The sequence below is a fragment of the Flavobacteriales bacterium genome, from assembly GCA_020635855.1.
Taxonomy (GTDB): domain Bacteria; phylum Bacteroidota; class Bacteroidia; order JACJYZ01; family JACJYZ01; genus JACJYZ01.
In genome coordinates this window covers 1,441,789-1,557,131 of the sequence record JACJYZ010000002.1, presented here as the reverse complement: position 1 = coordinate 1,557,131, position 115,343 = coordinate 1,441,789, and the positions used below count along the sequence as shown (strand labels likewise).

Here is a 115,343-nt window from a genome sequence, read left to right as displayed (position 1 = left end):
TCCGGGTTTGAGGTGGTGTTTCACGAAGCATCCAATGGCGAGGAAGCGATCCGCCTCATCAGCAACCTTAAGATCAACCTGGTATTTATGGATATCCATATGAAAGGTATGGGTGGTATCGAAACATGCAGACGCATCAGGGAGCAACAGGGCGGTGTCATTCCAATCATCGCATTGACCATGTCTGATGATACACCCAACATCATGCAAATGGTGGAAGCCGGAGCCAGCGCTTACATCCTTAAAAATGCCGACCAGCAGGAAATTCACAATGCAGTACACTGTGTCTTGCAGGGCAAGAAGTATTTTTCAGGTGACATAGCCCTCAAGTTCATCAACAGGAAAAAGAATCCAACCCGGCCCAACGACCAGAAGCACATCCGAACACCATCCGGAGAAGTCATCACCAAACGGGAACTCATGGTGCTTCAAGAAATCTCGGAAGAATATACCAATGAGCAAATTGCCAAACATCTTGGCATCAGCAAGCGGACGGTGGAAATGCATCGTCAGCGGCTACTGGAGAAGTTCAATGTACGTAATACCGCAGGCCTGATCCGGGCTGCCTTCCAGGGCAACTTCCTTACATAAAAAAAAGAGCCCCCATTAAAATGAGGGCTCCTGAGCCTTATGGCGATAACAACTGTCTAGTAACAATTGTTGCCGGTTGGGTCCTTTTTGCCCTTTTAAGGATTTCAGCCCGGGGGTGCGCCCCGGTCCTTTCAGAAACCAACAGGCCAGGTGCATATTCCAACATCCTGCTTCCGTCAAGAACAAAACGTTGGTGTGAACGCCTGATGGTTCAAATCTAGCACACCGGGAAGCATTCGTCAAGGAACAAATGCACACAGGTTGCCAACACGGGTTATAAACATTTGTTCATAACCTTTATCCCCTTCCGCCAACCTTACTTCACAGCCGATCCGGTAGGCGATCGTCCTACTTTTCCACAAGCAGCGGATTCAACTTATGAACAATCACCCCTATTCCGGGCATAATTTTTCAAAATGCAGTCGTTGATTTCTTTTCAAATGCATCGACTCAACACGTGATTTTGCAGTTATTTTTGAGAAAACCTAGTCCGACCAATCTATGAGTGCCCGCAAGAAAAACAAGAAGATCTACATCCTCGACACTTCCGTCATCCTCCACGATCACGATGCCATCTTCCACTTTGAAGAAAACGATATCGCCATTCCCATTACGGTGCTGGAAGAACTTGACAACTTCAAAAAAGGCAACAGTCCGAAAAATTATGAGGCAAGGGAGTTCATTCGCATCATCGACCGCATTTCGGTGAACTATTCATTGCAGGAATGGATCCCCATCGATGGCAAAAACAAGGGAAAGGTCAAGATCATCATGAATGAAAGCGGTCCGGGGATCGACGCCAACATGGTATTCGACCAGAAGAAACCTGATCACAAAATCCTCAACGCAGCCCTGCAAACCGCTGCGGAAAACAAAAACACACCGGTCATCCTCGTCACCAAAGACATTAACCTCCGCCTCAAAGCCAAGGCACTCAACCTGACGGCGGAAGATTATGAAACGGGTAAAATCAAAGACATCAAGAACCTGTATTCCGGAAGAGCTGTCATCGAAGACATCGAAACAGATGTAATCATGAAGCTATATAAAGACGGGGAATTACAGGACACCGACATCCTCGGCGACAAGAAAGTCAATAACCACTTCTTTATCCTCAAAAACGGGAAGGCATCTTCCCTGGCTTTCTACAGTGCCTACGACAATACCATCAAGAAAGTAGAAAAACAATACACCTACGGGATCAAACCGCGCAATGCAGAACAAACATTCGCCATGCACGCCATCATGAACCCGGAGATCAAACTGGTAACCATCCAAGGTGTGGCCGGTACCGGAAAAACCCTCCTTGCCCTTGCCGGATGCCTCGAACAAAAAAGCCGCTACAACCAAATCATCCTGGCCCGCCCCATTGTTCCTTTGAGCAACAAAGACATCGGCTACCTGCCCGGCGATGTACACGACAAGATCAACCCCTACATGGAGCCGCTTTGGGACAACCTCAAGTTCATCAAGAACCAGTTCGGTGAAAATGAAAAGCGCAGCAAGATGATCGACCAGATGCAGAAGGAAGAGAAGATCGTGATCGCACCCCTGGCCTACATCCGCGGAAGAAGTCTCAGCGATTCCATCTTCATCGTAGACGAGTCACAGAACCTCACTCCGCACGAAGTAAAAACCATCATCACTCGCGCCGGAGACAACACCAAAATCATCTTCACCGGGGATGTGTTCCAGATTGACACACCTTACCTGGATGAACAAAGCAACGGACTCTCGTACCTGATCGACCGGCTCAAGGGCAACAAGCTTTTTGCGCACATCACCCTCGAAAAAGGCGAACGTTCCGAACTGGCGAACCTCGCCAACGAATTGCTGTAACCTGCTCCTTGCCGGTGCAAGGCAACAGGTCATTTAACCCCATTTCATACCTTTGAGGTTTTGAGGCAATGACCCATTCCCCACTGGCAGCTACCAGTCCCAAACCCATCGGACTCGACATCCGGGAAGCCAACGGTGTGTATCTCACCGATGCAAGCGGCAGGTCCTACATCGACCTGATCAGCGGCATCGCCGTTAGCAACCTGGGGCACCGCCACCCCGCCATCACCGAAGCCATACGTTCTCAGGCCGGTGATTATCTCCACGCCATGGTATATGGCGAATATGTGCTTAAAAACCAAACAGCTTTCGCACAGCAACTGGCATCCCATCTGCCACCTACTTTGCAATGCATCTACCCCACCAACTCGGGTAGCGAGGCCGTTGAAGGCGCATTGAAACTCGCAAAGAAGTACACCGGCCGCACTTCCATCCTGGCCTTCCAGAACGCCTACCACGGGAGTACCCATGGTGCACTGAGCGTAACCGGCAACGACCAACTCAAGCAAGGCTACGGTCCACTCCTGCCGGAGGTACACCACCTGGTGTTCAACGAACCGCTATCCATTCAGCTGATCAACCGCCAAACGGCTGCGGTCATCATTGAAGTCATCCAGGGTGAAGCCGGTGTAGTCACCGCTGAGCCCGACTTCCTTCAAGCCCTGCGAAACCGCTGCACTGAAACCGGAACACTGCTCATTTTTGACGAGTCGCAAACCGCCATGGGCCGTACCGGCACCCTGTTCGCCTTCGAACCCTACAACATCATACCCGACATCCTGGTTCTTTCCAAAGCATTGGGTGGCGGCATGCCACTGGGTGCCTTCATCGCTTCACATGAAATCATGAATGTACTGAGCCACAACCCGGCCCTCGGCCACATCTCAACCTTCGGTGGACATCCGCTGAGTTGTGCGGCCGGACTGGCGCATCTGAATGCATTGATGACCGAAAACCTGATGCAGGCTGTTGAACAGAAAGAACAATTGTTCCGGGCATATCTGCAACATTCCAAGATCAGGGAAATCCGCGGGAAAGGATTGATGCTTGCCGTTGAACTGGGTGATGCCTCGTTCCGGGAAAGGGTATGTGATGCCGCCATCGCCGGTGGTGTCATCACCGACTGGTTCCTGTTTTGTGATACGGCCATCCGCATCGCCCCGCCACTGGTGATCACCGAAAATGAAATCCGCAAGGCATGTGACGTGCTCTTGCAAGCCATAGAAACATCATGAGATATTTATATACGGCTTTAATCCCCTTCTTCATCTTTATATGCCTGACGTTATCCAATCCCTGCTTGGCTCAGGACAGCCTGCAAACAAAAGCGGGCAGACTATGGATCGGTACACGAACCACGGTCAGCCTGTTCGGTGATGACGGGCAAAACATCGGACGCGGTGCGGGCGGACAGCTGCGGTTGCGGCTTGCAGAAAGAGTAAATACCGAGTGGTTCGCCGACCTGATCTCCACCAACCTGGATGACATTGCGTACCGCACCGATTACCACATCGGATGGTCGGTGTTGTTTTATCCCACCCCTCCGCTGCAAAAATTCCAACCCTATGTACTGGCCGGACACTGTTTCGACTACACCCGTGTGGCAAAATCCGGCAAGGATGGCATCCGCATGAGCCGTTGGAGCGCTGCCGTGCAAGGTGGTGCCGGCGTACATTACCTGCCCGTTTCCAGGCTGGATGTTTCGCTTTCCGCACAATACATGCTGCACCTGGGCGACGAGATCACCGCCCATGAATCCAACCAGGTATTCATTCTCACCCGTGAAAAGGAACCCGGCTTCGAAGGGCACCTGTTGGTGACACTGAGCGCAAGCTATGACCTGATTGGGCTATGGTAAGGTTTTTCCGAAACATCGGTCTTCTCCTCTTAATGCCCGCTGTCGCATGGTCACAAACGAATGACGGACCCTATATTCGCGCTACGGCAACTTTCAGTCCGTGCTGGTCACTTGTGCGTAACGAAACGTATTCCTATCTCACGGGTGAGCTGGAATATTTTCCGCAACCTCACCTTTCCCTGCGCGGTGAAGGCAGTTATCTGGCGGGCATGAAAGATGACCTCGCGTTCAGTTACCACCTCAAACATCGGGAAGACATTTTCTTCGGCATGGCCTGGCACCCTTTGGGGGATGACCATCACCTGGATCCCTACCTGGTGCTGCAAACCGGGTTCAGCCGCATGCAACCCGTCGTCAATGGGTTCGCCCATCGAAACGCGGTATCACCGTTGCAAACCGCAGGTATCGGCGCATCCTACTATTTCAGCAAGTACTTTCACTTTTTCGCAAACGTACGATGGGTGGGTGGTGAATACCTCGGGGACGCACCGCAGAAAATAGGTTTGTACGAAATCAGGGGGGCAGCCGGACTCGGTTTTCATCTTACCCGGCAGGCGTTCAAACATTCAGACTAACACGCGCCGGAGAATATCCAACGTACGAAGCACATCCTCTTCCGTATTCATCCTGCTGAATGAAAACCGGATGGAAGGCCGGTCGGCAGCTACATCCAGTGCTTCCAGCACATGAGACCCCTTGAGGCTTCCGGAGGTACAGGCACTGCCACCGGAAACGGCGAGCCCTTCGATATCCAATCCAAACAACAACATCTCCATTTTATCACTGGGGGGAAATGAAACGTTCAGTATGGTATACAGCGCCTTTTCACTGTCGTCGCCGTTGATAGTTGCTTCAGGAAATGCTTCCAGGATGCCCTTACGCAAAGCAGCCTTTAATCCTTCGATGTGTTTGCGGTCTGCCTGCATGTTCGCACAGGCGATCTCGAGTGCGCACGCCATGCCCACGATGCCCGCCACGTTTTCCGTTCCTGCACGGAAATTACGCTCCTGGGCGCCGCCGGTAACCATGGCATGCATGGGCAGGTCCGGGTGAACATACAGGAAACCCACACCTTTCGGTCCATGGAATTTGTGTGCAGATGCAGAGGCCATGCCCACCTCCAGTTCGGTTAGGTTCAGGTCGAGATGTGCAATGGTTTGCACCATGTCGGAATGGAAGATCACACCTTTCTCTTTCAGTACAGGTGCCAGTTTCTTCAGGGGAAGCATGGTGCCCAGTTCGTTGTTGGCGTGCATCAGGCTTACCAGTGTCTTTTCCGGATATTCCCTTTCAGTCAGATCTTCCCACATGGGCCTTCCGTGTGCATCTATGGGTAGTTTTTCCAATATCACTTTTCCTTCGGTCGCAAGATCCAAGGCGGTATGCAGCACGGCATGATGCTCCACGGACGAGGTAATGAGCTTCTTCACCCCCATTCCTGCCACAGCCATGCGCAGCGCCATGTTATCGCTTTCCGTTCCTCCTGAAGTAAAGTAAATTTCGGATGGAGACACATGCAGCAATGCAGCCATGCTTTTCCTGGCACGCTCGATGGCGGCCCGTGCTTCCCTGCCGGCGAAATGTATGGAAGACGGATTGCCGTAGTAGGTGGTCAGGAACGGCATCATCACCTCCAGCACCGCGAGGTCCAGCGGTGTGGTGGCGGCATTGTCTAGATAAATCCTGGACTGGGCCATGCCCCGATCAGGATGTGATCTTATTCATAACTTCTTTGGCAAGCGCGTCTGCCCTTTCTGCTGTAGCACCTTCGGCATACACGCGTACGATGGGTTCAGTGTTGGAACGGCGCAGGTGCACCCATTCTTTCTCAAACTCAATCTTCACCCCATCGATCAGGTTCAGCTGTTGCTCTTTGTAGATTTCCGTAACACGGCTCAACCACTTGTCCACGTCCACCGAAGGATCCAGTTCGATCTTGTTTTTGGAGATGAAGTATTCGGGATAGCTTTGGCGCAGTTCTTTGCACGACTTACCTGATTTGGCAAGATGAGAAAGAAACAGTGCAATGCCGGCAAGGGCATCACGGCCGTAATGCAGCTCGGGATAAATCACGCCACCGTTTCCTTCTCCTCCGATGAGGGCGTTTTTCTCTTTCATCATCTTCACCACGTTCACCTCACCCACGGCAGAACTGAAATACTTTCCACCATGCGTTTCCGTCACATCCCTCAGGGCCCTGGTGGAACTCATGTTGGAAACGGTATTTCCCTGTTGGTTTTGCAACACATAATCGGATACGGCCACCAGGGTGTATTCTTCACCGAACATGGATCCGTCTTCACAAACCAGCGCCAGGCGGTCTACATCCGGATCCACCACGATACCCAGGTCGCAGCCTTTGTCTTTCACAGTTGCGGAAATATCCACGAGGTGTTCCGGCAAAGGTTCCGGGTTATGGGGAAAACGACCCGTGGGGTCGCAGTATAGTTTTTCAATTTTCTTCACGCCGAGGGCTTCAAGCAAGGCAGGCACTGCAAGTCCACCTGTGCTGTTCACCGCATCCACAGCTACCGTAAAATTGCGGGAAGCAATGGCTTTCTTATCCACCAATGGCAGGGCCAGAATGGCTTCAATGTGTTTGGCGATGGCATCCGTTCTTTCAACGTATGAACCCAGTTGCTCCACTTCCGCAAAACTGAATGCCCCGTCCCTTGCCTTTTCCAATACCAGGCTGCCTTCTTCGGCGGAGATGAACTCACCTTTATCATTGAGCAACTTGAGGGCATTCCATTGAATGGGATTGTGGCTTGCAGTGAGAATGATACCGGCATCCGCACCTTCCCAGGGCACGGCCATTTCCACGGTTGGCGTGGTACTCAAGCCGAGGTCCACCACGTCGATACCCATGCCGCACAGGGTCGCGCATACCAGTTGATTAACCATCCCACCGGAAAGTCTGGCATCGCGGCCGATCACCACTTTGCATCGTGCACCGCCTTTTCGTTCCTGAACAATGGATGCGAATGCGGCGCAAAACTTAACAACATCCGGAGGTGTCAACCCCTCACCGGGGCGGCCTCCTATGGTGCCGCGAATCCCGGAAATCGAAGTAATCAGTGTCATGCTGCAAAGGTATACAATTCAAGCATTCTCAAGCGATGCCGCATAACGGCAACATCAGGAAATGGCGGCCAGGTTGCGTTTGATGAATTTGGTCAACGCCTCCCCTTTCAACATGTTCTGCCGGAGCAAAGCCAGGTCTGTGGCCTGACGTGCGAGTTCAGCCTGTTTGTCTTCATCCGTTTCCACAAGGATTTTCGAAATGAGCGGGTGATTGGTGTTCACCACCAGTTGATAGCTATCGGGCATGGAGCCCATGAAGCCACCGCCTCCGACCGCATTCATTTCCTTCATCCTTCGCATGAACTCAGGTTGTACAACAGAGATGGGATCTTCATTTTCCTGTTGGTTTTCGAACACAACCGAAAATGTGGACGGCACCAGTTTTTCCAGGATGGGTTTAAGGGCTCCCTGCTGTTCTTCCGAAAGCTTGCTCGGCAGTGAGTCATCCTTATGAATGAGTTTATCGAGGGTATTGGAATCCACACGAACAAAGGATGAATTTTCAATCAACCCTTCCAGCTTACCTACAAAGTGGCCTGTGAGCGGGCTGTCGAGGATGAGCACATGATAGCCTCGTTCTTTGGCGGCTTCAATGTAAGCGTGCTGGGCATCGGCGGATGCAGCATACAGGTAAATCACCTTGTTGTCCTTATCGGTCTGCAGACCTTTGATCAGGTCGTTATATTCATCCAGGGTATAGTATTTCCCATCGGTTGTTTTGAGCAGCGCAAACTTGCGGGCACGCTCCATGAACTTGTCATCAGCGATCATGCCGTACTCAATGAAGATCTTGATATCATCCCACTTCTTTTCAAAGTCGGCACGGTCGGCTTTGAACATCTCCTCCAGTTTATCGGTGACCTTTTTGGAAATGTGACCGGATATCTTCTTCACGTTGGCATCGCTCTGCAGGTATGAACGCGAGACGTTGAGCGGGATGTCGGGTGAATCGATCACGCCATGCAGCAGGGCCAGGAATTCGGGTACAACACCTTCCACATTATCCGTCACAAAAACCTGGTTGCAGTAAAGTTGAATCTTGTTGCGCTGTAGCTCCAGGTTGTTTTTCAGTTTAGGGAAATACAGGATACCAGTCAGATTGAAGGGATAATCCACATTGAGATGAATGTGGAACAAAGGTTCTTCGAATGTATGCGGATACAATTCACGGTAGAAGTCGAGGTAGTCCTTGTCTTCCAGCTTAGACGGATTCTTTGTCCACGCCGGTTCAGGGTTGTTGATGGCTTCCGCATCTTCCTTCTCCCCTGCTACCTTAAACGTAATGGGCACCGGCATGAACTTGCAGTACTTGTTCAATAGTTCACGGATGCGTGCCGGCTCCAGAAATTCTTTCGCATCTTCCTGGGTGATGTGCAGTACGATATCGGTACCACGTTCGGTGCGGTTGGTATCTTCCAGGGTGTATTGCGGACTTCCGTCACATTCCCAGCGAACCGCCTTGGCTCGTTTGAACGACTTGGTGAAGATCTCCACCTTTTCAGCCACCATGAAGGATGAATAAAACCCGAGGCCAAAATGACCGATCATTGTGGCACCATCTGCCTTGTTCTTGTATTTTTTCAGAAAGTCTTCCGCTCCCGAGAATGCAATCTGGTTGATGTATTTGTCCACCTCTTTGTCGGTCATACCCACACCACGATCCCGGAATGTGAGGGTCTTCGCCTTCGGATCCAGAATCACCTCAATGGTCTGGTCTCCTGTTTCGCCCTTGAATTCCCCCAGCGAAGCAAGGGTTTTCAGCTTTTGGGTTGCGTCAACTGCATTCGAAACCAACTCCCTTAAAAAGATCTCATGATCCGAGTAAAGGAATTTTTTGATGATGGGGAAAATGTTTTCCGACTGTACGTGAATACTTCCTGTTTGCATGATCAGTTATTTTTTTGAGACTGGTTTTCAAAGCCTGTGCCAGCAAGCTTCCTACTGACAAATTGACGGAAATCAGCGTCACACATTCATTTCGGGGGATCGGCACAACCCGGGGATTGAAAAATCCGTATATTCAGCACATCTTTTATCACCTGAGGTTATGAGCACAGTTACCACTTTTCCTGTAGAGCAAGTCGGCCAATCAAGAGTTGCCGCAACAGATTTCGAGAACCTGGTTTTCGGTACCGTATTTTCCGATCACATGTTTGTTTCCAATTATAACGGAAGCGAATGGGCAGACGGAAGGATCATGCCGTTCGGAAAAATCCAGGTCAGTCCGGCCCTTGTATCCCTTCATTACGGCCAGGCCATTTTTGAAGGATTGAAAGCATACCGCAACGCGTCAGGAGACATCCTCATGTTTCGCCCACAAGCCAATGCGCGCCGGATGAACCGCTCGGCTGAACGCATGTGCATGCCTTCCATTCCGGAAGATTATTTTGTTGATGCATTGAAAGAACTGGTCAGACTGGATGCCGGATGGATTCCTTCCAAGCCCGGTTATTCGCTGTACATCCGTCCGGTGATGTTTGCCACCGATGACATGCTGGGAGTAAAACCATCCAAGACTTACGGATTCTATATCATCACCTGTCCGGTAGGCGCCTTCTTCAACCAGCCGTTGAAGCTGAAGATCGAGACCAAGTTCTCACGTGCAGCGGATGGCGGCGTGGGATACGCCAAGGCAGCGGGCAATTACGGCGGCTCCATGTATCCGCAAAAGGTAGCGCAAGACGAAGGGTTCCACCAGGTGATCTGGACGGATTCCAAAGAGCACAAATATGTGGAAGAAGCCGGTGCAATGAACGTAGCGTTCGTGATCGGCGACAAGCTGGTGACCCCGAACACCACAACAGGCACCATTCTGGAAGGCATCACCCGCGACAGCGTGCTTACCCTCGCCAGGGACATGGGTGTAACGGTTGAAGAACGCCGCGTGGAAGTAAAGGAAGTACTGGATGCCATTGCGAACAAACAACTCCGAGAAGCTTTCGGAATCGGCACAGCGGCCACCATCGCCCCCATCCATACCATCGGGCATGAAGGCAAGTTGTATGACCTGACCGCCAATATGCAGGATGATCTTTCGAAACAGATCGCCCAGCAACTGGATCAGATCAGGAAAGGCGAGATTGAAGACAAATACAATTGGGTGGTTCGGATATAGGACCTATACCGAGAATAGAATGAAGGCGTGCATCAATGATGTACGCCTTTTTTGCTGGACACATCGGCATGAACCTCTTCCAGTACATCATCGTATTCCGCCACCATGCGGGTCCAGTCATATCGGCCGACATGGGTTTGTAATGGCACCATGAATTCCGGCGAGGGTAAACTCCGCAATACCCCGCCGAGTTTTTCCTTCAATTCACGGTCATCTTCATACAAACACCTATCCCGGTAGTCAGCAGGCAGGTGTCCCGGGAAAGCCAAACGGTTTGGCACCAACGGAAGGCACCCACAGTACATGGCTTCCACGGCACTGATACCAAAAAAGTCCTGAACTGAAGTAACCGGTGCAACATGGCTTTTCCACAGGGCCGTTGCATAGGTTGAGAAATGTTCTGCATATCCCCAATGATCAATGCGGTCTTCCAGGCGCAAACGGGCTTCTTCAAAAATGGCCGGACTATCAGGGAACGTTTCTCCCATCACCATCAAACGGAAATCCATGCCTTCATCAGCGAGGGCGAACAATACCCGAAAGAACGATTCCGGGTTCTTGTCGTATTCCCACCTGTGATTCCACAACACCGTAGGGATGTCTGCTTTCCCGCAGCGATGGTCATCAAACCGTTTCAGATCCAGTCCGAGTTCAAGCACACGGCACTTGCCCACTACATCCGGGATCGCAATCAATTCCTGGTGATCCGGGAAGCTTTTCAAAAACGCGGGCAATTCATCCAGGAAGGATTGTTTATGATAGGGAGAATTGAACAAAACGCGGTCGGCGGCTAGTACGGAAGAAAAATTGATAAAGGCATAGTGCATGTCACGCTTTGCTTTCACGTCCGGATCACCGGGAGACCAGGGATAGGTTAACTGGTTTTCATGCATGTAAAGCACCAGAGGAATATGCGCAGTTTGCTCCCTGGTGAGTGCTGCAAACAATGAAAGGTCTAACATGTCTGTGGACAGAATCAGGTCCGGATTGAATCCGGTTTCCTGCATCCTTCTGGCGAGGGTGACGGCGCCACCGTGCATCCGCCATTTCCAATGGTGGGCACCCAGTACCAGGGGAAAGATTTCATGGCGGCTATGGGTACGTAAGCCATCCACCCATGCCCTGTGAGAGCCGCCATAGAAGGGTTCCAGCAATAAGATATGCAGCTTTTCGGACAATGGAAATGAATCTGATTTTCCTTGTTAAGATACGTTGGAAAGAGGCAATAAAAAAACCGGAAGGAGGGATGGTTTAATGGCTTACGCCATCATACGGAGGTGAAAAGTTGGACATCCCGTCTCTTCCGGCTATATCTTATACCAAAGCTATTAAAAAATGTTTCACGGCAGGAAACCAATCCCCGAACGTACCATTACGCTCGACTAATGTCTTGCACGCGCCGATGTTATTTCGTGATTCATCGAAGAGTTTGACTCATCCATCCTAACCAGCGCATCTCCCTTGAGAACAGGAATGATGTCGGTGATATCGCGTTGCAAACAATAGCGGATATCCTTCTCCAGCTTCAGTTGTCGCAAGCGAATGCGGTGCGATGAATAGTCGAGAAACCTGTATAAATCGTAATTGGCAATTCCGAATATATGCGACGCTGCGATGGCAGAGTCACATGTTGTGGAGAACCGGTCGCTTTTCAGCAGTTCACCCACGATGGCGCCTGCATAGATCGAGTCCTCCATGTTGTATTTGTTCTTCCAGCCGGCACAGAGCAGGATCACATTGCGGTCCTGACTGACCAGGTAATTACAAAGTGCGCTGATGTTCAGAAACGAACCGATCACCACCTGGTAAGCATTCTGTGCGGCGGCGATGGCCTGGGTGCCGTTGGTTGTGGTCAGCACCACTTCCTTTCCCTGTACGGTTGCGGCATCAAAATCAAAGGGCGAGTTGCCCATATCAAACCCATCCAGCTTCTCCCCGTTTCTTTCGGCGGCGGCCAGGTATCCTTTGTTGCGGTATGCCTCCGCTTCTTCTACGGTTTTCACCGGGATGATCTTTTCAACCCCGTTCATGAATGCCGTACAAATGGCAGATGTGGCCCGCAGGATATCGATCACCACCACGATGGCGTCCTGATGATCATAATGCGGAAAGTTGGCTGGTGTGTAACTGACCAGTACGTCGTTTACGGCTCCTTGCTTCAATGCTTCAGTATTTCCGATCCTCTGCTCTCCGGAGGTGTTAGATACTAGTTATCTTCTTTATAGAAAGGGAACTTGGCCACCCGGGCTTTGATCAGTGAATTTCGGATATCAAGATACACTTCTGTTCCTTCGGTTGCAAATTCGGTGGCCACATACCCCATGCCGATCGCTTTGTTCAGCGAAGGCGACTGGGTGCCTGAAGTGACTACGCCGATCGGGGTGCCATTGGCATCCTTGATTTCGTAGTCCTTACGGGGAATGCCTCTGTCTACCATTTCCAATCCCACCAACCGGCGTTTCAACCCGCTTTCCTTTTGTGCTTTCAGCGCATTGCTGTTGGTAAAGTCCTTGGTGAACTTCGTGATCCAACCCAAACCGGCTTCCAGTGGCGAGGTGTTGTCGTTGATGTCATTTCCGTAGAGGCAATATCCCATTTCCATGCGCAGGGTATCGCGGGCTCCAAGTCCGGCAGGTTTGATGCCGTAGTTCAGACCTGCCTGCATCACCGCATCCCAGATCTTCTCTGCATTCGCGTTATCGAAATAAATCTCAAAACCACCCGAACCGGTGTAGCCGGTAGCACTGATCAACACATTATCCACCCCGGCGAATTTACCTTTGGTGAACGTGTAAAATCCGAGTTCGCTCAACGGCACATCCGTCAATGGCTGCATGGCCTCAGCAGCTTTCGGTCCCTGGATGGCCAGCAGGGTGGTCTGATCCGAAATATCTTTCAATTCCACATCCGACCAGCTGTTCTGGGACTGAATCCATTCCCAATCCTTCTCAATGTTGGATGCATTCACAACCAGCATGTATTCCTGGTCCGCCAGGTGGTACACGATCAGGTCATCCACGATGCCACCGGATGCATTCGGAAAACATGAATATTGCGCTTTTCCCGGAGTCAGTTTGGAAGCATCATTCGATGTCACCTTCTGAATCAGGTCGAGCGCATGCGGACCTTTCACGATAAACTCACCCATGTGTGACACGTCAAACACACCCACGGATTTCCGTACGGCATGATGTTCATCCAGCAAGCCTGAGTACTGCAAAGGCATGTTGTACCCGGCAAACGGCACCATCTTGGCACCAAGTTCTATGTGCTTATGGGTTAAAGCGGTTTCCTTCATTTTTCGCGATTTTTCCAGAAAACAAATAATAAGAAAGGTCTCGATTTTGAGAGTATTTTACCCTCACGGACGGCAAAGGTAGATAAAAACCTGACATTCCAGCGGCCCATACGGGAATTTCAAAGATTTGTGTGCACCTGTTCGGAAAGCGCATATTGGCGTATCTTTGGCCATCTCAAAGTTTTGATGTTACCCCGACATACCGTTTCACGCTGGTTGATTTTCGCCATTGACCTGGGATTGTGCCTGACTGCCGTGGTGACGGCTTATATGTTGCGGTTCGACTTCAACATTCCGGATGTTGAAATGAACGCCATGAAATATGTTCTGCCGTTCATGTTGGGCATAAGGGCACTGACCATGGTTTTCGGACGCACCTACCGGATGATGGTGAGGTACACATCCACCAAAGACCTGCAACGCATCTTTACAGTGGTCACCGCAGGCAGCTTGCTGTTCGTTCTTTCCAACGTATTCAGTTACTTCATTGTCAACGAAACCATTTTCATTCCCAGGTCCATCCTGCTGATCGAATACCTGGGCGCGATGTTCTCCCTGGTGGCGGTACGACTGGCGATCAAAGTCCTTTACCTGCAAACCAACCAGCGTCAGCAGCAGCAAACCGACACGCTGATCTTCGGCGCGGGTGAATCGGGCCTGATCACCAAACGCACCCTGGAACGTGACGCCACCACCGGGTTCAGACCAAAAGCTTTTGTGGATGACGACCCGAAAAAAGCCCGGATGAAAATGGAAGGGCTGCCGGTGATCCCGGGCGCCAAACTGGAAAGCGCACTGGCTTCCGGCCAATACAACCGCCTGATCATTTCCGTTCAGAACCTGCCCGCCGCCCGCAAACAGGAGATCGTTGACCTGTGCCTTCAGCATGATGTAAAAGTCCTCAACGTGCCCCCGGTTCAACACTGGATCAACGGTCAACTCAGCATGAACCAGATCCGCCAGGTACGCATTGAAGAGCTGCTCGAACGCGAAGTCATCACCATCGACCACAGCCGCATCCGCGATCTGTTAAAAGATGCTGTTGTGCTTATCACCGGCGCAGCCGGTTCCATCGGAAGCGAACTGGCCAGACAAGCTGTGGCCTTCTCTCCCAAACGACTGATTTTGCTTGACCAGGCAGAAACCGGACTGTACGACCTGGAACTGGAACTGCGCGAAAAGTTCGGGGCCAGCCAGGTGGAAGCAGTTATCGGTGACATCCGGAATGCCAGAAGGATGAACCGCCTGTTCCGTGCACTCGGTCCTGAAATTGTCTTCCATGCCGCCGCATACAAACATGTACCCGTCATGGAAAACAACCCGTCGGAGGCTGTACTTACCAACGTAATGGGAACAAAGGTGATTGCCGACCTGGCGGTGGAACACAAAGTGAAGAAATTCGTGATGGTCTCCACCGACAAAGCCGTGAACCCCACCAACGTGATGGGGGCATCCAAGCGCATCGCCGAAATGTACATCCAGGCATACAATGATTCGGCATCCACGGAATTCATCACCACCCGGTTCGGGAACGTACTGGGTTCAAGCGGATCGGTTATTCCAAGGTTCCGGAAACAGATTGAGGAAGGCGGACCACTTACCATCACCCACCCTGAAATCACGCGGTTTTTCATGACCATTCCCGAGGCATGCCAGCTGGTTTTCGAAGCAGCAGCCATGGGGAAAGGCGGAGAGATATTCCTTTTCGACATGGGTAAATCGGTAAAGATCGATGACCTGGCGAAAAAGATGATCAAACTGTCAGGACTGGAATTGGGCAAAGACATTGAAATCGTATACACCCAGCTCAGGCCGGGAGAGAAACTATATGAAGAACTGCTGGCCACGGAGGAGAACTCCATCCCTACCCATCACCCCCGCATCATGGCAGCATTGGTAAAGCCACAAGACTTGAAAAGACTTGCGGGTGAGATTCAGGAACTGGTAGGATTGTTCGACACCCAGGATAACCACGCGATTGTACAGAAAATGAAAGACCTGGTTCCCGAATTCAAGAGCCGGCAATCCGAATTTGAAAAACTCGACAAACCGTGAACAGATATAAGTACCATACCGCCGTGGAGATCCGCTTTTCAGATATAGACAGCCTGGGGCATGTCAACAACGCGGTATACCTGACCTACATGGAAAATGCGCGGTTCAGGTTTTTTGAAGAAACGTTCGGAAGAGCAATCAACTGGGAAACCGAGGGCCTGATCGTTGCCAGGGCGGAAGTCAATTATGTAAAACCTGTTTATCTAAAAGACACCCTGGTGGTGTACACGGGCATCACCCGCATCGGCCGTTCGAGCTTTGACATTGGTTACACACTGGTGGTGAAAAGAGAAGGCAAGGAAGTGGAAGTTGCCAACGGAACCACTGTGCTGGTTTGCTACTCTTATGCCGATCAACGATCCATCCCGATCCCGGATCACTGGCTTCCCAAATTGAATATGTTCGAAGGGGTTCTGGCGGAATAACCACCGGCCTGGATTAAATTTCACCGGCCTCGATGGCCTGCACGATCTGCTCGATCATCTTATCATCCCCTTCCGCATCGTATGTATCCTTCAGGTTGGATCCGAAGAGACGTGCCAGTGACTGCCAGCAGAAGGCGGAAAATCCCCCACGCAGATCTTTGATGATATCATAGGAAGTATCTCCTGTTTCCCGATCAATCAGCTTAATGAGTATCCTGCCTTGTGAAATGGTAAGCTTCCGGATGTCGCCTTCGAACTGATCTTTCAGTTCCTGTTCGGCCTGCTTCATCAATTTCCGTTTCTGGCTGTCTTTCTTCACATCCTCCAGCAAAGCGGCATATTCGCGCATCTTCTCCCCGGCCAATTTGGCATAGGGGTATGCCCTGCGTACATCTCTCAGCAGCTTCTTATATCGCAAGTACTCACGGTCGTTGGCAAACCTGCGGAATTCCGAGATGGTGACCTGCGGTAACGACGCATACAGCAGGGTATCACCGTTCTCCACGCGGGCGGCAACGGTGTACCCTCCTTCTGTCTGCGCCTGTGAAAACAGGGCCGACAGGAGCAGGTATGATATGCAAAACAACCGCTTCATATCAGAAGCTATACCATTATTTATGCCAGAAAATGTACGCTGTAATTCGTCAAATAAGCAAACCGAAACCCTCCGGCAATAGAAACGGACTACCGCAAGGCCTTATTTTCACTGTATTTACGAGACGCGGCTCCTTTTTGTTTTCCAGGCAGACGCAGCATTCATGGTCACCGGACGTTGGGTTGCCGAGCGGTGTTTCTCCACCAGTCCGGCCGCAAGAATGGCCGCCAGTTCTTCCGCATCATCACCGGCTTCTTGCTGCAACACTTCGGGGGTGAAGTACTGCTGAACGAAATGTGTATCAAACCTACCGGAAACAAATGCTTCATGGCGGAGCACATAGGCACAGAAACCGAGGGTGGTACTGACCCCCGCGATGCGATAATCTGCAATGGCCCGCAACATCCGGAAAATGGCTTCTTCCCTATCTTGTCCGTGCACGATGAGTTTGGATAGCATCGGGTCATAAAAGATGGGAATGTCCATGCCTTCTTCAAATCCATCATCAACGCGAACGCCATTACCAGAAGGCCTGCGGTAGGTATGCAGGCGGCCGATATCAGGCAGGAACTGGTTGGCCGGATCTTCAGCATACACGCGAATCTCCAGCGCATGACCATTGATCTTCAGATCGTCCTGCCGGAAAGAAAGTTTCTCTCCGCGTGCGATCAGGATCTGTTCACGCACCAGGTCAACCCCGGTGATGAATTCGGTAACGGGGTGTTCCACCTGCAGGCGGGTATTCATTTCAAGGAAATAGAACGCGCCGCTTTCGTCAAGGATGAACTCAACCGTTCCGGCACCACTGTACTGACAAGACCTGGCCACATTCACCGCTGCCTCTCCCATCGCCTTCCTGGTTTCTTCATTGATGGCTACGGACGGAGCCTCTTCGATCACCTTCTGGTGCCTACGCTGAATGGAGCATTCCCGTTCAAACAGGTGAACGGTGTTTCCATGCTTATCAGCAAGCACCTGGATCTCCACATGGCGAGGGGAAGTCACATACTTTTCTATGAAAACAGATCCATCGCCGAAAGCCGATGTGGCTTCACTTACCGCCAGCCCCATCTGTTCTTCTAGCTCTTCCATCTTTTGTACCACGCGCATCCCTTTGCCGCCGCCACCTGCCGACGCCTTGATCAGGATCGGGAAACCGGTTTCTTTGGCTATGGCTTTCGCTTCCTCAACCGTCTTCACCGCCCCTTCCGAACCGGGAATCATGGGGATATCATACTTGCGAACGGCATCCTTCGCGGCAAGTTTGCTTCCCATCACGCGGATGGATTCGGAAGACGGACCGATAAAAGTAATGCCCGCTTTTTCCACCTGCTCGGCGAAGTGATCATTTTCCGACAAAAAACCGTAGCCCGGGTGGATGCCTTCCACACCCAGTTCAAGTGCCACTTCAATGATCCTGTCACCCTTCAGATAAGAAGCCGATGCAGCCGGCGGACCGATGCACACGGCTTCATCCGCATACTTCACGTGAGGCGCATTGCGATCGGCTTCGGAAAAAACGGCAACGGTGGCAATGCCCATTTCCTTGCAGGTGCGCATCACGCGCAGGGCAATTTCACCGCGATTGGCAACGAGGATCTTTTTCATCGGATTACAAAAACAAAAAAGCCGCCGGAGAATGGTACCGGCGGCTGTGATGATTCATAGTTATTATTTTCCGCCTTTGATGGCTGCAGCTACCTTCTCGGCAGCCTCCTGCAGCAGGATGGCCGACTGCACCTTGAGACCCGACTCATCAATCAGCTTCTTGGCCTCAACGGCATTGGTGCCTTGCAGACGAACGATCACCGGTACATGAATTTCACCGATGTTCTTATAAGCATCCACAATACCCTGCGCCACACGGTCGCAACGCACGATACCTCCGAAAATATTCACGAGCAGCGCCTTCACATTGGGATCTTTCAGGATGATCTTGAAAGCTTTCTCCACACGCTCGGCATTGGCGGTACCACCCACATCAAGGAAGTTCGCAGGCTCACCACCAGAGAGTTTGATGATGTCCATGGTGGCCATGGCCAGGCCGGCGCCGTTCACCATACAGCCTACATCTCCATCCAGTTTGATGAAGTTGAGGCCATGCTCGCCCGCTTCCACTTCCGCCGGATCTTCTTCCAGCTTGTCGCGCATGGCGGCATAGTCTTCATGGCGGTACAGTGCATTGTCATCCAGGTTCACTTTGGCATCCACCGCCAGTATTTTGTTATCGGAGGTCTTCAACGCAGGGTTGATCTCGAACAAGGAAGAATCCGTGGCGTCATATGCCTTGTAAAGGTTGGCGATGAACTTGGTCATCTGCTTAAACGCCTCGCCGGAAAGTCCGAGGTTGAAAGCCACCTTGCGACACTGGAAAGGTTGCAGACCCGTGGCCGGATCCACTTCTTCCTTATAAATAAGATGTGGGGTTTTGGCAGCAACTTCCTCGATATCCATACCACCTTCCGTGGAATAAACGATCATGTTTCTTCCGGTAGAACGGTTGAGAAGCACGCTGATATAAAACTCTTTGGTTTCCGATTCGCCCGGGTAATACACATCCTGTGCGATGAGCACCTTGTGTACTTTCTTTCCTTCGGCACCGGTTTGCGGTGTAATGAGATTCATGCCGATGATGTCATTGGCACGCTCCTTCACTTCATCAAGAGACTTGGCCAGTTTTACACCGCCGCCTTTACCGCGACCACCTGCATGGATCTGGGCTTTCACCACCCACCATTGCGTACCGGTTTGTTCGCTCAGTTTCTTAGCCGCGCTTACGGCTTCATCAGGTGTGTTGGCCACGATGCCTTCCTGCACCGTTACGCCGAAGCTTTTCAGAATTTCTTTTCCCTGGTATTCGTGTACGTTCATATCGCTTGGGATTGTTAGCGTTTTTAAAGTGGTCAAATGTAAGTTTTTTGACCGGTATGGCAAAGCTATATTTTGCAGGTTGATGCAGGTGATCGTTCACCGCATTCGGCCACAAATCCTATCTTTGGCTGCAGAACGCAACGCAATGATCAAAGCGGAAGGAATCATCAAACATTACGACGACCTCGCGGTATTGAAAGGCATTAACCTGGAGATAGCGGCCGGAGAAGTGGTTTCCATCGTTGGCGCATCCGGTGCGGGCAAAACCACCCTGTTACAGATCCTGGGTACGCTTGATAAAGCAGACGGAGGTCGGCTGGAGATTGCCGGAACCCTGATATCCGAAATGAACGATAAACAATTATCGGTATTCAGAAACAATTCAATCGGTTTTGTATTCCAGTTTCATCACTTACTGCCGGAATTCACGGCCGAAGAAAATGTTTGCATTCCCGGGTTCATTCAAGGACGCAATGAATCGGAAGTAAGGGCTGAAGCGCTGGCACTGCTGGAAACGCTTGGTCTCAGTGAACGCACCACACATAAGCCATCGGAATTATCGGGTGGAGAGCAGCAGAGGGTGGCTGTGGCTCGGGCATTGATCAACAAACCTGCGGTGGTGTTGGCAGATGAACCATCCGGCAACCTGGATTCTCACGCGGCAAGAGAACTGCACCAGTTGTTCTTTGCTCTGCGGAAGCAGCTGAATCAAACCTTCATCATTGTCACACACAATGATGAGCTGGCGGATCTGGCCGACCGCAAGCTTACCATTACAGACGGTAAAATCTAATTTTGGCGGGTACCCTGCTTGGACATTTTGGGTCTGAGTAGCCAAAGAACCGATAGCATGATCAAAGGCAGGCTGCTGATCAGGATGGCGTACCGTGTCAGGTAACTGGTACCTTTCAAAAGGATATCGTGTACAGCGAACCAGTCAAGTACCAGCAACAGCAATAACACAACTAGAATACGAAGGGCTTTCATAGGCGGGCAATCAGAAGGAGGTTTTAATTTGAAAAAGCACGGTGCGCGGCGCCTGTATGTCGCCGGGGCGCTCCATGTACTCAATATTAAACAGATTGCGAATACTGATTATTGCTGTCCAACTTCTGTAAAACTCCCATCCACAGCGGGCCTCCCACACCCAAACGCCACGGTTATGTTCGTCGCGATACTCTTTGAGGCCGGGAAGCAATTTAGTAGATGGTATATTGCCGAGCAAAGGTTCTTCGAAAGACTTATCCACATTTTCGATGGCACTGTGGAAAACTGTTTGAATGCCGGCCGTCCAATGCTTCCATCCGATCGTGCACTCTCCTTTAAGCAGGTGCCTGAACCGGTACTTGAGCAGGTTGCTTTCAGGATCGGATACACCCTTTATATAGGAAGAGTCAGCGGCCAGGCTTTTGGCATTTGTATAGGTATATCCTAACCAGCATGAAGTTTTCAATGGCCCCGTTGGCGGTTGCACGAACAAAGAAATCTCGGCGCCCGAGATGCGCGCATTTCCGATGTTCTCCGACCGGAACCCTGAATACGCCAGGTATTGCAGCAAGTCAGGATTTTTGATTGAATCAGGGTAATACTGACCAAATGTGAATTCCATCATGTTCTGGTATTCCGTCCAGAACAGCGCCACATCCGCTCCACCCTTCCATTGTCCTTTGCTCCACATCTGGCGATACCCCAGTTCCGTGCTCCATCCGGTTTCGGGCTGAAGCGCAGGATTCGGAAAGATCTTCAATCCACCCACTTCTGTACTCACGAATTTTTCAGCCACCGAAGGGAACCGGTAGCCACCGCCAAGCGACGCACGCATAAAACCGCCAGGTATCACACGGTAATTCACACCCAATCGGATCACGGGCCTCACCGGTGAATTTTTAAGCAGCCTAACGGAGTCACTAACAAGCGACCGGTCCCTCACCAGCCGGAAACCTCCGGGCAGGTATACCGGGGCTTCCGATGTAGCCGTATCCATGCGGAAGTATTCCAAACGCAATCCGGCTGAAACATTCCACCTTCCCTTGCTGCGATCGGCCTGGAAAAAACCCGCCAGGTTACGCGCATCATGATCTCCGTAAAACTCCGCTTTCACTGTATTAAAACTCACTACGGCGCCACCGGTCAGCGTCCAGTGTTCGAACCCTTTCCACTGGTATTGATACTCGTGGTACGACAATGTACTGATGGCACCCTGACCTGTTTCCGAATGGTTCACAACCCTGAACAAGCGGTTGCGGAATGCATGCTTCCCTCCTTTACCCCCCGTATACTGCACCGTGGGGTCGATGGTCAACCGGCTGCCCTGATAGAAGTTCAGCGTGGTGGTGGCCGGGTCCACGCCACCTGCAGGTTTCCATGCCCCCGAATCGGCATCCTGCCAGAGCAGAAAGAGCGACCCATCAATCCACATCGACTGCAAGGCAAGTCCAACCCTCCATTGATCACGGCTCCCCAGGTTGTACCTAACAGAAGCTCCCAGGCGTACGCGCTTTTCATGTTCACCCTCCCGATATCCTTGATCCTGGTGTGCCTGTCCGGATACCACCCAATCTCCTCCCTTCCATTTCCTGGCATGCATGGCCTGAACGCCTCCGAACACCGGGTTGGCACCTTCCCACCACTTCAATGCATGGCTCCTGTTACCAAGAGAATCATGTCGAACGGGGTTGCCGTAAATTCCCGCCAGTACACATAGTTTGGTCGCCGGTGTATCCGCCGGTTGAATCGTACGAAGATGGATCACGCCGTTCAGGGCGGACGAACCGTACAATGCAGATGAAGCTCCTTTCACCACTTCCACTTTTTCCAGGTTGCCCATCGGCAGGAAACTCCATTTCACATCACCGGCATCACCGGCGATGGCGGGCATGTCATCCACCAACACAAGCACCCTGCTACCTGCACCGTAACTGAAGCCACTTCCTCCCCTGATGCTCACCTGCCCGTCGGTTATGTGTACCCCCGGCACCCGTGACACCACATCCTCCGCGGATACCTGAGGTTGATTTTCGATTCGCTGGCTACCCAACACCTCAACAGATACGGTGGCGGTCTCAATGGGAATCGCGTTGCGGGTGGCAGTGATTACCGTTTCGCCCAGCAGGCTGGTTTCGGATGAAAGGCGGATCTCTATGGTATCGGTGGCCTTTTTATCTTTCAGGCTGTATATCTGCTCATGATAGCCAATCATACGGGCATGCAAAACGGTGTCACCCTCCTGAGCTTGAAGCATGAACCTCCCTTCTGTGTCAGTGGCCGTGCCTTCTGCCACACGTACATACACGGCAACACCCGCAAGTGGCTTATGGGTTTCAGCGTCAAACACCACACCGTGTAAGATCTGCCCAATTGCTCCCAGCGGCGCACAAAGGCAAAGAACCGATACAATCAGGGACGGGATCCTGCGGAAATCAAAACGGATCATTCCCAGTGACTACGGATGAGCGACCACAATCCTGCCGGCCGCATGGTACGGCCCAAGCGCCACGTGGTACATATACAAACCATTGGCACATGTATTCAAAGGCAGTTCCACCAGGTTGTCTCCATGCACAAACCTGCGGGTTGTTTGCCACACCTGACGGCCGGTGACATCCACCAAGCGAATCTCAGCCTCACCAGGGATAAGGGAACCAATACTTAGCTGGGTACTATGATCTGCAGGGTTGGGAAATGCTGATGTTCGCACATACACGCCCCCTTCTTCGCCCACACCCTGGGGCGGCATCACCACCAACCGCAGATATGTAACGGTATCCCGGAACGGCACCGTAATGCTGGCCGCATAACTCTCCACATAACCTTTCAGCGGGTAAGTACCTTCCATACCGGCGGTTGCCGTTCCGGATATGAGTACACAGCCGCTCTCTCCTCCCTTCCATGAACATTTGGATGGATTACAGGCATAGGTAAACCCGGCCGGAAGTCCATCGAATCCGGTAAGAACCACTGAATCCACTTTGACAGGAATTGTACCCAGGAAAGTATCTGCCGGCACCACCAGGGTGATGGTTTCCGCATAAGGCGTTCCAACATACGCCGGCGGAAGGTTTGTGGCTGAGTCGGGATAGATACCGCTGTTGGTATATTGGGGATCAGGGGTGCATTGGGCATCTACCTTCACCGACACAGAAATGATGCATAAAAAAGCAAATGCGGCGGCAATGCTTGGGAACCTAAAAATGACTGCTTGTTTCATGTCACAATGTATAAAGAATCGTACGGAATATCGCGTCTGGCTAAGGATTTTGACTCCCTATTCGGCTAACAAAATACGTCCCGCCATACGCAATTGGGGTTTGCCCGGTTGCAAAAGAATTCTATTTTTGTAAATCACGCAACTTCACAGCACTGGCAATACATGAAAAAACTCGTTTTCTCCCTCCTGGCCCTATTTGCGTTCATCTCCTCCGGATTGGCGCAGGGCGGAAAGCACAAGACAGCCTGGATCGATCTCGGCCTGAAAGGCGGCGCAGGTACTACCTGGTTAATGAATGCCAACGTATTCAATGAAGGCACACTTGAACATGCTTTCAGTTTCGGCAGCACCGTCGGACTGAAGTTCGGGTTCAATGCCAACAACGTGGTTGAATTCACCGGCGAAGGACTGATGACCTTTTTCAACCAGAAATACAATGGCAAAGACACGGCCATGGGACAATCCTGGTCGAAGACCGTTAAGCTCACCCAGATCAATGTTCCCCTGTTGCTTCGCTTGAATCTCTCAGGCGCATATGTTGAACTTGGACCCCAGTTGTCGTTCCTGAACGGCGCCACCGAATTTTACCCCGGAGACCTGTCTGCATTTCCATCAGCCGATGTAACCGATCGATTCACCGCTACCCACATGTCGGGCGTTTTCGGTTTCGGCCGCTGGATCGGTACGGGTGTTGACAACTTCAACCTGGCGCTCGGACTTCGCTTCACCTATGGCTTCCAGGATATCCTGAGTAATACAGGCGGCAAGGGCAGCACGGTACACTACCCGGACAATTCGGCGGTGTACAGCGACTATGCACCAACAAAGCCTTTCTCGGGTATGCTGATCCTTGAACTGAACTGGGACCTGGCCTATCTGCTGAATCGCACCGTTTGCCACCGGACCACCGGAAGGTAACCCTCTTAATAACATACCCTAATGAAAAAAACCGCATTGATATGCACGGCTTCCCTGTCACTATTGGCACAGGTGGCCTTCTCACAACCCCGATCATCCGGATCTTTTACCGTCGGTGCAGTTGGCACCGGCCGCTCTACGTGGTTATTGAACAAAAACATTTCCGAGACCGATGAGCAAACACAAGCCTACGAGCCTTCTTTCGGGATCGGATACGGCATCAGCCTGGGTTCCTACTTCAGCGACAACTTCGGTGTTGAGTTGGATGTACTCATGTCCGGACACCAGCAGAAATACAAAGGCGGCACCAACTACTTTACCCAATACCACAGCCGTACCAACATGCGGCAAATAGACCTGCCTCTGACGGTACTGATCAAAGCGAACTCAGGTTCCTACTTTGAGATCGGTGCGATGTATACGCTCATCAACAAGGCCACCTATTCAAAAACACTCGACTCACTTGATGTAACAGCAAGCAAAGACGTAAGTACCCTCTACCAGAAAAACAGTTTTGCCGGGCTTATAGGCTTCGGCATGGAAGCCAACCTTTCCGACCAGGTGTTGTTGCAGATCGGTTTCCGCGTTGCTTATGGACTTACCGATTTAAAAGGCGTGGATGGCCAAAATGCCTACAGCTTTGACAACGCATTAATTTACAGTGATCCCTATCAAACCCACCAGGTATCAGGAGGAATTCACTTCGGCATCAAGTATATGCTTGAATATTGATATGGTTTGTAGTTTCTGGTTTGTGGTTGGAAGCACGGCCTTAACTACAAACTAGAAACCACAAACTCATAATTAAAAAAGGCTTCCGATTTCGGAAGCCTTTTTTAATTATGCTGATATACACCCGTCGTTTACGCGAGCGTCATCTCAAGTACTTTCTTCATTTGTGCACCGATCGTAGCAGGTGATTCAACCACGTGAATGCCGCATTCCGTCATGATACGCATTTTGGCAGCAGCGGTGTCGTCGGCTCCTCCGACAATGGCACCGGCGTGGCCCATGCGGCGTCCGGGAGGTGCTGTTTGTCCGGCGATGAAACCTACAACAGGCTTGGTGCCGTTTTCCTTCAACCAACGAGCGGCGTCAGCTTCCATGCTTCCGCCGATCTCACCGATCATAACCACACCGTCTGTATCCGGATCGTTCATGAACAGTTCAACAGCTTCCTTCGTGGATGTTCCGATGATGGGATCACCACCGATACCGATGGCTGTGCTGATACCCAGACCGGCCTTCACAATCTGATCAGCGGCCTCGTAGGTAAGTGTTCCTGATTTGGACACCACACCGATGCGACCCTTCTTGAACACAAAGCCCGGCATGATACCCACCTTGGCTTCTTCCGCAGTGATGATACCCGGACAGTTCGGACCGATCAACCGTGCATCGCGATCCATCAGGTAACGCTTCACCGCAATCATATCTTTGGTGGGAATACCCTCAGTGATACACACGATCACTTTGATACCGGCCTCAGCCGATTCAAGAATCGCATCCGCTGCAAACGGCGGAGGAACAAAGATGATGGATACATCTGCGCCGGTTTCATTCACAGCCTGTTCAACCGTATTGAAAACGGGCCTGTCCAGATGACGCTGACCGCCTTTACCAGGGGTCACGCCTCCTACAACCTGTGTTCCGTATTCAATCATTTGTCCTGCATGGAAAGTACCTTCACTGCCGGTGAATCCCTGCACGACTATTTTTGATTGTTTATTTACCAATACACTCATCGGTTCTGATTTTCAAGGATTGATTAAGGTCGGTAAAAATAGCCATTTTTCACTGGAAACCAAACGACTCAAAGCCGGCGACTCCGGCAGTCTTTGAATTTATATCGCTACCTGTATCTTTGCCATTCATCTTACCAGAGTCTCAATCATCATGTCGGAAATCAACCAGAAAAAGTTCGCTTCTGTTCACTACGCGCAGTACCTGCAGCTGGAGAACATCCTCCATGCGCAACACATGCGAAGCAGCGATGTGGGTCAGCCGGCCCACGACGAAATGCTGTTCATCATCATCCACCAGGTATATGAACTTTGGTTCAAACAGATCATCCACGAGACCGAATCGGTTTGCCTGTTGTTTCGTGAAAATCATGTAGATGAAAGAAACATCGGCATCGCTGTATCCCGCCTGGAACGGGTGATTGAGATCCAGAAGATCATGATTGACCAGATCCGCGTGCTGGAAACCATGACGCCGCTGGATTTTCTCGACTTCCGCAACTACCTCATTCCCGCATCCGGTTTCCAGAGCTTCCAGTTCAGGAAAGTGGAAGTGATGCTGGGATTGAAAAAAGAAGATCGCCTGACCTATAACCAAAAGGTATATAGCAGCGTGTTCTCCGAAAGTCAGCAAAAAGAACTGAAGGAACTGGAAGCATCTCCTTCCCTCGCCAACCTGGTGGAACAATGGCTGAACCGTACACCTTTCCTGGACATGGATGATTTCCCCTTCCTGGCCCGATACCGGGATGCCGTGAATCAAATGATCGAGAAAGAAGAAGCCGCCATCCGCGAAACCACATTCATCAGCGAAGAAGACAAAAACATTCGTCTACAAATGCTGGCCGGCACAGCACAGTACTTCAAGGATGCACTGGACGAGGAAAAAGGCAACCAGAAAAACGAAGGTCTATCCTACAAGGCTACACTTGCAGCCCTCCTGATTCACCTGTACCGCGACGAGCCGCTGCTTCGCATGCCACACACCATGCTGGTGCGCCTGCTCGACATCGATGAGCTGTTCACCACCTGGCGCTACCGCCATGCGCAAATGGTGCTGCGTATGCTGGGACGCAAAATGGGCACCGGCGGTTCCTCCGGGCACGACTACCTGAAAGCCACCACCGAACAACACCATGTATTCAAGGAATTGCACCAAATCTCCACCCTGTTGATTCCAAGATCGGAGTTGCCGGAACTACCGGAAGGACTGAAACGTTCGCTGGGCTTCTGTTATACCTACAACCATTGACGCCTATGTTGCTGGAAACCGAAGTCGACGGCATACGCTACAGGGTACATCACAACACGTATTTCCACCTGGCCATCCCGATGCAGTTCAACGGGCCGCAGCCGAACTCGTACGATGTTCCCGCCGCTACCGCGTCAACCTTTGAAACCGGTGACTTTGTGGGCGACACCCGCCGCGGAGGCAGCTGCAACTTCGAGAGCTATCAACTTATTCCGCATTGCAACGGCACCCACACGGAATGTGCAGGTCACCTGTCAGACGAACGCCTGTCGGTCCATGAACTGCTGAACGACATGTTAATTCCTGCCACACTGATCAGTGTTCATCCCGAAGAAGCCGGCACATGCAATGACACGTATGCTCCCGACAAGCAACCGGGCGACATGCTCATCACCAAGGCCAGCCTGGAGACCGCATTGGAACAAATACCGTCGGCATGGACCCAGGCCCTCATCATCCGGACCCTTCCCAATGATACCGGCAAGCAACGGAGACGGTACATGCAATCCCCACCCCCATTCTTCAGTTTGGAAGCAATGCAGTACATCCGGTCATCTGAAGTGAAGCACTTGCTGGTTGATTTTCCGTCACTGGACCGCACATTCGACGAGGGCCGTCTTTCCACCCACCGCATCTTTTGGGACATGAAAAACGAAGGGCATGACCGCCCACCCGAACACGCATTGACCCGAACCGTAACGGAAATGATTTACGCCGGAGACGAGATCCCCGACGGCAGGTACATCCTGAACCTGCAAACTGCCCCTTTTGTGGCAGATGCCGCACCCAGCAGGCCGGTTTTGTTCCCGGTCACGCTGGGGACGTTGAGGTGACTTGTGAAGATATCCGGGCATTTTGGTGCACGATTGCTTATATTGCCCTTTGTTTTGTGCAACTAACCCCGCCAGATGACATCTTTCCGTAATCCACTGATCGGCATTGCCTGTCTGAGCATCGTGCTCGGCGCATGCAAGAACGACCTCGACAAAGCCAGTTGGGATGTGGGCGTTCTCGCGCCGCTGGTAAAGACCAGCATCGGTATAGATGACCTAATCACCGACAGCCTGCTGCAAAAGACCCCCGACAACACCGTGAGCCTGGTCTACCAAACCGGTCTGTATGAGTTCACACTGGACCAGATGTACACCATGCCGGACACCACGTTTACCTATAACGTGCAGCTGCAGTACATTGAAATGGGAGATCGTTCAATCGTGTACCCCATCACACTCGGGCAAATCGCCAGGGAAACCGGAGGTGCAACCGGAGCATTCATCCTTGCTTCCCACGGAAATTCCGTACCGGTGCCCCCAATCAGCGGCATCAGTTCCAATAACATGCCCATTGATGCTAATGAGTTTTTTGAGTCGGTGACCCTGATCAGCGGCTGGATGGACATCGAACTGAAGAATGAGCTTCCCATCCCCATCACCAACCTGGTGTTCCAGTTAAAAAACCAGTCAAACGGAGTGGTGATTGTTCGCGATACCTTTCCATACATTCCGCCGAACACCACCGTCATCGATTCCGCTGACCTGTCGGGCCAGACCGTGTACGGCGATATGCTGGGGCAGATCCTGAACATGGAAAGTCCGGGATCAGGCGGCAACCCCGTACCCATTGATACCAACGATGCGCTGATCGCCACAATCACTGTCCGCGACCTCAACCCATACAGTGCCACAGCCGTTTTCCCCGATCAGGACATTGTCAATGAAACCCAGGAAATGCCGCTGAAAAATGCTGACAACCTGCAACTGAACTACATCATTATCCGAGACGGGTTTGTAAAGATTGATGTGGTGAGCACACTGCAGGATACCCTGCGTTTTGACTACAAGATCCCCAGCGCCACATTCCAGGGTGTGCCGTTTGAAGTAATTACGAAAGTCCCTCCTGCACCACCGGGCGGCACATCGGTCTTTTCCAAATTGTACGATTTCACGGGATACAAACTCGACCTGACAGGTATCAACGGAGATACCGTCAACACCTGGTACCAGTCACTCATTGGCAGAATCGACTCAACGGGAAACAGCACCACACTGGCACTTACCGACAGTTTCTATGTGAATGCCGGACTGGTGGATGTGGTTCCGGAATACGGATACGGATACCTTGGGCAGGATGTATATGACATCGGTCCTTCCGTAGTACCCGTAGAGTTGTTCAAAGGCATCACCGCCGGCAACATCGACCTGGAAAAAGTAAAGGTTACGATGGATGTGGTCAACAGCATAGGACTTGATGCAAACGTGGTACTGAAATCATTGATATCAAAAAACACAAGCACCGGAAACACGGTTCCATTATCCTCCTCTTTCCTGGATTCCACCGTAACCATCGCCGAGGCTACAGACAACCCGCTGACACCGGCTGTGGAAAACATCGAGATATCCGGTCTTGAACCACTGGTTGAGAACCTGCCTGATGAGATGGAGTACCAACTCAAACTACAACTCAACCCGAACACACCTCCCCCACCCATAGGCACAGGTACTGACTTCATTTACCACGATCACGGAATCCGGGCCGACCTGAACATTGAAATGCCCCTCAGCCTGGTGGCCAATCAACTCACACTGACCGACACCAGCGATTTTGATCTTGGCAACAACAACCCTTCCGAAGATCGCAAGATCAAAGACGGAACCTTTACGCTATTGGTAGATAACGGCTTCCCGTTTGATGCATTGATTACACTTGACATCACCGACGGCGCCGGCAATGTGTTGGATCAACTGATGATGGACCAGATGGTAGCTGCAGCACAACTCGATGCCGGTAACCGAGTCAGCCAGAAAAAACTAACGCAAATCAAGCTGCCGGTGAACGAAGCCCGCATGAACAAGCTATACAACGGCAACAAGATCGTAATCAAAGCCGCTTTTACAACCGCAGGGCAACCCGACTTCGTGAAGATTTACAGCAACTACACCATTGATTTCAAATTGGTGGGCGATTTCAACTACCGTTTATGATCCGAGGCATTCATTCACTATCCGGTCGCCGCCGGACATGCTCCATTTTAGTTCTGCTTGCAGCAACCCTGCTACCGGCGCGATCCAGCGCCCAGGCACCGGCACTTTTCCCCGAGCAGGGCGAAGGCCGCTCCTTGTTTGTGAACGGACGGGTAGATTACCAACTGGCATCCACAGGCATCACCTCCGGATTCACACGCAAACTGATGCGCGGTGAGTTCCTTGACTCCCTGACAAAACAAAAGGTACTTGACAGGCTGAAAGACAACAACCGTTTCGGTGGGCATTTCCAGGGCGGATTGCAACTGGGTATCAACGACAGCCTTTTTGGCAAGCCCGGACTGGCAGGGTTCATTGACATGAGAACACGAACCATCTTCAATGCAGGCTTCACCAAAGGCCTCTTCCAAACCGTGTTCTTCGGTAACCGCGATGAAGCCGGCCAGCATGTCGACTTCCACCCGTTTAACATGCAATACCTTACCTTTCAACAGGTGCGACTGGGCATCATCCATTCGTCGGATAAATTCCGTTGGGGCATCGCCTTATCCTTACTGAAAGGCCAAAGAAACATGCAGATAGAAACCACACGTGGCGATTTCTATACCTATCCGGACGGCAGCCAGATTGACCTGGACATAGCCGCCACCATGCAGGAATCTGATACCGGATATGTAGACATGATGACCGTTGCAGGCGTGGGCGGATCAGCCGACCTGTTCCTGGAGCTACGCCCTTCCGAAAAAAGTTTGTGGCGGCTGGAAATCGGAGACCTGGGCGCCATCCGCTGGGTAGGTGGCCAGGCGGGGACCTATGACATCGACACCACCTACCAATGGGAAGGATGGGAAATTGATGACATTTTCTCGCTGAAAGACTCCATCTTCGGAGACGCCTCCAACACCGACAGCATCATCAACTCTGCTTTACCTAATAAGACAAAGGAAGCCTACATATCCAGACTCCCGGCCAGCTTCCACCTGATGTACCGGCATTCGCTGGCCGACAGCAACACGGTAATCCAGGCCGGTGCCCACTACCTGCTTCAAGCCAACTATGCACCCTATGTGTATGCACGGGCAACCTACAAGATCGATGAATACTTTACCGCAGGCGGTGAATTGGCGTATGGCGGGTATGCCGGATTGCAGGTCGGACTTGAATTCGCGCTTGAAATGGGTGCCGGGTGGAAAGCCGTGCTGGGCAGTCATAACTTCACCGGACACCTGTTCCCCGATGGCGCCAACGGCCAGGGTATCTACTTTGCGCTGAATAAGGTATTTTAGCGGCGCAATGAACATGCAGATCCAATCCATTCCCCATATCCGACACGCAGATAGCGGTGCTTTCCTGCTGATGGCGGGCCCTTGCGTTGTTGAAAGCGAAGCCCTGTGTATGCAGGTGGCCGAACATCTTGCCAACCTATGCGACCGGTTGAAGATCCCTTATATTTTCAAAGCCTCCTACCGAAAAGCCAATCGCTCCCGCATCGACTCCTTCACCGGAATCGGTGATGAAGAAGCATTGAATATTCTGGCCAAGGTGCGGGAAACCTTTGACGTGCCGGTGGTCACCGACATTCATACGGATGAGGATGCGGCCATGGCGGCACCCTACTGTGACGTGCTGCAGATTCCTGCGTTTCTCTGCCGGCAAACATCCCTGTTGCTGGCGGCGGCCCAAACCGGAAAAGTGGTAAACATCAAAAAAGGACAATTCCTTTCTCCGGGCGCGATGAAGTTCGCAGTGCAGAAAGTGATTGATTCCGGCAACCCGAATGTGTTGGTAACCGAAAGAGGCACAACCTTCGGATATACTGACCTGGTGGTAGACTTCCGAGGCATCCCGGTGATGCAGGCTTTTGCACCGGTTATACTGGACGTAACGCATTCGCTGCAGCAACCCAACCAGGAACAGGGTGTAACGGGCGGACTTCCGCACCTGATCGAAACCATTGCAAGCGCAGGCATCGCAGCTGGTGCAGACGGCCTCTTCATGGAAACACATCCGGATCCGTCCAAAGCCCTGTCAGACGGTGCCAACATGCTCGCCATGGACCGGATGGAAAAACTGCTTGAAAAACTACTGAAGATCAGGAAAGCTATTTTGTGATCACCGTGAACTCGGTGCGGCGGTTTTGCGCCCTACCCTCTTCCGTATTGTTGGTCGCGATGGGCTTTGTATCACCATAACCTTTATGTGACAGACGTTGCCGGTCGATGCCGTTTTGCACCAGGAAATCTTCCACGGCTTTGGCACGGTTTTCAGATAACAACTGGTTGTCGGATTTTTGTCCGACATTATCTGTATGCCCGCCGATCTCAATCGTCATGGTGGGTTGCTTCTGTAGCAAATCAACCAGTCTCATGAGTTCGGCTTTCGACTCTTCCCTAAGTGAGTACAAACCGGATTCGAAGAACACATTCTTGAGTACAACCGTACCTCCTACCACGATGGGCTGGAGTGGCACATTCATCTGAAAAGGTTTGTCGCTGGGCTTGTCTTTCAGACTAAAGTTTTCCGAGTAGAACAGGAATCCGTCTTTGCTCACATTGAGTGCATAGTTACCATCTGTAGGCAGGCTCACGAGAAATTCACCGTCATCCTTCTGAGACCATGACTCCACTACCTGGTCCCCCTTGTCGAGATCAATCAGGATGAATTTGGCCTCCAGGGGGTCCTTGCTGGTGGCATTGAAAACTTTTCCTTTCACGTAGGTGACCTTCTCCGGGCGTACCCCTTCATACAGTGGGAACCAGTACAAGTCAATGCGACCTTCACCTTCATTGGGTCTTTCGGAAGCGAAGTAGGCGATGGTGCCTTCGGGGTTCACGATGAGGCTGGTTTCATCGGCGAATGTATTGATGGGGTATCCCAGGTTCACGGGCGTAGACCATTCGCCGTTGGCATCTTTGCGGGTGATGAAGATGTCGCGTCCTCCCATGCCGGGATGGCCGTCGGACACAAAGTACATGGTTTTTCCATCCGGGTGCAGGAAAGGAAACATCTCATTCATCTCGGTATTGATGGTGGGTCCCATGTTGTAGGGGCCGGTCCATTTGCCATTATCGTCCAGCGTGCAATACCAGATATCGGAAGTTCCTTTGCCGGTTCCGCCATCCATCGTGCTGGTATAGTAGAGGGTTTTACCGTCGGATGCAAAGCACGGATGCGACTCCCAAAACGGTGTATTGATGGTCGGCCCCATGTTCACGGGTTTACCCCAATGGTTTCCCTCGCGCTTGGCACCGTAAATATCACATCGCCCGAGACCATCACGTCTTTCGCAGGCTGTATAGAACAGGTATTGGCCATCGCTGGAGATACACTGTGCACCCTCATTCCCATCTGTGTTGATCGGAGGTCCTACATTCCGGCGCGGCGACCACTGACCATCTTTCCAGATGCTTTCGTAAAAATCTTCTTGCACACGCTCCCTGACCAGCTTTCCGAATTCATCATAGACCGAAGAATACAACCTCACGGTAAAAATGAACTTCTGCCCGTCCACAGTAATGGTTGGAGAATATTCGTCGTCTTTGGAATTGATATTGGGCCCCATGTTCTTGGGTTCGAAGGGCACCGGGTTTTTGATGGCATTCTCAGCAAACGCACAGGATGCAAGCAAGCGTTTGGCCACAGCGATATCGGGGGGCCGTTGCTTTTCATACGAGAGGAATTTTTCGAGATGTTTTTTTGCGCCTGAATAGTTGCCGTCAGCCATTTCAACCTTTCCGTAACTGAGGTAGATATCTGGGTAAAAGTCGGGATTGATTTTCTCAACGTGGGCGTAAGCATTGCACGACTCTTTCCACTGGCGGGTTTCCCCGTATACATCCCCCAAGAGGGCCCAGGCTTCAATGAAGGTGGAATCTGTTTTGAGTGCGCCTGATATTTCAGTGATTGCCTTCTCTGCCATCTCCCTTTTCAGTGTACGTCTCCATTGGTCGTAGTAGACAGTTCCACCTTCGAATTGCTGAATGGCCCTTTTGTTCTTAATGCTGTAGGTTTGGTCGCGCATGCCCTGACCAAACACCCCGCAAGTGCCGAAAAGGATCAATAAAATCAATATATGAAGTAGTCGCTTCATCCCCACTTGATTCAAACGTTAGCGGAAATTTAATTATTGGTCTTAAACAAATATACTGATTGCCTGCTATCGGCCATAAATCAACTTTTGTGCCGCAAGCAGTGTGTTCTGAAGAAGGGATGCGATGGTCATGGGACCTACGCCCCCTGGAACGGGAGAAATAAAAGCACATTTGGGGGCAACTTCGTCAAAGGCCACATCTCCCCGGATCACATAACCTTTGGGTGAATTTGCGTCCGGCACCCGGGTGATTCCCACATCAATTACAACTGCTCCTTCTTTCACCATGTCGGCTGTGAGGAAACCCGGCTTGCCCAGTGCAGCCACAATGATATCGGCCTGGCGGCAAAGTTCCGGCAAGTTTTGGGTACGACTGTGACACAGGGTCACCGTACAATTTCCATGGGCGGCATTCTGTGATAATAAGATGCTCATGGGTCGTCCCACGATGTGGCTGCGGCCGATCACCACGGCATGTTTGCCTGATGTTTCGATGCCGTAGCGTTTGATGAGTTGCATGATACCGTTGGGCGTTGCCGACACATAGCATGGAAGTCCGAGCACCAACCGACCCAGGTTCATGGGATGAAAGCCATCCACATCTTTGGAAGGCAGGATGGCCTCGGTCACCTTTTGTTCGTTGATATGTTTGGGAAGGGGCAATTGCACAATGAACCCGTCAATGTCAGGATCGTTGTTCAGTTTGTGTACCTCAGCAAGAAGCGCCTCTTCGGTAACAGTATCATCCAGGCGTATCAGGGTGGAATTGAAGCCCACCTTCTGACATGCCTTCACTTTGCCCGCCACATATGTTTCGCTCGCACCGTCGTGGCCCACCAGGATGGCGGCCAGGTGCGGTATCTTTCCGCCTTCCTGCTTGATCCTGGCAACCGCCTCAGCCAGTTCTTCACGTACGGCGGCCGCAGTTACTTTCCCGTCTATCATTTGTGTTGAGGCTTCTCGCATGGTGTGCATGGTGGTTTGCATATCGTTTGTTTTGCTGTGTGAAGCCCCCGTCATGAAAATTAACGTTTGGGCATACGGGCCATCATCCGGGCCATTTGCGACTTGTTGGACATCATCTTCATGACCTTGCGCATTTCGGTGAACTGTTTCAGCAACCGGTTCACTTCCTGAATGCTCGTTCCGCTGCCCTTGGCCACGCGGTCACGGCGGCTTCCGTTCAGGATCGAAGGATCTTTCCGCTCACGGGGCGTCATGGATTGGATAATGGCTTCCACGCTTTTGAAGGCATCGTCATCAATATCGAGGTCTTTCACAGCTTTGCCCACGCCTGGAATCATCCCCATGAGGTCTTTCACGTTCCCCATCTTCTTCACCTGTTGAATCTGGTCGAGAAAATCGTTCAGGTCGAACTGATCCTTGGCGATCTTCTTCTGCAGCTTCTTGGCTTCCGCTTCATCGAACTGCTCCTGGGCTTTCTCGACGAGGGACACGATGTCGCCCATGCCGAGGATGCGGTCGGCCATCCTTGAGGGATAGAACACGTCCATTGCATCCATCTTCTCACCGGTGCTAACGAACTTAATGGGTTTGCGAACCACGTAGCGGATAGACAGGGCGGCGCCACCACGGGTATCACCGTCGAGCTTGGTCAGCACCACACCGTTGAAATCGAGGCGGTCGTTGAAAGCCTTAGCTGTATTGACGGCATCCTGACCGGTCATGGAATCCACCACGAAGAGGATCTCAGACGGCTTGATCGCATCCTTCACGGCAGCGATCTCCTTCATCATTTCTTCATCGATGGCAAGGCGGCCGGCAGTATCCACGATTACCACATTGCAGCCTTTGGATTTGGCATGTGTGATGGCATTCCGTGCGATCTTAACTGCATCCTGGTTGCCTTCTTCCGTGTACACTTCCACACCTACCTGCTCACCGAGTACCTGCAACTGGTTGATGGCCGCCGGGCGATAGATGTCACAAGCAGCCAGCAAAGGCATTTTTCCTTTTTTGGTTTTCAGGTAACGTGCCAGCTTGGCGGAGAAAGTGGTTTTACCGGACCCCTGGAGTCCTGCAATCAGGATTACCGCAGGGCTGCCCTGAAGGTTGATGTCGGTCTGGTCACCCCCCATCAGGTCGGCCAATTCATCATGGGTGATTTTCACCAACAGCTGGCCCGGAGAAACAGAAGTCAATACCTGTTGTCCGATCGCTTTCTCCTTGACCGTTTCCGAAAATTCCTTGGCTATTTTAAAGTTGACATCGGCATCCAGCAACGCCCGCCTCACTTCTTTCAGGGTTTCAGCCACATTGATGTCGGTGACCTGCCCCTGTCCTTTCAGCAGCTTGAACGCTTTTTCTAATTTATCCGATAAATTTTCAAACATCTTGATTTCGAATTACTCCACAAATATAATCATACGAGCGGCTCGTCCCTACATTCTTTCGGGCACATGGATACCCAGCAAGCCCATGGCATCCCTGATGGTTCGTTGCACCACAGCCGACAACGCCAGTCGCCATGCTGCCACGGAAGGATCTTCAGCTTTAATGACCGGGCAATCGTGATAGAACTGGTTATACTCCTTGGCAAGCTCGTAGCTGTAATTGGCCATCAGGGCTGGGCTCAGCTGTGCGCCGGCATCCTGAAGCACCTCGGGGAAACGCAACAACACCTTGATCAATCCGCGCTCGCCCGGATGCAGAGAGGGGGCCGGATCGCTGCTCCCCCAAGATTTCATACCCAACTCCTCTGCTTTTCGCAACACCGATGAAATGCGTGCGTGGGTGTATTGGATGAAAGGTCCGGTATTGCCGTTAATCTCGATCGACTCCTCGGGATTGAACAACATTCGCTTGCGGGGATCCACCTTCAGGATGAAATATTTCAACGCACCCAGGCCGATGGTTTCATACAAAGTTTCCGCTTCAGAGGCGTCCAGGCCTTCCAATTTCCCCAACTCCTCTGTTTTTACACGTGCCGCATCCACCACCTCACTCATCAGGTCATCGGCATCCACCACGGTACCTTCCCGCGACTTCATTTTACCTGAGGGCAGGTCTACCATACCATATGAGAGGTGATGGATGTGATCGGCCCATTGATACCCCATGCGTTTCAGGATCAACGCAAGGGCTTTGAAGTGGTAGTCCTGCTCGTTGCCCACCACATAGATGTGACGGTCGAGGTGATGGCTCTCAAAACGCTGAATAGCAGTACCTATATCCTGGGTCATGTAAACCGAAGTTCCATCCGAACGGAGGAGCAGTTTCTGATCCAGGCCATCCTGTTCCAGGTCGATCCATACCGACCCATCCTCCTTGCGATAGAGCACGCCTTTTTGCAGGGCTTCTTCAACCTTTGCTTTACCCAACAGGTAGGTTTTTGACTCGTAGTACGTTTCATTGAAATCAACCCCCAGGCGTCGGTACGTACTTTCAAAACCTGCATACACCCATGCATTCATCGTTTCCCAAAGCTTTCTCACCTCAGGCACGTCAGCTTCCCAATCGCGCAACATGTCACGCGCCTCCTCCATCAAAGGCGCTTCATTCTCCGCCGTTTCTTTATCCATGCCGGACTCCATCCGCTCCCTGATTTGTTCTTTGAGTTTCTGGTCAAACAGCACGTAGTACTTTCCCACCAATGCATCTCCTTTCATGTGCGAGGATGCGGGTGTTTCACTGTTGCCCCATTTTTGCCAGGCCAGCATCGACTTGCAGATATGAATGCCACGGTCGTTGACCAGGTTCACTTTGGTCACCTGGTGGCCGCATGCTTTGAGGATCTCAGCCACGGACCATCCGAGGAGGTTGTTGCGGATGTGCCCAAGGTGTAAGGGCTTATTGGTATTGGGAGATGAATATTCCACCATCATGTGCAGTCCGGAAGATGCAGGGCGCCACCAATCTTCGCTTTGCAATTTTTGCATGGCATCGGACCAATGTTGATCCGCCAGCACCAGGTTCAGGAACCCTTTGACCACATTGAACCGCTCCACCTCCGGTGCTTGTTCCAGTAAGAACTGCCCCACATCGGCTGCGGTATCTTCGGGTTTCTTTCCTGAGAACTTCAGCAGTGGAAAAACCACGAGGGTAACATCCCCTTCGAATTCGGAGCGGGTGGGTTGCAATTGAACGGATGCGGAAGGGATCTCCTTTCCATAGCATGAGGCAAAAGCCTCGGTGATCTTATTTATCAGGGTCATATTCAGGCGTGGGTAAGGCTTTCCATTCCGGCTTTGAGTACATCGAGAGCGGCACGTGCCATTTGATCACCTGCTTCCAGGGTCGGGTTGATCTCGGTGATTTCGAAGCAGCATATCGAAGGGGATGCAAGCAGTGTGCGGACCAACTCACGGGCTTCTTCCAGAAAAAATCCGTTTTCCACCGGTGTACCGGTTGCGCTGGATACGGAAGGATCCATGCAATCCACATCAAACGAAACAAATATCCGGGTACAGTGTGCCAATTGCTTCAGCACTTCCTCAGCGATTTCGGGTACACCTTTGGAGCGAACTTCATTCACCGTATAATTGCGGATTCTGTGCTGTTTGATGAGCACATCTTCTGCTTTTTCGGTACTCCTCACACCGATGAAGCACAAGTCGTCTCCCAGGATCTTGGGGGCAACAGACGCCATGTTCTTCATGGCATTCCATTGCTGTATAGTATGTTCATCCGGCTGACGGATGGCGCAGGCGAGGTTGTCTTCACCCAGGGAAGCAGCCAACGGCATTCCGTGCAGGTTGCCGGAAGGTGTGGTATAGGGCGAATGCATATCGGCATGGGCATCGATCCAGATCACACCGAGCCGCTCCCCGGGATGAGCAGCTTTCAATCCGGCAATAACACCGGCAGCGCTGCTATGATCTCCGCTGATCACAATGGGCAACTGCCCGGTGTGAAGCAGACCGGTTATTTGCTCGGCCACCTTTCGCTGGTAGCCAAGCAACACATCGATGTGTTTGGAAAATGGCGTTTGATCCGGCGGAGGATCGTCGGATGCTATCAATGGAATCTCAACCTGGGGCAAGGCAAGGACCGTGTTCACATGACTGCTTCTTGCGGCCTCCAGAAGGGCTGCAGCACCTTGTGCTGCTCCTTTCTTTCCGGCACCCAAGTCAGCCTGGACACGAACCAATGTCAAACCTGTGTCCGTCATTACATTATTTTTTTTCGATTGCAATTGTACCAAATTTTTACCTTTACCGCCCTTGATATGAAAGGAAGTCATAAACATAAAACCTCAAAGCAACTGTTCGGCCTATGCAAACCATGCGGCAGGCAGTTGCAAAGAACTGAAAAAATCTCAGCAAGCTGGCCATGAAGAACCGTTATCTGGACCTGATCGAGCAGACCTTCGAATTTCCACAGGAAGAGTTCAGGGTAGAAAATGATGAATTGCTGTTTAACGGCATCCGATTAATGGACATCATTAAGGAGTACGGAACACCACTTAAGATTACCTATCTACCAAAGATCGGATCCCAGATCAGCAAAGCCAGGGGGTATTTCCAACAAGCCTTTCAAAAAACGGGTTACAAAGGTAACTATACGTATACATATTGCACCAAGAGTTCGCATTTTTCCTTTATCATAGAGGAGGCGCTAAAACACGGTGTTCACCTCGAAACTTCATCCGCTTACGACATCCAGATCATCCGGAAGCTCGCCGAACGCGGTGCCATCAGCAAAGACACATTCATCAATTGTAACGGTTACAAGCGTGACCTCTATAAGCAATGGATATGTGAACTGATCAATGAAGGATTTCAGAATGTGGTGCCTTCACTCGACAACATGAGTGAACTGAAATATTACCAGGAAAACATCACAGGCAAGTGCAAGTTGGGCATCCGGATCGCATGCGAAGAAGAGCCGACATTTGCGTTCTATACATCACGGTTGGGCATCCGGTACACGGACATCATTAACTTTTACCAGAGCAACATAGCGGGCGACAGCAGATTTGAGTTGAAGATGCTCAACTTCCATATCAACACCGGCATCAAGGACAACAGTTACTACTGGAATGAACTCCGGAAGTGCATCAATGTCTACTGCGACCTGAGGAAGATCTGTCCGTCCCTTGATTCCCTGAGCATCGGCGGAGGTTTCCCGATTAAAACATCCCTCAATTTCGAATACGATTACGCTTACATGGCCGAGGAAATCGTCACGCAGATCAAACAACGTTGTGATGAACTGAACATTGACGTACCCAATTTGTACTCCGAATTTGGGTCTTTCACTGTAGGTGAATCCGGAGCGGCGATTTACGCTGTGCTGGATCAAAAGCAACAGAACGACCGGGAGATGTGGTACATGATTGACAGTTCACTGATCACCACCCTGCCAGACACCTGGGGTATCAACCAGCGGTTTATTTTACTGCCCGTCAACCAGTGGGGCAATGAATACAGGAGTGTAAACATAGGTGGACTCACGTGCGATAGCCTTGATTACTACGACTCCGAATCGCACAACAACCAGGTGTTCATGCCCAAAACCGGTGAAGGTGAAACCCTTTATATCGGCTTTTTCCATACCGGGGCTTACCAGGAATCGCTGGGTGGCTATGGTGGAATCCAGCATTGCCTGATCCCTGCCCCTCAGCACGTAGTGATCCGTAAAGATGAAAACGGCAAAATCACAACCGAAAGATTCTCCAAGGAACAACAGCCCGAAACCATGTTGCATCATTTGGGGTATTAAGGTATATTCCAAATGCTTATATTGCGGCATTGGAATATAGAATCCAGGTGTTAAACACAAAGTGCATTCCCCTTCATGCTGTCCGATAAGTGCCGTAACATTTTGCTTAACCCTTTCCGACTGCTGTTTTTTGCAGCATTGCTGATTTCCCAGGGATGTGGCAACAAGGGCACTTCCGAAAGCGGGCTAACCGAAGGAGTCGTGGAGTATGAGATCAGCTACCCGAATCTCAGCAAAGACCACCCCTTGAGCAACCTGCTGCCCACTTCTCTCAAGGTATATTTCAAAGACAATAAGACATCCACGGAAATGAAGTCGATGGGCATCATGCGCACATCTTTCATAGGCATTCCTGAGGATGATGAAATGTACGTGCTGTTCAGGATGTTTGAAGACCGGTTGTCCAGCACACTAAGTGGCAGCGATATCAGGATGCTTCACCAACACATGGGTGAAATCCAGATATCCATGGAGAATGACACCAAGACGATCGCCGGGTACAAATGCAAGCGTGCAACCGCGCGTTTCCAGAATGGGTCCATGGATGATGCCGCCCTATACTACACCAACGAGATCAATGTGGACAATGCCAGTTGGACCTTGCCCTACCCTACAATTCCAGGATTTCTGATGGAATATGACATGCTGCAGAATGACATCCTGATGCACTTCGAGGCGAAAAAAGTCCTGAAAACATCCGTACCCGACGATGTTTTTGAAATACCTGACGATTACAAAATGGTGCCACTGGACGTGATCCAGAAAAAGATGGCTGACCTTTCGGAAGCTTTTCAGAACTTCTGACACAATCTTCATCCACCTCTACATGTTGATAAATTAAGCATCTCCGGTTCCGGCCGGGGATAAAAATCCCCTAATTTTCAGGTTTATTTGAGCTGCATAGATAATGGCCAAAGGAAACCGGTTCAAGGACAAAGATCAGAAGAAGGAGCGCAAACCCGGACGCATCCGTCGTGCCGTCCAAGGCTTCAGGCGATTCACCGTAGATGAAAGGGTACGAAAAATCTTCGGCCTCACCTGCCTGCTTACCTCCGTGATTCTCCTGATTTCCATGTCGAGCTTTTTGTTTACCTGGGAAAACGACCAGGACAAGATATCCTCATCATGGAGCGACCTGTTGTCCAGTAGGGATGCACAGATTGATAACAACGGAGGCTCCCTGGGCGCGCTGCTTTCCCATATCCTGATACATCAATGGTTCGGCATTGCATCGTTCGGTTTCATTTTCCTGTTCCTGCTGATGGGGCTTCGCTCTTTATTCAAGGTACAGTTCCTTCCCTTCAAAAAAACCTTCACCTACACCTTGTTCTTCATGATTTGGTGTTCGGTTTTCTTCGGCGCTATTTTCCAAACCCGTTACCTGTTCATGGGAGGCGGCTTCGGGTACTTCATCGCCGGGTGGCTGCAAAGCTTTATAGGCGTGTTTGGAAGTTACCTGGCCCTTGCATTCATCATGCTGACCTTCCTGGTAGCCGCATTTAATATCTCCCTGAAATTACCTGCGCTTCCCTCCGGTAAGAAACCGGAAGAGCCGGAATCAGAAGAGGAAGAACCGGAAGATATACCTGATGCGCTTAATACCGTTAAGGCCGCTCCTGCTGAACCGGAAGAAGAATCACCCCTGCCCGAAGAAGAACCACCGGCCGAACCGGAAGAGCTGGACCTTGCGCCGGTGATGCCCGAAGAACCGGAAGAACCCGAACCTACCGGTGATGACGGAATTGATTTCTCCATAGAAGAACAACCCGCTGGTGAAACCGAGCAAGAAGCACCGGAAGCCGACACCACCGAAGGACCTCCCATGGCTGAGTACGATCCAACACTGGAACTCTCCAGCTATAAGTTCCCCCCTGCAGATTTGCTGGAAGAACACGGCGAAGGTGTGATCCAGGTAAACAAAGACGAACTGGAAGCAAACAAAAACCGGATCGTTGATACACTCGGGAACTACAACATCAAAATAGCGAAGATCAAAGCCACGATAGGCCCCACGGTTACGCTTTACGAAATCATCCCGGAAGCCGGCGTACGCATTTCCAAGATCAAGAACCTCGAAGATGACATCGCTTTGAGCCTTTCGGCACTGGGTATCCGTATCATCGCCCCCATACCCGGTCGCGGTACCATCGGAATCGAAGTGCCCAACCAAAATCCGCAGATCGTTTCCATGCGGTCCCTGATTGAATCGGAGAAGTTCCAGCATACCAAGATGGATCTTCCCATGGTATTGGGACGTACCATTTCCAACGAAATCTACATCGCCGATCTGACCAAAATGCCGCACGTGCTTGTGGCAGGTGCAACCGGGCAGGGTAAGTCGGTCGGACTAAACGCCATGCTCGTGTCCCTGCTTTACAAGAAGCATCCCTCCCAGGTAAAGTTCGTATTGGTGGATCCCAAAAAGGTGGAATTGACATTGTTCCGCCACATCGAACGCCATTTCCTGGCCAAACTTCCGGATGCGGAAGAGCCGATCATCACAGACACCAACAAGGTGATCAACACGGTTAAGTCGCTCACCATTGAAATGGACCAGCGGTATGACTTGCTCAAAAATGCGGGCGCCAGAACCATCAAGGAATACAACGCCAAGTTTGTTGCCCGGAAACTGAATCCCAATGAAGGTCACCGCTACCTCCCCTACATCGTACTGGTTATTGATGAATTCGCCGACCTGATTATGACAGCGGGCAAGGAAATCGAAACGCCCATCGCACGCCTGGCACAGCTCGCCCGTGCCATTGGCATTCACCTGATCATTGCCACACAACGCCCATCGGTGAACATCATCACTGGCACCATCAAAGCCAACTTTCCCTCACGCATCGCATTCCGTGTAACATCCAAGGTTGATTCCAGAACCATCCTGGATGCAGGAGGCGCCGACCAGCTCATCGGAAGAGGTGATCTGCTGCTATCTACCGGCAGCGAAGTGATACGTATCCAATGTGCCTTCCTGGATACACCGGAAGTGGAAAGGGTAACCGAATTCATAGGAAACCAACGCGGATATGCAGATGCACACCTGCTACCGGAATTCGTTGACGAAACAGCTGAGGGTTCAGGGACCCTCAATCCGGATGACCGCGATTCAATGTTCGAGGATGCCGCCCGCATCGTGGTGGTTCACCAGCAAGGCAGCGCTTCGTTGCTCCAAAGACGACTGAAACTGGGATACAACCGCGCCGGCCGGATCATCGACCAATTGGAGGCTGCAGGCATCATTGGCCCCTTCGAGGGTAGCAAAGCCCGCCAGGTATTGATACCGGATGAAATGGCTTTGGAACAGTTTTTGAATTCACAGAGATCAAACGACGAGGGGAATGAGGCTCCCCTATCATAGGAAGCCTCCCTCGCAAATCAGATTATCATGAACAACAAGATCATCACACTCAGTGCCACCGCTATTCTCACAGGACTGTTTTCCCTTGCTCAAGCACAGGACGACGGCGACGTACGGGACCCAAAAGCAAAAAAGATCCTCGACGAAGTGAGCGCGCAAACCAGCGCCTATACAGACATCAGCGCACACTTCACCTACACACTCGAGAACAAGGAAAGCGACATACATGACTCCCAGGACGGGGAGATCATCATCAAAGGCAGCAAATACAACCTGAAAATCGCCGGCCGTGAAATTATTTTTGATGGAAAGCATATGTGGACCATCATGCCCACCGATGAAGAAGTGACAAAAAGCCTGCCCGATAAGGACGCATTCAGTCCGGCAGACATGTTCAAGACGTATGAAGAAGGATGGAAGTTCCGCTACATCAAAAAAGCGAAGGAAGGCAATGTGGATGTAGACCTCATCGACCTGGTACCGAAGAACGGCGACAAAAGTTTCTCAAGGGTACGACTCAGCATTGACGGTGCGAAGAAACGTGTCGTGAAAGCCTATTTCTTCGGAAAAGACGGTAGTTCATACATCTATGAACTGAAAGACATGAAGTCGAATCAGAACGTACCCGACAGCAAGTTCATGTTCGATCCCAAAGCCCATCCGGATTACGATGTTACCGACCTGACCGAATAGGTTCATTTGCGCGACATCTGCATGTAGCGCTGGTAATTCCCCTCATCCCCCATGGCCCTGTATGTCAGGGCCATGTTTGCATATATGGCCCGATCATCCGGCGTCAACTCCAGGGCTTTCCTCGAATAAGCCAGGGAAGCCTCGTATTCTTTCATGTATCCATAGGCCACGCCGATGTCTTTCATGACCAAACCGTTTTGCGGTGACAGCTCTGCCGCACGAAGCAGATACGGAAGTCCTTCCTGCACCTGCCCGAGGTATCCGTAACTCAACCCGATGTAGTGCATAACAGCGGCATCATCTGCCTTCTTGTTGTACCCAAGGAAACCTTCCAGCGCCTGACGGTAGTCCTTTGCCTGAAAGGCTATCAACCCCATGTTATAATGGGCTTTCTGATACCTCGGATCAATACGTATGGCCTGCCTGAAACATGCAATTGCCGAGTCATGAGCCGGTACCAGCGAATAGGCCAGTCCGAGGTTCGACCATCCATCAAGGTATGCTGGGTAAATGGTTACGGCACGTGCAAGATGTTGTATCGCAGGCCTGACAAAGTTTGCATCTCCCTTTGCGGCGAGCCTGTAGCACTCAGTACCATAATTGTATTGAATGCGCGCGCTGTTCGGTTGCTTCACAACGTCCGCAGAGAACAAAGACATGTTGTTCTTCCATTCCATACATCTCATCATTGTCATCACAGTTGCTGACAAAAGCAGGATGGAAAACAACCATGCCTTCAGAGGGGCACATTGAAAAACCGATCTGATATCCCGGAGTTGCATATCCACCTTCCTGCCGATATGAAGGATCGCATAGCCGGCAGCCACGGAAAATCCCAGGGAAGGCATAAACAGAAACCTTTCAGCAAATGTGGCACCGATCAGCATAAACAGATTTCCCACTACGGCAAGTGATACAAAATAGAACAAGGCGGCAGTTCCCCATACTCCTTTTCTCCTTGCACCAAGGCAAGACAAAACAAGCGCTGTTCCTGTAAACAACAAGCCAATCCATGCCTTTGCATCTGTCCACCCCAGTGCCGGAATGGCATTGTAGGAGTAATCATGACTCAGTGACACCGGCCAGATCATCTTCCGGAAGTACAGGAGTTGGAGCCAGGCAGCGGACGGCAACCGATCGAACATGGAATTCTTTCCCGCAATTGAATTGTTCAGCAGACTGTTGAGGCCTGCGTCCAGAGGGCGATCCATGCCATGAATCACATGGGTGCGCCATGCATACAGAGCCACTCCGGCAATACCCAACGCCATCCATGAAAAGACGATCTTTTTCCTCCCCGTTATCAATCCGGGTGTACCCCACATCAGCACCGGAAGAGTGACCACCGCAGTGAGTGCGCTTTCTTTCGACAGGAATGCACACACAAACCAGCACGCCGAATACAGCAAATGCTTTATGCCTCCGTGTCGGTGATATCGCAACATTTGCCGGGCAGCCAATACAACAAACAACAATGCCAGGATCTCATCCCGCCCCTTGATATTGGCCACGGCCTCCGTGTGAATCGGATGCAGGGCAAAAATCAGAACAGCCGCATACGGCAACAACCGTTGATGCACTCCCAGCCAATCTTTAAGAAACAGGAACAATTGTGCGGTACACAAACCGAACAACAGCACATTCAAAAGGTGGCCGACAAAAGGCACATCACCCGTTAATGCATGCTCAATGGCCCAGGTTACAGGCGCTATCGGCCGGTAGAGTCCGTCATTGAAACCGTCTGCTCCATGACTAAAATTGGTGGTAAGGATGGTGGGAATTGCGCTCCACCCCTGCTGTACATCCGTGTTATGAACAACAAACAGGAAATCATCCAATGCATAACCATTCCATAGGGTGGGCAGATAAGCCAACATGGCAATCAATCCCAACACCAGAAAAGCACGTTTCTGCATGATAAAAGAAGGTGTATTCAAACACGAACGCCGATTACACAAATATCATCCACCTGCTCATAGCCTGACATCCATGCGGTCAGGGTTTGATCCAGGTATGCTCCCTGGGCGTTCATTGCTGTTTCATGAATACTGATCAGGAGGTTTCTGAAGGTTTGATATTTGAACTTCTTGCCTTCCGGGCCTCCGAACTGATCTGCAAATCCATCTGAAAACACATAGATGCAATCACCGCGCAGCAGGTCGAATTCGTGGTTTGTGAAATGCATGGCTTCATCATCCTTATATCCGCCCACAGGGTGTTTGTCTGCTTTGGTCTCTATCAGTTTTCCTTTCCGGATGATATAGAGGGGATTGAAAGCACCGGCATACTGCAGCTTCATCCTCTTCCGGTCCAGGCTGCACAGGGCGATATCCATTCCATCGTGAACGGTGGAGTTGCTTCTTTCCTGACCGAGTGATTCTGTCATGAGGTGGTTGATGTAGTTCAGCACTTCTCCCGGACGGGTCATGCCTTTGACCGTAACGGCCTGGTTGAGGCTGTTGTGTCCCACGATGCTCATGAAAGCGCCAGGAACACCATGGCCTGTACAATCCACCGCGGCAAAGATCACTTTCTCATCACCTTTTTCATCCGCCTGTCCACGGATGTAGTAGAAATCACCACTGACGATGTCCTTGGGTTTGTACAACACGAAAGAATCGGGCAGCAGCTGCTTCACCGAATCGTTGGGTGGAAGAATGGCTTCCTGTATCCGCTTGGCATAACGGATGCTGTCGAGGATGTCACGGTTCTTTTCTTCCACCAGTTCTTTTTGCTTCACCACCTCCATGGTACGTTCGCGGATCACATTGCGAAGGCTTTTTGTGGAGATGGTTACCGCACCGTACACAAAGGTTGCAAATGCCAAAACGTAGGCAATGTAAGCCCAGAAAGTGCGGTACCAGGGAGGCAGTACCACAAACTCATACACAGCTTCTTCACTCACCACGCCGTAAATGTTCTTGGCCCTGACACGGAAACGGTGTGTCCCTTCACCGATATAGCTGTATTCCTTGTGGGATTCCTGCCCCCAATCAGACCAACCTTTATCCGCACCGGTCAGGAGGTATTGGTACACCACGCCTTCCTCCTGTCCGTATTGGGGGGCAGCAAATTCAAACTTCAAAGCATTTTCACCGAACGGGATCACAGGGATCATGCTTTCAGTTTGCACATTCACCAGTTCTCCGTTTTCATCGTAGTTGGTTCCCAGGAAAACATCCTTTCCTTTGACCATGGACACCCGTCTGATCATAGCAGGATAAGGCTTCTGATAGTCCTTCTCCATCTTGGCATCATACCTGAAAAGACCTTCTACCCCGCCCAGCCAGGTCACACCATGCGGGTCGTGAAAAATAGAATGAATGATCTTGTTGGATATGGTGGAAAAAGGCCCTTTGATCCATTTTGCATTTTTACCATTCCTGGGAATCACATACCCCACTTCGATCTTTTCCCGGTTCTTGTGCACCCCCACCACCCATACATCTCCGTTCGGCCCTTCCTTCATCCGGTGGATGCCCAGGGTGTCTCCGTTTTCGGGCTTGTAGAACCAGGGACCAAGTACCAGCGAACGTTCAAAGGTATTGTTGTGTGGGTTGAACTCGAACACACCTGAATAGCTGGCGAAGTACAATCGCTTGCCGATCTGTTCCACCAGGATGGGTTCATCTTCGTATTCAAGTCCGCTTTTATGCCCGAACCGTGTAATGGTCGGATGGTCCATTCCCTTTTGTCCGAACCGTATGTCCGATATGCGGATCACCCCCTCTCTCATGGTACCCAGCCACAGGTTTCCATCCGCATCTTCATTCACACTAAACACCACCTGATCGATGCCGGGAACCTGGCCTTCATCTTTCCATCCGTTTGAGGTCAGGTAAATGGATTGCAATCCCTTGGTCAAACCGAGATACACGCGATTGCTATCCGTTCTCGACGGGTACAGCACATAAGGCTCCACACGAAGAATGGAGTCCACGTCGCCATTTGCATCCATCTGCAGTACATCGTTGTTCATGGCCATCAGCATCACGCTTTGTTTGCCACGATGAACCGGCAGCAACCCCCAGCATTCGTTGATCACCTCATTCACCGGCGAAAAATGGGCCTGGGCTTCTTCCTGATCGAGCATGCTCAGGTCATCCTGACCATTGAGCACATACAATCCGTAAAGTGTACCCACATATAACTGCCCCCTGAACCGGCCAATGCTTTGCACCGCCCCCTGGAGTCCGTTCCTGTCATTGAAGAAAGATATGGGGTCATGAATATCCACCCGGGCAATGCCTTTGGAAAGAGCCAGCCACAGGTTGTTTGAATCATCGAGGTATTGGGCGTAAATCAGCTGATCCTGGAGGCCGATACTTTTGTTAATGGAAGTGAGCACTTCTCCCTTTCGGTTGATGATCACCAACCCGTCTCCAAAGGTTCCGACGGAGAAATAACGATCTCCCAGCGGCAGAATGTTATACACCCGGCTCATGCGCAGTGCTTCGGATGCCTGGCAAGGAAAGGGAGCAACGGAAGAATCCTGTGTGTTAACCAGGAAAAATTCAGAATTCTTGGTAGCCAGCAACATGTGGTTGCTATCATAAGGTGCCAGGGATTCCAGGGAATGATCAAAGCGTGCATCATGCCACAGGGGTTTAAGCACATCCCCGTGCAGCACAAAAACCCCCATGTCGTGTTGAATCACGTACACCTCATTCCCATATACAAATGCTTTGTAAAACCCTGTTGCCGCATTCCACACCTTCATGTCATGTCCGTTCCAAAGGAATATTTTTTCCGGTGACTGGAAGATCACACCTGCTGAACACAGCAACACCCGCCATACTTCATTAAAGTCTCGTTCTTCTTCGGGGACGTACCGGAGCAGTGACTCATACCTGAGCTGTCCGTCGGCATCGGGCTTCAGAAAGCCCAGTTCACTCTTGGACCCCACATAGATCTGTCCATCTTTTCCACGTCCCACAGAAAACACCTGAAGATCAGAACCCACAACAATCTTGTTCCAGCGTGCACCGTCATACTCAAGCACACCTTCGTTGTTGGCGAAATACATCAGGCCGCGTTTGTCCTGCGCAATTCCGAAGTTCTGTTCCTGTGCATCATAGATGGTCTTGATACCATTTACCGTATCAATATCCACGAGTTGGGGGGAATAATTGGAAATGCGCAGCACCGATTCACGGTCGAACTGCGCACGTGCGGGAAACACACAACCGATCATGCCAAGTACCAGCATGAACCGGACGCGAAGACATGATTTTCTTGTAGCCATCAACACCCTCTCCATACAAGCAAATGTAAATAAATGCAGGTTACCTGATATGTGTGAAATCAAATCCTTCCTACGGATTAAATGGCACCCTATTATCTGATCTGCAGCGATAGAGAAACCGGTCCTTTCAGGGTATGCAATACCACCTTGTACATACCTGCAGCCACATCCCCGGGCAACGGATAGGTTTGATGTGTGGCTTGCTGAGGATGGTCAATCACATCCACGATACGGCCACTGGCATCTACCAGCCAAATGGCGGCGGGTTGATATGCGGGATTGAGCAACCGGAGACTCCACGAACCGGTGGTGGTAGGATTTGGAAAGAGACGCATACCCTGATCCAGCGATACTTCCGCAACACTCAGCGGGTCTACGGGCGGCGGCGGAATACCTGTTTTATTGGACCTGGTAGAGTTATAGTTCTTGGTACTCACTTTTCCGATACCCACCGTACAGGTTGATGGCAACATGGCCTCGACCATATAGTAGAGGGTATCTGCCGCCATATCCAGGGTGATGTCTTCCCACCAGGAATCGCTCCTGCTGATGGAATCCATTGTGAGGTGCATGGCACTCAACGTTGACCCTTCCCAGGCCCGCAACTTCAAAGGTGTTACGCCACCGTATTGGGTCCACGAGCAGTGCACGGCATAGGTGGTTTGATTGATGGTGGCCGTAAGGCCGATGGGGGTATGCGGTGCGCTCATGCCCGATTCCACGCCATTCGAATCCACACCGGAGATCTCATAGGTTGAAGGCAGGGTCTTCTGCGGATCGGAATCCTGTACGATATACTCACTGGGGCCTTCCCGGTAAACGGTGTCCAGCACATCAAAACCACCGAGGGAATTTTCGCGGAACATTTTGTAGAAGGCGATGTTGTCTCCCGGCGTTTTCTCCCAAACGATCACGTGTTTGTTGATGGTATCGTTGGTGGTTACCACACAAATTTCCGGCGTAGGAGGCGGCACCTGGGCATACAGGGTGAAACAACCGAAGAACATGGCAAAGCCTGAAAGCGGGTAGATCTTATTCATGGGCAGGAGATCAAAGAAACATTAAAATGAATACACATCAGTTCACGAGTAAAGTTATAAAACTGTCGACGAAACCACAAAGGGTCGGTGCCACCACCGCACCGGATTTTTTTGAAAACATTTACATTTGCGCCATGATCGCGGCAAGAAGACATCTTTGGCTGATAAGCCTCTTCCTTATTTTTCTGACAGCGGCGGGGGGCGCACAAAACCCAACGCAGGCAAACCTGGCGTCTCCCTACCAAACCATCATGTATCATATCAGCAACCTGCAACCCGACCAATATCAGCCGGAAGCAGCGGGTCGTGCACTGCTGACGGAACCCGGTGAAGATGCCGCCAAACTGGCCGTGAAACTAAAACAGGTATTGGATGGCGAAGGTCTTTGGATCGACAAGGCCCGGATACCCAATGACCCCAACTACGAAGATTCCATATCCGGCCTGCACAGATACATATTGTTCCCTGAATTCCCTGATATTTTTGTTGAAAGGGTGAACGGAAAATGGTACTACAGCAGGCGCACCGTTGAAGTCATCCCCGTTTTGCACAAACGTGTATTCCCTTTCGGAACCGACTTCCTGATGAACCTGTTTCCGACCTACGGACAGAAATTTTACCTGGGATTACAAGTGTGGCAATACATCGGGATATTTATAATTGTGCTGGTTTGCGTGGTCATGCACAAACTGCTCAGCCTGCTGATCCGTGGCTTGCTTGTTCGTGCAGCCAGACGTATTTACCACCAGGAAACCGATGTGGATGTGGCGCTCAAAGCTGCGCGCCCTTTCAGCCTGTTGCTGATTTCCCTGTTGCTGACCATACTCGTTCCGGTGCTGCTGCTCCCGATCAACATGAACAGGTATGTGATGTTGATGATTCATGCACTCACACCACTGTTCGGCACCATGTTCCTTTACCGCATGATCGACTTCGTGGCGATTTACTTCGAACGATTGGCGGAACGCACGGAAAACACGCTCGACGACCAGCTCATCCCTTTGATCAAGAAGTCGCTGAAGATCTTCATCATCATTACCGGCTCACTGTTCATCCTTCAACAACTCAATGTGAATGTCACCACGTTGTTGGCAGGACTTACAATCAGCGGCATTGCCTTCGCCCTGGCGGCACAGGACACCATCAAGAACCTGTTCGGATCGCTCATGATTTTCCTGGACCGGCCATTCCAGATCGGTGACTGGATTGTATCCGACAACATCGACGGTACCGTGGAAGAGGTCGGCTTCCGGTCTACCCGCATCCGCACCTTTGCCAATTCGCTCGTATATGTTCCAAACGGCAAAATTGCAGACGCTACCGTTGACAACATGGGCCGCAGGGTGTACCGAAGATTCAAGACGTACCTGGGGGTTCAGTACGATACCCCGCCCGTACTGATTGAAGCATTTGTAGATGGCCTGAGGGAAATCGTGAAACGCCATCCGAATACCAGGAAGGATTATTACGAGATCCATCTCAACGACTTCGCCGGTTCATCGCTGAACATCCTGTTTTATATTTTCTTTGATGTACCCACCTGGCCGCAAGAGTTGAAGGCAAGGCATGAGATCATGCTGGCAACCATCAAACTGGCCGAAACACTGGGTGTTCAGTTTGCCTTCCCCACACAAACACTGCATGTGGAGAACTTCCCCGGGCAGCCGTCACGTTCGCAGGCTTACAACACCGACATGACGGATGTGAAGGAAAAAGTGAGCACTTTCCTGCAAGGGTTGTCTGAAGGGGATAAGGATAAGAATAAGAAGGAATAGATTACAGGAAGGTCAGGCCTTCGCTCCCACCATACATTTCTCGAAGAAGGCAACGGTCTTCTGAACCACCTGGCCCGTATCACCTGGCCACTTGTTACCCCGAAGCGGATGAGATGCACCGAATGTATGATCCGCACCCTGAATCGCCAGGGTTTGTGCGTGTCGACAACAACGGCTGAGGGCTTCCATCTCTGAATAGGGTACAGACTCGTCGGCGGTGCCATGCACAAACATCACGGGAATTTTCAGGCCGGAAGCTGCCACATCAATCCGAAACCTTTCACTGTTCTCCAGGTAATCTTCCAGGAACTGTTTGTAAAGAGGCAATTGTTCTCCGGTACGGCTGTTCATCACATGTACCATTCCATCTTTCTGCAGCTTCTGCAGGTCAAAAGCAGCCACACGCGATCCGAAGTCACTCACGGCAGCCCAGGTAGCCAGGGCTCCAATGCGTTTGTCTTCCGCTGCATGAAGAATAGCGATGCCACCTCCCCTGCTATGTCCCATCAAACCGACGCTTTGGGCATCCAGTTCTACATTGGATGGAATGATATTAGGAAGTTCGGATGTTACCCAGTCGGTCACCAACCCCAGGTCTTCCATCTCCCTCGACAGGTTGTTGCGACCAAAAGCCTCGGGGTCGGAGAACAACGTAGGCGTCTTGACAGTAGTGCCGTTGTGGGAAAAGTTGAATTTCACGAACACAAATCCTTGTCCGGCAAAATAAGTGGCCACCTGAGGAAAATGCCCCCAGTCCTTGAAGCCTTTGAAACCATGGCAAAAAACAATCACTTTCTGCGGATGCGGAGCGGACCCGAACGTGACATCCAAGAGCATGGGACGCCCGTCGCTTCCGGTGATCTGGTGTTGCATAACTGTGATCATCCGGCAAAAATAGCAAATCAAAACACAGCATTACAGCATAAAAGGCAGGAATTTGAAGCATCCTGCGGTTTGCGCACGATCAAAAATTTATTCAAATTGCAGCTCCCAACGTGACGCCTGGCATCGGCACGTGGTTTTGACATCAACTATTTTCCGACTCCCATGAAACATCTGTTATTGGCAGCAATCCTTGTATTGCCGGGTCTGGCCGGCGCCCAGATCACAATTGGCCAAAGCGACATGCCCGACCCGGGCGACTCTATTACGGTCAGTGTTCAAACCAGCCTGAGCGGCTTCAACCCTGCCGCAACCGGAACGAATCAAACATGGGACTATTCCACCCTGGTTCCCGATTCGCAACGCTACGAGGTATATCTGTCGCCATTGTCCACACCCTACCCGTACTATGCCTTTTCAGCCAGTTATGGCGTGCGCAACCCTTCACCCGACGCCATCCCGTTCAGCCTGCTGGGAACACCTCCGGAGAACGCATTCATCTTCTACAAGGAAAGCGGCTCAACCTACCAGATTCCGGGAGAGGGAGTAACACTTTCCGGACAACCCCTGCCACTTTTCTACAACTCACCTGATGTGGTGTACAGGTTTCCCCTCAACTACAGCAACCGCGATTCATCCTTGAGCGGCTACGGCATGGCACTTCCCGGATTCGGATATTTCGGGAAAGACCAGAAACGCACCAACAACGTAGACGGATGGGGCACCCTCATTCTGCCCTCCGGCACCTACGAAACAGTTCGCGTACACTCCATCCTGGAGGTGACTGACACCATCTTCCTTGACACCCTGGGCTTCGGGTTCCGGATCCCCATGCCCACCGAACACGAATACAAATGGCTGGCCAAAGGCGGCAAGATACCGGTGCTGCAAATCAACACCCAGGAATTGCCGTTCGGTGGAATTCAAACCGTCACGGAAGTGATTTACCAGGACAGTTCCTACATGAAATTCTATGCGACCGCTATCGTGAACCCGGCATGCCCGAATGAAAACAACGGAAATGCCGAAGTAATCGCCGCGGCGGGAAAAACACCCTATTCCTATCTATGGAGCAATGGAGCCACCACCCGGCAGATCGACAACCTCGGAACAGGCCCATACACGGTTACCATTACCGATGCATATGGTCAGGAACGCACCGACTCGGTTTATGTGGATGAAAGAACCGGCGACCTGGCCTGTCTCAACATACCAACAGCCTTCACACCGAACAGCGACGGATTCAACGACACATGGGTGATTCGCAACATCGATGATTTCCCGGGCACGAAAGTCGAGATCTTCAACCGGCAAGGATCAGTAATGTTTTCATCCGACAACTACACCAAACCGTGGGACGGGCGCTACAAGGAAGGACGTGTTCCTCCCGGTGTATATTACTACTTCATTACATTAAGCAACGGACAGCAATTCCAAGGAACAGTCACCGTCCTCCGCTAACCCCATATCTCCATGAAAAAGACCTTATTCATCCTGTTTGCCTTGTGTTTGTCCGTAGTAACGGCGCAGGCCCAACAATGGTTGCTCAGCGGATTTCTGTCGGAACAACCCATGGTATTCAACCCGGCTGTTGCCGGCACAGACAAAGAGATTCCGGTTACGTTGTCTCATCGTTCACAATGGCAAGGTCTTGAAGGAGCCCCCTCCACGCAGATCCTCACCATTCACGGTTCCGTGAACAAGATAGGTGGCCTGGGACTGTCATTGCTGAACGACCAGACAGGTCCCGCCAGGCAGGTGGGTGCCCAACTGGCTTACAGCTACCGCCTGAAAGTACGCGAAGGCATGCAACTCGCTTTTGGCATAGCCCCGATGATCTTTCAGCATCACCTGGACCTTGCCAGCCTGACCACCGATGAAGCAAATGATCCATTGCTTGCTGCAGCCTCCGAGAGTGCACTCACGTTTGATGCCAACGCCGGTTTGTATGTATTCACAGATCAATTTTCCATCGGCTTTTCCATCCCCCAATTGCTGAAAAGCAAAATGTATTTCGGTGAAGATGAAATCACATCCCGACTTCACCGTCATTACATCCTGCACGGAAATTATACGCATAAGATCAATGACAAATTCACCCTGCAACCTTCTGCCGTACTCCGTTATGCATACAGCTCACCCGGACAAGGAGATATATTGGTACGCGGGATATACCAGGAAAAATTCTTCCTGACCGCCGGCGCCCGTATCAGTACCTCCACCCAACCCACCGATGCATTGCTGCTGCAAGGAGGCGTGAAATACAACCAGTTCACGCTGGGTTACGGATATGACTACGCCTTCACCACCCTTCACCAGGGTTCGAGCGGAAGCCATGAAATCGTGTTGCGGTACAACATCCCCGGTGACGTGAAGAAGATCAAGGAGGATGAAAGCGGCAAAGGGGTGAAAAGTAATGAGGGTAAGGAAGTAAAGGAGGGTAAGGAAGTAAGGGAGAAAAAGGTAAAGGAAGAGAAAGTGAAGAAGGAAAAAGTTAAAAAGGAAAAAAAGAAAAAAGACGGTGAAACAACCGATCAATAATTGACATGAAATACACCACCTTAGGAAACACACAACTCAAAGTCAGCAAAATCTGCCTCGGCACCATGACCTGGGGCCAGCAGAACACCGAAGCGGAAGCACACGAACAAATGGATTACGCCTGGGAACAGGGCGTGAACTTCATGGATGCGGCCGAAATGTATCCTGTGCCCCGGAACACGGAAACACAAGGACGTACCGAGACCTATATAGGCACATGGCTGCAGGCCCGCAAAAACCGCGACAAGGTGATCCTGGCCACCAAGATCGCCGGACCGGACGACTCCCTCCTGCACATACGCAACCCCATGGGCTTTGGTAAAGAACAACTGGCCGACGCCCTGCACAAAAGCCTTAAGCGTTTACAAACCGATTACATCGACCTGTACCAGTTGCATTGGCCCGAACGAAACACAAGTCGGTTCGGTACGCGTTACTTTCCCGGCGTTCAGGATGACGGATGGAAAGACAACTTCGCAGAGGTCCTGACCTCATTGAAAGGGTTCATGAATGAAGGCAAGATCCGCTACATCGGGGTATCCAATGAGCTACCCTGGGGCGTGATGCGCTTCCTGGAAGAACATAAAAACAAAGACCTGCCCAGGATACAAAGCATACAGAACGCCTACAACCTGCTCAACCGAACCTTTGAATACGGATTGTCGGAAATCGCCGAGCGCGAGCAGGTGGGCCTGTTGGCCTATTCACCTCTGGCTTTCGGACTGCTGAGCGGTAAATACTACCGGGGTACCGCCAAACCGCAGGACCGCCTGTTGCAGTTCGCTGCATTCAAAAGGTATTCAGGAAAACGCGCCGGAGAGGCTGTGGAATCGTATGTGCACCTGGCCGATGAAACAGGCATCTCCCCTGCTACACTTGCACTGGCATATGTGAATGATCGTTCGTTTGTGACAAGCAACATCATCGGCGCCACTACCATGGAACAGCTGAATGAAAACATCGCCAGTATCAACGTAACGCTGGACGAACCTACCATCAAACGCATTGAAGAGATCAACCGGTTGTTCCCGGACCCGGCGCCATAAAACGCCTTACGGGTGAGCCACAAAAAATGGAAACAGCCCGGTCTGAAGAATTTCTTTACCTACACTGGGATGGAAGATACGGCTGGGCAGGCTTCGCCCGAAAGCACCCATAATCAATAACGGGTTATTCAATTCCGCGGCTACCGCCTGAATCTGGCGAGAAGCATCACCTGTTTGCCGGTGAATTTCATACTTACGGAAATGTTGTTGAGCAAATTCCTTGATCAGCTTTTCATTTGTCAACCGGTTTGACGATTCGGAAAACACCTGCACGATGTGGACGGGCAACTTCGCCAACTGATCGGGAAAAAGCAGGGCGAATTGCTTCATGGCAAAGATGGAAGACGGACTCCCGTCGTATGCCACCAGCAAACTTTCAATGTTCTCATATTGCGCCGGAGCCACTACAACGGGACACATCGCTTTTCTCAGGACGGCATTCAGCAAACGCTGTTCCAAGCGATTCTCCAGGTAACTTTTGTAATGATCTACGCTAACGATCAGCAAATCTGCAAACATGCTTTCTTCCGCCAGCTCATGCGACAACTCACCGTCATCTGCATGCACGGTACAGTTTACTCCGAGCTCCCTGCATCTGTCCAGAAACGCATCCTTATGCTGATTTGGTGACTCTCCTACGATCACTTCATCATCCACATACACTTCTTCACTGAACGAGTACGGAAACTGACCGGTTGTAACCCTGGATGATTCCTGATGATGAACATGTTCGGTTTGGAGGGTGGGGACATACACCCCGGTAAGGGAATAGGGTTTGTTACCTGCAAGCACCTGCGCACATGCAATGGACTTCTCAGGTAAAAGTGTTCCATCAATTGCAACCAGAATCCGCTTCATATCGTCGATGTTTTGATGTTACCCAAATATACGCATTGACAGTGGGAATACCATGACAAAAGTCAGGTCCAAAGCCCACATAGAGCAGTTTCCACACAATCCCATGCTTTGATAATCAGGAAAAGTTTCTATTTTTGCCAGCCTGTTTAAAGGCGGGTATCAGACTGCAGACCATCTAACATCTAAAGTCTCCTATCTGATTACTAAATATGGCGCGGTAGCTCAGTTGGTTAGAGCGTCGGATTCATAACCCGGAGGTCGGGAGTTCAAATCTCCCCCGCGCTACTCAAAAAGTCCCGCAGTTTCTGCGGGACTTTTTTCATGAAGCAGGGGCGTGAAAACCCCGTTTTCAAAGCAACTGCTTCATGAAAAAAGCTGCGACGTTAGGAGCAGGACTTTTTGAGTAAGCCCCCCCCTTTCAGATTCACCGAAGGTAAATCGACACTGTGTTTTACAGAAGCCGGCAACATGATAAAAAAAGCTGCGACGTTAGGAGCAGGACTTTTTGAGTAAGTCCCCCCCTTTCAGATTCACCGAAGGTAAATCGACACTGTGTTTTACAGAAGCCGGCAACATGATAAAAAAAGCTGCGACGTTAGGAGCAGGACTTTTTGAGTAAGTCCCCCCCTTTCAGATTCACCGAAGGTAAATCGACACTGTGTTTTACAGAAGCCGGCAACATGATAAAAAAAGCTGCGACGTTAGGAGCAGGACTTTTTGAGTAAGTCCCCCCCTTTCAGATTCACCGAAGGTAAATCGACACTGTGTTTTACAGAAGCCGGCAACATGATAAAAAAAGCTGCGACGTTAGGAGCAGGACTTTTTGAGTAAGTCCCCCCCTTTCAGATTCACCGAAGGTAAATCGACACTGTGTTTTACAGAAGCCGGCAACATGATAAAAAAAGCTGCGACGTTAGGAGCAGGACTTTTTGAGTAAGTCCCCCCCTTTCAGATTCACCGAAGGTAAATCGACACTGTTACGACCAACACGCTCCAACCTACCATCCATTTCCCCGCTGGCGCGGACGTCTTCGTCCGTGCCACGCTCCCACTCAATACACCACCAACGTCTTCCCGATCGCTTCCCTGAGTTTCGTTTCCACGCCCACTTCATCGGCATAGCGTTTCCATTGGCTCACTACGGATGATATTTCCTCCACCATCTGGTCGGCTTTGCGGATGTTCATCCTACGGGCCACCTCCAGGAGGTCGGCAGCCTCGATTCCATCGCGTTTGCCATTCACACTAAGGGCATGGGTGCTCACCCATTGACTGCCGGGCCGATAGGCATGGCACACATCAAATGCAGGTGCGAGCTGCCACTTGCCGGAACGGTCCATGGTGAAGGCGAAGTTCTTGGTATGGTCATCGCAGTTGCGGCCCATCACATTGAAGGCCATGCGGCGGAACAACTGTTCAGATTGGGGGTACGGGAGTGCCAGCATGCGCACCGTTTCAAACAGTTGCTCGTAGCTGTACAGGTTCATCTCATTGAAATCAAAGTGGCGGAGGGCGCAAAGGCTTTGCATGTGGATCTTCTCTCCTTGGTCATCGCGGTCGAACCTCCGGGTCATGAAGTGGGCGCGGCCGTTTTCCTCCAGAAGACGGCACTCGGTCATGTCGATGCCCGCATCTTTCGCCATGTTATAATATGCCATTTCCACGCGGCCGTAGCCGGAAGAGGCCCCGAACTGGGTATCGGTTACGCCGTCAAACTTGAGAATCCAATGGGTGAAGCCCTTGGGTACCTGGGCCTGACCGCTTCGTACTTCAAGTGTTTTCGGATTAAATGCAATCACTGCCTTGGCCCGTGCGCCGCCTGCGGATGTGCCGATCTTAAGGATATCCGACAATGCCTTCTGCTCATCCGGATCCAGGTGGGTAGTGAAGTTGTTCCGACCTGTCAGGATCTTTTCCGCGACGGCAATCAGGCTATCAATTTCCAGTTTGGATGATTGTCTCGCCGTTTTCGGACGGGCGGGTTCGAACTCCAATGCTCCCATTCCTCTTTTGCCGATGAAGCAAAGCAACTCAACCGGGGTCAGGCTATCGGGCGGGCGACCCTGGCTGGCCAGCCATGAATTGATGACGGCATGCCCATACTTATCGGGCAGCACATCCGCCAGCATACCTGGCAGTCCTTTAAAGGTATCCTTGTTGCGCAGATCGGGAAATGAAAACACACGTTGCCGTGCCTGTGCCACTGGCATGGTGAATGGAGCGGGATCCAGTTGAAGGGAAAGAAAACCCGGGTCGTATTCGAAATAGCCGATGCCGGTTGCCTCATCCCAGGCAATGGCACCGACACGATGGTCCCACAAGTGAACGAATGCCGTGGTCATATGCGTCAGTTAAGATTGACCTGAACGACCGGCACGTTGCCTGCGTTTGAGTTCCTCTTCGGCGAGTTTGAGCGGACTGATAGCCGGTTGTTCTTCGAAGGCTTCCAGCACCTGCAACTGTTGCAATGCGCGCAGCAACTGAACAAAGGTGATGAGGTTGCAGCCTTTCCCCTGCTCCACCTCCACCAGTGTAGACCGGTTGATGCCGGCCTCTTCAGCCAGTTGTGCCTGGGTTTTGTTCTGTTGAAGGCGGTTCCGGCGTACAAACTCCCCAAGTTGCACCAGGATGGCGGGATCACTCATGGATCGCCATGTTTTGTTGGGTTTATCCGTCATTACAAATGAATTATATTATTAATGATGGATTTTCCCAACAAAAATACAAGACAAATTCTTTAAAACCAAGGAAATAAGAAAAACACCCGAATAAGCTACCTCACTTCCACCTCATGGCCGGGGGTATGCACGAGGTGTTTATCCCATACAACATCAACTCCCAGAATGCCGGTGCTTACCTCCAGATCCAGCCGTCCGCATGATGCCAGGGGTGCATATTCAGCTTTGTAATCCAGTGTCAGTATCTTGTCGGTATACCCACCCGGGGCATCTTTCACTCCAACAAGGCATTCACGATGAGGCAAGCCGTCAATCCATTCCACCTCATAATGCACCACTTCTCTTTTCATCATACCAGCGGTGGCAAGGTTCAAAACAAGCATACCTCCCAGCACAATGGGCACAAAACCTACCACCACATATACCAGGAAAAACATCATAGGAAACTTATCCCGAACAACCACTTTTTTGTATTGTAAGGGGAATGCAAGTATCACCAGCAATGCGGAAATCAACCAAAGTTCCCCGGTGGAAATGGCAGACATAAAACGAGGAATAAAAATAGCAGGCAAACTCAAAAACACCGAAGCCAGCAGCACAGAGAAGACCCAATGCCAGTTTCCGTAAAGATTATTATCTGCCAACTTCTCACCACCCGCTGTTTTCAGGGTAGTTTCTTCTTGCACCTTTTCATAACGAGGTTTGGGCAGAGGCTTACCCAGCACCCTGCGGTCAATCAACGAATAATTGTTCCCTTTTGCCAGCGGGTCCTGGTTCAGGAGCAGGCACAGGTGCCGATAGATCTCAGGCAGCAATTTCTTGAACGATTCCGGTTTCTCGAAGAAATGCTCCACACACACCGCAAAGAACTCATGCTCATTGGTACCTCCGTATGCGCGGAGGAACGACTCCTTACCCGCATGCATGCGATCAAATTCCGACTGTCCGAAGGCCATCCAGCGACCAAAGTATTTACTGAAGTTCTCATCGACTCCGAATCCCTGATCCATGTGGATCTTGAGGCAATGCGCCAGTTCATGCAAGGCCAGGTTGCGGCCGTCATCATCATCGGCATAACCTGCCTTGTAATCCCGCCATGAAAACATCACCACCCCATTGCCAGTGGTACCTCCCAGTAATTCCCGGCGCAACAGTTTTGAATAAAATGATGCGGGATAGATGAGGAAATGCCTGAAGAAAGTCAATGAAAATTCGGTCATGCCGTAGGTGATCTGCGCAACGGAGGCAGAAATAAGTACCTCCATTTCAAATGTGACCTCCAACCCTTCCCTTCCGTGAAACTGCTTCTGATCACGAATGATCATCAGGCGGTGAATGAACCGCGCCTGTCCTTTGGTATCAAGATTTCGGTAATATTCCATCCGCTCCAACAGAAGCGCATGCACCTGCATGAAAACCTCGCGGGTGATGGGCGTGCGCTGCCTGATTTTGTTGTGATAGAATTGTCCGGCAGCTCCCTTGTTATATGACATAAACAATTGAACAAGGAATACGGCCACAAAGAAAAATGTCAGCAGAATACCATACCCAAAGTACTCCGGATTCGTACCGGACACCAGAAGCTGCAATATATATAACCGCATCATTGCTGCCGTGAAGATAGCCAAAAAGCCTACCTCACACGCATCCTGGCCAACTTATCTGATTTTCACATAGGCGCTTTTGGCCTTGATGGTGACCCGGGTTTTGGCACGCTCCATCTTTCCGTCCACCAGAAGTGTTTTATCGGTTTCCTGCTGGGAAACAGTCAGGACAGACGGCAGTGTGAGCTCCTTGTTGTTCTCCAGTTCGGCGTGCAGGGAGAAAGGCGCGTCTTCCGCAAACTCCAGGTTCAGGCCGGTATAAGAACCCTGCAGGTATACTTCCGCACAGGTCGATTGAATGCCACCGAGGTCGATATCTCCGTAGCGCACATCCAGGTCAGCCAGGCGGGTCAGTTTCCGTAGCCGGATATCCGTAAAAAGCGTTTTACCTTTCAGTGAAGCAAGATTACTGAGCGCATAGGTATCATGCCGTGAATCGATCCGAAGAGATTCGGCTTCCAATATTTCCACCTGGGCCGATGAGGTTTCAAGATCCAAATCACCCGCCTTGTCCACTACCAGGTCACCGAAGACAAGCTTGATGCTGCCATTTCCCATTTGGCGAATCTTGGCCTTGCCATAACTCACATCTACGGTTGAGTTGCCGATCAACCCATCCACCCTCAGGTCACCATGATTCACAGTGATGCGTGTTTTACCCTGCAAAACGGGCAGGTACACATCACCGAACCGGTTATCCAGGTCGATATCACCCCGGGCAGGCATGGTGATGTGATAATCTACCTGCATGCGGATGTGGGATGAAAGTCCTTTTTTCAGCTCCATCGCGCTGCGTTGCCATGCGTTCGCATTTTCAGCCCAGAGGGTTTTGAGGGTCACCTGCGCCGGCGTACCAGTGAGGGAGAAGTCGAGCATACCCAGGATTTTATCCACATCTTCCTGTTTCTTGCCACCTACATCCACCTGGATCACCACAGCCACACTGTCTTTATCCCATGTTGTGACATGCACGTTGCCGTACTTGTTCTCCACATCCAGGCGGCATCCCTGTCCGAAAGCAAACTGCTTCCTGATCTCCTTTGTCTGCGAAATATCCTGCGCCACCGCGCTGAACAGCGGCAGCACACAACACAGCAATGTAAGCTTACAGGCTTTTAACATGTTCATGACCGTCATCATTTTTTCTGTTTTTCAATTCTTTCAAAACATCTTCCAACAGTGCCAGCTTCATCTTATAGTTGCGCACCATCGCTTCCAACACTTGCTCGCGGTTCACCGGACTACCCATGTCTGCTTCCAGGGTTTGGAAATCGGCCTCCAACTCCTTCATTTCATTCACCAGGTCATTTTTTGCATCCTCATCCAGCGCTTCGATCTCCTCCATGGTTCGGTCAATACGAGCGGCATAATACACTTCCGCCTCACCCACTTCCTGCGGCACGTCCATTTCTACCTGCGGCACTGCAGCAGAATCAACCACGGCATCGGCCACTGCACCGTTATCCGCACCTGAGCCGACGGACACCCGGTACCCGATCCAGGCACCGGCCAGAAGAAGTACAGCCGCTGCCACACGCATCCATCCACGGTTGCTGCGGCCGGGCGACTTTGCATCCAGGTCTTTTTCAATCCGGCTCCACAGATCGGGTGAAGGCCGATCGAAATCAAGCTGATCCTTGTTGTTTTTGATCCAGTTTTCCATAATCCTGTTGTTATCCTGCCGCTGCCATCAGGTCTTTCCTGAGCCTGGCTTTGGCACGGTTGAACTGTGATTTGGAAGTTGATTCGGTTATCTTCAATTCTTCTGCAATCTGTTTGTGACTCAATCCTTCGATCAGGTAGAGCGACAGCACAACCCGGTATCCTTCCGGTAGTTGTTTGATCGCTGCATGAACCTGTTCGGGTTCCGGCTTGTCGGACCTTTCCGCATTTTCTTCTTCATCGGCCACCAGGGTCCGTTCCTCATCCAGGTCAGCCCAGTTCATCTTTTTCTTACGGACTACATTCAGGGCCCTGTTCAGCACAATCCTTCGTATCCAGGCACCGATGGTCGCCTCTTCCCTGTAGGTGTGAATCTTGGTGAACACATCCACAAAAGCTTCCTGCAACACGTCTTCCGCCTCTTCCCGATTATTGAGGATGCGCATGGCCACGTTGAACATGGCGGTGGCATAGCTCTCATAGAGCTCCCGCTGTGCGCGGCGGTCCCCTTTCTTGCATCGGGCGACCAGATCACTGTGTATATGGCGTACCTGGCTAATCAATGTTCAATCGGTCAATCTTGCACGAAGGTAATTCCATTCATCAAAACACACCCAACTTGAATCCGGCGAACACCGAAGTACCCGACAACTCACCCCCGAGTGCATTGCTGCGATCCATGTCGGAGATAATGCGGTAGCTTCCACCCGCGATAAAACGCAGGTGCCGCGTCATGTTCAGTTCGATATTCACACCAGGCTCAATCACAAAGAATGCCTGGGCACTGTTGAAGCGATAATTATAATCAAAGCGGGTATTGTCGAAAAAAGCAACCCCGCCTGCACCCACTCCGATCGGCGCAGTCAGGTGAGCCACCTTGTTCGACATCACGATGGGTTCTACCAGAAAACCGCCATACCCCATCTCCATGCCCTGAAGATCTCCGGCATCGTTGTAGGTGGTGACCTGGGATGCGAGACCCTGCCCGAAAAAACCCAGTGCGAGGGAATGATCAAGGATCCAGGCAAGCTGGCCACCGACAAAAACAGCGGGGTCTTTATATATGCGTCCCATCCTGCAGACAGGTGCGATATAAAAACCGTTCTTTACATCTTTCGAAAACAAAGTCTGAACTTCCTGGTTACCGCTTTCGGAATCGGAAGTTTGGGAAGATGATGATTGTGGCGCTTCCTGTGCTGCGATTGTGCCACCTGCCATCATCAGCGTCAAAAGGATCAATACGTTCTTCATTGCATGTGCATTTTAGGTTTATTGCTGACCTAATGACACACCTTTTCAAAAAGGTTGCACGCCTTAAGAAAGTTTACAGTTTGTGGTTGGTAGTTGAGAGCCGTCAACTAAGGTGAGACGCCCGGAATGTTCTGTCCGTCTGGATTTGCAGTATGGCTTTCCTTTTCTGCCACCTCCCAGATCAGAAGGGCCAAAAGAATTGCCACCACCAGCCACAGGAAGAACCGGCGGTTTTTATAGAGCGGTTTTCGGTGGATGTTGCCTGAAACCTGCTGGTAGTTATAGGTCAACTTCCCGAAGTTCTTGTACTTCAGCATGTCCTTTTCCGGGACCTCTCCGGCATCCTGCCTGATCACGTATTTCTTCCCGGACTTAGCCATGTTTTTTATTTAAAGTAATGCAATTTTTCAGCTTGTCGAGGATGCGATAGGTTTTCACCTTGGCCGCCGCCTCTTTCAAACCAATCACCTCTCCGATTTCACGGAATGACATTTCCTCAAAAAAGCGCATTTCCAATATCGTCGACTCCAGATCATCGAGTTTTTCCAATGCACTGAGCAGGGCCTGCCTGGTTTCCAGTGACTCATCATCTTCTTCCACTTCACGCATCATGGCCACGGCCATGTTTTCGGTCAGGGCCACCTGCTGTACACGGTTCGTTTTACGGTGGTGCAATTTAATTTCATTCAGGGCAATCCGAAACAGCCATGCAGAAAAAGGCACTTTCGAGGGACGGTATTTACGCAAACCGAGCATCGCTTTCAGGAACACTCCGGACGTGACATCGCCGCTTATATCGGCATCGTTGTTCACACGACGGTACACGAAGGCATAAATCACCCTGAAGTAGCGGTCGTACAACACCGAGAAACAACTGCTATCGCGCTGTGCCGCCCGAACATCCATGTGTTCGGCAAGGATTTCCTCTTTGGTTTTGTGATGCCTGTTCACCTGTGACCTTGTGCTTTCAGGGTCATAATTCTCTTGTTCCAAAAAAGGAACAACCCCGGAAGATATGCACCCATTGCCTTTGTTCAGCTACAATTTTCAAAAAATGTATACATTCGGCTTTCGAAAAAACCAACTTCCAGCTTTATGAAAAAGTCAACGGTCATTTTATGCGCATTGGCACTGGCTGCGGCCTGTAAATCAACCAAGGTTACAAAAGACGGAGCCGGCGCCTCGTCATCAGGTCTTACCCAATCCGATGCAGACCGCGGAGCTGCAAAATTCGATGGGCTTACACTGGCTCAATTGGAGCGCGGCAAAGAAATTGACGACAAATATTGCACGGCGTGTCATGCAAAGAAGAATTACAAGGAAATAGGTTTTGACAAACTGAACGGCGTCGTACCCAACATGGTAGGCAAAGCCAACAAAAAAGCGGGAGCGGAGGTGATCTCTACGGAAGACGGCGAGGCCCTTCTGCGTTATATCCAAACCATGGGCCCCCTTTCCAAATAAACTTCAACCGCTCTTAGGAACCTATTCTTATTCAATACAGCATGAAGAAAGTAGCAGTCATCGGATCAGGTACCATGGGTAACGGCATTGCCCACGTATTTGCACAAACCGGATTCCAGGTTTCCCTGATTGACATCTCTCAACCAGCACTTGACAAGGCACTGTCCACCATTTCCAAAAACCTCGACAGGCTGATTGCCAAGGAAAAAATCAGCGAACAGGACAAGCAAGCTACCCTCGGAAACATCACCGCCTTCACCGACATGAAACAGGGTGTGAAAGGATGTGAACTGGTGGTGGAAGCGGCCACAGAAAACATCGAGCTCAAACTAAAGATCTTCCGTGATCTGGACACCGCCTGTTCACCGGAGACCATCCTCGCCACCAATACCTCATCCATCTCCATCACACAGATTGGTGCGGCAACCCAACGTCCGGACAAAGTCATCGGAATGCACTTCATGAATCCGGTGCCCATTATGAAACTGGTAGAAGTCATCCGCGGGTATTCCACTTCCGACGAGGTCACCAAATCCGTATTTGAATTGTCACACCAATTGGGCAAAGTTCCAGTGGAAGTGAACGACTATCCCGGCTTTATCGCCAACCGCATCCTGATGCCGATGATCAATGAAGCCATCTACTCCCTCTATGAAGGTGTAGCGGGTGTGGAAGAAATCGACACGGTGATGAAGCTCGGCATGGCTCACCCGATGGGACCGCTCCAACTGGCCGACTTCATCGGACTGGACGTATGCCTTTCCATCCTCCGTGTTTTGCACGACGGGTTCGGGAACCCCAAGTATGCCCCCTGCCCCCTCCTGGTGAACATGGTAACTGCCGGACACCTGGGTGTGAAATCAGGGGAAGGATTTTACAAGCACACACCCGGGCAAAAAGACCTGGTGGTTGCCAGCCGTTTTTCCCGCAACAAGGGAGAGGCAGCAGGCGTTGCATAAAAGATCGTGAAAACGTCCAAGGCATATAAAAGGCGGAGGCGTGGAAAAGAAGGCCACACACCGGATGAAAAATTTCCTATCTTTGGGCTTTGATGAAATTTCTGAATCCCGGTCTGCTCTATGCGCTCTTCGCCCTGGCGATTCCCATCATCATTCACCTATTCAACTTCCAGCGTTTTAAGAAAGTCCTGTTCACCCAGGTACGCTTCCTACAAGATATCCAGCAGCAAACCCGGGCCCAGTCGCGCCTGAAGCACCTGCTTGTACTTGCAAGTCGTCTGCTGGCCCTGACCTTCCTTATTCTTGCCTTTGCCCAACCTTATATCGCTTCCAAAGAAAAGAAAGTGGACCTGGGCAGCAAGGCCATCAGCATTTATGTAGACAACAGCTTCAGCATGGATGCGGTGAACAGCAACGGCCGTCTTCTGGAGCAAGCCAAAGCCAAGGCCCGAGAGATTGCATCCGCTTATGAACCCACGGATGCTTTCCAACTGGTGACCAATGATTTCGACGGAAGGCATCAGCGCATGTATACCCGGGAAGAGTGGCTGGACAACCTGAACGACATCAAACTATCTCCTGCATCCAGAAAACTCAGCGAAGTATACACCCGCCAGAAAGAAGTACTCAAAGACCAGCAAGGTGAAAAGATCGCCTACCTGATCTCCGATTTCCAGAAGAGCAACACCGATCTGAAAGCACTGCAACAAGACACGTCCGTTACACTGCAACTGGTGGCACTGCAAAGTCAGACCACCAACAACATTTACATCGACTCCGTTTGGTTTGAAAACCCGGTGCGCATGGCGGGAAAACCCGAAGTGCTGACCGTACGCATCAGAAACAATGCTGATGCGCCCTATGAGAATGTCCCCTTGAAGCTGATCCTGAACAATGAGCAAAAGGCCATTGCCAGCATCAATGCGAATGCCAATGAGGATGTGGAGGTACAGATGAATTTCACTGCCGATCGCGAAGGCATCCAGTATGGCAAACTCTCACTCACCGACTACCCCCTGGTGTACGATGACGACTTCTACTTCTCCTATAACATCGAGAAACACATCAACCTGCTGGGCATTTACGAAGAAACCGAAAGCAGGTCGGTGAATTCCCTGTTTGCCGACGATGAATACATCTCCTACACCCCCGCCAATGTGCACGAACTCGACTATTCAGTGATCGGCAATCAGTACATGATCATCCTGGATGGCTTGAAAGAGATCTCATCCGGACTTGCAAGCGAGCTGGTACAATTTGTAAAAGACGGTGGATCGATCTTTATCTTCCCTCCTTCACAAGGTGACATGACATCCACCAACGAATTCCTCGCATCCCTGCATGCAGGCCAGTACGGAGCACTTGACACCACCGACAACCGCGTGGCCTCCTTCGCCCGGAACAACCCGCTGTACCAATCTGTCTTTGAGAAGATCCCCGAGAACATGGATTTCCCGATGACCAAACAACATTTCCAGATCTTATCGCCGCAGAATAGCCAGGAAGAGAAACTCATGACATTACAGGACGGTCATGCTTTCATCAGCCGCTTCAACGCCAACAAAGGTAGCGTATACGCCTGCGCCATACCCAGCGACGACAACCGGTTCATTTCCTTCGGAGCCCACGGCATGAATGCACTAACGTTGTACCAGGCAGTACTGAATAGTCACATCAACGAACCTCTCTTTTACACCATCGGTCAGGAAGAAGCCTTCATGGTGAACCAAATCACTGCCGACAAGGAAGACCTCTTCTCCATCCAAAGGGTGAACAAGGAAGGCGCATTCATCCCTGAGCAAAAAAGGATGGGGTTGAAAACCATGGTACAAACCCATGACCAGATCACCGAAGCCGGACTGTTCACATTGAAACTGGATAAGCTGGACATACGCGGACTGGCATTCAACTACCCCAGGAACGAATCGGAAACTGCCTGCTTTAACAAAGACGATCTGAAAACAGAACTGGCGGATGCCGGCCTGAAGCATGCCTCCATCATGGACGGAAGCATGAAGGAACTGGCCATGGCTGTGATGCAACAGGAAAAAGGCATCCCCCTCTGGCGAATCTGCATCCTGCTTGCCCTGCTGATGCTCGGCGTTGAAACGGTATTGATAAGAATTTTGAAATAGAACAAAAGACACGATCACCTATGAAAATCTGGATCAAGTCTGCCAGGATTATCGACCCTGACTCACCCCATCACAACAAGAAAAGAGACATTCTGATTGAAAGCGGAAAGATCACGCGCATCGGCACCAACCTGAACCCACGCGGTGCTGAAAAGCTGGAAGCCGACAACCTGCACGTGTCTCCGGGGTGGTTTGACATGCAGGCCTTTGTTCCCGACCCGGGCCACGAATACAAAGAGAACCTGGCATCTGCCTGCAACGCTGCAATGCGCGGCGGCTTCACCGGCATCGCCCTGCTGCCCGACACCCATCCGCCGAGAGACTCAAAATCAGATATCGAATACGTCATCAACCAATGTAAATCCTACCTGGTGGATGTACACCCGTACGGCGCTGTTTCGGAAGGATTGAAAGGCGAAAACCTTACCGAGATGCACGACATGAAGCAAGCCGGTGCGGTTGGGTTCACGGACGGCAAACACCCCGTGAGCAATGGAAACCTGCAACGCCTGGCACTTCAGTACTCAAAAGATTTCGGAGGCCTGATCCTCAGCTTTCCCTTTGAAAAGAACATCGCCGGCAAAGGCATCGCCCACGAAGGCCCGGTGGCCACCTCCCTGGGTATGGCAACCATCCCCGTACTCTCTGAAGAACTGATGGTGAACCGCGACATCTACCTGGCACAGTACACGGGCTCACGCATTCACTTCTCCACCCTATCCGCCAAGTCTGCTTCGGAACTGGTAAAAAACGCACGCCAGAAAGGTACCCAGGTAACCGCTGGCGTAGCAGCCCATCACCTGCTGCTGACAGAAGATGCACTGTCTGACTTTGACAGCAACGCCAAAGTCATCCCTCCTTTCCGTTCCAAATCCGATAGAGACGCGATGCGGAAAGCTGTAGCACAAGGCATCATCGACGTGATCTGCTCCGACCACTGGCCGGAAGACCAGGATGAAAAGAGAAAAGAATTCGACCTTGCCGCTTTCGGCGCCGTAGGTTTTGAAACCGCATTCGCCGCCGCATGGACCGCTCTTGAAAAAACAGCAGACCTGGCAACGGTCATCAAGGCCCTCTCCGCCAACCCGCGCCGCATCCTCGGCCTGGCACAACCGGTGGTAGACGAAGGACAGCAGGCCAACCTTACGCTCTTCAACCCCAACCACCTCTGGCAGGTGGAAGAGAAGCAACTGGCATCGCGATCCAAAAACTCACCGTTCCTGCAACAGGAACTGAAAGGAAAAGCACTGGGTGCTATCAACAAGGGGCAAGTTCATTGGGTGGGGTGATTTGAAAATGAGGGAATGTGACGATTTGAAAATGGTTCGTCACTGACCTTATCATTTACTTCTCCCAATGGTTGAGCCAGAAGCCGGTGATCGTTGAATCAGGCCCGTACTGAAATGCCAGCGTTTTGGTTTCTACCGGGTAATCGTCCCAATTGAACTTCATCATCACACCATACCAGAAGGTATTGGGCTCGTCGGGTCCGTAACAGTCGGGTTCGCCCAGGAGGCCCAACACTTCGTTCTGAAGACTTCCCTAAAAAACGTAGCGAATAAAAATAGAAATTAGTCGCTAACTTTAACAGGGAACAAAATGAAGAAGAGCAAATTCACCGAGAGCCAGATTGTAAGCATTCTCAAGGAGCAGCAATCGGGCAAAAGTGTCAACGACATCTGCCGGGAACACGGCATCAGTCAGCCCACGTTTTACCAGTGGAAGAGCAAGTACTCCGGGCTTGAAGTCAACCAACTCAAACGGTTGAAAGAACTGGAGAGCGAACTGGCCCAATACAAGAAGATCGTAGCGGAGCAGACCCTGCACATCACCGTACTGAAAGATGTGATTGAAAAAAAGCTCTAGGGCCTGCCGAGAAGCGCGAGCTGATCGGTTATGCAAATCATCAACATAAGATCAGCATCCGGCAGGCCTGTGTGTTGTTTACCATCCAACAGTCGGTGTATTACTACCACCCCAAACCCAAGGACGATCAGATGATCCGTGACCGGTTGGCGGAACTGGCCGAGCTGCATAGCCGCTGGGGCTTCTGGATGATGCACCACCGCTTACGCAACATGAACTACATATGGAATCATAAACGGGTATACCGCATCTATACAGAGATGGGATTGAACCTGCGCCGCAAAACAAAGAAGAGACTTCCACTGCGGGTGAAAGAACCGCTGCTTCAGCCACTGTATTCGAATGTAACCTGGAGCATGGACTTCATGCATGACGGATTGTACAATGGCATCAAGTTTCGCTCCTTTAACATCATTGATGATTACAACAGAGAGGTGCTCAATATCACCATTGACACCAGTCTGACCAGCAAGCGGGTGATCCGCCAATTGGATCAATTGATCGCCTGGCGGGGAAAACCTGAACGCATTAGGGTAGACAACGGTCCGGAGTTCATTGCCCAGGCCATGGAGGAATGGGCTGAGAGAAGAGGTATCCAGATGAAGTTTATAGAGAAGGGAAAGCCCCATCAGAACGGATATGTGGAGCGGTTCAATAAAACCTACCGGGAAGAAGTATTGGATGCTTTTTCGTTCACCCGACTGAAAGATGCACAGCTGTTGTCCCACGCATGGATGTGGATCTACAACAATGAGCGTCCGCACTCATCATTGGGATATAAGACGCCAGTGGCTTTTGCCCAGGAACGTCTTCGAGGCTACGCCTCTTCGACGTTCCTGCCCGATCAACAATCTGATTGGAAATCGTTAGTTTTAACTGCTACGAATTAAGGGGAGTCTTCAGTTCACCTTCATTCCCTTGTGCAGATGGCTTTGCATGAGGTCGCCCACCATGCTTTCGCGGTAACGATAAGTTCCCGGCTCCTGGTCCGCCCACTGCTTTTTATCAAAGGGCTTTTCACCCGGGCCGCAGGCGGCCAGTAAAAGAAGGAAGATGATCAAATGTTTGATGCTATGGATTGTTTCAACCATGTAGGCGCGAATATCCTCGTCCGGGCTATGTTAACTCATCTAACTTACGCTTAAGCTCCTCTTGATCATATTCAAAGGATCGGGACATGTGCAACATGACATAGTCGATACCCCAGCCATCCTTTACCTCAAAACAATACTCCATTGAAGACAGGTGACCACATAAGCTTTTAAAAAGCTCTGCGGACAAATTAACCATGTCTTCAATCTCAGCAAGATTCGGGATCACAACCCCGCTATTGGGGTCTTTATGAGCGAAGACTTTATTTCTGGCGGTAATAATTCTACTAATAGCATCTTCATTTTCCTGAATCTTCTCCTTAACAAATTCCCGAACGGGTTTTGTGGAATCTCTTAAGTCCTCACCAAAACACGAGTTTTCCAATTTGTTACAGAGTTTAGTAAAACTGCGCTTTTCATTGGACGAGTTATTCAGAAGTTTGGATAGTTGAACAACAGCAATAAATGCTAATTGATAAACATGATGTCCAAAAAAACCATGTGTTTTGAATTGATCTTCAAATTCATATTTAGTTTCATAAAGCCTCTTCAGGTTTTCAATACATATATGAAGATCAACCAAAATATTCCATTGATCCCGAATAAAATCTTCAAGTTCTTCTGGCATTGTCATGACAAACATTATTAATTAACCCATAAACCTGTATACAGGAACGCACCTTTTCATTTCATGGCTCAAAGCTATGAATTAGACCGACAAAGGCACAGCATTCGCCAAACACATTCCTCCGCCGCTGGCGCGGACGTCCTCGTCCGTGCCCACATTTCTTTTCAACCAATCGCTTTCCTAAACATACACATGCAAGTCTCGACACTTCTTTGGATCACCAGCTGTATTTCATCTTGTAATTTTGTTACATGTCCAGTAATTACAGGATACATCAGCCGGATAAAGCCTACTTCGTAACAATGACAGTTGTAGGATGGATCGACATTTTCTCCCGGCTGATTCAAAGAAAACGCATAGTCGACTGCCTGGCCTACTGCCAAAAAAACAAAGGCCTGATCATCTATGCATATTGCATAATGCCAAGTCATCTGCACATGATCTGCCAGGCTGATGAGGAACATAAGCTATCCGGAATACTTCGCGATTTCAAAACGTTTTCCAGCAAACAAATCATTCAAACCATCAAGGATGAACCTGAAAGCCGTCGTGCATGGCTGCTTGAACTACTTAAAGACAATCGGCCTTATCTCAAACAAAACCAAAAATGGAAGGTCTGGCAGGATGGTAACCATGCGAAAGTCGTATACTCCATTCCTTTTATACGACAGAAGCTAAACTATATTCACATGAATCCCGTGAAAGACCTAATCGTGGATAAACCTGAAGACTATGTATTCAGTTCCGCGCGAAATTATGCAAACATGAAAGGCTTGCTTGATGTGGTTTTATTTGACGGATGCAGTTAGGCCGTCGTGTACTTCTGGCACGGACGTGGAAAGATCAACGGACGTGGCACGGACGAAGACGTCCGCACCAGCACTCGACATGTTGAATATCTATACACCCCCGCTGGCGCGGACGTCCTCGTCCGTGCCACGCGCCCCGTCACCGTTGCACATCCAACAAAAAAGCCCCTCGCTAACAGCAAGGGGCTTTTACATTTGTAGTAAACACCACCTATTTCATCAACGTCACCTTCTCGCCTTTCCGGATGTTTCCGGCTTCGAACAGGAGCATGTACATGCCGGGCGCCAAATCATCTGTCGGAACCGTTACATGGTGTGCGCCGGTTGACATGGATCCGAAGTCGTGGCTGTATACTTCCTGCCCGAGGTTGTTCATTAAGGTCACACGCACGGGTTCAGGGCGCTGCAACTCAAAGTCGACACCTACCTCCGTGGTGGCAGGATTCGGGAACACTTTATAGCGGATCAATTCCTGTTCTTCTTTACCGAGCGGGTAGTTACCGGCCTCCCAGAGTTCGATGTCATCGAGCGCTGCTTCTACAATGCTGCCACCGTCCAGGTTCAGGCCCTGGTTGGGATGCAAGCTATCGGAAGCCACAAACTTCAGCTTCACCTGTGCAGAAGGTGTCACATAATCACGCACACGGAAGGCGAACCTTCTCCAGCTGCGATCCTGTGCATTGGTTTCTTCGATCTTGGTCCATGTGTTGCCATCATCGGTGGAGATGAATGCCTGCCACCAGTCGTTTCCAGGGTTAGCTCCACCCACGGGGCCGTTCACGTACCAGCGCCTCCAGGTGAACAGCGGGTTGGTCATACCGGTCAGGTCCCATACGGGAGATATGATGGAGGTCTTGCCACCGTCCACATCGTTCGTACCGATTGCATCGGAAGATGAATTGGCATTGCCCGTAAAGGCACATGCAATAGCACCGGAAGCGGGCGTGTAATCATCATCCACCTGTACCAGAGCGTCAGGGTCGCCCACGTCTGGGTTGCCGTCGCCATCCAGGTCTGCATAGGATGGAATGGGAATATCGATGGTCCAGAGACCGGTTGTGGCATTGTCGTCCGAGGCACCCACCACCCAGTTGCCGGAGAAGTCATCGAAGTCTTCATACTGCTGTTTGGTAAACCCTACCGTAACGAAATAAGGGATGTTCGGGAACACGGCTTTGTCGGCACCAACGGGTTGCACCGCGGCGATCTTGTTGTAAATATCTTCCAGTCCCACATAATAGCGCACCAGCGATCCATCAGGTTGTGCAGGAATTTGTCCGGTGTAGGTACTGCCTCCCGAATTGGTCAGCGCCACCGACTTCAGGGTGGATGATTCATTCACGGTATACCAGCAATAGGCATTCTGGAATGCCCATGCATAGGTGAATGTGATATCGGCTGTAATGGTGATGGGCGTGGCTGGAGTGGCCGAAGTCAGGTCTGTATGCAAGAGTGTTGCGTTCGACAGCAGGGTGATGCCGTGCCGTGCAAATGCATTCACAATGTCGAGTGCGCGGGGTGTTCCGTCTGTGATATCTCCGTTGTCGTCATCTTCTTGCAATGCATCGATCAGTATCTCGGTGTACACATCTCCTTCTGTTCCGTCGGGACCGGTGGCCAGTCCGTTAAAGGTAGCACTGAAGAGGTCCATCATATCCTGCACCGATCCGAAATTGAGGGCCACATCGTACCATGCGCCCGCAATGATCTCACCGTCGGCATGCACTTCACCGATGAGGTCTTTGGGATACACCTTCGGTTCGCATTCGGGGGCATAGCAGCGGAACAAGGCCGCCGCATCATCCTGGTAGGTGCCTTTTCCAATATAAGGCAGTTCGGTCACACCGATGGCCCATACGTCAGCATAGCCTTCGTTCATGGCACCGTTGGCGAAGAACGAACCTTTTGACTGGTAATAGTTGTCGTTGATGCCGTGACCATATTCATGATACACCACATCACCCAGCATCGACAGGGCGTAGCAGTTGTTACCGGTCACATAGAAGTTAATACTGGCACCGTCATAGAACGCGTTGCAGTTACCATCGGTCCGCTGCACCCTCACCGGCAGTTGGGTATCCATATCGGTGAACGATGTGAACTTGGTGCGCATGTAGTCGTGAATGATGTTGGTATGATAGTATCCGGAAATGGCCTCGGTGATGATGTTGGATGTGAGGTCCACCGTATTGCTGCCGGTGGTTAGACCGGTAGCATTGTAAGAGTAACCGGTGGTACCGGATGCACCCACATATACCACTGCATATGGCCCTTTCAGGTTCACCGTAGCGGATGCGGGGTCGGAAGGCAATGTAGCCACTCCGTTCACATCGGCATTCACACCACCGATCTCTACATATGGCATGGGCAACATCTGGGCGGCATCGTGCGGACTTGTCACACTCACTTCACCCTGTACGGTAACGGTGCTGTATGGCGAGGGGGTGTTGTCGCCTTTGTCGTTCATATGTGCGTATTGGCGCACGCGGTCTTTGCGAGACAACAGCTTGCCTGTATTCGCATCCACCAACACGTCATAAATGGCAGGCACCGATGCGTCATCCTCGTTCCGGGCATGCACCGTTGTGTTGTAAACAAGATGAAACGAGTAACTTCCATCACCCGGTACAGGAAGGATCTCCAGATCAGGTGACACTTCCGTACTTTCAATGGATCGCTGTATACCTTCGGTGGCGCTGCTGATGGAGGCATCTTTGGAAACGGAAGGCACCACGGGCATACTGATATGATTGAACACATCCAGTCCGAACATCACAACACGCCCGTCCAGCGTCATTTTCAAGGTTAGGCGGCTGTTGCGAACAGGCAATCCCTTGTAACGTTGCCGGAAGTTCACATAATGATATTTGCCTGATGAATGAAACTCCAGGAACTCCAGGTCGGCCACGGGAATGTGAAACCCCTGCAGTTCATGTTGGATGAAGTACATCGCCTTTTCACGGGGATCACCCGGTACCGGAACAGGTATGGGTTGCCCGAAGGCGCGGTGCGGCATCTGGTTGTTTTCATCATACACAACATACCAGGCACCATGTTTCTGAAGGAAAGACTGCCAAACATCTGCCTGTCGCAGGTTGGCCTGGATGGCTTCGTTGGGTTGATGCTGCTGGGCCCGGACGTATCGCACATCCATGGATCGGGATTGGTCACGCGGACCGTCGTTAGCGGCATTGCCTATAAATGCAAACAGGCATGCCGCCACAGTAAGGTAGCATTGTTTCATTGGTTGAAATCAAGAGGGATTAGAGACGGGCGCAAGTACGAAAATCCGGATAAGAATACCAAATCAATTTCAAAAAATTCCGGATCGCGCAACCCGCATGAATGAAAGGACACAAAAGATTTACAACAAACTTGCACCCTATCGGATTCACAAGTGAAAACCCGACCTGGGAGGCATCGTCAGCGGCGGCACCTGCATGGGGCATGCAGACACCTGAATTGGCGTGCATATTTGTTCTTATGTCAGGGTTACCTCCAGGCCATCAAAAGCGAGCGCCACGTTGGAGGGAAGTTCAACGCTCACCTCCGCATGCTTTCCAAGCTGGTGACTGATGTGGGTGAGGAAGGTTTGTTCCACTTCCAATTCCTTTGCCAGCTGTATGGCTTCATCAAGGGTAAAGTGAGAAATATGTTTTTCTTTTCTAAGGGCATTGATCACCATTACCCTGGATCTGCGAATCACATCCTTGGCCTCATCGTCCATGGCATTGGCATCGGTCACATAGGAGAAGTCGCCGATCCGGAAAGCTGTCACCGGCAGTTTGTGATGCCAGACGCGAAACGGCATCACTTCAAGTCCGCTTATATCGAAGGGAGTCCCTGGTTCGATCAGGTTTACATTCACCTTGGGTACGCCCGGGTAACCATCATCATGAAACACATAATGGAACTCGCGTTCGAGGCATTTGAACACATGTTGGGTAGCATACACATCCAGCGGTTTTTTTGCACGGAAATTGAACGCACGCACATCATCCATCCCGGCCACATGGTCTTTGTGTTCATGGGTGAAAAGCAAGGCATCGAGTTTCATGACCCGGCTGGCGAGCATCTGCTGACGGAAATCCGGGCCTGAATCGATCACCAGGGTCTGACCGCCGGTTTCCACCATCACGGATGTCCGCAGCCTTTTATCCCGGCTGTCTTCCGACTTACACACGTCACATTCACATGCGATCATGGGCACGCCGGACGAGGTTCCTGTTCCTAAAAATGTGATCTTCATTTTGAATGCCATGTCAAAGCCACAACTTGCCAGACGACTTCAAGCACATGGTTCACAAAGGTGCAAAATTATGGCAGATCGGTACACCACCGTCACATACGTTTGATCCTGACTTCATAGAACAGACAAATACAGGGCGGTTCAACGGTTTCGATAATCCAAATATCTTTTTTACTTTGGCTGCCACAACCGGTATTCACAACCAAATTCTACCATCGTGAAATTAGGTGTACCCAAAGAAACAAAGGAGCGGGAAAAGCGCGTCGCTCTCACCCCCACTATCATCAAGTCTCTTATTTCGAAAGGCTTTCAGGTAGTGGTTGAAAAAGGCGCAGGAGATAAAGCCTTCATAGCTGATACACAGTATACGGAAGCCGGCGCCACCGTGGCAGAGAAGCAACAGGTATACGCTGATGCCGATGTGGTACTGAAAGTGAATGCCCCGTTGCCGGAGGAAGTGGCACTGATGAAAAGAGATGCCGTGCTTATCTCCTTCATGTTTGCCGCCACCCATCCGGATCTGGTTGAGGCATGCGCCAAACAGGGCATTTCCGCCTATTCCATGGATGCCATCCCGCGCACATCTCTTGCTCAGAAGATGGATGCGCTCAGCTCACAGAACAACCTGGCCGGTTACAAAACCGTACTGCTGGCCGCCAATGCACTTGGAAAAATATTTCCCCTGCTGATGACTTCCGCCGGAACCCTGAAACCATCCAAAGTGGTCATCATGGGTGCGGGTGTGGCGGGCCTTCAGGCCATTGCCACCGCCAAACGCCTCGGTGCGATCGTGGAAGTATCGGACATCCGGCCGGAAACAAAAGAACAGGTGCAATCCCTCGGCGGCAAGTTCATTGAAGTACCTGCGGACGCCTCTGTAAAAATGGAAGGCGGTTACGTCAAGGGTGTATCTGAAGAATTTCTGCAGAAACAAAAAGAATTGGTTGCCAAACACGTGGCAGATGCCGATGTGGTGATCACCACCGCATTGATCCCCGGCAAGAAAGCACCGATGTTGATCACCGCCGACATGGTCAAATCCATGCGCGCCGGCTCGGTGATCGTTGACATGGCTGTTGAACAAGGCGGCAATTGTGAACTGAGTGAACTGGATCAAACCGTTGTAAAAGAAGGGGTGATCATCATAGGCGAATCCAACCTGCCGAGCCTCCTGCCGCTGAATGCCAGCGAGCTGTACGCCAAAAACATCAGCGAGCTCCTGTTGCACCTGGCCTCCAACGAGGGTTTCAAGTGGGACATGGAAGAAGAGATCAACAAAGGTTCGCTCATTGTCCACAAGGGAGCCAAAGTGCATCCCTCCGTTGTGCAAACCCAAGCCACCGCATAAACAATTAATATTCTCATTCTCATGGAAGCAGTCCTTGAATTCTTTTACCAGCACATGAACATGGTGTATGTGGTCATCCTCTCCATCTTACTTGGGGTGGAAGTGATCGCCAACGTACCGTCTGTCCTGCATACCCCGCTCATGTCGGGTGCCAACGCCATTCACGGGGTTGTGATCATCGGCGCCATCATCATCATGGGCAAAGCAGACACCACGCTGGCCATCATCCTGGGTTTCCTGGCCGTGATACTGGGAACGCTGAACGTGGTGGGAGGCTTTGTGGTCACCGACCGCATGCTGGAAATGTTTAAGAAAAAACCTGCAAAAAAAGACTAAGTCATGGGTGCCTACCTTTTGGAAATATCTTACCTGATTGCTTCAGTCCTCTACATCATCGGACTGAAGAAACTGAGTGGCCCAAAAACCGCCCGCTCCGGAAACCTGTGGGCTGCGGTGGGCATGACGCTGGCCATCTTCGCCACCATCTTTCTTTACAAGGATGAAAACGGCAAGCACCTGGGCAACCTGGCCTGGATCTTCGGCGGCATCATTGTAGGCACCGTCATCGGATGGATCATCGCCAAGAAAGTGGCCATGACCGCCATGCCACAAATGGTATCCCTCTTCAACGGAATGGGCGGTGCTTGTGCAGCCATCATCGGGCTGATCGAATTCCCGCACGCCCTGCACGCAGAGACCCCGCACACATTGATGCTGCTCACCATTTTCTGTGGCCTTGTGATCGGCAGCGTGTCCTTCTCCGGATCCATGGTCGCTTTTGCCAAGCTGAATGGCAACATGAAGAAAGACATCCGTCTCCCCTTCTACAACATATTGAATACGCTTCTGATCATTGCTATCGCCGCAGGCATTGCTTTCCTTCTTATCTCCGACATGCCGGCGGAACAAAAGGTAACATGGGTGTATGCGCTTACCGGCATCTCCCTCCTCTATGGCATCCTGTTCGTGATCCCGATCGGTGGCGCCGACATGCCGGTGGTGATTTCACTCCTGAACTCATTCACAGGTATGGCTGCAGCATTCGGCGGATTCCTTTATGACAACATGGCCATGCTCACGGGTGGTATCCTGGTGGGATCGGCAGGTACGATCCTCACCGTGGTGATGTGCAATGCCATGAACCGTTCACTGAGCAATGTAATCTTCGGTGCCTTCGGCACGGGCGGTGCTGTCAAAGCCGCCGGTGGAGACGGCCAACAGAAAAGCTTCCGGGAAGTTTCCATTTCCGACGTTGCCGTGCTGCTCAACTATGCCTCCAAGGTCGTGATCGTGCCCGGTTACGGTTTGGCCGTAGCGCAGGCACAGCACGTGGTTCACGAACTGGAAGAACTCCTCGAGTCAAAGGGCGTGGAAGTAAAGTATGCCATCCACCCGGTGGCCGGACGTATGCCCGGACACATGAACGTGCTCCTTGCCGAGTCGAATGTAGACTATGGCAAGCTGGTGGAAATGGAAGACATCAACCCCGAATTCTCCACCACCGACGTGGTACTCGTATTAGGCGCCAACGACGTGGTAAACCCTGCCGCGAAGGAAGATCCTTCAAGTCCGATTTACGGCATGCCCATCCTGAATGTTGAAGATGCCAAGCAGGTCATCATCAACAAGCGCAGCATGAGCGTGGGTTATGCAGGGATCGACAACGACCTGTTCTACCGCGAAAAAACCGGTATGCTTTTCGGCGACGCCAAGAAGGTACTGGCAGGGTTGGTGGAAGAGGTGAAAGCTTTATAGTCGTTAGTCTTTAGTAGCAAGTAGAAGCAAACGACTAAAGACTTACTTTCCTCCGGAAAGTATTCAATCCCACCCCGGCGAAGATCAGCCCGATACCGGCAAGCGACATCCAGGGATAGGTCTCATCAAAAAGAAAATAGCCGAAGCCGAGTGCATACACCAGACTCAGGTATTTAAGGATGGCAACGCTGCTGGCCTCTTCAGCCTGGAGCGATCGCGTCATGAAGATCTGCCCCACCTGCGTGAACACACCCGCCAGGATTAGCAGTCCCCATTCATACCCCATCGGTTGCACCCAGTTGATCATACACCATATTCCCATCACCGGCGTGGCCACCAGCGGAAAGTAGAATACCACATTGTAGGCATGATCGGTGTGCCTCAGGATGCGGATGCAAACGTATGCCAGTCCTGAAAACACAGCCGACAAGATACCCAACAGCATGAAGATAGGTTCGATCCGTTCGTCAAAACCTTTGATCAGCAACACCCCGGAAAAAGCAACCAGGAAAAACAACCACTGCGATGGCTTCACCTTTTCAGATAAGAACAACATCGAGAACAACACGGTGAAGATGGGCGACAGATGCTGCAGCGTCACGGCAGCGGCAAGCGGAATCCTTTGCAGGGTGATGAAGAAAAGCGTCAGGGCGATTACACCCACAGTACCGCGCAACACCAATATCTTGCGGTTGGTACCAAAAACCGGCAGCCGGTGATACCGAAGAAAAGCAAAGCTGATGATGAGGGTAACGGCGGAACGGAAAAGAATAATCTCATGGGCGGGAATGTGCGTGAGCGACTTCACGCAGATGTGCATCATGGAAAATGCCAGCGTGGAATACAGCATATATCGGACACCCGGCCTCATTCGCCATCCTTTACCTGCTCATCCAGCCACTGCAGGTAAGACGGGCTGGCAGCAGCCAGCGGCATTGCCACGATACACGGGCATTCATAAGGATGCAATGCCTGAACCCTGCGCTCCAGCGCATCGAACAATGCCACCTTTGTTTTGGCGATGCAAACGGTTTCGGATGCACGCTCTACCCTGCCCTGCCATCTGTATACGGACTGCATGCCATCCGTTATGTTCACACAGGCAGCAAGGTGTTCTTCCACCAGCATGGTACCGACACGCTCCGCCTCTTCCCGGTTGGGAAAAGTCATGTACACAAAAAGAAATTCCGCGGGGTTCAGATCCATTGACTCCATGATCCGTGCAAGGTGGGTTTTTTCAATCCTTTTTCCAAAAGGCCCATGAATTCCTTTCGTGCAATGGGCCTCGCACCAAGAGATGCGAGATGTTCCGTAGGCACCTGGCAGTCAATCAGTGTAAATCCTTTTTCCTTCAGCACTGCCACCAGGGTAATGAATCCGTATTTGGATGCATTGCTTCGGAGGGCGAACATTGATTCGCCGAAAAACATGTTGCCCAGTGAAACACCATACAAACCACCGATCAGCTCCTCCTCTTCCCATACTTCCACCGAATGCGCCCATCCTTCACGATGAAGTTGGGTATAAGCAGCCTCCATTTCATCCGTGATCCAGGTACCCTTCTGCCCCGCTCGCTTTACCTTTTTACAAGCCCTGATCACATCCGCAAAACAGTTATCCAATGTAACACGCCACGGTGCCTTTTGCAACAAACGCCGCATGCTATCAGAAACCTTCAATTCATCGGGAAACAACACAAACCTGGGATCTGGCGCCCACCAGAGTATGGGCTCACCAGGGTTGAACCAGGGAAAAATTCCGGAACGATATGCCTGAAGCAAACGATCACGACCAAGATCCCCGCCCCACGCAAGGAATCCGTCTTCATCGGCCATTTCAACCGGGGGAAAATCTGTTTCTTTACTTGCCATTTAGGTAAACACCCGAATCTTTCTGTAAAATTAACGTTAAAGGGTATAAGTTGAAGCGCCATGGCAGGATCCTTTCCGGCGAAAATAATATGCATCGGACTTACGGTTACATCAACCGTGATCGGCACATGTCATGCACAATCGGATGAAGCCTTTCGCGAGCATAAGAAAAGCTGGTCAAGCGGGTTCAGCTTTATGGCGGGTGCACATTATTACAGCCACATCATGTTTGAATTTCAGCTGGCAACCGGCACCAATCCCAAGATCAATCCGCTCATTCCCGAGCGAAGCCGTTTTCATATCCAGCGTCTGTCCGCTGGTTTATTGGGTGGTGTGGAGCCCAGGTTCTTCATTGGGCCTGCCGCTTCCTATATGTTCACCACGGGGTACTATTCCGGTTTTGCTGCCCGCCTCAATGTAGCTTGGGTGACGGATTTCAAGGAAAGCGTCATCATGTTTCGCCCCGATATCGGCATCCATATTGCCAAAAACTGGCAGCTGCTTTTCGGACCCAACCTGAAACAGGGCCAGGGAAATCTCAAAGACGACATCGAGAACTTCAACCTCTCCCTGATCTACGCCCTAACACGCAAATCACTTTATTATAACCAATAAAGAAAAGGCCCTGCTCTGATGAGCAAGGCCTTTTCTTTGGCATTTTGCAACAGGATTACTCGATCACCAGTTTCCTGGTCAGGATGGCTTCATCCGAAACAAGTTGCAGGAAGTAGATGCCGGGCACATGCCGGTCCAGTTCGACCTGTCGAGTGAGTCCACCCGAGACATCCCCCAGTTTTTCCGTCCAGATCACCTGTCCGTGCATATTCACCAGTTGCATCGTCACATGCTGATGCTTGCTGAGTTCGAGGTTGAAGGTAAATGATCCCCGGTTCGGGTTCGGGAACAACTCGAAGCGTTCGATGAGTCCGCGCACATTCGGCACCGCATCCACCGAATCCGGCGGCGGCGGTATGGACGTTTTGTTGGACCTGGATGAATTGTAGTTCTTGGTTTTGAAGGTAGCCACGCAACCTGTTGCAGGCACCACTTCCACCACATACGTGATGCTGTCAAGTCCGGCCGACGGCGACAGATCATTGTAGCCCGTTACCGAACCCGCAACGGTGGTTAATACACTGAGCGGGTTTTGATTGGTGCCCCTCCATACCCGATAGGTCGGTACCACCACACCTTCATACGGCGTCCACATCAATGAGATTGTACCTCCTGTGCCATGTGCAGCCTGTAGCCACATGGTTTTATGGATCGTACCCGTTACGGACTCATTGCTGCATGAGTCCAACGCAGTAATGCGGTACCTGGCCGCCACCGCGCGTGGATTTGAAGTAACATCTTCAAATTCACTGTAAGCACCTGTGAACGGCACATTCCCTATGAGGTTAAACTTATTCAGCACTGTATCTTCCTTATACACATTGAAGCTTGCAATGCCCAACCCGGTTTGTTTCTCCCACACCACGATGTTCTTTTCCGTGGTGGAATCAACCGTTACAATACAGATCTCCTGCATGGGCACTTCCACATCCACTGCTGCGGTATCCAATACCGAGCAGCCATTGGCATCGGTTACGGTTACCTGGAAATCACCAGTTGCCAGTCCGGTTGCTGTGGCATTCGTCTGGCCATCCGACCACACATAGGAATACGGAATGGTGCCACCGGCAGCGGTCACCTGCACGGCACCATCCTGGGTGGTACATGCCGTTCCGGACGCGACCATGGTGGATGTCAGTTCATCCGGCTCCGATACTGTATAGTTGCGCACCACAAGGCAACCGGCACCATCTTGCAGGATGAGGGTATACACCCCCGGTTGCAGTCCGCTGATGTCTTGTGTATATCCGCCGTTGGACCATGTGTAAATGTATGGCGTGGTGCCGCCGGTCACAGTAAGATCGATGGCTCCGTCGTTGGTGCCGTTACAAGTGGTATTGTGTACCACGTTGGCCAGTTGGGGCGACCCTGTATTCTCGACCGTTACCACCTTCACTTCGCTACATCCGGCGCCATCGCTTACGGTCACATCGTAGGTACCTGCAGGCAGGCCGCTTGCACTGGTTCCGGTGCCACCTGTAGACCAGGCATAGGTGTACGGGCTCGTACCACCCGATACCGTCACTGAAGCCGATCCGTTTGCTGTACCGCAATTGGATTTGGTTGTTGACACTGTAATCTTAATCTGGGACGGTTGGGATACATTGAAAGAAGCCACGGAACTGCATCCGCCCGAATCGGTCACCGTTACCGTATAGGAACCTGCAGCAAGACCGGTTGCCTTCTGGGTGGTTACACCGTTGGACCAGGTATATGCAAATGGTGAGGTTCCACCCGACAGCCCCACCTTTACACTTCCGTCGGCCGCACCGTAGCATCCGGCATCGTTCAACGAATCAGCCTGCAGCGTGGGTGCTCCGATTTCATTGATATTCACTGCACCGGACTGGGTACATCCCATGCCATCGGTTACCGTTACATGATATATGCCTTTGCCCAGACCGGTCACAATGGTTGTGGTTTTACCGTTGGACCACACATACGAATAAGGTGCATTGCCGTTGGATGCCACTGCACTTGCGTTGCCATCCGTTGTGCCGCAGGTTGCATCCACCTTGGAAGTGGATACCTGAATGGGCTGAGGTTCGTTTACGCTTACGCTTTGCGACGAGGTACATCCGTTGGCGTCGGTAACCGTCACATGGTACGTACCTGCTGTCAATCCAACCGCCGTATCCGCGGTCTGCTGCAGGTTGTCATCCCATATGTATTTGTAAGGTGCCTGTCCGATACTAATGGTGGCGACGGCACTGCCGTTGCTGCCAGCGTTACAGGTAACCGGATCAAGTTCCGACACGTTGATTTGTGGCCCGCCTACCCCGCTCACATTAATGGCACCGTTCACTGTGGCGCTGTTGCCGCAAGCATTGGTAATGGTGAGGGTAACCGCATAGTTGCCCGGAGTAAGGTAGGTATGTTCAATCGTAGGAGAATAGCTGGTGAGCGTATCGCCATCACCGAAACTCCAGAAGAACTTGGATCCGCCGATACCCAGCATGGTCACCGGCCAGCAAGTGGTATACTTGTTGCCGCCCATTGGAGGCTCAATCAACATGTTCCCGTCCACAACCAGGTTTCCACCCACACGCACCAGCACAGAATCTGTCACCGAGTTGCCGCAATTGTTGGTCAGGGTAAGCTTGGCCCAGTAGTTACCGGTCGACTGATACGCATGTTTCACAATGGTTGCGAAGGCGCCGTTGGGAAGCAGCAATTTCTCCGTAGCCGACGCACTGACTCCGTCACCGAAATCCCAGTTGTTCTGATCGAACTCCCCGAAGAAGTAGAACAACAGTGCATCACCGGCACATCCGGCGTATTGGCTTTGCGCGGCCACACCGAACTTCTCTCCGTCAAGCACCGGTTGCGCATTGTTAATGACCTCCACGGACTGACCGATAGACGCACGTTTTCCGCATCCGTTCTCAACGGTGACCATTACGTTGTATGAACCGATGTTGGTAAAGATATGCTCCGTTCCACCGGAAGTGGTGTCCCTGGTTCCGTCGCCGAAGTTCCAGTAGAAGTTGAAGTTGTCATAACCCGAATCTCCACCGCCGGGAATGAGCATGACTTTATCGCCGGGACAAAGCGGAGAGCTGATTACCTCCAGGTCCATTTCCGGCACTGCCGCATTGTTCACCACAGACACGGAACGCTTCTTGGTAATGGTATTGCCACATCCGTTCATAATGGTCACGGAAGCAGAATAATTACCCAATGCGGAATATACGTGATCGATCCTACCCGTATTGGTGGTATCGAAAGTTCCGTCACCGAAGGACCAGAAATAGGTTTCAAAACCCCGCGTAACATCAAATGAAACCAGGTCGCCGGGACAATTGCTTTCCGGCCAGCTGCTCATGTTGATGTTGCTGGAGAATGTTGCCAGCGAATCCACTGTCACAAAAGACTCAATCGTGCTATCCGCTCCGCAATAGTTGGTGATCTTAACAGCCACCTGGTACACACCGGGGTTCTCATACCTATGTGCTGCGGAAGAACCACCATAGGCTGTATCCCCGTCGCCGAAATACCACACGTAGCTCTCATACCCGCCGGATGCGCTCATCTGAATTTCATGATTGGGGCAACTGTGCTGGGGTTCGAAATCGATGCTCAGACTGGATGTAAATTCAAGTTGGTCATCAATTTCCACCGAGGAGGTTATCACCGTATCATACCCGCAGAAGTTATAGACGCGGGCGCTTACGGCATAGGTACCGGGTGCGCCATAGCGATGATCCGAACAGGAATTGCCGGTAGAATCCACCGGAGAGCCATCGCCGAAATCAAACACATACGCCTTGTTGCCGTAAGGGGCACACAAACTCACTCGCTGACCGGGGCAAGCCGGACTGGTGTATACACTCAGGCCGAATCCGTACATCGGAAAACCTAAATTCGTTTCCACCTGCACCGTAGTGGAAATGGTGGTGTCATCTCCGCAGAAATTCTGTATGGTAAGTTTCAGGTCGTAGGTACCGGGCGTGGTATAGAAGTGATCCCGCCAGTACGTGGTGGTGGTATCAACCACGCCATCTCCATAGTTCCATACATAATACTTGTAACCCGAAGGACCGTTGAACGACATCCGTTGTCCGGGACACACGGCATTCGTGTTGGTGTTGATCCGGAAGTTGGGATCATTCGTTGGAAACGGCACATGATCCTGCACACTCACTGTTGCTTGCAACACAGTATCTATTCCGCAATAATTATAAATGCGGCAATTGACCGTATACTCCCCTTCGGTCGGATATTCATGACCGCGGGATGCATCAAAGGTGGAATCAACCGGAGAACCGTCACCATAGTCCCACGCATAGGAGGCGTATCCGGTCGGAGCATTCAGGAATACCTCCTGACCGGGGCACACCGCACCACCCGGGTTTTGATCCAACTTGAAATAAGGGTCGGACGGGAATCCGGCATTGCCATCAACCGACACTGCAAACTTCACCGTTGAATCCTCACCGCAGAAATTGTAGATGGTGCAAGCCACCTGGTAGTTTCCGGGTGTGCTGTAGAAATAATCTTTGCTCGCATCGGATGTAGAATCTTTCGGACTTCCGTCTCCCATGTTCCACACGTAGAACTTATACCCATAGGTAGCATCCAGGCTGATGGGTTGCTGGGGACACACGGCCATGTTAGGTCCGTTGATATTGACCCCATCGGGGAATCCGCCATTGGGCACCACATGAATGGAATCCTGGTAGATCTGAGATTCACCGCAACCGTTGTACACTTTCACCTCAACCGGGTAGTGTCCGAACGACTTGAATGCATGGTTGGTGCTGGAGTAAGAGGATGAATCCTTTTTGCTTCCGTCTCCATATGTCCACACATAAGACCGATAGTACTGGTTGCTGCTGAGATACATGGAAACATTGGCTCCCGGACAAACATCATGTGAATTAAGATGAATGACCGCATTGGGATCAAAGCCCTGGGACCCTACAACATGAACCGTATCTTTGAGCAGGCTGTCGTTTCCGCAGTAGTTGGTCACCTGCGCCGAAATGGGATAGTCGCCCAACTGATTATAGGTATGGTAAGCGTAATTCTGACCTTCACCCAGGTTTACAATGGTTCCGTCGCCGAAATTGAACCTGAGTTGTTTGAAGTCTCCCGACACGTATACATTGATCTCATCTCCCGGACAAATGGTATCCCGCGAAGGATTCATATATACACTCGGATTGACGGGCAGGTTGGAATGAACCGTCACACTATCCACCACCTGGGTTGAGTTTCCGCAAGCATTGGTCACGTCTTGCTTGATGTAGTATTGGCCGGGGGCGGCATACACGTGCTTACCGAAGGTTTGGGAACTTGTTGCACCATCTCCGAAATCAAAATGGGTGGCCTGGTTGGTATAGTAACTGCTGTAACTGACCGGTTCTCCCAGGCAAACATCCCGTGAAGAAAGTGTGAAACCACCCTGGGCCTGCACTTTGGTTGACACCTTGAACATTTTAACGATGGTATCAGGTCCGCACGGTGTGGTCAGGTATAGGGTTACCGGATATACTCCCGGTGTAGTGAAGGTGTGAAATGCAGATGACCCGGACCCTGTATTGCCGTCACCGAAATCCCAGGAATGTGACGAATTGGTCATGTAAGTATAGAACTGAACGGAAGTGCCCGGACAAGCGCTGTCGGAAGGATTGATAAAGAACTGACCGGTTGATCCCTGCACGGTCACCACCTTGTTGGTACCTCCTAAGTAATTGAAACTGCCGTCGAATTGCTCCAGGTATACCGTGTAACTTCCAACCGTGTTGTATATGTGGGTCGGGTGTTGAACCGCCGACGTATCGTAGGACCAGATATAACTTCCTTCACCGAAATACCACCGATAGTGAATCCCCGGCTTCAGTGTGGACGTGTTGGTTGCTTTCACCATCAAAGGAGGGCAACCGGATTGAACGGAAAGATCAAAGGTTGGGGTTTGCGCAACGGCAGTCACACCCATGATGGCAAACGCAAAAGCGTATAGAATTTTTTTCATTCGAATGATGGTTACTGGAACACAAAATGCTCCCAAACTTACTAAAAAAGCCGTTTCGATCATACGCTATTGCTTCGCATTTAAACATTCCTTTACAAGGGGTTTCTGTCGTGCTTTCCAGGATTTCAAATAACTTTGACACATGATGAATCCGAACCACGCCCCTCTGGCAGAACGCATGCGACCGAAGACATTGGACGCCTATACCGGGCAGTCTCACCTGATAGGCGCGGACGGCCCGCTCAGGCGGATTTTTGAAGCCGGCAAAATCCCCTCCATGATCCTGTGGGGGCCTCCGGGTGTGGGCAAAACCACACTCGCAGAATTGCTGGCACACCAACTGGAAATGCCCATGTATGCATTGAGTGCGGTTACATCGGGTGTAAAAGACGTACGGGCGGTGATTGACAAAGCGGAACAAGAAGTAAGGATGGGGCTTCCACGTCCTGTATTGTTCATCGATGAAATTCACAGATTCAGCAAAGCGCAACAAGACTCGTTGCTGGGCGCCGTTGAAAAAGGCCTGGTCACGCTGATCGGGGCCACCACGGAAAACCCTTCCTTTGAAGTGATCTCTCCCCTGCTTTCAAGGTGCCAGGTGTATACCCTCAACAGCCTCGGTAAAGAAGATCTTGAAGGTTTATTACGCAAAGCCATTGCAGAAGACGAGGACTTATCCAAACGCAAGATCGAACTCAAGGAAACCGGGGCATTGCTGCAGGTTTCGGGTGGTGATGGCAGGAAGTTACTCAACGCACTGGAGATGGTATCGGAAACCCTGCCGCCGGACGGTGGCGTCATCACCGATGAACTTGTAACCAAGGTCATTCAGAGCAACCTCGCCAGGTACGACAAGAACGGTGAGTCACATTACGACATCATCTCGGCATTCATCAAATCCATCCGGGGCAGCGACCCCAACGCAGCGGTTTACTGGATGGCCAGGATGATTGAAGGCGGAGAAGACCCGCTGTTCATCGCACGTCGTTTACTGATTTTGGCATCTGAAGACATCGGGAACGCCAATCCTACAGCCCTGGTCATGGCGCAAAGCTGCTTCCAGGCCGTGCATGCAATCGGGTATCCCGAGTGCCGGATCATCCTCTCTCAAACCGCCACCTACCTGGCATCAAGCCCGAAAAGCAACGCATCCTACCAGGCCATCAACGAGGCCATGGCACTGGTGAAAAAAACCGGTACACTTCCCGTTCCGCTGCATCTTAGAAACGCCCCGACACAATTGATGAAAGACCTTGGTTACGGAAAACAATACGAATACAGCCACGATCAACCCGGGAGTTTCTCCCGCCAGGAATACCTGCCCGATGAAATAGAAGGCACACGCATGTATGATCCCGGCAAGAACGCGAGGGAAAACGAACTGCGTGAATTCCTCAGAAAACGCTGGGGCGACAAGTACGGATACTAGGCAGGCATTGCCTGAATGAACCGGGCGATACCGGTCATGATCATCTGAACCGCCATCGCCGAAAGCACCATCCCCATTAACCTTTCAACGGCAGCCAGGGCCTTGTTTCCCAGTTTGCGACTGATCACACCCGATGCGAGGATGCAACAGCTACACAGCAGCCATGCCACCACGAGTGCCAGCAACCATTCCATCCACCGCCCGGGCTCACGATTGAATATCAGCATCACCGTAGCCATGGCAGAAGGACCCGCCACATAGGGAATCGCCAGCGGTACAATGAACGGCTCTCCTTCAATGGTCTCCCTCCCATCCGCCTGCGAACCCGGAAAAATCATCTTGATGGATATCAACAATAGAATCAACCCACCGGCCAGTGTCAGCGAGGGTTCTGAAATATGAAGCATCTGCAGGATGTACTTGCCGGCGAACATGAACAACATGAGTGTCATCAATGCAATGAGCAACTCCCTGACAATGATTTTCCGGTGACGCGACGGATCCACATGGCGAAGCGTACCCACAAAGAACGGAATGTTCCCGAAGGGGTCCATCACCAGAAAAATCATCAATACAGCTGAAAACATGGACATGGTTGAAGATTATTTGACACACACATGCAACACAACTTCCACAAGATAACAATCCGCAAATTGTAGGTGACACAACGGATAAAAAAAAGAGCCTGAATGCTCAGGCTCTTGGAAATATAGTATGCTGAATCTGTTACTGACGGGTGAACCCTTTTGCACGGGCTTCCTTCAGACAGGCGTAAATGCCTTTTTTGTTGATGGTACGGAGACCGCTGGTAGAAACCTTCAGCGTGATCCACTTATCCTCTTCAGGAATAAAAAACTTCTTCACCTGAAGGTTGGGTTGGAATGTACGTTTGGTTTTGATATTCGAGTGGGAAACTTTGTTTCCTACGATGACCTTTTTACCGGTGATTTCACAAACACGTGCCATAATGCTAACCTTTTTAAGGAGTGCAAATGTCATAAATAATCTGAACATTACCAAACAACTTCCTGAATTATATCCTCACCCACCCTGCTTCTTCCCTTGGTTCATCGGAAAATATTGGCAAAGGAAGGCAAAAACACAACCACCGTGGAACGGCCCGCGGGGATATGAATCCGCATCCTCGGGTCATCCGGGGTGCGGGTGCAAACCAGCTTCAACCGGATATCGTCTTTCTCTATAACCATACGTTCGAGACCTGAATAGTTGAGCGGGAGTGCCACCTCGGCGGGCTGCTCCGCATCAAACCGGTACACAAGCCTGAGGGCCTCCGCATTTTCCAGGGCATCCCGTTCACCTGTCACAACCGATCCGGATAACACCTCTATTCCTTTCTGCGCCAACTGCCGGTAGTATCCTTCATCGGCCGTGGTATCAGCCACATTAGGAATGTATTCTCCTCCACCGAACACGCCCCGGTTGACCCCGTCTTCGAAAAACCGGCTCTCATACCACCCCCATGAATCATGCGGCCTTGCGCGACCGGGGTAAGCATATGCCATGGAAACAAACATAAGCAGGGTCATACCCAAAGCTGCATTCTTCCCATAGGCCTGTGATACCCGAAGAACCATGAGTCCGATCACAAGTATCAGCGACACTTCAATGAACGACAACAGACGCCAGGGAAACTGAATGAAGTCGGCACCGGGCACGAAGAAGTAAAATGGCATGGACAAAGACAATTGGAGCAGGAAACAAAACAACATACTTGCCATCAGGTGCAGCCTGATCAGATGCGCTGCAGGCGTTGGCAACAACACCCGCTCCCGAACCACCGCCTTATGGATCATCCACCACAATGTGAGCACACCGATGCTGATCCAAACCACGCCACTCACCTGAACGGTGTAGCCATTTGGCGAATCATGGAAAGAATAATCGCCATCATAGAAGTACAACCACAACGGCTTAAAAAAATCCACAATGTTCATTTTGATTTTGGAAGGATCGTACCAATCGGAAACAAGGTATGCGGGAATAAGGTAAATGCTCATTACACCCGCAAAAACAACACCGGCAATAACACTTCTTCTGATGGTTGACCAAACCTCCGCCCATTCGAAATGATGATTCCACCGGATGGCAACCGCACACAAAACAATCAATACGGCATAGTAACCGATGATGGAATGCGCAAAGTAAACCGCCAGCAGGACCCAAACAAGGGAATACCCGAACACCCCGGTTTTGAGGTAATGTGCACACCAAACAAACAACCATGGGATCACCATCATGGCCGAGAATTCAGCCACCGCTCCCCTCACAAACCAATCGGTATATGCATAATGCTGCAGGGGAAGCAGGAATGCGATCAACACCGAAGGCCATATCCGAAGCCCCATGATGCGCAGAAATCTGAACACGCCCGCACATCCAACGGCAACAAATACGGCACACGCCAGGATGATGGATGCCTGCATGTGGTGCAATACTTCAAAAAAACATGCGGACACCCAGAAAAACAGTTTGTGATAGAACAAGGGCAGCGGACTGCCCATGCCACCCGCCTCCCCCGATGACCACAGCGGGAAAAAATCGAACTGGTCGTAGTGATAGGCATAGACCAGGGTTCTGAACTGCATCGCCTGATAATCGTGGTTGTAAGGCCAGCCTTCCCGTGTGATCACATTGTGAAACACCAACACCAACAAGCCCAGGAAACCCATCGCCACCAAACTGACCACACGCGGCATCTCCCTGAACCTGGCGTACAGGTAGCGTGCGGGCCGGTAAAGCAATGCACACCAGGTCATCAATATGATCAGCTGCACCAAATCGGAAGCGTTTGATAATTCGTCTCAGTCATGTTCGCAGGAACGGGACGAAGGTAAGATTAAGATCCGCATTCATGCACCCGCACATCACGATAGCATCCGGGAACGATTGCTTATTTGCTCCATATAGGTACACATCCACCCCAGATAATGAACACCAGCTTTCAATGCTGCTTCCGAACCGGGCTTCCCCTGTGCTGCCTGGAGGAAATTCACCTTGGCCCGCACATTGGCGCGATAGGCTTTAAAATATATAAACAATGAGTCCGCCCCTTCATCCACACCGGGCACACACGGCAGGTAGGCCTTCATGAACGCAGAAGCCAGTTCGGGTTTGTCCGCCGCTTCCATGTCCATGCAAAAGAAGGCCACCTCATTCAACAGGTCGATGCGTCGGAAGTCGGGGTTGAATTCGATGCAATCAAACACAACCGGGTCTTCATACAGGAAGATGTTGCGTGCATGCAGGTCGCCATGCACATCCCTCACCCAACCGGCCTGCCTCCTGTTTTCTATGAATTTCTTTTCCTGTCCAAGATACACCTCCACACCTTCCATTGCTTTTGTTGCTCGCCTCACCATCGGGGCGGGCAGATCTTTCTTCACAGCATCCAACGCATCACGGATGTTCATGAAGCGTTTCAGCAATGCGCCGGCATCTTGTCCGACATATATTTTTTCTGCACCCGCATGAAATACACCCACCCTTCGTGCAATGGCTTCCACATGCGCCTCTGTCACCTGTCCGTTTTCCAACATCACATGCATCTGCAGAGCCGGATCCAGCGCTTTCATCTTCACGGCATAATCCAACAACACTTCATCCTTCTCCACCGGCACAACGCCAAGGTACATGTCCGGTGCCAGGCGGCTGTTCAATCGCACTTCTTCTTCACAGAAATGACGGCGATCGGCCAGTCGTGAAAAATCCAGGAAATTAAACCGCTCATGCTTCTTGAGTTTGTAAGCAAACGGCGGCGCAATAAGCACCGTGGATATATGGGTGTCATAACGATTCGTCACACCGTGAAGATCCTTCTCCATCACATCGGCCGATGTGCGCACATCCGACGCAGGAAACCCGCTCTCCAATAGTTTTGCAAGCACAACATCTACCTGGTCTTGAGCGGGAACATCCGTGGAATCCACCTGCATCACATCCTGCCGAAAGGGCGCGTATGTTTTTTTCATTTGCAGATACACTTCCTCCCCCGCTTCACTGTCGGGTCGGGATTGACGTACCCTTTCCAATGCTGCTTGCTCATCACACACCACCAAAATTCGAAACACCTGCGCACCGGACACAACCCGTTCAAAATCGGCGCGGCGTTCCTCATCTGCAAAGGTGGCATCCACGATCACATGACGGCCCGCATTCAACACCTCCTTCGCCCTTTCAAACATGCGTTCATACACCTGCTTCACACTGACCGCATCATACTTTCCCCGCATGCCGGCTTCATTCCTAACCAGGTCGGTATTGAGATGTTCAGCCTGACAGTAAAGGGCCAGAAGACGCGCGAGTGCCGACTTTCCGCTGCCGGGCAGTCCGGCCACCATCATGGCCACAGGTTGTTGATGTGTAATCATACTTGCAAAATTATGGGCTCCTGTCGCTTTTCAAAATTCGCTACCTTTAAGGCTAGATGCAGTCACTCTCATTTCACCCCGTCGTAACCGAGTGGTTCACCCGAACCCTGGGCCACCCGACGGATGTACAGGCACAGGCCTGGCCATCCATTCGGGAAGGACATCATACACTGATCGCAGCTCCCACCGGGTCGGGTAAAACGCTGGCGGCATTTCTTTCAGCCATCAATGAGTTGGTGCAACGCGGACTTCAAGGCACGCTGATGCCCGAAACAACGGTATTGTACGTATCTCCGCTCAAAGCCCTCGGCAACGACATCGGCAAGAACCTGGAGCAACCCTTGGAAGGTATCCGGCGCGGACTGAAAGAAAAAGAACTCCCCGACATCAACATTCGGGTGGGTGTGAGAAGCGGAGACACCACGCAGTCAGAAAGGGCTGCCATGTTCCGTCACCCGCCTCACATCATGGTAACCACACCGGAAAGTCTCTACTTGTTGTTGACAAGCCAGAACGGCCGACGCTTGCTCTCTTCCGTAGAAACCGTGATCATTGATGAGATTCATGCGATGCTGGGCGACAAGCGCGGTTCGCATCTGTCACTCTCGCTGGAGCGACTGGAAAAACTGACCGAAAGACCCTTGCAGCGCATCGGACTGTCGGCCACACAAAAACCCATTTCACGGGTGGCCGACTACCTCAAAGGTGGCAGCAGGAAAAATGTTAACATCATAGATACCGGCCACACCCGACCACGCGACCTGGCCCTCACCTTACCCAACTCACCGTTGGGCGCCATCATGGCAAACGAAGTTTGGGATGAGCTGTACCAGGAAATCGTGCGGCTGATTGAAAGTCATCGCACCACCCTGATCTTCGTAAACACGCGAAGGCTGGCGGAACGACTCACGCACAACCTGTCGGAACGACTCGGGAACGATCAGATCACCGCCCACCACGGCAGCATGTCGAAAGAACACCGACATGAAGCCGAACAAAAACTGAAAGCGGGAAAGCTGCGCGCCATCGTAGCCACCGCATCCCTTGAACTGGGCATCGACATCGGCTCGGTTGACCTCGTTTGCCAGATCGGCTCACCCCGTTCCATCGCCGCCTTCCTGCAACGCGTGGGCAGGTCGGGCCACTCCGTCGGCGGCACACCGAAAGGGCGGATGTTTCCGCTTACCCGCGACGAACTGGTGGAATGCGCTGCCATCCTGGATGCGGTTCGCAAACAGGAACTCGACTCCATCATCATGCCCGAGGAGCCGCTGGACATCCTGGCGCAGCAAATCGTAGCCGAAGTAGCCGGAAGGGATTTCCACGAGGATGAACTGTACGGGATGTGCAAAGGCGCTTACCCTTATCGCAACCTCACCCGGGAAACCTTTGACGCCATGCTGAAGATGCTGGCGGAGGGCTACACCACACGCAAAGGGCGCCGCGGCGCGTACGTGCATCACGATCGCATCAACGGCGATGTGAAAGCACGCAAAGGCGCACGGCTCACCGCCATGATCTCCGGCGGCGCCATTCCCGACCATTTTGATTTCGACGTGCTGGAAGAACCGGGCAGCACTTTTGTGGGCACACTGAATGAAGACTTCGCAGTTGAAAGCCTGCCGGGCGACATCTTCCAACTCGGCAACAAAACCTGGCGCATGCTCCGGATCGAAACCGGACGCGTATTTGTTGAAGATGCGGAAGGCCTTCCGCCCACCATCCCTTTCTGGTTCGGTGAAGCCGCCGGTCGCACACCCGAACTTTCCAGGTCCGTATCGGATCTCCGTGAAAAAGTGGCCGAGCTTGTCGGCGATGTGAACGACATCCCGCCGGCGGATGCACTTACCGATCCAACGGCCAACGAAGCATGGAAGCAACCCGCCATGAAATACCTGACCGAAGAAGTGGGCCTGGAGCCCTCGGCCGCCGACCAGATCATCTGTTACATCGCCGCATCCAAGGCCGCGCTGACCATCATCCCATCCTGCAACAACCTGGTGCTGGAACGATTCTTTGATGAGGCGGGCGACATGCACCTGGTGATTCACAGTCCGTTCGGCAGCCGCCACAACAAAGCCTGGGGCTTGTCACTCCGCAAAAGGTTCTGCAGGAAATTCAACTTCGAATTGCAGGCAGCGGCAAACGAAGACGCCATCGTGCTCTCCCTGGGATCCACCCATAGCTTTCCGCTGGAGGAGGTGTTCCAGTACCTGAAAAAACAAACGGTGCGGGAGATCCTTATCCAGGCCATGTTCGATGCGCCCATGTTCGAAGTAAGATGGCGGTGGAATGCTTCCCGTGCCCTCGCCCTGATTCGCAGAACATCCAAAGGGAAGGTTCCTCCACAGATACAACGCATGCAGGCTGAAGACCTGGTGGCGCTGGTCTTCCCTGATCAGTTGGCCTGCCTGGAGAACATCCAGGGCGACCGCGAGATTCCCGACCATCCGCTGGTGAAGCAAACCATTCACGACTGCCTCACAGAGGCCATGGACATCGATTCGCTGGAAACCCTGCTGGAACGCATCGAAAAGAACGAGATCACCATGCACGCCTGCGACCTGAGGGAACCCTCCCCCATTTCACAGGAAATCCTTAACGCAAGACCTTACGCCTTTCTGGACAATGCCCCGGCAGAAGAAAGACGCACCAATGCCATTCGCATGCGCCGGTGGATAGATCCGGCGGAAGCCAAAGAGTTGGGATCGCTGGATGCCGAGGCCATTGCCAATGTTCGCAAGGAAGCCTGGCCGGAAGCAGCCCAAGCCGAAGAACTGCATGATGCCCTTATCCTGGCTGGCTACATCACCGCAACGGAAGGAAAGCACAACCACTGGGAGCCTTACTTTCAAACACTGGTGGAGGCAGGTCGTGCCACCTCATTTGCACCCGGAGAAGAAACACTCTGGATAGCTACCGAGCGACTGCCGGAATGGCAAACACGCTTCCCTGACGTGCAACCACAACCGGAAGTGAAAGCACCCGAGGTACTGATCCGGGAGTGGGCCACATCCGGAAAAGATGCCCTGACGGAAATCGTACGCGGACGCCTGGAGATCATGGGACCGATTCTGCCCGACCAGTTATCGGTACCGCTAGGCCTGGAAGAAAGTCAGGTATCCCTGGCCTTGCTTGCACTGGAAAACGACGGCTTTGTTTTCCGGGGGAAGTTTACTCCGGGCACCGAAGAGACCGAATGGTGTGAACGGCGGCTCTTGGCCCGCATTCATAGGTACACACTCACCAAACTCAGGAAAGAGATCGAGCCGGTTTCTGCCGCTGCGTTCATGCGCTTCCTGTTTCGCTGGCAAGGCATGCTGCCCGAACAACGCACCGAAGGCCCGGAAGCTTTGCGAAATGCTTTGTTGCAACTGGAGGGTTATGAAGCCCAGGCGGCCGCCTGGGAGGGCGATATACTCCCGATGCGTGTGAAGGATTACGACTACCTGTGGCTGGATGTGCTGTGCATGTCGGGTCAGGTAACCTGGGGGAAGTTCAAAATCAAAGTCAACGGCGACAACCTGCGGGGTCCCATCAAAACAACTTCCATTACCCTGGTCGGGAGAAATGAAATCAGCTACTGGAAAGCTTTGCGAAACAGCGGAGACATCACGCTGTCCAACCACGCACAAAGGTTCCTCCAATGCTTACAAGACAAAGGCGCCGACTTCTTCGGCAGTTTATCTGAACGCGCAGGACTCCTCCCTTCTGAAGCCACGGAAGCGGTGCAGGAACTGGTAGCCGCCGGCCTCATCACATCCGACAGTTTCATAGGGATACGTGCTTTGCTGATACCCGACAAAGCCACACGCAGCAGGGGCAACCGTAAAAAGGTGATGACCTTCTCCTTGGAACATGCGGGCCGGTGGTCATTGCTGGCATCCGAACCGGAGCCGGTAAAAGCATCGCACCTGCAGGAAAAAATGGCGAGGGTGTTGCTGAAAAGATACGGTGTGGTGTGCCGCAAATTGGTGGAACGCGAAAGCGGTATGCCACCCTGGCGGGACATGGTGCGGGTGCTCCGCACGATGGAAGCACGCGGCGAAATCAGGGGTGGGAGGTTTGTAAATGGATTGTGGGGAGAGCAGTTTGCGCTGCCGGAAGCCATCCCGCTGTTGCGAAAAGTCAGGCAAGCAGAAGGTGAAGTTGCCATAGCCATCAGCGCCGCCGATCCGTTGAACCTAACGGGCATCGTTACCCCCGGACGTCGTGTTCCATCGCTGTATTCAAACCGGATCCTGTATATGAACGGTGAACCGGTGGTGGCCAAGGAAGGCAAAGAAATCCAGTTTATCAAAGCACCCGTGTCTCAGGAGGAATCCTACCGACTGAAGTCACTACTCATCAAAAGAGACATTCCACCGAAACTGCGTGCCTACCTGGGTAAAGGCGTGGTATAGGGGCTGGATCCCAGACATGAGACATGAGATGTTAGACACTAGATCATATACCTTTCTCACAGGTTGAAAGTGCCATGACGGTAATAAGGGGTATGCCAATTCCCACCCCGGTTCAAGTTATGGCATCTGCAAATACGGAAGGAGCCAAAGAGATGCTGTACCTTACATAGGTAAGACTGGTCAACTGTTCTTCCTCTAATGATACAAGGATGCAGAACACCGGATTCCAGGCCCACGCACGATAGCGTTAACAAAGCCTTATGGTCTACGTACCTATGGGTTCAAAGCATAAGAAAGTCTGAGATCTAATTTCTAAAGACTTACGACTAAGGACTAAAGACTTACATTTATACTTTCTAAACCCCAAGCATGACCAGGCACTTACTCTTCATCACCGCATGCACGCTCAGTTTCGCAGGCACTTACGCACAAAATGTAACAGACAGCCTGGAGGCGGTTCAAAAACTGATCGATGTAAAGAAATACGAAAGCGCTTACAACATCCTTCAGCACACCGACCCTGGCAACAAGAATGCGGAAGTGGTTTGTGTGAAGAACGAACTCCTGTTGAAATACTTCGTCACCAGCATCATGCACCAGATGTTTGCCCTGAAAGACCTGGAGCCCAGCGAAGATGTGATGGATTACCGTGGACAAAGCATTTCCGCGTCCATGCACATGTTCGATGCCCCAACCATCTTCGGAGCGCTCCTGGAAACCGACAGCACCAACTGTCGTTTGCACAAAGGCCTGGCCGCTTACTATTATGAAGTGTTGACCAAATACGGAGGCAGATGGCTGAAGCCCGATGAAGAACTCCAGCAGGAAATCATGAAGCATTGCGATGCCGCTGCCCAACTCGGATGTGCGGAAGAGAACAGCTACTTCGCCTCAGGTATGGTGCGTCTGATGCGTGCCGAATACAACAATGCTGTCCCCGACCTCAAAAAGGCACTGGCACTCAATCCCGACAAACCCGAAACGCAATACAACCTTGCGTACGGCTACATGTACCTGGATAGCACCCAACAAGCCATCGACCACGCAAAAAAAGCCTTGGAACTATATGAAAAACCCGCTCCAAAAGCAGATGCGGCACGCATGATCGGACAACTGTATTCCGAACTGAACGACCATTCCCACGAAATCGAATACCTGGAAAAAAGTGACGAGATCGAACCGGAGAACTTTTATACCCAAAAGGCATTGTTGTTCGCCTATATCGTGGCAGGTAAATCAAAAAAAGCCAAAGCCATGCGGGAACAACTCTACACGATTGGCAAAACCAACCCTTCCGTACACCAGGCATTGATGGACATATATCACGGCACTGACCAATTGAAAGACCTGGCAGGATATTACGAGGGGATGATCAAAGAAGAAACAGACAGCCTCACCCTGGGCACAATCTATTACTACTCCGCCCAGATCTACATTGACGAGAACAACGAGAAGGCCATCGATTACTTCAACAAAGCCCGCACGTACCTGGCCGCGGCACTCGACCCCAAGAACCCGGTGTTCAACACCATCGACCAGGTATTGGAAAAGCTGAAAACCCAACCATAGAATGAACATCATCCTACACAGAAACCACCTGCGGATTACCATTCTCCTGCTGCTTGCATGCATCCTCCCCTCCTACGCCACACATCGCTACATATCCAACACCGACCCCAACGCCAACAACAACAATCCGGGCACAAGTCAGAACGCACCTTGGGCCAGCTTTGCACCACTGACCAACTTCACCGGCATCGATACAATTTTCCTCAAAAGCGGGGATATTTTTCGGGAGCAAATGACCGTCACGAATGCTACCGACCTGGTGATCACTTCATACGGAAATGGCGATTACCCCGTCATAAGCGGTGCCGACCTGGTTACGGGATGGACCGCTTCCGGCGGCAACTACATGGCAACTTTCAACTCCACACCGGTTGGTTTTTTCATCAACCGGCAGGAACAGACCCTGGCACGCTATCCGGATGCAGGCAGCTACCTCCAGGTGGATTCTGCCACCAAATATTTCCTTGAAGATGCAGACCTGGCAGCCATCCCGCCGCAGGTACTGGATGCATCATGGGTGTGTATCCATACCAAACAGTGGTGCTGGGAAAAAACAGCCGTTGCATCTTCTTCGGGCAACCACATTGCATTTCAAACACCCACCCTGCAGCAAGCCACCCGGAAATACGGATACTTCCTGTACGGCGATAGTTCGTATCTCTCCGTTCAGCAGGAATGGGCATACATCTCCTCTTCACAAAAGTTGTACTGTATTCCCACCGGTGATCCCAACAGCATGACATGCGAAGCCTCCGTACGACCCTATGGCATTGAGCTGGGAACAGGAACAAACCACATCACCATTGCAGGCATTGCGTTTGATATGCAAACAAGTACAGGTGTTGCCATCCTGGATTCCAACAACACACATACCCATGTTTCAGACTGCCGGTTTTACGGGCAATACGAGTACGGTGTGGATGTATTCTGTACCCATGCTGAAATCAGCAACTGCATATTCACACATGTGGATGGACTGGGCATCTATCTTCGCAACACGGCAACGGGAGCTGAAATCCATCACAACGAATTCCACAACATCGCTCCCTTCCGGAACCATGGTGTAGGCCAGGAATTCAACGGATCGGCACTGCTGGCATCGTTTACCGATAGCTGTCACATCCACCACAACCTGGTTGACAGTGCCGGTTATTGCGGCTTATCGGTTGATGGCAAATACAACCTGGTGGAACGCAACGTTGTTCGCAACGCCATGCTGTTGAACAATGACGGGGCAGCATTGAAAACATTTGGTGTGGGATCGCAATACAACATCTTCCGGAACAACTTCGTGAGCAATAGCGAAGGCAATACCGAAGGCACCTACCAGGCCGACTTCCTCACCCCGGGCATTTACTTCGACTTCCGCACCAACCATTGCAGCGTCATCGCCAACACCATTTACAATCAAACACCCAAAGGCATTTTCCAAAACAGCGGAAACCAGTACAACACCATTTCCGACAACGTGGTCTACGGAAGCGGATTTGCCCTGGACCTGAACGGAAACCCCATCACCGGCATCCCCATGCGCAATATCACCGTATCCCGTAACGATTTCTTCGCCAGGGATCCGAATGCCTACATCCTGCGCCAGGTAGATTATACCGACAGCATGGACACAGGCCCGCTTGATTCCAACCGGTACTTCCAGCCATACAACGCATCCCACTATGCATACCGACCGCAGGAAACACCCAACACCGATTACGGTTTCCCCGCGTGGCAAGCAACCGGTAACGATACACATACCCGCAGCAGCTTCGTCAGCTGGACACTCCCCGAGGCGATGGACACGCTGATCATGAACCCGACCGATAACGACTCCGATGTGGTTCTCGGGAATGTACTTTATCTGGATCTCGACAGCCAGCTGGTTTGCGGTACAATCACCCTGCCCCCCTACACTTCGCGAATCCTCATCCGCACCAACACAACGTGCAACAACGGCATTGATCGGATGACAGCAACATCCGATATGCGCGTGGTGCCCAACCCTGCCGATACCCTGGCACAATTGTACCTCAACCCACCGCTGGAACATACCACCTTTTATGTATTGGATGAATTGGGACGTGTGGTTGCCTCCGGAACCACCACGGGAAAGTACACGCAATTACCAGCGGGAACATTGGCCCCGGGCATGTACATGATCCGAGTGGAAAACAGCACCCAATACACACGGTGGATCAAAAGCCGATGATGAACCGCGTGATCATATGCCTGTTTTTACCCGTCTTGGGAGCAATAAGCCTTTCTGCTTCGGCACAGAACTGTGCGGACATGAACCTGCAATGGGAAGCCGATATGCCAGCCGCATGTTCGGGTCTGACCCTGACCATGACCCACGACCAATCCGGAAAACCATACCTATACGTAGCCAACAAGGAGGCCGGTTTAACAGTTTACGACCTGAGTACTCCCTCATTTCCGACACAAGTGGCATCGATTCCGCTGGCACAACTCGACTCGTTGCAAGTGATGAACCTGAGCCAGTACGGTGATTATATTTACCTGGCCACCGGTACACATTTCAATAACAATGAATCCAGCGGCATGGCCATTGTAAACGTCAGCGACCCGGTATCACCGGTGGTTACGGCTACATGGAAACACCCGACCGGTACCGGCGGAAGCGGCATTGTGAAAGTAGAAGACAACATGGCCTACCTGGGTGCAATGGGCAACGGGCTTGTGCTGCTTGATGTAACGAACAAAGACAGCATCCGCCTTGTTTCAACATTCATTCCGGATATCAACTGGCCGGTGAACAACCCGACGGCATCGTTGTACAACGCAAGAGGAATGGTGGTTCAAGACAGCATCGTGTATTTGTGTTATGACGCGGGCGGACTGCGCATCATCAATTGCACAGATCCTCTTCACCCCAGAGAAACCGGGCGCTACTGCAACCCGGTCATGTACACGCCGATCAATCGCCCGAGGGCCTATAACAACATCGTGATCAGGGATACGCTGGCGTATGTTACGGTGGACTATTGTGGCCTGGAAGTGATCGACATCCGGGATACATCCATCATGACACTGGCAGGTTGGTGGAACCCTTACGACTGTCCGAACAACAATTGGTTCACCAGTCCGAGCCATGCCAATGAGATTGCCCTGGACACAACCTGCAACCGACTTTACCTGAGCACGGGAAAAAGCGACCTGATGGTGTTGGACATCAGTGACCCGACAACTCCCGACTCCTGCAATTTCTACGGAGGAGCGGATAACAACATCGGCACATGGGGTGTCTCGCTTTACGATCATCACATCTACCTCTCATACATATGCACCCTCGGCGTGCCCTTCGCATCGAACTGGAGCGGCATCAAATCCCTGGTTTTTGATCCCTGCATCACATCAACACAGAACATGGAGAAGCCGTTAACGGGGTTAACGATTTACCCCAATCCCATGCATGATGATGTGAATGTGGAATGCATCGGATGTGGCCAGGCTCAAGAAATCCGCGTGCTGGATGTTACAGGGAAAGAAATCGGCACAATCCGTCTGGAACAAGGAAAGGGGAAGCTTCATATGGCCGGCTTAACGGATGGGATCTATTTCCTGGTGTCGAAAGATACGGAACAACGGATACATGAAAAGATCGTGCACATGACCAGGTAAATCCGAAATTTCTACCTTTGGCAGCTCCATTCCAAAGCGATGCAGGACAGACATACCAATCGCCAACGCTACTTCCAGGAACAAATCCGGACCACGGAGAAATTCGTCATTCCTTTCATTGAAAAAGTAAAGCCGGTGAAAGCGGGTATGAACGTGGTGGAAATTGGTTGTGGAGAAGCCGGAAACCTGGGGCCATTCCTCGAACGCGGCTGCACCACCTATGGCATCGACATTTCTGAAAGCAAGATTCAGAATGCCTCCAAATATTATGAGAATCACCCGGAGCGGAACAACCTGCACCTGATCACGTGTGATATTTACAAAGTAGCGCCGAGCGACCTGCCGCGTTTTGATATCGTGATCATGCGCGATACACTGGAACACATACCCGACCAGGAAAAGTTTTTGGGCCAGTTGAAAAAATTCATGGCGCCGGACGGAGTCATCTTCAACGGGTTTCCTCCCTGGCGCATGCCATTCGGCGGCCACCAGCAAATATGCAGCAACAAGCTGTTCAGCAAGCTTCCCTACTGGCACCTGATGCCACGCCCGATTTTTGTTTCACTGGCAAAATTGGCTGGAGAACCCGCCGGACGCATCACCGAATTGCTGGAGATTCGCGACACCGGTATCTCCATCAACAAATACAGACGCATTGTTCGCTCCTGCGGATACAAAATGAAACAGGAAACCCTTTTTCTTTTCAACCCGAATTATGAAACCAAATTCGGGGTAAAGCCGCGTCGTTTGCCATTTATATTGAACTTGCCATGGCTCAGGGACTTTTTCACAACAGCGCACTATTCCCTGCTGACTTTGTAAATCTGAGGCTGAAAGCCCGGCCAAGCACACAAAGGGCTTGCCTTTTACATTCCGAATTGCTTACCTTCGCCCCTCCCTGAAATCAATATAGTTATGACCCATAGAATCGTTTTGACTGCGATGACCGGTATGTTGATGCTGGCAGCCTGCGGTCCGCAAAGCAAGGAAGCAGAGAAAGCAACCACCCCGAAGGTACAGGCAGAAGCACAACAGTTTCTGGATGAGTACCAGAAAACCTACCAGGATGTTTACACCAAATCCTCCGAGCAGGAGTGGTTGTTGAACACACACATCGTTGACGGAGACTCCGTGGCCGAAAAAGAATACGAAGCGGCACAGACTGCCTTCGCAGACTTCACCGGCAGCGAAGAAAACATTGCAGCCGCCAAGAAGTTCCTGGCTGACGCAGACTCACTGACACCTCTCCAAAAAAGACAATTCGACGCCATCCTCTTTATGGCAGCTGCTTCTCCCGCAACCGCCGCAGACATTGTAAAGGAAAAGATCGCCGCCAGCGCCAAGCAGGTAAAAGACCTGTTCGGCTTTGCATTCCACATCGGAAAGAAAGAAGTAAGCACAAATGACATCGACAACATCCTGTCGACTTCCAAAAACGAAAAGGAATTGCTGGAAGCATGGAATGCCAGCAAAGAAGTAGGCAAAGGGTTGAAAGATGGTGTGGAAAATCTCCGCAACCTCCGCAACCGCTGCGTGCAGGAACTGCAATATCCCGACTTCTTCTCCTATCAGGTTTCAGAATACGGCATGAGTTCACAGGAAATGACGGATCTATGTCACCGCCTGATCAGTGAGCTATGGCCGCTGTACCGGGAACTCCACACATGGGCACGCTACCAGCTGGCTGCCAAATTCAACAAGCCGGTTCCTGACATGATTCCGGCTCACTGGCTGCCCAACCGCTGGGGTCAGGCCTGGGGAGACCTGGTGCATGTGGAAGGGCTGGATGTTGACAAGGCCCTCAAGGACAAGACACCGGAATGGATCGTAAAACAGGGCGAATCATTCTACATGAGCCTCGGGTATGATCAGCTTCCGCAAAGCTTCTGGGAGAAGTCGAGCCTGTACCCGCTGCCGGAAGGAACGCCGTACAAAAAGAACAACCACGCCTCTGCATGGCACATTAATCTCGACAAGGACCTGCGTTCACTCATGAGCGTGGAAGCCAACGCACATTGGTGGGAAACCGTACTTCACGAGTTGGGACACATCTACTACTACAAAACCTACAGTACGCCTGAGGTACCCTTATTACTCAGAGCCGGCGCGAACCGGGCCTACCACGAAGCCATGGGCAGCTTGCTCGGACTTGCTTCGATGCAGAAACCGTTCCTGGTGAATTTCGGCCTGGTGGATGCCAATGCAAAAACCGACAGCATCCAGATCCTGCTGAGAGAAGCGCTGGATAACGTGGTGTTCATTCCTTTCAGCGCCGGCACCATGACCATGTTCGAACATGACCTGTACGCCGACAACCTGCCGAAAGACCAGTTTAATGCACGCTGGTGGTCGTATGTGAAGCAATTCCAGGGCATCGTTCCTCCCACCGACAGAGGTGAGGAATACTGTGATGCGGCTTCCAAAACACACATCAACGACGACCCGGGTCAGTACTATGATTATGCCCTTTCGTACATCCTGATGTACCAGTTCCATGATCACATCGCAAAACAGATCCTGCATCAGGATCCGCATGCAACCAATTACTTTGGCAACAAAGAAGTGGGCGCCTTCCTGAAGGAGATGATGAAAACCGGTGCTACCATGGACTGGCGGGAACACATCCAGAAATACCTGGGAAGTGAGATGAGCGCCAAGCCGATGCTCGAATACTTCGCTCCCCTCCTGCAATGGCTGAAAGAACAGAACAAAGGACGTACCTACACGTTGCCGGAGCAGATCTGATATCTTCAGAACAAGAAATAAGAAAAGGGAGCCTTAGTGGCTCCCTTTTCTGCTTCAACAAAACCAATCAAATCCCGCTTCACCTTTTAGCAGGAAACATTCCTTGGCCTGCCGGTTTCTGTCCGACCGCATGAAAGGAATGTGTCTGCTCCACTTTCACCAGGTGGTTCTGATGAATCACATCCTTGTGGTATCCGTCCCTGTCGTACCAGGAACACTCCACCGCGTGATCATCTTCATACCACCCGATGAGCGGGTGATGCTCACGGGCATATCGTTGCACAATCATAACAGGGCCGCCTGACTTAAGCTGCACCCTGTCTCCGGGCTTGAAAATTCTGATCATCATGGTTTGCGCTGTTATGGTTAAACATGGGTTTGATTTCACTTCATGCCATGCAAACGCAATTCCATACCACTTCTGATGAAAGCTTGTCAGGAATATTGTTAAAGGAAGTTAACGCAGGAGACACCTTAGCAGCATACAGCAGCTGCATACGGAAAAACAATTTGGAGCAAGACACATACGGCGTGATCTGTTGCTGTATGCACTTGCTCCAAACTGTTTTGTGAACCAGCTGGGATTCGAACCCAGGACCCCATCCTTAAAAGGGATGTGCTCTACCGGCTGAGCTACTAGTTCGCCATGTTCCGAACACATTGGTTTCGGAATGAGGGGGCAAAAATAAAAACATTGAACGGATAAACAAATAGGAGAGCAAGATAATTATCAATTCCGGAAGGCGGGGCGGACAGCTTGGTCCGAGAAGAGGGTCACATTTACGTTAAACCAGTCATGTCCATCCGCCCCATCCGGATATACAAGAAGGGGCCGGCCCATCCGACCCCTTCCTTAAGATAAAACGAAAGATCACGGGCTAAATTATGGCACATTTCAAGAGGCGGCCATTTTCACCTCCAGGTTATCAGCAAGCACTCTGTATCTTCGTCACCCAAGCCGCACCACCTTTGACCACACGCACAATGTAGGTACCGCATGTCAGTGCGCCCGGATGAAACGGCTCGTTGAAACTGCCGGCATCCTGGTACCGAACTTCGGACCATACTTTCTTACCCAGCAGATCATATACCTCCACCCGTATGTTACCGGGCACAGCTGCTTCCATCTTCACCCAAAGTGCATCTGTCATCACGGTAGGATACACCGTTACTCCGGAAGAAGATGCAGGCACAAAACCATTCACGCCCACCGGTTGTCCTTTCATTCCGTCTTTCTTTTCCTGCTCTGTCAGGGCCGCGTCTTCCTGGTTACCTTTCCATCCATCAAAGGTGGAACCACCGGAATTTTCCTGCTTTTGGAAGGATGCATCTTCCTGGCCACCTTTCCACCCTTGCGCCCAGGCTGTGCCCGCGGCCAGTGTGGATCCGATAATTGCAGCCATCATGATAAATCGTTTGATCGTCGTTTTCATAACCGTAGTTTTAATGTTCAACCATATGACGCATAACCCCGGCACATAGCTGCAGGTAACGGTGTTAATTAATGTTAACCTATTTCCTCCCTTTTTGCTCACCGAGGAAAGCCCCGCCGGGGTTGGGATAAAATCATTATTTTCACCGCAGCAATTTTCAAATCCCGATTCAGATGAAAGAAGTTTATATCGTAGCGGCAACCCGAACTCCGATGGGCAGTTTCAACGGCGCACTGTCATCCCTCAGTGCACCTCAACTGGGCGCTGCCGCCATCAAATCTGCCATTGAAAAAGCAGGCATCAAACCCGACCAGGTACAGGAAGTTTTCATGGGAAATGTATTACAGGCCGGACTTGGTCAGGCGCCTGCACGGCAAGCGGCCATTTTTGCCGGACTCAGTCACAACGTACCCTGCACAACCGTTAACAAAGTGTGTGCATCCGGAATGAAAGCCATCATGCTGGCTGCACAAAGCATCATGCTTGGCGACAACGATGTGGTGGTTGCAGGCGGAATGGAAAGCATGTCCAATGTTCCCTACTACCTGCCTTCCGCCAGAAACGGTTACCGCCTTGGTGACGGTAAACTTGTTGATGGCCTGGTGTTCGACGGCCTGACCGATGTATACAACAAATACCACATGGGAAATGCAGCGGAGTTGTGCGCAAAGGAATGCAAGATTTCCAGGGAACAGCAGGACGCATTTACCGTTGAATCTTACCAGCGCGCAACCGATGCATGGAGTGCCGGCCGTTTCAAAGATGAAGTATCCCCTGTTTCCGTTCCCCAGCGCAAAGGAGACCCGATTGTGGTAGGTGAAGATGAAGAATACAAGAACGTGAAGCTGGACAAGATCCCAACGCTAAGACCGGTGTTCCAACCCGAAGGCGGCAGTGTTACCGCAGCCAACGCCTCCACCCTGAACGATGGAGCATCCGCCCTTGTTCTTGTTTCTGCCGACAAAGCCAAAGAACTAGGACTGAAACCCCTTGCCCGGATCGTTTCTTTTGCCGACGCGGCACAGGCCCCCGAATGGTTCACCACTGCACCCGCCAAAGCCATCCCCAAAGCACTCTCCAAAGCCAAGCTGAATGTATCCGACATGGATGTTTGGGAACTGAACGAGGCATTTGCCGTGGTAGGTATCGCCAACATGAACGAATTGAAACTTGACCCCACCAAGGTAAATGTGAATGGCGGCGCAGTTGCATTGGGACACCCACTGGGCAGCTCTGGAAGCCGCATCATCGTTACCCTTCTGCATGTACTGAAACAACAGGGAGGTAAATACGGCGGTGCAGGCATCTGTAACGGCGGCGGCGGCGCCTCCGCCATGGTGATTGAAAACCTGTAATCATGTCCTTACAGACCGAAAACCGATATGGCATATGCAGACTGGCCGCAGTTCCATGCCGCGCCATGCCTGCAGACACATCGGAAATGGTCTCTCAATTGCTGTTCGGCCATCACTTCCTGGTTGCTGAGCAACACGAAAACTGGGTGCGGGTCAAAACACAACCGGACAGTTATGAAGGATGGGTGGATCAGAAACAGGTTTTGTTTCTGAGCGAAGGCGATTATAGTGAACTGAATCAGAAGCCGCCCGTTTTTGTTGCCTCCACGGATGGTGTGCTGACCAGGGTTGATCACGCCGTCCAGCGCCCCATACCCAAAGGTTCTATCCTACCACACTTCCAACACGACAAGTTGAAGATCGGAGATGAAGTGTGGCATTTTGAAGGCATTGCCTGCAAACCATGTCAACATGCATCTTCAGCCCAGTTAATCGCAGATGCCAGGGACTACCTGTTTGCCCCGTACCTATGGGGAGGTAGAAGTCCGTGGGGTATCGATTGTTCGGGTTTTACCCAAATGGTATATCTGATGAATGGCATCCCAATACCGCGGGATGCTTCCCAACAGGCTCTCAAGGGAGAAGCCGTATCACCGAACGATGCCCAACCGGGTGACCTGGCTTTTTTCACGAAGAAAGACAAGGAAAGGGTGACCCATGTGGGAATGCTGATCGATCCTGATCACATCATTCATGCCTCAGGGGAGGTGCGTATTGATCAGCTGGACAGCATGGGAATTGTGCATTCTACAAGCAAACAACACACCCACCAACTGCATAGCATCAGGAGATTCCTTTAACAATGCCGTAATATTTCCCAATTGTTTATACTTTTGTGCGGGGTAAGTCTTGCACGACCAGCTCCCACTTAACTCCCCCAGGGCCGGAAGGCAGCAAGGGCTAGTGGTTGTAGCGGTGCGATGTAAGTAGCTTGCCCCTTTTTTTTGCTCTTCCCTGGGGAGGCCACCCTGCATGCCGGCTCGTCGCTATAAAGATCCACCGGATCTTTCTTTAACGCTCCACCCTCCCAGGGCCGGAAGGCAGCAAGGGCTAGTGGTTGTAGCGGTGCGATGTAAGTAGCTTGCCCCTTTTTTTTGCTCTTCCCTGGGGGAGGCCACCCTGCATGCCGGCTCGTCGCTATAAAGATCCACCGGATCTTTCTTTAACGCTCCGCCCTCCCAGGGCCGGAAGGCAGCAAGGGCTAGTGGTTGTAGCGGTGCGATGTAAGTAGCTTGCCCCGATACTTAGCCGTGAATGTGTTCTGATTTACCATACCTGGCAATCACCGCTGCTTCGAAGCTTAGAAACTCCTGCCACCTGGCATCCACATCCATTCCTTCAGGGGTACCATATTTGCGAGCGAACCCTAGAAACAACGTATAATGCCCTGCCTCACTGATCATCAATTCCCTGTAAAAAGCTTTGAGTTCTTCATCTTCGAGTACCTCCGACAAGAGTTTAAAACGCTCGCAGCTACGGGCCTCAATAAGTGCGGCAAACAGCAAGCGGTCGATCAGGGCAACCATCCTGCCTTCCCCCTTCCTGATAAAACCTGCCAGTTCATTCACATACGCATCCCTCCGTTCCTTCCCGAGCACCCATCCCCTCTCGCGAATAATGGCATGCACTCGCTGGAAGTGCTCCATCTCCTCACGGGCAAGATCAGCCATGGCATGCACCAGCTCGGAATATTCGGGGTATTGCACGATCAGGGAAATGGCAGTGGATGCAGCTTTCTGTTCACAAAATGCATGATCAGTAAGTACGTCTTCTGTTTTTTCCTCTGCAATTCTGGCCCACCGCGGATCGGTGGGAAGTTTAAGTCCGAGCATAGTTCATTTTTTTCACAAAACTAACAAGAATGGCCAACCGCTGCGATCACACACCTTCGAAGCGGAGACGAACGGTATCAAGGCTGCTTTTTGTTCCAACCAGTGTAACCATATCTCCCATTCTCAAACGGGTGTACCCATGTGAGATCAACATTTGGCCGGCGCGTGCCACGGAAAGGATAATCACATCCGGTGGCAGGCGAAGGTTTCTTAACGCCATGCCATGTAATTCTTCATTCCGGATCTCCAGCTCAATCGTATCCTGGTTTTTGTTCATTCCCAACAACAGGGAGGTGGCATGCGGCGAACGCACGAAATGATCAAGCAGGCTCACAATGGCTGTAGAAGGTTCAACGATCAGCGCTCCCAGTTTGTGAAACGGATCGAAATAGCGTCTTGAGTGAAGCCTCACCACCATATCCTTTGTTCCGAAGTGCTCATAAGCCAATTCGCAAATCTGGTAGTTCTCCGCATCAGAAAGCATCAACACGATGGCTTCCGCTTTACCGGCCCCGATGGATTCCATGGCTTCATAAGACAGCTCAGGCAGTTCCACAATTTGTATTTGCTGTCCGGCGAAATGGCTGTATTCTTCAAGTCGTGTAGCAATTTTCACCTGCCATCCGTTCTGCTCCAACTGTTGCGCAAGAGCAATAGACTGATTCTCCAGGCCGAAAATGATACAGTCACGATGACCATCGAATGTTTGTACATCCGCGCGGGAATGATCTTCTCCCACATAACCCAGGGCCCACTTGAACAAGGGAGGTCCTGCAACCTGATTCAGAACAATGACCGCTATAATGACTGTAGCAAACTGACCGCCCCATGCCGGGTACTCCTGTGCCACCAACATCGCCAATCCGAGTCCCACACCTGCTTGCGTTACATAAGGCATCCATGCAATCAAGTTATGGCGGACAGGATCTCCTCCGAAATACCCACCCACCATACCACCCAGGAAAAGAGCCACCAACCTGACTGCAAACAAAACAATGGCCACCGACCAGGCCTGCAATAACAGATCAATAGAAAGGGAAGCTCCTGTAAGTGTAAAGAACACCACGTACACGGTCGGTCCGACTTCCTGAATAATCTTTACAAACTCCAGGCGGTGTCTGGAATAATTATTCACCATGAAACTACCGACAATCGCTGCCAACAATGGCTCCAGGTGAAACTCCACCCCCCAGTTCATATCCGACCATTGTTTAAGCCATACGGACCCAGGGAACACCGCATAACCCAAAAGCAGGATTATAGTTGTTTTCACATAAGCATGCGTCTTCAATGCCAGTGTCCACTCTACCAGCTTTCCCAATAACACACCCAACAAAATTGATCCTGCTATTTCGGCCAGAAGTATTCCCAGGAAACCTAAGCTGAAGGTACCGTTGTTTAGCAACACATCAGCCAACGACATGCAAACCGCAAACAGAACAATAACGAGCACATCTTTGATCACGGTTACCCCCATCACCGTTTTGGTAAACGGCCCTTTTGCCCGCAGTTCATTAATCACCGCAATGGCTGAAGCAGGAG

Annotated in this window: 90 protein-coding genes, 2 tRNA genes, 1 other RNA gene and 1 pseudogene (2 of these 94 only partly in view); 45 read left to right on the top strand and 49 right to left on the bottom strand. The window is 51.3% G+C overall.

Annotated elements, in window-relative coordinates:
• The 5 genes from H6585_06385 to H6585_06365 form a co-directional block, all read left to right on the top strand.
• On the top strand, positions 1-591 hold the 3' portion of the coding sequence (locus H6585_06385; GenBank protein ID MCB9447956.1) for a response regulator transcription factor. It extends 87 nt beyond the left edge of the window; 591 of the gene's 678 nt are visible here — the last part of the coding sequence; its start codon lies beyond the left edge, outside the window; its stop codon occupies positions 589-591.
• Positions 592-1,092: 501 nt separating this feature from the next.
• Complete coding sequence (locus tag H6585_06380) at positions 1,093-2,430, top strand: PhoH family protein (GenBank protein MCB9447955.1); 1,338 nt, start codon at positions 1,093-1,095, stop codon at positions 2,428-2,430.
• Between the two features lie 68 nt (positions 2,431-2,498).
• Positions 2,499-3,665 carry an aspartate aminotransferase family protein gene (locus H6585_06375; protein ID MCB9447954.1) on the top strand — a complete coding sequence of 389 codons (1,167 nt, stop codon included), beginning with the start codon at positions 2,499-2,501 and terminating at the stop codon, positions 3,663-3,665.
• A gap of 65 nt (positions 3,666-3,730) precedes the next feature.
• Complete coding sequence (locus H6585_06370) at positions 3,731-4,288, top strand: hypothetical protein (protein ID MCB9447953.1); 558 nt, start codon at positions 3,731-3,733, stop codon at positions 4,286-4,288.
• Positions 4,289-4,320: 32 nt separating this feature from the next.
• A complete protein-coding gene (locus tag H6585_06365) occupies positions 4,321-4,863 on the top strand; it encodes a hypothetical protein (protein MCB9447952.1) in 543 nt (180 codons plus the stop codon).
• On the opposite strand, the gene H6585_06360 is transcribed toward H6585_06365, so the two are convergent.
• The 3 genes from H6585_06360 to htpG are packed head-to-tail and all read right to left on the bottom strand — an operon-like array spanning position 4,855 to position 9,259.
• Positions 4,855-5,985, bottom strand: a complete 1,131-nt coding sequence (locus H6585_06360; protein ID MCB9447951.1) for a cysteine desulfurase — start codon at positions 5,983-5,985, stop codon at positions 4,855-4,857. The genes H6585_06365 and H6585_06360 overlap by 9 nt on opposite strands.
• Before the next feature lie 7 nt (positions 5,986-5,992).
• Positions 5,993-7,372: a phosphoglucosamine mutase gene (gene glmM / locus H6585_06355; protein ID MCB9447950.1), complete on the bottom strand. Its 1,380-nt coding sequence runs from the start codon at positions 7,370-7,372 to the stop codon at positions 5,993-5,995.
• A 54-nt stretch (positions 7,373-7,426) separates the two neighbouring features.
• Entirely contained in the window at positions 7,427-9,259 is a 1,833-nt protein-coding gene (gene htpG, locus H6585_06350; GenBank protein ID MCB9447949.1) for a molecular chaperone HtpG, read from the bottom strand.
• 160 nt (positions 9,260-9,419) lie between these two features.
• Here htpG and H6585_06345 point away from each other — a divergent pair, with 160 nt between their 5' ends.
• Positions 9,420-10,487 carry a branched-chain amino acid aminotransferase gene (locus H6585_06345; GenBank protein MCB9447948.1) on the top strand — a complete coding sequence of 356 codons (1,068 nt, stop codon included), beginning with the start codon at positions 9,420-9,422 and terminating at the stop codon, positions 10,485-10,487.
• A 32-nt stretch (positions 10,488-10,519) separates the two neighbouring features.
• On the opposite strand, the gene H6585_06340 is transcribed toward H6585_06345, so the two are convergent.
• The 3 genes from H6585_06340 to gcvT all read right to left on the bottom strand — a co-directional run bounded on the left by H6585_06340 (position 10,520) and on the right by gcvT (position 13,785).
• Positions 10,520-11,653: a DUF3524 domain-containing protein gene (locus tag H6585_06340; protein ID MCB9447947.1), complete on the bottom strand. Its 1,134-nt coding sequence runs from the start codon at positions 11,651-11,653 to the stop codon at positions 10,520-10,522.
• A gap of 216 nt (positions 11,654-11,869) precedes the next feature.
• Complete coding sequence (locus tag H6585_06335; GenBank protein MCB9447946.1) at positions 11,870-12,622, bottom strand: 2-phosphosulfolactate phosphatase; 753 nt, start codon at positions 12,620-12,622, stop codon at positions 11,870-11,872.
• A gap of 71 nt (positions 12,623-12,693) precedes the next feature.
• The gene (gcvT, locus tag H6585_06330) at positions 12,694-13,785 is read right to left on the bottom strand and encodes a glycine cleavage system aminomethyltransferase GcvT (GenBank protein MCB9447945.1); all 1,092 of its coding nucleotides are present in this window, start codon (positions 13,783-13,785) and stop codon (positions 12,694-12,696) included.
• A gap of 186 nt (positions 13,786-13,971) precedes the next feature.
• On the opposite strand from gcvT, the gene H6585_06325 reads away from it, so the two are divergent.
• Both H6585_06325 and H6585_06320 read left to right on the top strand, forming a co-directional pair.
• Positions 13,972-15,840, top strand: a complete 1,869-nt coding sequence (locus H6585_06325) for a polysaccharide biosynthesis protein (protein MCB9447944.1) — start codon at positions 13,972-13,974, stop codon at positions 15,838-15,840.
• A complete protein-coding gene (locus H6585_06320) occupies positions 15,837-16,265 on the top strand; it encodes an acyl-CoA thioesterase (protein ID MCB9447943.1) in 429 nt (142 codons plus the stop codon). Before H6585_06325 ends, H6585_06320 begins: the two co-directional genes overlap by 4 nt.
• 13 nt (positions 16,266-16,278) lie before the next feature.
• Here H6585_06320 and H6585_06315 read toward each other — a convergent pair whose 3' ends face one another.
• The 3 genes from H6585_06315 to sucC form a co-directional block, all read right to left on the bottom strand.
• Complete coding sequence (locus H6585_06315; protein ID MCB9447942.1) at positions 16,279-16,860, bottom strand: DUF4294 domain-containing protein; 582 nt, start codon at positions 16,858-16,860, stop codon at positions 16,279-16,281.
• A gap of 117 nt (positions 16,861-16,977) precedes the next feature.
• On the bottom strand, positions 16,978-18,468 hold the full coding sequence (gene accC, locus H6585_06310) for an acetyl-CoA carboxylase biotin carboxylase subunit (GenBank protein MCB9447941.1): 1,491 nt from the start codon (positions 18,466-18,468) through the stop codon (positions 16,978-16,980).
• A 63-nt stretch (positions 18,469-18,531) separates the two neighbouring features.
• On the bottom strand, positions 18,532-19,731 hold the full coding sequence (sucC, locus tag H6585_06305; GenBank protein ID MCB9447940.1) for an ADP-forming succinate--CoA ligase subunit beta: 1,200 nt from the start codon (positions 19,729-19,731) through the stop codon (positions 18,532-18,534).
• Positions 19,732-19,876: 145 nt separating this feature from the next.
• On the opposite strand from sucC, the gene H6585_06300 reads away from it, so the two are divergent.
• Positions 19,877-20,524 carry an ABC transporter ATP-binding protein gene (locus H6585_06300; GenBank protein ID MCB9447939.1) on the top strand — a complete coding sequence of 216 codons (648 nt, stop codon included), beginning with the start codon at positions 19,877-19,879 and terminating at the stop codon, positions 20,522-20,524.
• A 204-nt stretch (positions 20,525-20,728) separates the two neighbouring features.
• Here H6585_06300 and H6585_06295 read toward each other — a convergent pair whose 3' ends face one another.
• A complete protein-coding gene (locus H6585_06295) occupies positions 20,729-23,164 on the bottom strand; it encodes a TonB-dependent receptor (protein MCB9447938.1) in 2,436 nt (811 codons plus the stop codon).
• 9 nt (positions 23,165-23,173) lie between these two features.
• Complete coding sequence (locus H6585_06290) at positions 23,174-23,938, bottom strand: T9SS type A sorting domain-containing protein (protein ID MCB9447937.1); 765 nt, start codon at positions 23,936-23,938, stop codon at positions 23,174-23,176.
• A gap of 162 nt (positions 23,939-24,100) precedes the next feature.
• Here H6585_06290 and H6585_06285 point away from each other — a divergent pair, with 162 nt between their 5' ends.
• A complete protein-coding gene (locus H6585_06285) occupies positions 24,101-24,856 on the top strand; it encodes an outer membrane beta-barrel protein (GenBank protein MCB9447936.1) in 756 nt (251 codons plus the stop codon).
• Positions 24,857-24,877: 21 nt separating this feature from the next.
• On the top strand, positions 24,878-25,588 hold the full coding sequence (locus H6585_06280; protein MCB9447935.1) for an outer membrane beta-barrel protein: 711 nt from the start codon (positions 24,878-24,880) through the stop codon (positions 25,586-25,588).
• Between the two features lie 131 nt (positions 25,589-25,719).
• On the opposite strand, the gene sucD is transcribed toward H6585_06280, so the two are convergent.
• Positions 25,720-26,601, bottom strand: a complete 882-nt coding sequence (gene sucD, locus H6585_06275; protein MCB9447934.1) for a succinate--CoA ligase subunit alpha — start codon at positions 26,599-26,601, stop codon at positions 25,720-25,722.
• 151 nt (positions 26,602-26,752) lie between these two features.
• On the opposite strand from sucD, the gene H6585_06270 reads away from it, so the two are divergent.
• The 5 genes from H6585_06270 to kdsA all read left to right on the top strand — a co-directional run bounded on the left by H6585_06270 (position 26,753) and on the right by kdsA (position 32,943).
• Positions 26,753-27,850 (top strand): hypothetical protein, encoded by a 1,098-nt coding sequence (locus H6585_06270; GenBank protein MCB9447933.1) that lies wholly within the window; start codon positions 26,753-26,755, stop codon positions 27,848-27,850.
• Between the two features lie 5 nt (positions 27,851-27,855).
• Entirely contained in the window at positions 27,856-28,683 is an 828-nt protein-coding gene (locus tag H6585_06265; protein ID MCB9447932.1) for a cyclase family protein, read from the top strand.
• Between the two features lie 75 nt (positions 28,684-28,758).
• Entirely contained in the window at positions 28,759-30,831 is a 2,073-nt protein-coding gene (locus H6585_06260) for a hypothetical protein (GenBank protein ID MCB9447931.1), read from the top strand.
• Positions 30,828-32,117 (top strand): hypothetical protein, encoded by a 1,290-nt coding sequence (locus tag H6585_06255; protein ID MCB9447930.1) that lies wholly within the window; start codon positions 30,828-30,830, stop codon positions 32,115-32,117. The genes H6585_06260 and H6585_06255 overlap by 4 nt, the downstream gene beginning before the upstream one ends.
• Before the next feature lie 13 nt (positions 32,118-32,130).
• Positions 32,131-32,943 (top strand): 3-deoxy-8-phosphooctulonate synthase, encoded by an 813-nt coding sequence (kdsA, locus tag H6585_06250; GenBank protein MCB9447929.1) that lies wholly within the window; start codon positions 32,131-32,133, stop codon positions 32,941-32,943.
• Here the strand turns inward: kdsA and H6585_06245 are convergent.
• The 5 genes from H6585_06245 to H6585_06225 all read right to left on the bottom strand — a co-directional run bounded on the left by H6585_06245 (position 32,933) and on the right by H6585_06225 (position 40,052).
• Entirely contained in the window at positions 32,933-34,921 is a 1,989-nt protein-coding gene (locus H6585_06245) for a PD40 domain-containing protein (protein MCB9447928.1), read from the bottom strand. The two genes, kdsA and H6585_06245, sit on opposite strands and share 11 nt — an antisense overlap.
• A gap of 66 nt (positions 34,922-34,987) precedes the next feature.
• Positions 34,988-35,887: a bifunctional methylenetetrahydrofolate dehydrogenase/methenyltetrahydrofolate cyclohydrolase FolD gene (gene folD, locus H6585_06240; protein MCB9447927.1), complete on the bottom strand. Its 900-nt coding sequence runs from the start codon at positions 35,885-35,887 to the stop codon at positions 34,988-34,990.
• A 59-nt stretch (positions 35,888-35,946) separates the two neighbouring features.
• The gene (gene ffh / locus H6585_06235; GenBank protein MCB9447926.1) at positions 35,947-37,275 is read right to left on the bottom strand and encodes a signal recognition particle protein; all 1,329 of its coding nucleotides are present in this window, start codon (positions 37,273-37,275) and stop codon (positions 35,947-35,949) included.
• A gap of 48 nt (positions 37,276-37,323) precedes the next feature.
• Complete coding sequence (locus H6585_06230) at positions 37,324-39,096, bottom strand: arginine--tRNA ligase (protein MCB9447925.1); 1,773 nt, start codon at positions 39,094-39,096, stop codon at positions 37,324-37,326.
• Positions 39,097-39,098: 2 nt separating this feature from the next.
• Positions 39,099-40,052 (bottom strand): arginase, encoded by a 954-nt coding sequence (locus H6585_06225; GenBank protein MCB9447924.1) that lies wholly within the window; start codon positions 40,050-40,052, stop codon positions 39,099-39,101.
• A 161-nt stretch (positions 40,053-40,213) separates the two neighbouring features.
• Between H6585_06225 and H6585_06220 the strand changes: the two genes are divergently transcribed.
• The 4 genes from H6585_06220 to H6585_06205 all read left to right on the top strand — a co-directional run bounded on the left by H6585_06220 (position 40,214) and on the right by H6585_06205 (position 45,662).
• Positions 40,214-41,605 carry an arginine decarboxylase gene (locus tag H6585_06220; protein ID MCB9447923.1) on the top strand — a complete coding sequence of 464 codons (1,392 nt, stop codon included), beginning with the start codon at positions 40,214-40,216 and terminating at the stop codon, positions 41,603-41,605.
• A 75-nt stretch (positions 41,606-41,680) separates the two neighbouring features.
• Positions 41,681-42,409, top strand: coding sequence for a hypothetical protein (locus H6585_06215; GenBank protein ID MCB9447922.1), 729 nt, complete (start codon positions 41,681-41,683; stop codon positions 42,407-42,409).
• 103 nt (positions 42,410-42,512) lie between these two features.
• Positions 42,513-44,969, top strand: coding sequence for a DNA translocase FtsK 4TM domain-containing protein (locus tag H6585_06210; GenBank protein ID MCB9447921.1), 2,457 nt, complete (start codon positions 42,513-42,515; stop codon positions 44,967-44,969).
• Positions 44,970-44,996: 27 nt separating this feature from the next.
• Positions 44,997-45,662, top strand: coding sequence for an outer membrane lipoprotein carrier protein LolA (locus tag H6585_06205; protein MCB9447920.1), 666 nt, complete (start codon positions 44,997-44,999; stop codon positions 45,660-45,662).
• A 2-nt stretch (positions 45,663-45,664) separates the two neighbouring features.
• Here H6585_06205 and H6585_06200 read toward each other — a convergent pair whose 3' ends face one another.
• The 3 genes from H6585_06200 to H6585_06190 form a co-directional block, all read right to left on the bottom strand.
• Positions 45,665-47,578 carry a DUF1736 domain-containing protein gene (locus H6585_06200; GenBank protein ID MCB9447919.1) on the bottom strand — a complete coding sequence of 638 codons (1,914 nt, stop codon included), beginning with the start codon at positions 47,576-47,578 and terminating at the stop codon, positions 45,665-45,667.
• Between the two features lie 17 nt (positions 47,579-47,595).
• Positions 47,596-50,922, bottom strand: coding sequence for a SpoIIE family protein phosphatase (locus tag H6585_06195; protein MCB9447918.1), 3,327 nt, complete (start codon positions 50,920-50,922; stop codon positions 47,596-47,598).
• 77 nt (positions 50,923-50,999) lie between these two features.
• Positions 51,000-51,947, bottom strand: a complete 948-nt coding sequence (locus tag H6585_06190) for a hypothetical protein (protein ID MCB9447917.1) — start codon at positions 51,945-51,947, stop codon at positions 51,000-51,002.
• A gap of 134 nt (positions 51,948-52,081) precedes the next feature.
• On the opposite strand from H6585_06190, the gene H6585_06185 reads away from it, so the two are divergent.
• Positions 52,082-53,722 (top strand): mechanosensitive ion channel family protein, encoded by a 1,641-nt coding sequence (locus H6585_06185; GenBank protein MCB9447916.1) that lies wholly within the window; start codon positions 52,082-52,084, stop codon positions 53,720-53,722.
• Positions 53,723-53,734: 12 nt separating this feature from the next.
• Here H6585_06185 and H6585_06180 read toward each other — a convergent pair whose 3' ends face one another.
• Positions 53,735-54,607: a prolyl oligopeptidase family serine peptidase gene (locus H6585_06180; GenBank protein MCB9447915.1), complete on the bottom strand. Its 873-nt coding sequence runs from the start codon at positions 54,605-54,607 to the stop codon at positions 53,735-53,737.
• A 162-nt stretch (positions 54,608-54,769) separates the two neighbouring features.
• Here H6585_06180 and H6585_06175 point away from each other — a divergent pair, with 162 nt between their 5' ends.
• The 3 genes from H6585_06175 to H6585_06165 are packed head-to-tail and all read left to right on the top strand — an operon-like array spanning position 54,770 to position 58,191.
• Positions 54,770-56,065 carry a gliding motility-associated C-terminal domain-containing protein gene (locus H6585_06175; GenBank protein MCB9447914.1) on the top strand — a complete coding sequence of 432 codons (1,296 nt, stop codon included), beginning with the start codon at positions 54,770-54,772 and terminating at the stop codon, positions 56,063-56,065.
• A 12-nt stretch (positions 56,066-56,077) separates the two neighbouring features.
• Complete coding sequence (locus H6585_06170) at positions 56,078-57,145, top strand: type IX secretion system membrane protein PorP/SprF (protein MCB9447913.1); 1,068 nt, start codon at positions 56,078-56,080, stop codon at positions 57,143-57,145.
• Between the two features lie 5 nt (positions 57,146-57,150).
• Positions 57,151-58,191 carry an aldo/keto reductase gene (locus tag H6585_06165; protein MCB9447912.1) on the top strand — a complete coding sequence of 347 codons (1,041 nt, stop codon included), beginning with the start codon at positions 57,151-57,153 and terminating at the stop codon, positions 58,189-58,191.
• Between the two features lie 6 nt (positions 58,192-58,197).
• On the opposite strand, the gene H6585_06160 is transcribed toward H6585_06165, so the two are convergent.
• Positions 58,198-59,049 (bottom strand): universal stress protein, encoded by an 852-nt coding sequence (locus tag H6585_06160; GenBank protein ID MCB9447911.1) that lies wholly within the window; start codon positions 59,047-59,049, stop codon positions 58,198-58,200.
• Between the two features lie 211 nt (positions 59,050-59,260).
• Here H6585_06160 and H6585_06155 point away from each other — a divergent pair.
• A tRNA-Met gene (locus H6585_06155) sits at positions 59,261-59,334 on the top strand.
• Positions 59,335-60,101: 767 nt separating this feature from the next.
• Here the strand turns inward: H6585_06155 and H6585_06150 are convergent.
• The 9 genes from H6585_06150 to H6585_06110 all read right to left on the bottom strand — a co-directional run bounded on the left by H6585_06150 (position 60,102) and on the right by H6585_06110 (position 67,237).
• Positions 60,102-61,391 carry a type II toxin-antitoxin system HipA family toxin gene (locus H6585_06150; protein MCB9447910.1) on the bottom strand — a complete coding sequence of 430 codons (1,290 nt, stop codon included), beginning with the start codon at positions 61,389-61,391 and terminating at the stop codon, positions 60,102-60,104.
• Positions 61,392-61,400: 9 nt separating this feature from the next.
• Positions 61,401-61,727: a helix-turn-helix transcriptional regulator gene (locus tag H6585_06145; GenBank protein MCB9447909.1), complete on the bottom strand. Its 327-nt coding sequence runs from the start codon at positions 61,725-61,727 to the stop codon at positions 61,401-61,403.
• A gap of 95 nt (positions 61,728-61,822) precedes the next feature.
• The gene (locus tag H6585_06140; GenBank protein ID MCB9447908.1) at positions 61,823-63,220 is read right to left on the bottom strand and encodes a zinc-dependent peptidase; all 1,398 of its coding nucleotides are present in this window, start codon (positions 63,218-63,220) and stop codon (positions 61,823-61,825) included.
• 165 nt (positions 63,221-63,385) lie between these two features.
• Positions 63,386-64,459: a hypothetical protein gene (locus H6585_06135; GenBank protein ID MCB9447907.1), complete on the bottom strand. Its 1,074-nt coding sequence runs from the start codon at positions 64,457-64,459 to the stop codon at positions 63,386-63,388.
• Positions 64,437-64,994 carry a hypothetical protein gene (locus H6585_06130; protein ID MCB9447906.1) on the bottom strand — a complete coding sequence of 186 codons (558 nt, stop codon included), beginning with the start codon at positions 64,992-64,994 and terminating at the stop codon, positions 64,437-64,439. Before H6585_06130 ends, H6585_06135 begins: the two co-directional genes overlap by 23 nt.
• A 10-nt stretch (positions 64,995-65,004) precedes the next feature.
• Positions 65,005-65,556, bottom strand: a complete 552-nt coding sequence (locus tag H6585_06125) for a sigma-70 family RNA polymerase sigma factor (protein MCB9447905.1) — start codon at positions 65,554-65,556, stop codon at positions 65,005-65,007.
• A 40-nt stretch (positions 65,557-65,596) separates the two neighbouring features.
• A complete protein-coding gene (locus tag H6585_06120) occupies positions 65,597-66,244 on the bottom strand; it encodes a hypothetical protein (protein ID MCB9447904.1) in 648 nt (215 codons plus the stop codon).
• Between the two features lie 107 nt (positions 66,245-66,351).
• Complete coding sequence (locus H6585_06115) at positions 66,352-66,624, bottom strand: hypothetical protein (protein ID MCB9447903.1); 273 nt, start codon at positions 66,622-66,624, stop codon at positions 66,352-66,354.
• Positions 66,617-67,237, bottom strand: a complete 621-nt coding sequence (locus tag H6585_06110; GenBank protein MCB9447902.1) for a sigma-70 family RNA polymerase sigma factor — start codon at positions 67,235-67,237, stop codon at positions 66,617-66,619. Before H6585_06110 ends, H6585_06115 begins: the two co-directional genes overlap by 8 nt.
• 102 nt (positions 67,238-67,339) lie before the next feature.
• Here H6585_06110 and H6585_06105 point away from each other — a divergent pair, with 102 nt between their 5' ends.
• The 4 genes from H6585_06105 to pyrC all read left to right on the top strand — a co-directional run bounded on the left by H6585_06105 (position 67,340) and on the right by pyrC (position 72,091).
• Positions 67,340-67,708, top strand: a complete 369-nt coding sequence (locus H6585_06105) for a hypothetical protein (protein MCB9447901.1) — start codon at positions 67,340-67,342, stop codon at positions 67,706-67,708.
• A gap of 41 nt (positions 67,709-67,749) precedes the next feature.
• Positions 67,750-68,667: a 3-hydroxybutyryl-CoA dehydrogenase gene (locus H6585_06100; protein ID MCB9447900.1), complete on the top strand. Its 918-nt coding sequence runs from the start codon at positions 67,750-67,752 to the stop codon at positions 68,665-68,667.
• A gap of 92 nt (positions 68,668-68,759) precedes the next feature.
• A complete protein-coding gene (locus tag H6585_06095) occupies positions 68,760-70,802 on the top strand; it encodes a BatA domain-containing protein (GenBank protein ID MCB9447899.1) in 2,043 nt (680 codons plus the stop codon).
• Between the two features lie 20 nt (positions 70,803-70,822).
• The gene (gene pyrC, locus H6585_06090; protein ID MCB9447898.1) at positions 70,823-72,091 is read left to right on the top strand and encodes a dihydroorotase; all 1,269 of its coding nucleotides are present in this window, start codon (positions 70,823-70,825) and stop codon (positions 72,089-72,091) included.
• A 55-nt stretch (positions 72,092-72,146) separates the two neighbouring features.
• On the opposite strand, the gene H6585_06085 is transcribed toward pyrC, so the two are convergent.
• The gene (locus tag H6585_06085) at positions 72,147-72,326 is read right to left on the bottom strand and encodes a hypothetical protein (protein MCB9447897.1); all 180 of its coding nucleotides are present in this window, start codon (positions 72,324-72,326) and stop codon (positions 72,147-72,149) included.
• 75 nt (positions 72,327-72,401) lie between these two features.
• On the opposite strand from H6585_06085, the pseudogene H6585_06080 reads away from it, so the two are divergent.
• Positions 72,402-73,456 (top strand): annotated as a pseudogene (locus H6585_06080) (IS3 family transposase).
• A gap of 111 nt (positions 73,457-73,567) precedes the next feature.
• Here the strand turns inward: H6585_06080 and H6585_06075 are convergent.
• The gene (locus H6585_06075; GenBank protein ID MCB9447896.1) at positions 73,568-73,759 is read right to left on the bottom strand and encodes a hypothetical protein; all 192 of its coding nucleotides are present in this window, start codon (positions 73,757-73,759) and stop codon (positions 73,568-73,570) included.
• Positions 73,760-73,784: 25 nt separating this feature from the next.
• Positions 73,785-74,393: a hypothetical protein gene (locus tag H6585_06070; GenBank protein ID MCB9447895.1), complete on the bottom strand. Its 609-nt coding sequence runs from the start codon at positions 74,391-74,393 to the stop codon at positions 73,785-73,787.
• A gap of 245 nt (positions 74,394-74,638) precedes the next feature.
• On the opposite strand from H6585_06070, the gene H6585_06065 reads away from it, so the two are divergent.
• Positions 74,639-75,196 carry a transposase gene (locus tag H6585_06065; GenBank protein MCB9447894.1) on the top strand — a complete coding sequence of 186 codons (558 nt, stop codon included), beginning with the start codon at positions 74,639-74,641 and terminating at the stop codon, positions 75,194-75,196.
• Positions 75,197-75,407: 211 nt separating this feature from the next.
• Here the strand turns inward: H6585_06065 and H6585_06060 are convergent, their stop codons facing one another.
• Positions 75,408-78,440 carry a T9SS type A sorting domain-containing protein gene (locus tag H6585_06060; protein MCB9447893.1) on the bottom strand — a complete coding sequence of 1,011 codons (3,033 nt, stop codon included), beginning with the start codon at positions 78,438-78,440 and terminating at the stop codon, positions 75,408-75,410.
• A gap of 237 nt (positions 78,441-78,677) precedes the next feature.
• Positions 78,678-79,445, bottom strand: coding sequence for an MBL fold metallo-hydrolase (locus tag H6585_06055; protein ID MCB9447892.1), 768 nt, complete (start codon positions 79,443-79,445; stop codon positions 78,678-78,680).
• Between the two features lie 217 nt (positions 79,446-79,662).
• Between H6585_06055 and H6585_06050 the strand changes: the two genes are divergently transcribed.
• From H6585_06050 to H6585_06040, 3 genes are read left to right on the top strand one after another with little or no spacing between them, the layout of a single operon-like run.
• Entirely contained in the window at positions 79,663-80,793 is a 1,131-nt protein-coding gene (locus H6585_06050; protein ID MCB9447891.1) for a Re/Si-specific NAD(P)(+) transhydrogenase subunit alpha, read from the top strand.
• Between the two features lie 21 nt (positions 80,794-80,814).
• The gene (locus H6585_06045) at positions 80,815-81,129 is read left to right on the top strand and encodes an NAD(P) transhydrogenase subunit alpha (GenBank protein ID MCB9447890.1); all 315 of its coding nucleotides are present in this window, start codon (positions 80,815-80,817) and stop codon (positions 81,127-81,129) included.
• A gap of 3 nt (positions 81,130-81,132) precedes the next feature.
• A complete protein-coding gene (locus H6585_06040) occupies positions 81,133-82,548 on the top strand; it encodes an NAD(P)(+) transhydrogenase (Re/Si-specific) subunit beta (GenBank protein ID MCB9447889.1) in 1,416 nt (471 codons plus the stop codon).
• Positions 82,549-82,582: 34 nt separating this feature from the next.
• On the opposite strand, the gene H6585_06035 is transcribed toward H6585_06040, so the two are convergent.
• From H6585_06035 to H6585_06025, 3 genes are read right to left on the bottom strand one after another with little or no spacing between them, the layout of a single operon-like run.
• Positions 82,583-83,398 carry a DMT family transporter gene (locus H6585_06035; protein ID MCB9447888.1) on the bottom strand — a complete coding sequence of 272 codons (816 nt, stop codon included), beginning with the start codon at positions 83,396-83,398 and terminating at the stop codon, positions 82,583-82,585.
• A gap of 17 nt (positions 83,399-83,415) precedes the next feature.
• A complete protein-coding gene (locus tag H6585_06030) occupies positions 83,416-83,754 on the bottom strand; it encodes a divalent-cation tolerance protein CutA (protein ID MCB9447887.1) in 339 nt (112 codons plus the stop codon).
• Entirely contained in the window at positions 83,745-84,419 is a 675-nt protein-coding gene (locus tag H6585_06025; protein MCB9447886.1) for a leucyl/phenylalanyl-tRNA--protein transferase, read from the bottom strand. Before H6585_06025 ends, H6585_06030 begins: the two co-directional genes overlap by 10 nt.
• 60 nt (positions 84,420-84,479) lie before the next feature.
• Here H6585_06025 and H6585_06020 point away from each other — a divergent pair, with 60 nt between their 5' ends.
• Complete coding sequence (locus H6585_06020; protein MCB9447885.1) at positions 84,480-85,034, top strand: hypothetical protein; 555 nt, start codon at positions 84,480-84,482, stop codon at positions 85,032-85,034.
• A 55-nt stretch (positions 85,035-85,089) separates the two neighbouring features.
• On the opposite strand, the gene H6585_06015 is transcribed toward H6585_06020, so the two are convergent.
• Complete coding sequence (locus H6585_06015) at positions 85,090-91,011, bottom strand: PKD domain-containing protein (protein ID MCB9447884.1); 5,922 nt, start codon at positions 91,009-91,011, stop codon at positions 85,090-85,092.
• A gap of 145 nt (positions 91,012-91,156) precedes the next feature.
• On the opposite strand from H6585_06015, the gene H6585_06010 reads away from it, so the two are divergent.
• A complete protein-coding gene (locus H6585_06010) occupies positions 91,157-92,440 on the top strand; it encodes a replication-associated recombination protein A (protein MCB9447883.1) in 1,284 nt (427 codons plus the stop codon).
• Here H6585_06010 and H6585_06005 read toward each other — a convergent pair.
• The 4 genes from H6585_06005 to H6585_05990 form a co-directional block, all read right to left on the bottom strand.
• Positions 92,437-93,033, bottom strand: coding sequence for an NAAT family transporter (locus H6585_06005; protein MCB9447882.1), 597 nt, complete (start codon positions 93,031-93,033; stop codon positions 92,437-92,439). The two genes, H6585_06010 and H6585_06005, sit on opposite strands and share 4 nt — an antisense overlap.
• Positions 93,034-93,166: 133 nt before the next feature.
• The gene (locus H6585_06000) at positions 93,167-93,406 is read right to left on the bottom strand and encodes a 50S ribosomal protein L28 (GenBank protein MCB9447881.1); all 240 of its coding nucleotides are present in this window, start codon (positions 93,404-93,406) and stop codon (positions 93,167-93,169) included.
• 101 nt (positions 93,407-93,507) lie between these two features.
• Positions 93,508-95,238 carry a hypothetical protein gene (locus tag H6585_05995; protein MCB9447880.1) on the bottom strand — a complete coding sequence of 577 codons (1,731 nt, stop codon included), beginning with the start codon at positions 95,236-95,238 and terminating at the stop codon, positions 93,508-93,510.
• An 87-nt stretch (positions 95,239-95,325) separates the two neighbouring features.
• Positions 95,326-96,828 (bottom strand): AAA family ATPase, encoded by a 1,503-nt coding sequence (locus H6585_05990; protein MCB9447879.1) that lies wholly within the window; start codon positions 96,826-96,828, stop codon positions 95,326-95,328.
• A gap of 56 nt (positions 96,829-96,884) precedes the next feature.
• Between H6585_05990 and H6585_05985 the strand changes: the two genes are divergently transcribed.
• The 6 genes from H6585_05985 to H6585_05960 all read left to right on the top strand — a co-directional run bounded on the left by H6585_05985 (position 96,885) and on the right by H6585_05960 (position 109,181).
• Positions 96,885-101,231, top strand: a complete 4,347-nt coding sequence (locus H6585_05985) for a DEAD/DEAH box helicase (GenBank protein ID MCB9447878.1) — start codon at positions 96,885-96,887, stop codon at positions 101,229-101,231.
• 369 nt (positions 101,232-101,600) lie between these two features.
• Positions 101,601-102,800, top strand: coding sequence for a hypothetical protein (locus H6585_05980; protein ID MCB9447877.1), 1,200 nt, complete (start codon positions 101,601-101,603; stop codon positions 102,798-102,800).
• Between the two features lies 1 nt (position 102,801).
• On the top strand, positions 102,802-105,003 hold the full coding sequence (locus tag H6585_05975; GenBank protein ID MCB9447876.1) for a right-handed parallel beta-helix repeat-containing protein: 2,202 nt from the start codon (positions 102,802-102,804) through the stop codon (positions 105,001-105,003).
• Between the two features lie 80 nt (positions 105,004-105,083).
• A complete protein-coding gene (locus H6585_05970) occupies positions 105,084-106,436 on the top strand; it encodes a T9SS type A sorting domain-containing protein (GenBank protein MCB9447875.1) in 1,353 nt (450 codons plus the stop codon).
• A gap of 39 nt (positions 106,437-106,475) precedes the next feature.
• Complete coding sequence (locus H6585_05965) at positions 106,476-107,258, top strand: class I SAM-dependent methyltransferase (GenBank protein ID MCB9447874.1); 783 nt, start codon at positions 106,476-106,478, stop codon at positions 107,256-107,258.
• 93 nt (positions 107,259-107,351) lie between these two features.
• A complete protein-coding gene (locus H6585_05960) occupies positions 107,352-109,181 on the top strand; it encodes a M2 family metallopeptidase (protein MCB9447873.1) in 1,830 nt (609 codons plus the stop codon).
• A gap of 79 nt (positions 109,182-109,260) precedes the next feature.
• Here the strand turns inward: H6585_05960 and H6585_05955 are convergent, their stop codons facing one another.
• From H6585_05955 to H6585_05945, 3 genes are all read right to left on the bottom strand, one after another.
• Positions 109,261-109,530, bottom strand: coding sequence for a DUF2158 domain-containing protein (locus H6585_05955; GenBank protein ID MCB9447872.1), 270 nt, complete (start codon positions 109,528-109,530; stop codon positions 109,261-109,263).
• A gap of 221 nt (positions 109,531-109,751) precedes the next feature.
• Positions 109,752-109,824 (bottom strand) — tRNA-Lys (locus tag H6585_05950).
• A gap of 283 nt (positions 109,825-110,107) precedes the next feature.
• Positions 110,108-110,614 carry a T9SS type A sorting domain-containing protein gene (locus H6585_05945; GenBank protein MCB9447871.1) on the bottom strand — a complete coding sequence of 169 codons (507 nt, stop codon included), beginning with the start codon at positions 110,612-110,614 and terminating at the stop codon, positions 110,108-110,110.
• Between the two features lie 173 nt (positions 110,615-110,787).
• Here H6585_05945 and H6585_05940 point away from each other — a divergent pair, with 173 nt between their 5' ends.
• The 3 genes from H6585_05940 to ffs all read left to right on the top strand — a co-directional run bounded on the left by H6585_05940 (position 110,788) and on the right by ffs (position 112,909).
• Positions 110,788-111,969 (top strand): acetyl-CoA C-acyltransferase, encoded by a 1,182-nt coding sequence (locus H6585_05940; protein MCB9447870.1) that lies wholly within the window; start codon positions 110,788-110,790, stop codon positions 111,967-111,969.
• A gap of 2 nt (positions 111,970-111,971) precedes the next feature.
• Positions 111,972-112,769, top strand: a complete 798-nt coding sequence (locus H6585_05935; GenBank protein MCB9447869.1) for a C40 family peptidase — start codon at positions 111,972-111,974, stop codon at positions 112,767-112,769.
• A gap of 40 nt (positions 112,770-112,809) precedes the next feature.
• Positions 112,810-112,909, top strand: an RNA gene (gene ffs / locus H6585_05930) — signal recognition particle sRNA small type.
• Between the two features lie 304 nt (positions 112,910-113,213).
• On the opposite strand, the gene H6585_05925 is transcribed toward ffs, so the two are convergent.
• Positions 113,214-113,801 carry a tRNA-(ms[2]io[6]A)-hydroxylase gene (locus tag H6585_05925; protein ID MCB9447868.1) on the bottom strand — a complete coding sequence of 196 codons (588 nt, stop codon included), beginning with the start codon at positions 113,799-113,801 and terminating at the stop codon, positions 113,214-113,216.
• Positions 113,802-113,847: 46 nt separating this feature from the next.
• Positions 113,848-115,343, bottom strand: the 3' portion of a protein-coding gene (locus H6585_05920) for a cation:proton antiporter (GenBank protein ID MCB9447867.1). It continues 469 nt past the right edge of the window; only the last 1,496 of its 1,965 coding nucleotides appear in the window; the start codon falls outside the window, past its right edge — the gene reads right to left on this strand; it ends in the stop codon at positions 113,848-113,850.

What these genes read in the sequence shown, in the direction of transcription:
- sucC (MCB9447940.1), bottom strand. Translation starts at nt 19,731, where the DNA reads ATGAACGTACACGAATACCAGGGAAAAGAAATTCTGAAAAGCTTCGGC.
- H6585_06260 (MCB9447931.1), top strand. Translation starts at nt 28,759, where the DNA reads ATGACATCTTTCCGTAATCCACTGATCGGCATTGCCTGTCTGAGCATC.
- H6585_06150 (MCB9447910.1), bottom strand. Translation starts at nt 61,391, where the DNA reads ATGACCACGGCATTCGTTCACTTGTGGGACCATCGTGTCGGTGCCATT.
- H6585_06230 (MCB9447925.1), bottom strand. Translation starts at nt 39,096, where the DNA reads ATGACCCTGATAAATAAGATCACCGAGGCTTTTGCCTCATGCTATGGA.
- H6585_06015 (MCB9447884.1), bottom strand. Translation starts at nt 91,011, where the DNA reads ATGAAAAAAATTCTATACGCTTTTGCGTTTGCCATCATGGGTGTGACT.
- H6585_06040 (MCB9447889.1), top strand. Translation starts at nt 81,133, where the DNA reads ATGGGTGCCTACCTTTTGGAAATATCTTACCTGATTGCTTCAGTCCTC.
- H6585_06205 (MCB9447920.1), top strand. Translation starts at nt 44,997, where the DNA reads ATGAACAACAAGATCATCACACTCAGTGCCACCGCTATTCTCACAGGA.
- H6585_06035 (MCB9447888.1), bottom strand. Translation starts at nt 83,398, where the DNA reads ATGCTGTATTCCACGCTGGCATTTTCCATGATGCACATCTGCGTGAAG.
- H6585_06060 (MCB9447893.1), bottom strand. Translation starts at nt 78,440, where the DNA reads ATGAAACAATGCTACCTTACTGTGGCGGCATGCCTGTTTGCATTTATA.
- gcvT (MCB9447945.1), bottom strand. Translation starts at nt 13,785, where the DNA reads ATGAAGGAAACCGCTTTAACCCATAAGCACATAGAACTTGGTGCCAAG.
- H6585_05980 (MCB9447877.1), top strand. Translation starts at nt 101,601, where the DNA reads ATGACCAGGCACTTACTCTTCATCACCGCATGCACGCTCAGTTTCGCA.
- H6585_06055 (MCB9447892.1), bottom strand. Translation starts at nt 79,445, where the DNA reads ATGAAGATCACATTTTTAGGAACAGGAACCTCGTCCGGCGTGCCCATG.
- H6585_05970 (MCB9447875.1), top strand. Translation starts at nt 105,084, where the DNA reads ATGAACCTGCAATGGGAAGCCGATATGCCAGCCGCATGTTCGGGTCTG.
- H6585_06120 (MCB9447904.1), bottom strand. Translation starts at nt 66,244, where the DNA reads ATGAAGAACGTATTGATCCTTTTGACGCTGATGATGGCAGGTGGCACA.
- H6585_05985 (MCB9447878.1), top strand. Translation starts at nt 96,885, where the DNA reads ATGCAGTCACTCTCATTTCACCCCGTCGTAACCGAGTGGTTCACCCGA.
- H6585_06345 (MCB9447948.1), top strand. Translation starts at nt 9,420, where the DNA reads ATGAGCACAGTTACCACTTTTCCTGTAGAGCAAGTCGGCCAATCAAGA.
- H6585_05965 (MCB9447874.1), top strand. Translation starts at nt 106,476, where the DNA reads ATGCAGGACAGACATACCAATCGCCAACGCTACTTCCAGGAACAAATC.
- H6585_05975 (MCB9447876.1), top strand. Translation starts at nt 102,802, where the DNA reads ATGAACATCATCCTACACAGAAACCACCTGCGGATTACCATTCTCCTG.
- H6585_06100 (MCB9447900.1), top strand. Translation starts at nt 67,750, where the DNA reads ATGAAGAAAGTAGCAGTCATCGGATCAGGTACCATGGGTAACGGCATT.
- htpG (MCB9447949.1), bottom strand. Translation starts at nt 9,259, where the DNA reads ATGCAAACAGGAAGTATTCACGTACAGTCGGAAAACATTTTCCCCATC.
- accC (MCB9447941.1), bottom strand. Translation starts at nt 18,468, where the DNA reads ATGAAAAAGATCCTCGTTGCCAATCGCGGTGAAATTGCCCTGCGCGTG.
- H6585_06280 (MCB9447935.1), top strand. Translation starts at nt 24,878, where the DNA reads ATGAAAAAAACCGCATTGATATGCACGGCTTCCCTGTCACTATTGGCA.
- H6585_06295 (MCB9447938.1), bottom strand. Translation starts at nt 23,164, where the DNA reads ATGATCCGTTTTGATTTCCGCAGGATCCCGTCCCTGATTGTATCGGTT.
- H6585_06255 (MCB9447930.1), top strand. Translation starts at nt 30,828, where the DNA reads ATGATCCGAGGCATTCATTCACTATCCGGTCGCCGCCGGACATGCTCC.
- H6585_06175 (MCB9447914.1), top strand. Translation starts at nt 54,770, where the DNA reads ATGAAACATCTGTTATTGGCAGCAATCCTTGTATTGCCGGGTCTGGCC.
- H6585_06145 (MCB9447909.1), bottom strand. Translation starts at nt 61,727, where the DNA reads ATGACGGATAAACCCAACAAAACATGGCGATCCATGAGTGATCCCGCC.
- H6585_05990 (MCB9447879.1), bottom strand. Translation starts at nt 96,828, where the DNA reads ATGATTACACATCAACAACCTGTGGCCATGATGGTGGCCGGACTGCCC.
- H6585_06160 (MCB9447911.1), bottom strand. Translation starts at nt 59,049, where the DNA reads ATGAAGCGGATTCTGGTTGCAATTGATGGAACACTTTTACCTGAGAAG.
- H6585_06270 (MCB9447933.1), top strand. Translation starts at nt 26,753, where the DNA reads ATGTCGGAAATCAACCAGAAAAAGTTCGCTTCTGTTCACTACGCGCAG.
- H6585_06265 (MCB9447932.1), top strand. Translation starts at nt 27,856, where the DNA reads ATGTTGCTGGAAACCGAAGTCGACGGCATACGCTACAGGGTACATCAC.
- H6585_06285 (MCB9447936.1), top strand. Translation starts at nt 24,101, where the DNA reads ATGAAAAAACTCGTTTTCTCCCTCCTGGCCCTATTTGCGTTCATCTCC.
- H6585_05935 (MCB9447869.1), top strand. Translation starts at nt 111,972, where the DNA reads ATGTCCTTACAGACCGAAAACCGATATGGCATATGCAGACTGGCCGCA.
- H6585_06180 (MCB9447915.1), bottom strand. Translation starts at nt 54,607, where the DNA reads ATGATCACAGTTATGCAACACCAGATCACCGGAAGCGACGGGCGTCCC.
- H6585_06365 (MCB9447952.1), top strand. Translation starts at nt 4,321, where the DNA reads ATGCCCGCTGTCGCATGGTCACAAACGAATGACGGACCCTATATTCGC.
- H6585_06005 (MCB9447882.1), bottom strand. Translation starts at nt 93,033, where the DNA reads ATGTCCATGTTTTCAGCTGTATTGATGATTTTTCTGGTGATGGACCCC.
- sucD (MCB9447934.1), bottom strand. Translation starts at nt 26,601, where the DNA reads ATGAGTGTATTGGTAAATAAACAATCAAAAATAGTCGTGCAGGGATTC.
- H6585_06380 (MCB9447955.1), top strand. Translation starts at nt 1,093, where the DNA reads ATGAGTGCCCGCAAGAAAAACAAGAAGATCTACATCCTCGACACTTCC.
- H6585_06025 (MCB9447886.1), bottom strand. Translation starts at nt 84,419, where the DNA reads ATGGCAAGTAAAGAAACAGATTTTCCCCCGGTTGAAATGGCCGATGAA.
- ffh (MCB9447926.1), bottom strand. Translation starts at nt 37,275, where the DNA reads ATGTTTGAAAATTTATCGGATAAATTAGAAAAAGCGTTCAAGCTGCTG.
- H6585_06030 (MCB9447887.1), bottom strand. Translation starts at nt 83,754, where the DNA reads ATGGATCTGAACCCCGCGGAATTTCTTTTTGTGTACATGACTTTTCCC.
- H6585_05960 (MCB9447873.1), top strand. Translation starts at nt 107,352, where the DNA reads ATGACCCATAGAATCGTTTTGACTGCGATGACCGGTATGTTGATGCTG.
- H6585_06075 (MCB9447896.1), bottom strand. Translation starts at nt 73,759, where the DNA reads ATGGTTGAAACAATCCATAGCATCAAACATTTGATCATCTTCCTTCTT.
- H6585_06245 (MCB9447928.1), bottom strand. Translation starts at nt 34,921, where the DNA reads ATGAAGCGACTACTTCATATATTGATTTTATTGATCCTTTTCGGCACT.
- H6585_06130 (MCB9447906.1), bottom strand. Translation starts at nt 64,994, where the DNA reads ATGGAAAACTGGATCAAAAACAACAAGGATCAGCTTGATTTCGATCGG.
- H6585_06000 (MCB9447881.1), bottom strand. Translation starts at nt 93,406, where the DNA reads ATGGCACGTGTTTGTGAAATCACCGGTAAAAAGGTCATCGTAGGAAAC.
- H6585_06095 (MCB9447899.1), top strand. Translation starts at nt 68,760, where the DNA reads ATGAAATTTCTGAATCCCGGTCTGCTCTATGCGCTCTTCGCCCTGGCG.
- H6585_06185 (MCB9447916.1), top strand. Translation starts at nt 52,082, where the DNA reads ATGATCGCGGCAAGAAGACATCTTTGGCTGATAAGCCTCTTCCTTATT.
- H6585_06200 (MCB9447919.1), bottom strand. Translation starts at nt 47,578, where the DNA reads ATGCAGAAACGTGCTTTTCTGGTGTTGGGATTGATTGCCATGTTGGCT.
- H6585_06020 (MCB9447885.1), top strand. Translation starts at nt 84,480, where the DNA reads ATGGCAGGATCCTTTCCGGCGAAAATAATATGCATCGGACTTACGGTT.
- H6585_06170 (MCB9447913.1), top strand. Translation starts at nt 56,078, where the DNA reads ATGAAAAAGACCTTATTCATCCTGTTTGCCTTGTGTTTGTCCGTAGTA.
- folD (MCB9447927.1), bottom strand. Translation starts at nt 35,887, where the DNA reads ATGCGAGAAGCCTCAACACAAATGATAGACGGGAAAGTAACTGCGGCC.
- H6585_06315 (MCB9447942.1), bottom strand. Translation starts at nt 16,860, where the DNA reads ATGAAGCGGTTGTTTTGCATATCATACCTGCTCCTGTCGGCCCTGTTT.
- H6585_05945 (MCB9447871.1), bottom strand. Translation starts at nt 110,614, where the DNA reads ATGAAAACGACGATCAAACGATTTATCATGATGGCTGCAATTATCGGA.
- H6585_06215 (MCB9447922.1), top strand. Translation starts at nt 41,681, where the DNA reads ATGCTGTCCGATAAGTGCCGTAACATTTTGCTTAACCCTTTCCGACTG.
- H6585_06105 (MCB9447901.1), top strand. Translation starts at nt 67,340, where the DNA reads ATGAAAAAGTCAACGGTCATTTTATGCGCATTGGCACTGGCTGCGGCC.
- H6585_06375 (MCB9447954.1), top strand. Translation starts at nt 2,499, where the DNA reads ATGACCCATTCCCCACTGGCAGCTACCAGTCCCAAACCCATCGGACTC.
- H6585_06115 (MCB9447903.1), bottom strand. Translation starts at nt 66,624, where the DNA reads ATGGCTAAGTCCGGGAAGAAATACGTGATCAGGCAGGATGCCGGAGAG.
- H6585_06300 (MCB9447939.1), top strand. Translation starts at nt 19,877, where the DNA reads ATGATCAAAGCGGAAGGAATCATCAAACATTACGACGACCTCGCGGTA.
- H6585_05955 (MCB9447872.1), bottom strand. Translation starts at nt 109,530, where the DNA reads ATGATGATCAGAATTTTCAAGCCCGGAGACAGGGTGCAGCTTAAGTCA.
- kdsA (MCB9447929.1), top strand. Translation starts at nt 32,131, where the DNA reads ATGCAGATCCAATCCATTCCCCATATCCGACACGCAGATAGCGGTGCT.
- H6585_06360 (MCB9447951.1), bottom strand. Translation starts at nt 5,985, where the DNA reads ATGGCCCAGTCCAGGATTTATCTAGACAATGCCGCCACCACACCGCTG.
- H6585_06195 (MCB9447918.1), bottom strand. Translation starts at nt 50,922, where the DNA reads ATGGAGAGGGTGTTGATGGCTACAAGAAAATCATGTCTTCGCGTCCGG.
- H6585_06220 (MCB9447923.1), top strand. Translation starts at nt 40,214, where the DNA reads ATGAAGAACCGTTATCTGGACCTGATCGAGCAGACCTTCGAATTTCCA.
- H6585_06190 (MCB9447917.1), bottom strand. Translation starts at nt 51,947, where the DNA reads ATGAATAAGATCTACCCGCTTTCAGGCTTTGCCATGTTCTTCGGTTGT.
- H6585_06290 (MCB9447937.1), bottom strand. Translation starts at nt 23,938, where the DNA reads ATGAAACAAGCAGTCATTTTTAGGTTCCCAAGCATTGCCGCCGCATTT.
- H6585_06070 (MCB9447895.1), bottom strand. Translation starts at nt 74,393, where the DNA reads ATGACAATGCCAGAAGAACTTGAAGATTTTATTCGGGATCAATGGAAT.
- H6585_06135 (MCB9447907.1), bottom strand. Translation starts at nt 64,459, where the DNA reads ATGAACATGTTAAAAGCCTGTAAGCTTACATTGCTGTGTTGTGTGCTG.
- H6585_06210 (MCB9447921.1), top strand. Translation starts at nt 42,513, where the DNA reads ATGGCCAAAGGAAACCGGTTCAAGGACAAAGATCAGAAGAAGGAGCGC.
- H6585_06010 (MCB9447883.1), top strand. Translation starts at nt 91,157, where the DNA reads ATGAATCCGAACCACGCCCCTCTGGCAGAACGCATGCGACCGAAGACA.
- H6585_06325 (MCB9447944.1), top strand. Translation starts at nt 13,972, where the DNA reads ATGTTACCCCGACATACCGTTTCACGCTGGTTGATTTTCGCCATTGAC.
- H6585_06045 (MCB9447890.1), top strand. Translation starts at nt 80,815, where the DNA reads ATGGAAGCAGTCCTTGAATTCTTTTACCAGCACATGAACATGGTGTAT.
- H6585_06225 (MCB9447924.1), bottom strand. Translation starts at nt 40,052, where the DNA reads ATGACGGACACAGGTTTGACATTGGTTCGTGTCCAGGCTGACTTGGGT.
- H6585_06065 (MCB9447894.1), top strand. Translation starts at nt 74,639, where the DNA reads ATGTCCAGTAATTACAGGATACATCAGCCGGATAAAGCCTACTTCGTA.
- H6585_05940 (MCB9447870.1), top strand. Translation starts at nt 110,788, where the DNA reads ATGAAAGAAGTTTATATCGTAGCGGCAACCCGAACTCCGATGGGCAGT.
- H6585_06140 (MCB9447908.1), bottom strand. Translation starts at nt 63,220, where the DNA reads ATGTCATATAACAAGGGAGCTGCCGGACAATTCTATCACAACAAAATC.
- glmM (MCB9447950.1), bottom strand. Translation starts at nt 7,372, where the DNA reads ATGACACTGATTACTTCGATTTCCGGGATTCGCGGCACCATAGGAGGC.
- pyrC (MCB9447898.1), top strand. Translation starts at nt 70,823, where the DNA reads ATGAAAATCTGGATCAAGTCTGCCAGGATTATCGACCCTGACTCACCC.
- H6585_05925 (MCB9447868.1), bottom strand. Translation starts at nt 113,801, where the DNA reads ATGCTCGGACTTAAACTTCCCACCGATCCGCGGTGGGCCAGAATTGCA.
- H6585_06165 (MCB9447912.1), top strand. Translation starts at nt 57,151, where the DNA reads ATGAAATACACCACCTTAGGAAACACACAACTCAAAGTCAGCAAAATC.